General features: G+C 64.9%; 96 protein-coding genes, 1 pseudogene and 1 riboswitch (1 of these 98 cut by a window edge). Of the genes and pseudogenes, 50 read left to right on the forward strand and 47 right to left on the reverse strand.

Annotation, left to right across the window (positions count from 1 at the left end; all coding sequences use genetic code 11):
* Window positions 1-248: 248 nt before the first annotated feature.
* Window positions 249-797, forward strand: a pseudogene (locus tag AADJ02_RS12055) (IS481 family transposase); the annotation flags it as partial.
* A gap of 301 nt (window positions 798-1098) precedes the next feature.
* On the opposite strand, the gene AADJ02_RS12060 reads toward AADJ02_RS12055, so the two are convergent.
* Entirely contained in the window at window positions 1099-1392 is a 294-nt protein-coding gene (locus AADJ02_RS12060) for a hypothetical protein (protein ID WP_341213396.1), read from the reverse strand.
* A 323-nt stretch (window positions 1393-1715) separates the two neighbouring features.
* Between AADJ02_RS12060 and AADJ02_RS12065 the strand changes: the two genes are divergently transcribed.
* Window positions 1716-2882 carry a nucleotide sugar dehydrogenase gene (locus AADJ02_RS12065; RefSeq protein WP_341213259.1) on the forward strand — a complete coding sequence of 389 codons (1167 nt, stop codon included), beginning with the start codon at window positions 1716-1718 and terminating at the stop codon, window positions 2880-2882.
* A gap of 17 nt (window positions 2883-2899) precedes the next feature.
* Here AADJ02_RS12065 and AADJ02_RS12070 read toward each other — a convergent pair whose 3' ends face one another.
* The 4 genes from AADJ02_RS12070 to AADJ02_RS12085 form a co-directional block, all read right to left on the reverse strand.
* Complete coding sequence (locus tag AADJ02_RS12070; RefSeq protein ID WP_341213260.1) at window positions 2900-3370, reverse strand: glycosyltransferase; 471 nt, start codon at window positions 3368-3370, stop codon at window positions 2900-2902.
* A complete protein-coding gene (locus AADJ02_RS12075; RefSeq protein ID WP_341213261.1) occupies window positions 3367-3816 on the reverse strand; it encodes a UDP-N-acetylglucosamine--LPS N-acetylglucosamine transferase in 450 nt (149 codons plus the stop codon). Before AADJ02_RS12075 ends, AADJ02_RS12070 begins: the two co-directional genes overlap by 4 nt.
* A 380-nt stretch (window positions 3817-4196) precedes the next feature.
* The gene (locus tag AADJ02_RS12080) at window positions 4197-5237 is read right to left on the reverse strand and encodes a DUF475 domain-containing protein (RefSeq protein ID WP_341213262.1); all 1041 of its coding nucleotides are present in this window, start codon (window positions 5235-5237) and stop codon (window positions 4197-4199) included.
* Between the two features lie 269 nt (window positions 5238-5506).
* Window positions 5507-6739, reverse strand: coding sequence for a urate hydroxylase PuuD (locus AADJ02_RS12085; RefSeq protein WP_341213263.1), 1233 nt, complete (start codon window positions 6737-6739; stop codon window positions 5507-5509).
* 210 nt (window positions 6740-6949) lie between these two features.
* Between AADJ02_RS12085 and AADJ02_RS12090 the strand changes: the two genes are divergently transcribed.
* Window positions 6950-8293 carry a DUF2793 domain-containing protein gene (locus tag AADJ02_RS12090; RefSeq protein ID WP_341213264.1) on the forward strand — a complete coding sequence of 448 codons (1344 nt, stop codon included), beginning with the start codon at window positions 6950-6952 and terminating at the stop codon, window positions 8291-8293.
* On the opposite strand, the gene AADJ02_RS12095 is transcribed toward AADJ02_RS12090, so the two are convergent.
* The 3 genes from AADJ02_RS12095 to AADJ02_RS12105 all read right to left on the reverse strand — a co-directional run bounded on the left by AADJ02_RS12095 (window position 8290) and on the right by AADJ02_RS12105 (window position 10799).
* The gene (locus tag AADJ02_RS12095) at window positions 8290-9411 is read right to left on the reverse strand and encodes a polysaccharide biosynthesis/export family protein (protein ID WP_341213265.1); all 1122 of its coding nucleotides are present in this window, start codon (window positions 9409-9411) and stop codon (window positions 8290-8292) included. The two genes, AADJ02_RS12090 and AADJ02_RS12095, sit on opposite strands and share 4 nt — an antisense overlap.
* 77 nt (window positions 9412-9488) lie before the next feature.
* On the reverse strand, window positions 9489-9983 hold the full coding sequence (locus AADJ02_RS12100; protein ID WP_341213266.1) for a metal-dependent hydrolase: 495 nt from the start codon (window positions 9981-9983) through the stop codon (window positions 9489-9491).
* 78 nt (window positions 9984-10061) lie between these two features.
* Entirely contained in the window at window positions 10062-10799 is a 738-nt protein-coding gene (locus AADJ02_RS12105; protein ID WP_341213267.1) for a hypothetical protein, read from the reverse strand.
* Window positions 10800-10958: 159 nt separating this feature from the next.
* Between AADJ02_RS12105 and AADJ02_RS12110 the strand changes: the two genes are divergently transcribed.
* The 3 genes from AADJ02_RS12110 to AADJ02_RS12120 all read left to right on the forward strand — a co-directional run bounded on the left by AADJ02_RS12110 (window position 10959) and on the right by AADJ02_RS12120 (window position 13562).
* Entirely contained in the window at window positions 10959-12362 is a 1404-nt protein-coding gene (locus AADJ02_RS12110; protein WP_341213268.1) for a phosphomannomutase, read from the forward strand.
* Between the two features lie 110 nt (window positions 12363-12472).
* Complete coding sequence (gene queF / locus AADJ02_RS12115; protein ID WP_341213269.1) at window positions 12473-12940, forward strand: preQ(1) synthase; 468 nt, start codon at window positions 12473-12475, stop codon at window positions 12938-12940.
* Between the two features lie 241 nt (window positions 12941-13181).
* A complete protein-coding gene (locus AADJ02_RS12120) occupies window positions 13182-13562 on the forward strand; it encodes a DUF2934 domain-containing protein (protein WP_341213270.1) in 381 nt (126 codons plus the stop codon).
* 63 nt (window positions 13563-13625) lie between these two features.
* Here AADJ02_RS12120 and AADJ02_RS12125 read toward each other — a convergent pair whose 3' ends face one another.
* Entirely contained in the window at window positions 13626-14732 is a 1107-nt protein-coding gene (locus tag AADJ02_RS12125) for a ParB N-terminal domain-containing protein (protein ID WP_341213271.1), read from the reverse strand.
* 1 nt (window position 14733) lies between these two features.
* Entirely contained in the window at window positions 14734-16029 is a 1296-nt protein-coding gene (locus tag AADJ02_RS12130) for an AAA family ATPase (protein WP_341213272.1), read from the reverse strand.
* 521 nt (window positions 16030-16550) lie between these two features.
* On the opposite strand from AADJ02_RS12130, the gene AADJ02_RS12135 reads away from it, so the two are divergent.
* Complete coding sequence (locus AADJ02_RS12135) at window positions 16551-17237, forward strand: hypothetical protein (RefSeq protein ID WP_341213273.1); 687 nt, start codon at window positions 16551-16553, stop codon at window positions 17235-17237.
* A gap of 3 nt (window positions 17238-17240) precedes the next feature.
* Here AADJ02_RS12135 and AADJ02_RS12140 read toward each other — a convergent pair whose 3' ends face one another.
* A complete protein-coding gene (locus tag AADJ02_RS12140; RefSeq protein WP_341213274.1) occupies window positions 17241-17576 on the reverse strand; it encodes a hypothetical protein in 336 nt (111 codons plus the stop codon).
* 214 nt (window positions 17577-17790) lie between these two features.
* Here AADJ02_RS12140 and AADJ02_RS12145 point away from each other — a divergent pair, with 214 nt between their 5' ends.
* Window positions 17791-20073 (forward strand): FdhF/YdeP family oxidoreductase, encoded by a 2283-nt coding sequence (locus AADJ02_RS12145; RefSeq protein WP_341213275.1) that lies wholly within the window; start codon window positions 17791-17793, stop codon window positions 20071-20073.
* A gap of 19 nt (window positions 20074-20092) precedes the next feature.
* Here the strand turns inward: AADJ02_RS12145 and AADJ02_RS12150 are convergent, their stop codons facing one another.
* Together AADJ02_RS12150 and AADJ02_RS12155 are read right to left on the reverse strand one after the other, a co-directional pair.
* Window positions 20093-20827 (reverse strand): metallophosphoesterase family protein, encoded by a 735-nt coding sequence (locus AADJ02_RS12150; RefSeq protein WP_341213276.1) that lies wholly within the window; start codon window positions 20825-20827, stop codon window positions 20093-20095.
* Between the two features lie 67 nt (window positions 20828-20894).
* Window positions 20895-21170, reverse strand: coding sequence for a hypothetical protein (locus tag AADJ02_RS12155; protein ID WP_341213277.1), 276 nt, complete (start codon window positions 21168-21170; stop codon window positions 20895-20897).
* Window positions 21171-21327: 157 nt separating this feature from the next.
* Here AADJ02_RS12155 and purU point away from each other — a divergent pair, with 157 nt between their 5' ends.
* Window positions 21328-22185, forward strand: a complete 858-nt coding sequence (gene purU, locus AADJ02_RS12160) for a formyltetrahydrofolate deformylase (protein ID WP_341213278.1) — start codon at window positions 21328-21330, stop codon at window positions 22183-22185.
* A gap of 3 nt (window positions 22186-22188) precedes the next feature.
* On the opposite strand, the gene AADJ02_RS12165 is transcribed toward purU, so the two are convergent.
* The 7 genes from AADJ02_RS12165 to AADJ02_RS12195 form a co-directional block, all read right to left on the reverse strand.
* Complete coding sequence (locus tag AADJ02_RS12165) at window positions 22189-23427, reverse strand: AI-2E family transporter (protein WP_341213279.1); 1239 nt, start codon at window positions 23425-23427, stop codon at window positions 22189-22191.
* A 67-nt stretch (window positions 23428-23494) separates the two neighbouring features.
* Window positions 23495-24274, reverse strand: a complete 780-nt coding sequence (locus AADJ02_RS12170; RefSeq protein WP_341213280.1) for a glucose 1-dehydrogenase — start codon at window positions 24272-24274, stop codon at window positions 23495-23497.
* 70 nt (window positions 24275-24344) lie between these two features.
* Window positions 24345-25613 carry a Vi polysaccharide biosynthesis UDP-N-acetylglucosamine C-6 dehydrogenase TviB gene (gene tviB, locus AADJ02_RS12175; RefSeq protein ID WP_341213281.1) on the reverse strand — a complete coding sequence of 423 codons (1269 nt, stop codon included), beginning with the start codon at window positions 25611-25613 and terminating at the stop codon, window positions 24345-24347.
* Window positions 25614-25744: 131 nt separating this feature from the next.
* Window positions 25745-26758 (reverse strand): NAD-dependent epimerase/dehydratase family protein, encoded by a 1014-nt coding sequence (locus tag AADJ02_RS12180; protein ID WP_341213282.1) that lies wholly within the window; start codon window positions 26756-26758, stop codon window positions 25745-25747.
* A gap of 248 nt (window positions 26759-27006) precedes the next feature.
* A complete protein-coding gene (locus AADJ02_RS12185; RefSeq protein WP_341213283.1) occupies window positions 27007-27714 on the reverse strand; it encodes a VPLPA-CTERM sorting domain-containing protein in 708 nt (235 codons plus the stop codon).
* 256 nt (window positions 27715-27970) lie between these two features.
* Complete coding sequence (locus tag AADJ02_RS12190; RefSeq protein WP_341213284.1) at window positions 27971-31732, reverse strand: M10 family metallopeptidase C-terminal domain-containing protein; 3762 nt, start codon at window positions 31730-31732, stop codon at window positions 27971-27973.
* Between the two features lie 31 nt (window positions 31733-31763).
* Window positions 31764-32183 carry a hypothetical protein gene (locus AADJ02_RS12195; protein WP_341213285.1) on the reverse strand — a complete coding sequence of 140 codons (420 nt, stop codon included), beginning with the start codon at window positions 32181-32183 and terminating at the stop codon, window positions 31764-31766.
* 437 nt (window positions 32184-32620) lie between these two features.
* Between AADJ02_RS12195 and AADJ02_RS12200 the strand changes: the two genes are divergently transcribed.
* The 3 genes from AADJ02_RS12200 (at window position 32621) to AADJ02_RS12210 (ending at window position 36899) form a co-directional block, all read left to right on the forward strand.
* On the forward strand, window positions 32621-34507 hold the full coding sequence (locus AADJ02_RS12200; protein ID WP_341213286.1) for an acyltransferase family protein: 1887 nt from the start codon (window positions 32621-32623) through the stop codon (window positions 34505-34507).
* Between the two features lie 45 nt (window positions 34508-34552).
* The gene (locus AADJ02_RS12205; RefSeq protein ID WP_341213287.1) at window positions 34553-35842 is read left to right on the forward strand and encodes a hypothetical protein; all 1290 of its coding nucleotides are present in this window, start codon (window positions 34553-34555) and stop codon (window positions 35840-35842) included.
* An 85-nt stretch (window positions 35843-35927) separates the two neighbouring features.
* On the forward strand, window positions 35928-36899 hold the full coding sequence (locus AADJ02_RS12210; RefSeq protein WP_341213288.1) for a DUF5672 family protein: 972 nt from the start codon (window positions 35928-35930) through the stop codon (window positions 36897-36899).
* Here the strand turns inward: AADJ02_RS12210 and AADJ02_RS12215 are convergent.
* Window positions 36881-37552, reverse strand: coding sequence for a rhomboid family intramembrane serine protease (locus AADJ02_RS12215; protein WP_341213289.1), 672 nt, complete (start codon window positions 37550-37552; stop codon window positions 36881-36883). The genes AADJ02_RS12210 and AADJ02_RS12215 overlap by 19 nt on opposite strands.
* A 42-nt stretch (window positions 37553-37594) precedes the next feature.
* Here AADJ02_RS12215 and AADJ02_RS12220 point away from each other — a divergent pair, with 42 nt between their 5' ends.
* Both AADJ02_RS12220 and AADJ02_RS12225 read left to right on the forward strand, forming a co-directional pair.
* Window positions 37595-37855: a hypothetical protein gene (locus AADJ02_RS12220; protein ID WP_341213290.1), complete on the forward strand. Its 261-nt coding sequence runs from the start codon at window positions 37595-37597 to the stop codon at window positions 37853-37855.
* Entirely contained in the window at window positions 37855-39636 is a 1782-nt protein-coding gene (locus AADJ02_RS12225; RefSeq protein ID WP_341213291.1) for a sialate O-acetylesterase, read from the forward strand. The genes AADJ02_RS12220 and AADJ02_RS12225 overlap by 1 nt, the downstream gene beginning before the upstream one ends.
* A gap of 2 nt (window positions 39637-39638) precedes the next feature.
* On the opposite strand, the gene xrtD is transcribed toward AADJ02_RS12225, so the two are convergent.
* The 5 genes from xrtD to AADJ02_RS12250 form a co-directional block, all read right to left on the reverse strand.
* A complete protein-coding gene (gene xrtD / locus AADJ02_RS12230; RefSeq protein ID WP_341213292.1) occupies window positions 39639-41231 on the reverse strand; it encodes a VPLPA-CTERM-specific exosortase XrtD in 1593 nt (530 codons plus the stop codon).
* Between the two features lie 104 nt (window positions 41232-41335).
* Window positions 41336-42706 carry a porin gene (locus tag AADJ02_RS12235; protein ID WP_341213293.1) on the reverse strand — a complete coding sequence of 457 codons (1371 nt, stop codon included), beginning with the start codon at window positions 42704-42706 and terminating at the stop codon, window positions 41336-41338.
* Window positions 42707-42734: 28 nt separating this feature from the next.
* Entirely contained in the window at window positions 42735-43340 is a 606-nt protein-coding gene (locus AADJ02_RS12240; RefSeq protein ID WP_341213294.1) for a polysaccharide biosynthesis/export family protein, read from the reverse strand.
* Window positions 43341-43488: 148 nt separating this feature from the next.
* Window positions 43489-45945: a tetratricopeptide repeat protein gene (locus AADJ02_RS12245; protein ID WP_341213295.1), complete on the reverse strand. Its 2457-nt coding sequence runs from the start codon at window positions 45943-45945 to the stop codon at window positions 43489-43491.
* Window positions 45946-46065: 120 nt separating this feature from the next.
* On the reverse strand, window positions 46066-46734 hold the full coding sequence (locus AADJ02_RS12250; RefSeq protein WP_341213296.1) for a sugar transferase: 669 nt from the start codon (window positions 46732-46734) through the stop codon (window positions 46066-46068).
* Between the two features lie 442 nt (window positions 46735-47176).
* Here AADJ02_RS12250 and AADJ02_RS12255 point away from each other — a divergent pair, with 442 nt between their 5' ends.
* The 3 genes from AADJ02_RS12255 to AADJ02_RS12265 are packed head-to-tail and all read left to right on the forward strand — an operon-like array spanning window position 47177 to window position 50449.
* Complete coding sequence (locus AADJ02_RS12255) at window positions 47177-48034, forward strand: AAA family ATPase (protein ID WP_341213297.1); 858 nt, start codon at window positions 47177-47179, stop codon at window positions 48032-48034.
* A complete protein-coding gene (locus AADJ02_RS12260; RefSeq protein ID WP_341213298.1) occupies window positions 48031-49593 on the forward strand; it encodes a lipopolysaccharide biosynthesis protein in 1563 nt (520 codons plus the stop codon). The genes AADJ02_RS12255 and AADJ02_RS12260 overlap by 4 nt, the downstream gene beginning before the upstream one ends.
* A gap of 31 nt (window positions 49594-49624) precedes the next feature.
* On the forward strand, window positions 49625-50449 hold the full coding sequence (locus tag AADJ02_RS12265) for a CpsD/CapB family tyrosine-protein kinase (protein WP_341213299.1): 825 nt from the start codon (window positions 49625-49627) through the stop codon (window positions 50447-50449).
* A gap of 114 nt (window positions 50450-50563) precedes the next feature.
* On the opposite strand, the gene AADJ02_RS12270 is transcribed toward AADJ02_RS12265, so the two are convergent.
* Both AADJ02_RS12270 and AADJ02_RS12275 read right to left on the reverse strand, forming a co-directional pair.
* Entirely contained in the window at window positions 50564-51385 is an 822-nt protein-coding gene (locus AADJ02_RS12270) for a VPLPA-CTERM sorting domain-containing protein (protein WP_341213300.1), read from the reverse strand.
* Between the two features lie 191 nt (window positions 51386-51576).
* Window positions 51577-52740: a hypothetical protein gene (locus tag AADJ02_RS12275; RefSeq protein ID WP_341213301.1), complete on the reverse strand. Its 1164-nt coding sequence runs from the start codon at window positions 52738-52740 to the stop codon at window positions 51577-51579.
* Window positions 52741-52960: 220 nt separating this feature from the next.
* Here AADJ02_RS12275 and AADJ02_RS12280 point away from each other — a divergent pair, with 220 nt between their 5' ends.
* The 4 genes from AADJ02_RS12280 (at window position 52961) to AADJ02_RS12295 (ending at window position 57655) form a co-directional block, all read left to right on the forward strand.
* Complete coding sequence (locus AADJ02_RS12280) at window positions 52961-53896, forward strand: glycosyltransferase (protein WP_341213302.1); 936 nt, start codon at window positions 52961-52963, stop codon at window positions 53894-53896.
* A gap of 113 nt (window positions 53897-54009) precedes the next feature.
* Window positions 54010-55476: a hypothetical protein gene (locus AADJ02_RS12285; RefSeq protein WP_341213303.1), complete on the forward strand. Its 1467-nt coding sequence runs from the start codon at window positions 54010-54012 to the stop codon at window positions 55474-55476.
* On the forward strand, window positions 55473-56441 hold the full coding sequence (locus tag AADJ02_RS12290) for a glycosyltransferase family 2 protein (RefSeq protein WP_341213304.1): 969 nt from the start codon (window positions 55473-55475) through the stop codon (window positions 56439-56441). The genes AADJ02_RS12285 and AADJ02_RS12290 overlap by 4 nt, the downstream gene beginning before the upstream one ends.
* Window positions 56438-57655 carry a glycosyltransferase family 4 protein gene (locus AADJ02_RS12295; RefSeq protein ID WP_341213305.1) on the forward strand — a complete coding sequence of 406 codons (1218 nt, stop codon included), beginning with the start codon at window positions 56438-56440 and terminating at the stop codon, window positions 57653-57655. The genes AADJ02_RS12290 and AADJ02_RS12295 overlap by 4 nt, the downstream gene beginning before the upstream one ends.
* Here AADJ02_RS12295 and AADJ02_RS12300 read toward each other — a convergent pair.
* The 4 genes from AADJ02_RS12300 to AADJ02_RS12315 are packed head-to-tail and all read right to left on the reverse strand — an operon-like array spanning window position 57613 to window position 62994.
* Window positions 57613-58815, reverse strand: coding sequence for a glycosyltransferase family 4 protein (locus tag AADJ02_RS12300; protein WP_341213306.1), 1203 nt, complete (start codon window positions 58813-58815; stop codon window positions 57613-57615). The genes AADJ02_RS12295 and AADJ02_RS12300 overlap by 43 nt on opposite strands.
* Window positions 58799-59683, reverse strand: coding sequence for a putative nucleotide-diphospho-sugar transferase (locus AADJ02_RS12305; RefSeq protein ID WP_341213307.1), 885 nt, complete (start codon window positions 59681-59683; stop codon window positions 58799-58801). Before AADJ02_RS12305 ends, AADJ02_RS12300 begins: the two co-directional genes overlap by 17 nt.
* A 39-nt stretch (window positions 59684-59722) precedes the next feature.
* The gene (locus AADJ02_RS12310; protein ID WP_341213308.1) at window positions 59723-61534 is read right to left on the reverse strand and encodes an ABC transporter ATP-binding protein; all 1812 of its coding nucleotides are present in this window, start codon (window positions 61532-61534) and stop codon (window positions 59723-59725) included.
* Window positions 61531-62994, reverse strand: a complete 1464-nt coding sequence (locus tag AADJ02_RS12315) for an O-antigen ligase family protein (protein ID WP_341213309.1) — start codon at window positions 62992-62994, stop codon at window positions 61531-61533. The genes AADJ02_RS12310 and AADJ02_RS12315 overlap by 4 nt, the downstream gene beginning before the upstream one ends.
* A 174-nt stretch (window positions 62995-63168) precedes the next feature.
* Between AADJ02_RS12315 and AADJ02_RS12320 the strand changes: the two genes are divergently transcribed.
* The 5 genes from AADJ02_RS12320 (at window position 63169) to AADJ02_RS12340 (ending at window position 70556) form a co-directional block, all read left to right on the forward strand.
* The gene (locus tag AADJ02_RS12320; protein WP_341213310.1) at window positions 63169-64194 is read left to right on the forward strand and encodes a glycosyltransferase family A protein; all 1026 of its coding nucleotides are present in this window, start codon (window positions 63169-63171) and stop codon (window positions 64192-64194) included.
* Window positions 64195-64230: 36 nt separating this feature from the next.
* On the forward strand, window positions 64231-67905 hold the full coding sequence (locus tag AADJ02_RS12325) for a right-handed parallel beta-helix repeat-containing protein (RefSeq protein WP_341213311.1): 3675 nt from the start codon (window positions 64231-64233) through the stop codon (window positions 67903-67905).
* A 68-nt stretch (window positions 67906-67973) separates the two neighbouring features.
* Window positions 67974-68642 (forward strand): polysaccharide deacetylase family protein, encoded by a 669-nt coding sequence (locus AADJ02_RS12330; protein WP_341213312.1) that lies wholly within the window; start codon window positions 67974-67976, stop codon window positions 68640-68642.
* A gap of 1 nt (window position 68643) precedes the next feature.
* The gene (locus tag AADJ02_RS12335) at window positions 68644-69843 is read left to right on the forward strand and encodes a hypothetical protein (protein WP_341213313.1); all 1200 of its coding nucleotides are present in this window, start codon (window positions 68644-68646) and stop codon (window positions 69841-69843) included.
* Window positions 69840-70556, forward strand: a complete 717-nt coding sequence (locus tag AADJ02_RS12340) for a hypothetical protein (RefSeq protein WP_341213314.1) — start codon at window positions 69840-69842, stop codon at window positions 70554-70556. The genes AADJ02_RS12335 and AADJ02_RS12340 overlap by 4 nt, the downstream gene beginning before the upstream one ends.
* Here AADJ02_RS12340 and AADJ02_RS12345 read toward each other — a convergent pair.
* Entirely contained in the window at window positions 70553-71761 is a 1209-nt protein-coding gene (locus tag AADJ02_RS12345) for a polysaccharide pyruvyl transferase family protein (protein ID WP_341213315.1), read from the reverse strand. The two genes, AADJ02_RS12340 and AADJ02_RS12345, sit on opposite strands and share 4 nt — an antisense overlap.
* Window positions 71762-71906: 145 nt before the next feature.
* Here AADJ02_RS12345 and AADJ02_RS12350 point away from each other — a divergent pair, with 145 nt between their 5' ends.
* Entirely contained in the window at window positions 71907-73139 is a 1233-nt protein-coding gene (locus tag AADJ02_RS12350; protein WP_341213316.1) for a Coenzyme F420 hydrogenase/dehydrogenase, beta subunit C-terminal domain, read from the forward strand.
* Window positions 73140-73206: 67 nt separating this feature from the next.
* Here the strand turns inward: AADJ02_RS12350 and AADJ02_RS12355 are convergent, their stop codons facing one another.
* Genes AADJ02_RS12355 through rfbC form a run of 5 tightly spaced genes read right to left on the reverse strand, consistent with a single transcriptional unit; the run spans window position 73207 to window position 77384 of the window.
* The gene (locus AADJ02_RS12355; protein ID WP_341213317.1) at window positions 73207-73947 is read right to left on the reverse strand and encodes a sulfotransferase family 2 domain-containing protein; all 741 of its coding nucleotides are present in this window, start codon (window positions 73945-73947) and stop codon (window positions 73207-73209) included.
* A gap of 23 nt (window positions 73948-73970) precedes the next feature.
* Entirely contained in the window at window positions 73971-74855 is an 885-nt protein-coding gene (rfbA, locus tag AADJ02_RS12360) for a glucose-1-phosphate thymidylyltransferase RfbA (RefSeq protein ID WP_341213318.1), read from the reverse strand.
* Window positions 74852-75733: a dTDP-4-dehydrorhamnose reductase gene (rfbD, locus tag AADJ02_RS12365; protein ID WP_341213319.1), complete on the reverse strand. Its 882-nt coding sequence runs from the start codon at window positions 75731-75733 to the stop codon at window positions 74852-74854. Before rfbD ends, rfbA begins: the two co-directional genes overlap by 4 nt.
* Window positions 75730-76788, reverse strand: coding sequence for a dTDP-glucose 4,6-dehydratase (rfbB, locus tag AADJ02_RS12370; RefSeq protein ID WP_341213320.1), 1059 nt, complete (start codon window positions 76786-76788; stop codon window positions 75730-75732). The genes rfbD and rfbB overlap by 4 nt, the downstream gene beginning before the upstream one ends.
* Window positions 76785-77384, reverse strand: coding sequence for a dTDP-4-dehydrorhamnose 3,5-epimerase (gene rfbC, locus AADJ02_RS12375; protein WP_341213321.1), 600 nt, complete (start codon window positions 77382-77384; stop codon window positions 76785-76787). The genes rfbB and rfbC overlap by 4 nt, the downstream gene beginning before the upstream one ends.
* Before the next feature lie 560 nt (window positions 77385-77944).
* Here rfbC and AADJ02_RS12380 point away from each other — a divergent pair.
* Window positions 77945-78283: a hypothetical protein gene (locus AADJ02_RS12380; RefSeq protein WP_341213322.1), complete on the forward strand. Its 339-nt coding sequence runs from the start codon at window positions 77945-77947 to the stop codon at window positions 78281-78283.
* Window positions 78284-78474: 191 nt separating this feature from the next.
* Here the strand turns inward: AADJ02_RS12380 and AADJ02_RS12385 are convergent, their stop codons facing one another.
* Together AADJ02_RS12385 and AADJ02_RS12390 are read right to left on the reverse strand one after the other, a co-directional pair.
* Window positions 78475-80103, reverse strand: coding sequence for an isocitrate lyase (locus AADJ02_RS12385; RefSeq protein WP_341213323.1), 1629 nt, complete (start codon window positions 80101-80103; stop codon window positions 78475-78477).
* Between the two features lie 63 nt (window positions 80104-80166).
* Window positions 80167-81690, reverse strand: a complete 1524-nt coding sequence (locus AADJ02_RS12390; protein WP_341213324.1) for a malate synthase A — start codon at window positions 81688-81690, stop codon at window positions 80167-80169.
* A gap of 184 nt (window positions 81691-81874) precedes the next feature.
* Here AADJ02_RS12390 and AADJ02_RS12395 point away from each other — a divergent pair, with 184 nt between their 5' ends.
* From AADJ02_RS12395 to AADJ02_RS12450, 12 genes are all read left to right on the forward strand, one after another.
* Window positions 81875-83311, forward strand: a complete 1437-nt coding sequence (locus tag AADJ02_RS12395) for a short-chain fatty acyl-CoA regulator family protein (RefSeq protein WP_341213325.1) — start codon at window positions 81875-81877, stop codon at window positions 83309-83311.
* A 45-nt stretch (window positions 83312-83356) separates the two neighbouring features.
* Window positions 83357-83455: riboswitch (TPP riboswitch) on the forward strand.
* Window positions 83456-83518: 63 nt separating this feature from the next.
* Window positions 83519-84319, forward strand: coding sequence for a bifunctional hydroxymethylpyrimidine kinase/phosphomethylpyrimidine kinase (gene thiD / locus AADJ02_RS12400; protein WP_341213326.1), 801 nt, complete (start codon window positions 83519-83521; stop codon window positions 84317-84319).
* Window positions 84316-85290: an FAD-dependent oxidoreductase gene (locus tag AADJ02_RS12405; protein WP_341213327.1), complete on the forward strand. Its 975-nt coding sequence runs from the start codon at window positions 84316-84318 to the stop codon at window positions 85288-85290. Before thiD ends, AADJ02_RS12405 begins: the two co-directional genes overlap by 4 nt.
* Window positions 85274-85471 carry a sulfur carrier protein ThiS gene (thiS, locus tag AADJ02_RS12410; protein WP_341213328.1) on the forward strand — a complete coding sequence of 66 codons (198 nt, stop codon included), beginning with the start codon at window positions 85274-85276 and terminating at the stop codon, window positions 85469-85471. Before AADJ02_RS12405 ends, thiS begins: the two co-directional genes overlap by 17 nt.
* Before the next feature lie 2 nt (window positions 85472-85473).
* On the forward strand, window positions 85474-86244 hold the full coding sequence (locus AADJ02_RS12415; RefSeq protein WP_341213329.1) for a thiazole synthase: 771 nt from the start codon (window positions 85474-85476) through the stop codon (window positions 86242-86244).
* A complete protein-coding gene (locus tag AADJ02_RS12420) occupies window positions 86241-86837 on the forward strand; it encodes a thiamine phosphate synthase (protein ID WP_341213330.1) in 597 nt (198 codons plus the stop codon). The genes AADJ02_RS12415 and AADJ02_RS12420 overlap by 4 nt, the downstream gene beginning before the upstream one ends.
* Entirely contained in the window at window positions 86834-87796 is a 963-nt protein-coding gene (locus tag AADJ02_RS12425) for a HesA/MoeB/ThiF family protein (RefSeq protein ID WP_341213331.1), read from the forward strand. Before AADJ02_RS12420 ends, AADJ02_RS12425 begins: the two co-directional genes overlap by 4 nt.
* A gap of 80 nt (window positions 87797-87876) precedes the next feature.
* Window positions 87877-89061, forward strand: coding sequence for a glycine C-acetyltransferase (locus tag AADJ02_RS12430; RefSeq protein ID WP_341213332.1), 1185 nt, complete (start codon window positions 87877-87879; stop codon window positions 89059-89061).
* 14 nt (window positions 89062-89075) lie between these two features.
* Window positions 89076-90110 (forward strand): L-threonine 3-dehydrogenase, encoded by a 1035-nt coding sequence (gene tdh / locus AADJ02_RS12435; protein ID WP_341213393.1) that lies wholly within the window; start codon window positions 89076-89078, stop codon window positions 90108-90110.
* A gap of 162 nt (window positions 90111-90272) precedes the next feature.
* Window positions 90273-90491 (forward strand): DUF1127 domain-containing protein, encoded by a 219-nt coding sequence (locus AADJ02_RS12440; RefSeq protein ID WP_341213333.1) that lies wholly within the window; start codon window positions 90273-90275, stop codon window positions 90489-90491.
* A gap of 188 nt (window positions 90492-90679) precedes the next feature.
* The gene (locus AADJ02_RS12445; RefSeq protein ID WP_341213334.1) at window positions 90680-91156 is read left to right on the forward strand and encodes a hypothetical protein; all 477 of its coding nucleotides are present in this window, start codon (window positions 90680-90682) and stop codon (window positions 91154-91156) included.
* Between the two features lie 190 nt (window positions 91157-91346).
* Window positions 91347-91655, forward strand: coding sequence for a hypothetical protein (locus AADJ02_RS12450; RefSeq protein WP_341213335.1), 309 nt, complete (start codon window positions 91347-91349; stop codon window positions 91653-91655).
* A gap of 6 nt (window positions 91656-91661) precedes the next feature.
* Here the strand turns inward: AADJ02_RS12450 and AADJ02_RS12455 are convergent, their stop codons facing one another.
* Together AADJ02_RS12455 and AADJ02_RS12460 are read right to left on the reverse strand one after the other, a co-directional pair.
* Window positions 91662-92336: an SDR family oxidoreductase gene (locus tag AADJ02_RS12455; protein WP_341213336.1), complete on the reverse strand. Its 675-nt coding sequence runs from the start codon at window positions 92334-92336 to the stop codon at window positions 91662-91664.
* Window positions 92337-92438: 102 nt separating this feature from the next.
* Window positions 92439-92831: a hypothetical protein gene (locus AADJ02_RS12460; RefSeq protein ID WP_341213337.1), complete on the reverse strand. Its 393-nt coding sequence runs from the start codon at window positions 92829-92831 to the stop codon at window positions 92439-92441.
* A gap of 395 nt (window positions 92832-93226) precedes the next feature.
* Here AADJ02_RS12460 and AADJ02_RS12465 point away from each other — a divergent pair, with 395 nt between their 5' ends.
* On the forward strand, window positions 93227-93844 hold the full coding sequence (locus AADJ02_RS12465; RefSeq protein WP_341213338.1) for an autoinducer binding domain-containing protein: 618 nt from the start codon (window positions 93227-93229) through the stop codon (window positions 93842-93844).
* A 39-nt stretch (window positions 93845-93883) separates the two neighbouring features.
* On the opposite strand, the gene AADJ02_RS12470 is transcribed toward AADJ02_RS12465, so the two are convergent.
* Both AADJ02_RS12470 and AADJ02_RS12475 read right to left on the reverse strand, forming a co-directional pair.
* On the reverse strand, window positions 93884-94411 hold the full coding sequence (locus tag AADJ02_RS12470; protein ID WP_341213339.1) for a hypothetical protein: 528 nt from the start codon (window positions 94409-94411) through the stop codon (window positions 93884-93886).
* The gene (locus AADJ02_RS12475) at window positions 94408-95073 is read right to left on the reverse strand and encodes a response regulator transcription factor (protein WP_341213340.1); all 666 of its coding nucleotides are present in this window, start codon (window positions 95071-95073) and stop codon (window positions 94408-94410) included. Before AADJ02_RS12475 ends, AADJ02_RS12470 begins: the two co-directional genes overlap by 4 nt.
* A gap of 705 nt (window positions 95074-95778) precedes the next feature.
* Here AADJ02_RS12475 and AADJ02_RS12480 point away from each other — a divergent pair.
* From AADJ02_RS12480 to AADJ02_RS12520, 9 genes are all read left to right on the forward strand, one after another.
* Window positions 95779-99237 (forward strand): hypothetical protein, encoded by a 3459-nt coding sequence (locus tag AADJ02_RS12480; protein WP_341213341.1) that lies wholly within the window; start codon window positions 95779-95781, stop codon window positions 99235-99237.
* Window positions 99238-99390: 153 nt separating this feature from the next.
* Window positions 99391-101886, forward strand: a complete 2496-nt coding sequence (locus AADJ02_RS12485; RefSeq protein ID WP_341213342.1) for a hypothetical protein — start codon at window positions 99391-99393, stop codon at window positions 101884-101886.
* Window positions 101887-101903: 17 nt separating this feature from the next.
* The gene (locus tag AADJ02_RS12490; RefSeq protein ID WP_341213343.1) at window positions 101904-104039 is read left to right on the forward strand and encodes a type I secretion system permease/ATPase; all 2136 of its coding nucleotides are present in this window, start codon (window positions 101904-101906) and stop codon (window positions 104037-104039) included.
* Entirely contained in the window at window positions 104036-105376 is a 1341-nt protein-coding gene (locus tag AADJ02_RS12495) for an HlyD family type I secretion periplasmic adaptor subunit (protein ID WP_341213344.1), read from the forward strand. The genes AADJ02_RS12490 and AADJ02_RS12495 overlap by 4 nt, the downstream gene beginning before the upstream one ends.
* A 376-nt stretch (window positions 105377-105752) precedes the next feature.
* Window positions 105753-106796, forward strand: coding sequence for a cache domain-containing protein (locus AADJ02_RS12500; protein ID WP_341213345.1), 1044 nt, complete (start codon window positions 105753-105755; stop codon window positions 106794-106796).
* 136 nt (window positions 106797-106932) lie between these two features.
* Window positions 106933-108147, forward strand: a complete 1215-nt coding sequence (locus tag AADJ02_RS12505) for an HlyD family secretion protein (protein ID WP_341213346.1) — start codon at window positions 106933-106935, stop codon at window positions 108145-108147.
* A complete protein-coding gene (locus tag AADJ02_RS12510) occupies window positions 108144-110129 on the forward strand; it encodes a glycosyltransferase (protein WP_341213347.1) in 1986 nt (661 codons plus the stop codon). Before AADJ02_RS12505 ends, AADJ02_RS12510 begins: the two co-directional genes overlap by 4 nt.
* Window positions 110126-111190 (forward strand): glycosyl hydrolase family 8, encoded by a 1065-nt coding sequence (locus AADJ02_RS12515; protein ID WP_341213348.1) that lies wholly within the window; start codon window positions 110126-110128, stop codon window positions 111188-111190. The genes AADJ02_RS12510 and AADJ02_RS12515 overlap by 4 nt, the downstream gene beginning before the upstream one ends.
* A 26-nt stretch (window positions 111191-111216) precedes the next feature.
* Entirely contained in the window at window positions 111217-111780 is a 564-nt protein-coding gene (locus AADJ02_RS12520; protein WP_341213349.1) for a hypothetical protein, read from the forward strand.
* A 104-nt stretch (window positions 111781-111884) separates the two neighbouring features.
* Here the strand turns inward: AADJ02_RS12520 and AADJ02_RS12525 are convergent, their stop codons facing one another.
* From AADJ02_RS12525 to AADJ02_RS12535, 3 genes are all read right to left on the reverse strand, one after another.
* Window positions 111885-112781, reverse strand: a complete 897-nt coding sequence (locus tag AADJ02_RS12525; RefSeq protein ID WP_341213350.1) for a sugar kinase — start codon at window positions 112779-112781, stop codon at window positions 111885-111887.
* A 331-nt stretch (window positions 112782-113112) separates the two neighbouring features.
* On the reverse strand, window positions 113113-113874 hold the full coding sequence (locus AADJ02_RS12530) for an SDR family oxidoreductase (RefSeq protein WP_341213351.1): 762 nt from the start codon (window positions 113872-113874) through the stop codon (window positions 113113-113115).
* An 8-nt stretch (window positions 113875-113882) separates the two neighbouring features.
* Window positions 113883-114883 carry the 3' portion of a TRAP transporter large permease gene (locus AADJ02_RS12535; protein ID WP_341213352.1) on the reverse strand. It continues 331 nt past the right edge of the window, so the window shows 1001 of its 1332 coding nt (coding positions 332-1332); its start codon lies beyond the right edge, outside the window; the stop codon is at window positions 113883-113885.

Below are 114883 nucleotides of genomic sequence, written 5' to 3' on the forward strand. Positions count from 1 at the left end.
TCGCCATCATGAACCGCTTCTCGGCCCTCGGCAGGGCCGAGATCGAAGCCGTCCGGTAAAGAAAGGTGGGAAAGGGGGCAGTCATGCCAAAGGCTGCTTTGTGCAACATCGCCCCCCGTGGACGCCTTTGGCAGCATTATTTCAGAACTCTATCGGTGTTCCATCCCGGATGATCACACAAGCCTTCGACGATCTGCGCTGTTCATGGCAAGATCGGTTCTGAGGCATGTCCAGAGCGGAGCACGATCATGCGGATCCATCTGCGCGAGCAAGCCACGACAACGCCCACGATACGGGCTGTGATCCAAGCGAGAACGGCGCCTGCGCCAGTTCTGGCTGAGCGCTTCGGCATTACAGAGCAGACCGTTTACAAGTGGCGCAAGCGCGACAGCGTCGAGGATCGTAGCCACACACCGCATCGGCTACAAACGATGTTGACACCCGCGCAGGAAGCCGTCGCGGTGGCCTTGCGCAAGACGCTGCTGGTCTCGCTCGATGACTTGCTGGCGGTGGTGCGGGAGTTCCTCAATCCGAACCCGTCACGCTCGGGTCTCGACCGCTTCCTGCGTCGGCATGGCGTGGGCAACTTGCGCGACCTGGAGGCTGAGATCCCCCCGACCGAAACACAGCGCCTTCAAGGCCAATGAGCCCGCCTACATCCACATCGAAGAGAAAACCTGCCCCGGATGGCGGATGAAACGTCGCGGCGCTACCTCTTCGTAGCAATCGACTGGGCGACCCGGTGGGTCTTCATCCGCATCCTCGACGCAAAGACTGCGGCCAATGCCCACCGCTTCCCTCGGGATCTGGAACGGGCGCGTTCCCTCCGCATCCGCACCATTCGCTCCGACAACGTCCTATGTCCGGAGCGATCGGCTGATTTGGGCATCGGGCCGTGTTCGCATCGGTGGTCGCCGATGCGCCATCAGTGTGCGTCAGGCGGCACCCAAGGGCAACGAGCGGTCTCTCCCATAACAAACACGGAGTACGCACATGGCGGCTCCCACCGTCCTCAAGACGAGTTCCTGTCGTCGCTGAGCGGAAGGCCTAAACATTATCTACGAGATCGCCGCCCGACGAGGTGGCGTCCCTACGGCCTCATGAGAAAAGGGTCCTCCCGCCGTGCACTGTCCACTTGAAGAAGGGACTATGAGGTTCGCCGCTCTTGACGATCGCATGGACCGTGCGCGCCATCTTGGCGGCGATTGTTGTATACGCCTTGCGCGCTGCCGCAGGCCTCGAAGACGACAATACAGGCAGGTTGATTGTCCATGAATCGCCGGAATGCTCTCGTGTCAGCTTCTTCAGAAACCTTACCTGTCCGGTCATTGATGCTACGTGAACCTGGAAAACACGTTTTGCCAAGTCCACGCCGATCATCGTATCCTTCATCTCACCGTCCCCCTCGCTTAGTGGCTTTCAACACCACCAGATTGGCACATTGCGATGTCGTCTGGGGAGCGCGGCAACCATCCCATCTACCCATCGAGGATCGTGTCCCAACGCCTGGCCGGTCTCGGCATGGCTTTTTACTTCTGCGGCCCCGGCCGCCGATGTGGCTCGTGACGGCGCATTGTAAGCTACTGGCTCGCATGCGATGACTATACTGTTCCGACCCCTTCTAAGTGTCGCGAAAATGATTGATATGGCACAAACATCTCCACGCCATGCAATCGCAGGGGCGAGGACGGCGGCGTTACAGGAAAGAGTGGTTCATGAGGATTTCTATCGCAGGTCTCGGCTATGTGGGATTGTCGAACGCCGTATTGCTGGCGCGCCACCACTCGATCATCGCGGTCGACCTCTCCGACAAGCGCGTGCAGATGGTGAACGCACGCAAAGCCCCGATCGTGGACGCCGAATTGGAGCGCTCCTTTGCGCAGGACAGTCTCGACCTAAACGCGACGACCGATGCGACCGAAGCCTACGCCGCTGCCGACTGGGTGATCGTCGCCACGCCGACCAACTACGATACCGCGACCAATGCTTTCGACACCTCCTCGGTCGAAGCGGTGATCGCACAGGTTTTGGCCGCCTCGTCCAGCGCCGTGATCGTGGTGAAGTCGACGGTGCCGGTGGGCTTCGTGCGCGAGATGCGCGCGCGCTTTGCCACGGACCGGATCCTGTTCTCGCCCGAGTTCCTGCGTGAGGGCCGCGCGCTTTACGACAACCTGCACCCCTCGCGCATCGTCGTGGGCGAACGCTCCGACCGCGGCCGCGCCTTCGCCGAACTGCTGGCCGGAGCGGCGCTCGACCAGGATGTGCCGGTCCTGCTCACCGATCCCGACGAGGCCGAGGCGATCAAGCTCTTCGCCAACACCTACCTCGCAATGCGGGTCGCCTATTTCAACGAGCTCGACAGCTATGCGATGAGCCGGGGCATGGACAGCCGCCAGATCATCGAAGGCGTAGGCCACGACCCGCGTATCGGCACCCACTACAACAACCCCTCCTTCGGCTATGGCGGTTACTGCCTGCCCAAGGACACGCGCCAGCTTCTCGCCAACTACAGCGAGGTGCCGCAAAGCCTGATCCGCGCCATCGTCGACGCCAACGCCACCCGCAAGGATTTCCTCGCCGAGCAGATCCTGACGCGCCGACCGACACGCGTCGGTGTCTACCGGTTGGTAATGAAGACCGGCTCGGACAATTTCCGCGACAGCTCGATCCAGGGCATCATGAAGCGGATCAAGGCCAAGGGCATCCCGGTGACGCTGTTCGAGCCTGAACTGGAAGCCGATAGCTTCTTCAACTCCCCGGTCGAGCGCGACCTTGCCGCCTTCAAACGCGACTGCGACCTGATCCTCGCCAACCGCCGCGACGCAGAGCTTGAAGACGTGGCCGACAAGGTCTTCACGCGGGATTTGTTCGGCAACGACTGAGGGCGCGCGCCGCCCATTCAGTCGTCGATGAAATCCCGCAATCTCGTCAACAGCGCCTCTCGCTGCGGATCGATTACTTCCATCGCGCCGACGAGGTCGTCGCGTTTCAGAAGAACAGAAAGATCGCTGGCCTCCCGGGCAATGTGAATTCCGGGCGAGCCTTCGAGGCGACGGGCGGTGGCAAGCTGGTGGTCGTTACGATGCTCACCCAGATCGTGTCGGCGCGGCATGAGAACAAGTGGTTTGTTCCACCGGCGCGCCGAGAGCACCGAGCCGATCCCCGCATGGGCAACCACGATCCGGGCTTGGGAAAAATAGCGCGCGAAGGCATCGGGTTGCAGCAGCCCGTGACAATCGAGCGCCGACCATCTGCCGTCATCCGAGCATGTCTGCGCCACGACGGGTTCATCCAACTCGGTCGCGCAGTCGTTCATCGCCGACAGGAGCCGGGGAAACGGCAGCTGTGTCCCAACCGTGACGAAGATCATAGAACGCGCCCCGCAAATTCCGCGCCAGTTGCCTCGGCGACATCTTCCCACTGCGTCAGCCACAGATGCGCATAACGCCGCGCGAGTTTCCCCGAGAGCGACATCTCCTCGGCGTTGGCGACGCTATCGACCCAGATTGTACGCGCTCCAGCAAGCCGTCCCAAGACAAGGGCTAGAACGCCCGGCAAGGCACCGGTCGAGATCACGATATGTGGGCGAAGCCGCCAGACATGCTTTGCCAAGGCGGCAGTGGTCCGAAGGACCTCGAGCTTGGAGTTCCGATTGCAATCGGGAATGATCGAAAAGGCGGTGATGCCGAACTCGTCCGGCAATCCCGGCAGGGTCGTGAGGTAGTGAACGTCGTGATGCGAGAACGCTGGCCGCATCAGCATCAGTTGCTGCCAGTGGCCTCCACCAGAAGCGATCGCGATGATTCTCTTGGGCACTGACGGAGACTCCCCGACCGACGAAATTCACATGGACCAAACACGCTGGACGCCACACGATCACCTATCCGATTGCGGTATGATTTACAGCCCCCGAACTGCGTGACGAGCAAGGGTTCAGGACGCGTACGGAGTTCATCGGCGGAATGCCTGAACCGGCGAGGTCAGCGAACCGCGCTGTGCCTGTGTCGTCTTCAGACGGACACCTCGACTCACAAGCTTGGCGCTCGAATGCAATGCTACGTCTTCCGTGCCTTGTGAGCGGATCGACCGACCAGTTGGCCGCGCCACCGTTTTTCAGGGTCTTTGGTCGGTCAGATCATTGGCACCCTCGGGGTCACCAAAGGGCTCGCTCCAAGAAGACCGCGCGCCTTGAACCTCTAACTGTTCTCAACCGCCCGCTTGTGGCGGATCGAGGACCACAGCGCGACACCGATCAGCGCCGCGCCGAGAAGTCCTGTCATCGCTTCGGGCACGTGGACCACGGCCTGAAGATACATGAGCACCGATAGCACGAGGATCGAATAGAAGGCCCCATGCTCGAGATAGCGGAATTCGGCCAAAGTGCGCTTCTCAACCAGCATGATCGTCATCGAGCGCACGTACATCGCACCGATCCCGAGGCCGATGGCAATCAGGAATAGGTTCTTGGTCACCGCGAAGGCTCCGATCACGCCGTCGAAGGAGAAACTGGCATCAAGTACTTCCAGATAGAGAAATGCACCTAAGCCCCCAACGCGCGCGGCACCTGCCACCTCCTGTTCGGCATCCAACCAGTTGCCGAGCATGTCGAGCGCGAGAAAACTGAGAAGGCCCAGCAGGGCCGCGAACAGGAAGGTGCCAGTGTCGACCGGGTCGAGCACCGCGGCGAAGGACACCAGAACCAGCATCACCAGACCGATCTGCAACCCCTGCACGCCCGCCGCGCGGCGCAGGCGCCGCTCGAGACCACCGATCCAGTCGACTTCCTTGGTCTCGTCGATGAAGAACCCCAGCGCCACCATCATCAGGAAGGTGCCCCCGAAGGCCGTAATCGACAGATGCGCCTCCTCGATGATGACCGCATATCGTGCGGGTTCGGTCGCAGCGAGATGGACAGCTTGCCATGGCCCGATCCCGGCGGCCACGACCACCACAGCGAGTGGAAAGACGATCCGCATCCCGAACACCGCGATCAGGATGCCCCAGGTGAGAAACCTGCGGCGCCAGATCGGGGCCATTGTCTGAAGCTTGTTGGCATTGACGATGGCGTTGTCGAAGGACAGCGAGATCTCCAGCACGGACAGCACCACGGCGATGATCCCGAAAGAGATCGCCCCGCCTGCCCCGCCCTGCCGCCAGCCGAGCCAGATGGCGAGAGCAAGCCCCGCCAGGGTGACCAGAACCGGCCATACGAAATACTGCTGAATCGCCCTGCGCATCCCAACGCTCCTCCCTCGCCACCGCTAGGTGGTGAGGGTCCGACGCCCCAATGTCCAGCCTGTCACCCGAAGGGGCGGCGAGTTGCTCCGACAGTGTGGCCGAGGATTGGCATTGCGAGGGCGCGGTGAGGCATCATCCCACGCTTGGTCGGGATAGCGGCGCAACAACTGGCTTCGCGTCCACCCTCCGGGATGAGCCATCGATTTGCTCACCACGACACCCGCAGGACCGGAATTTTCCGGACTTCGTGGCTTTCTGCGCCCGCTGATCAGGCCCCCTGCCCCGCCCGGAACCAGCGCACCAGCGCCCGACGGTCGTCGTCGGAGAGGTCGGTGATGTTGGCGGGCGGCATGGCGTGGGTGACGCCCGCTTGCAGGTAGATCGCCCGCGCCTGGCCCGCGATGTCCTGCGGCGTCTCCAGCACCACCCCCTTGGGGGCCCAGCGGATGCCGTCCCAGACCGGCTCGCGCGCGTGGCACATCGAGCAGCGCCCGACCACGATCTGCTCGGCTTCGTGGAACCCTTCGGCCGAGGCAAAGCGCTGCTCATAGGCGGTCATCGGCCGCGCCTCGGCCTCCTCGTAAGAGCCCCACATCGGCGCGGTCGAGAGCCACGCGAGGATCAGGAACAGGATGACGGTGACACCCCAGGTCCAATGCGGACCGCGGCCGGTCGCGTGCATGGTGTTGAAGTAGTGCCGGATCGTGACGCCCATCAGGAAGACCAGCGACGCGATGATCCACGAATACTCGGTGGCGAAGGCCAGCGGGTAGTGGTTCGACAGCATCAGGAACACGACCGGCAGCGTCAGGTAGTTGTTGTGGGTCGAGCGCAGCTTGGCGATTTTGCCGTATTTGGGATCCGGCTTGCGCCCGGCCTTGAGGTCGGCGACCACGATGCGCTGGTTCGGCATGATGATCAGGAACACGTTGGCGGTCATGATCGTCGCGGTGAAGGCGCCGAGATGCAAAAGTGCCGCGCGCCCCGTGAAGATCTGGTTATAGCCCCAGCTCATCACCACCAGCAGCACGAACAGCAGCAGCATCAGCAGCGTCGGGCGGTTGCCCAAGGGAGATTTGCACAGTGCGTCATAGACCAGCCAGCCGATGCTGAGCGAGCCCGCCGAGAGCGCGATCGCCTGCCAGACCGCGAGATCGGCACGCGACGGGTCGATGAGGTAGAGCTCGGCCCCGACCCAGTAGACGATCATCAACAGAGCAGCGCCGGAGAGCCATGTCGCGTAGCTCTCCCATTTGAACCATGTCAGGTGCTCGGGCATCGCGTCGGGCGCCACGAGGAACTTGCGGATATGGTAGAAGCCGCCGCCATGCACCTGCCACTCCTCACCATGCGCGCCGGGCGGCAGGTCCGGGGCCTTGCGCAGTCCGAGATCGAGCGCGACGAAATAGAAGGACGAGCCGATCCAGGCGATGGCGGTGATGACATGAAGCCAGCGCACGGCAAAGCCGGCCCAGTCCCACAGGATTGCGAAGTCGTGCATGGAGGTCCCTCGTTCTGCCGAAGCCCACTCTAGCGGCGGCGCGGCACCGCCGCCAAGCTGCCAGCGCGCAGAACAGCTTCAAACGAAACCGGACAATCCCGGATCGGATTACCAAAGGCAGGGAACGATGCCCTGCAACGCACGCCCCGCTCAGACCCCGTTTCCTCCTTGGGCCTATGCTCGCCCCAAAGCCAGCCCCAAGAGGACGCCATGCCCCAGATCTCGGCCATCCTGTCGCTCCCGTATATCCAGCCCGGACAGGCGCAAAAACACGTCACACACAACGAGGCGCTCAAGCGGCTCGACGCGCTGGTGCAGCCGGTGGTCGCGGACCGCGACCGCACCTCGCCCCCCGCCACGCCCGATGCGGGCGCGCGGCACATCGTGGCGGCGGGGGCGGGCGGCGACTGGGCCGGGCGCGCGGGCGAGATCGCGGTCTGGGACGGCGGCGCCTGGATCTTCGAGACCCCCCTGCCCGGCTGGCGCGCGCATTGCACCTCGGAGGACGAAGATCTGCGGTTCGGCGCGCAAGGCTGGCAGGCTCGGTCCGAGCGCGGCTTGCGAGCCGCGCATCTCGGCCTCAACGCCGAGGCCGACACCACCGACCGGCTCACGCTTTCCGCCCCCTCCACCTTGCTGAACCACGACGGCGCGGGGCACCGGCTCAAGATCAACCGCGCGGGCGGCAGCGACACGGCCTCGATGCTGTTTCAGACCGGGTTTTTCGGCGGGGCCGAGATGGGCCTCGCGGGTGAGGCGGATTTTTCCATCAAGACTAGCGCAACCGGGGCCGACTGGACCACGGCGCTGCGGCTGTCGGCGGCGGATGGACTTGCCACGGGGGCGGCAGTGCAATCCGACTCGCTCGATGCGACGCCGGGACGGCTCCTGACGGTGGGCGGCTTCGGCCTCGGGGCCACGGCGGCGCCGCCGATCGCGGATGCGGATACCGCCCTCACCTGCGGCACCTTCGCCATGGCCCTGCCCGGCCCCGGCACGCCGGCGGGGGTGACAGGCGCGGGGCTTCTGAGCGTCGCGGCGCAGAGCCCGGACGAGGCCACGCAACGCCTGTATGAGACCGCGACGGGCCGCGTGTGGCGCCGGGCCCGCTCGAACCGCGTCTGGCAGGGTTGGCGGCGCGAGATCGGTCAGGCCGATCTTCTCGGACCGGTGTCGCTCGCGGGCGGGCTGCCCGGCGGCGCGGTGTTCGAAAGCGGCGGCACCGCCACGGGGCGCTACCTGCGCTTTGCCGACGGCACCCAGATCGCCCAAGCCGACGCGGCGCTGTTCGCGTGGATCTCGGACGACCGGCTCGAACATGTCTGGAGCTTTCCCGCACCGTTCGACGCCAGCCCGCAGGTCATCGCCACCCTGCCCGGCGCGGAGGCCGATTTCACCAGCCTCGCGCCCGGCGACCTCGGGTTACTCCTGCAGGAAACCGGCACCGGTTCGGCCGCGCTCAGGCTGCCCCGCGCGGCGGGGGCCGCAGCTTTCGCGGGCGGCGCGCAGGTCGCCAATGTCCGGCTTTTCGCCGTGGGTCGCTGGAGCGCCTAGAAGTTCACCCCGACCCGGCTGGCCAGCCCGAGGCTGGTGCCCAGAATGCTGAAGATCGTCTGCGCCGAGGTCACCGGGCTTTCGGTGGCATAGACCAGATCGCCGGGAAGGATCTCGAACTCTCCGGCGCTGAACAGCCCGTCGGCCGAGGTCAGGTCGATGGTAAAGACGACGCGGGCATGATCCGGCCCGGCAGCGCCCGGCGTCACCGCCGTGGCGGGATAGCGGCGCAGCACGAGGATGCCACCCGGATCGGCGCGGCTGTCGGCCACACCGCCGATGACCGCCATCGCCTCGAGCGCGTCGAGCCGGTCCTGATCGAAGTAATGCACGCTCTCGCTGCCCGCCGCGCCAAGCGACAAGAACTTGCGATCGTCGGCCTCGATATGGACCTTGTCGCCGCCCTTGAGCGTGGTGTCGAGCCGCGGATTGTCGAGCAACCGCTCGACCGAAGTGCCGAACAGCCGCCCGTCGCGGGTCAGCCGGATCTGCGGGTTGCGCAGCGAGCTGGCGACGCCGCCGCCTTCGGCGATCAGCCCCAGCACCGTGAAGTCGCTGTCGGGCAGCGGATAGCTGCCGGGCTTGGCCACGCCCGACACGAGGCTCACGGTGTTCTGCCGCCCCTCGCTGAAATCGAGCTGCACCTGCGCCGAGGGCGTCACCTCGATGTATTCCGCCTCGATCCGGTCACGCGCCGTCTCGGGGCTCATCCCCGACACCTTGACCGTGCCGACATAAGGAAGGAACACCGTACCGCCCGCACCGACGCGCTGCTGGGGCAGCGACACGAAGCGCTGGCCCGGCGTGGTCAGCAGGCCGTTCTCCTCGGTGCTCCAGATCGTGATGTCGATGCTGTCGCCCGGCGCGATGATCCGCGTGTTGGGCTGATCCACCCGGTCGATCCACGAATGCCGTGTGCCGCCGTGGCCCGGCCAGGCGGCATAGACCGGCAACAGGGCCCGGGTCACGGGGGCGACGGTGAAGTCGCGCAGCGTCGGGTCGTCCGACACCTGCGTCTGCAAGATCTCGCTGCGCAGCGCCGCCCCGCGCGGCAGGGTGGAACAGCCGGCCACAAGAAGGATGAGCCCGAGAAGGACGGGGATGCGCAGTTTTGCCATGGGAGGGATCCGGTGCCTGCCTTGTTTTGCGCCAACCTACCGCAGCGGCGCGCGCATGGGAACACCGCCCCAACCGCTCAGATCAGATCCCATCCCGACTGCGCTGCATAAAGCGCCATCCACGGCAGGATCACGAGGTTTTCCAAGGGTCCGTTCACCTTGACCAGCCGCAGCCCGGTCTTGCCGTCGGTCAGCGGCCAAAGCAGCGGCACGCCTGCGCCCCGCATGCCGAACCGTGGCCCTTGGCCAAAGCTGATCGCATCGGTGGCCAGATGGCTGACGATTCCCGCGCCGAGCGCCAGCGCCACGGGCGGCGACACCGCCCAGATCGGTGCCATCGCCAAAGCGGTGAACAGCAGCGAATGCGTGCCGCCTCGGTGCCCGAAGATCGAAAACACCAGCTTGGACACGGGCCAGAATCGCCGCCCGAGCTTGCTGTAGGGCGTGTCGAGGTCGGGCAGGATCGACCCGAGCAAGGCCGCGGCCATGATTGGCAGGCCAAGCGACGGGGTCACCGCCGCCAGATGCACCCCCGCCACGGCGCCGAACGCCAGATGTGTCCGCCCCATCATCGCCGCCGATTCGCCTTTCGTTCCCGTCTTTTGCCCCCGATGGACGAGACGGGCTCCGAAGGCCAGATGCGCGCCGCGTCAGCGCGCGGCTTCGGGCAGGAACTCGTAATAGAAGATGTCACTGTCGATGAACCGATAGAACGCATCGGCCCCCTCGGGGCGCTGCACCGGAAAATTGCGCCCCCGTTCGCGCGCCGCTTCGAGCAGTGCTTCAACCGCCGCCGCGCTGGCGCGCCCCCAGACGCCGTCGATCGGACCGGCCAGCAGGCCCGCGTCCCGCAGCCGGCCCTGCACGTTGCGCCGACGATACTCAGGCAGGCTCGCAAAGCCGGATTCGAGGCCCTCGGCCCGGTCTTCCGCGCGGCTGCTCTCGTCTTCGGCGGTGGTCTCGGGCCGCGTGGTAGTCGTCTCACGACCCAGAGCCGCCCGCAGGTCCGACAGGGTCTCCGCATCCTGATCCGTCGCCGCCGCGGGGGGCGTCGCCGCGCGGCTTTCGGCCCGAAAGATGCCGATGCTGGTGAGAAGCTGACGCTCGATGCAGGCGCTGTCGCCCGCGCAGGCCTGCCGCCGCTCAAGCTGGATGTCGGCGATGCGCCGCGCCTCGGTTTCGCCGATCCGGGCGGCAAGGTCGTCGTAAACACCGACCATGCGCAATTCGAGTTCCGCGAGGCTCGGATCTGCGCAGATCGCGCGTTCGGTTGCAGTGCGCGCAGCGCCGCAGTCAAAGGAGGGCTGCGCCTGCGCCAGACCGGTCGAAAACGTCATCGCCGGGGCCAATGCCAAGAGACACAGGGTGAAACGCGTGGCTGTCGTCATGGTCGTGCTCCTTTGTGCATCATCCGTGCGGGATTGCCCGTGCGGCGTCGTCTGGCGTCTCAAGCCCCGGCAGGCGCGCGGTGTTCCCACCGGTGCGATTGCTGCGTGGGCAAGCGGGTGGCATAGTTCGCTCCGGCCCCCATAACGAACTGGACGACAATGCCCCCTAAATTCGGAACAAGCGGCTTGCGCGGTCTGGTGACCGAGCTCACCGATGATCTGGTTCACGCCTATATCCGGGCCTTCCTCGCCGCCTGCCCGCATGGCGGCACGGTGCATGTCGGGCGCGACCTGCGCGACAGCTCGCCGCGGATCGCCGCCACGGTGATCGCCGCCATTCGCGGCGCCGGGCTGGGGGCGGTCGATTGCGGCGCGGTGCCGACGCCGGCGCTTGCCATGGCGGCGATGGCACGCGGCCACGCGGCGGTGATGGTGACCGGAAGCCATATCCCCGCAGACCGGAATGGGCTCAAGTTCTACATCCCCTCCGGCGAAATCGCCAAACCCGACGAGATGGCGATCCTCAGGGCGCTCGAAACCGGCGGCGCGCCCGACGCGGCCGAAGGCCCGCTCGAACCGGACCCGGATTGCGCCGCGCGCTATGTCGCTCGCTATGTCGACGGATTTGGCGCGCAGGCGCTGTCGGGGCTCAGGATCGGCGTCTACGAGCACAGCAGCGTCGCGCGCGACACGCTGGGTGACATCGTCGCGAGTCTGGGGGCCACGGTGGTGCGCATCGCGCGCTCCGACAGCTTCATCCCCGTCGACACCGAAGCGGTCGATCCCGAGACCCGCGCTGCGCTGGCGGGCTGGGCCACCGAGCACGACCTTGATGCAATCGTGTCGACCGATGGCGATGCCGACCGGCCCATGGTGACCGATGCAAAGGGCGCGATGATCCCCGGCGACGTGCTGGGCCCGATCACCGCGCGGCTCCTTGGCGCGCGGATCGTGGTGACGCCGGTGTCGTCCAACACGCTGATCGACGCGATGGAGGGGTTCGAGCTGCGGCGCACCAAGATCGGCTCGCCCTTCGTGATCGCGGGCATGGAGGCCGCGCTTGCCGAGGACGCCGCCGCGGCGGTGGTCGGCTACGAGGCCAATGGCGGGTTCCTGCTGGGCTTTGCCGCGCATGGCCCCAAAGGCACGATCGCACCGCTGATGACCCGCGACGCGGTGTTGCCGATCGTGGCGCCGCTGGCGGCGGCTCTCACCGAAGGTCGGGGTCTTGCGGAGATGGCGTCCAGCCTGCCGCCGCGCTTCACCGCCGCCGACCGGCTGCAAGAGGTGCCCTCCGAGACGTCTATGGCGCTGATCGAAACGCTGCGGGCCGAGCCTTCCGCGCGCGCGGCGTTCTTCGACACCGGAAGCGGCGAGGTCGGGCTTGATGAGACCGACGGTCTGCGCGTGACCTTCGCCAATGGCGACATCGTGCATCTGCGCCCCTCGGGCAACGCGCCCGAATGCCGTCTCTATGCCGAGGCCAGCAGCCCTGAGCGGGCGCAGGCCCTGCTGTCGGGTCACCTTGACCGGCTGGGGGCGCGGCTGCGCACCCCGGCCTGAGCCGCGACCACCCTTAGGCGCGCGGGGCCTTGCCCGGCCCCGCGTCCCCCGGCATTAGGCGGATCGCCCCCCTGCCCCCACATGCGGGGCATGACAGCAGGAGTTCTCCCATGTCCGACAAATCGATCTACGACGGCCTGACCATGCTCGGCGGCGCGACCGTGCAGCCGCAATCGCCCGAGGAGGCGGTGCTGGAGTGCGTGCCGAACCCGCAGGCGGACGTCGACTACGCGGTGCGGTTCACCGCGCCCGAGTTCACCTCGCTCTGCCCGCTTACCGGCCAGCCCGACTTTGCGCATCTGGTGCTCGACTACGTGCCCGGCGACTGGCTCGTCGAAAGCAAATCCCTTAAGTTGTTTCTTACGAGCTTTCGCAACCATGGCGCGTTTCACGAGGATTGCACCGTCTCGATCGCGCGGCGGTTGGTCGACACGCTGTCGCCCCGATGGCTGCGACTGGGCGGATATTGGTATCCGCGCGGCGGCATTCCGATCGACGTGTTCTACCAGACCGGCGAGCCGCCCAAGGGTGTGTGGATCCCCGATGCGGGCGTGCCGGGCTATCGCGGCCGGGGCTGATCAAAAAGGGTACGCTTGCGCACATTCTTGACCTAGCGTAAGGAGCCGCTGGCATTTGGCGCCCGGTCGGGCGACGCTGATGCTGCGGACGCGAGAAAGGCCGGGCCGATCCGGCCGCTCCCCTCCGCCGGGACACCCCTTTTGGGGTCGGACCGTTTCGGGTGTTTCACCGCGATGCGCGCGCAGCCCGCGCGCATCGCGGGACGAGAGAGTTGCAGAGCCTGCAAAGGAGAGAATTGATATGGCTGATGATCGCGAAGAGCGGATCCGCAAGCGCGCCTATGAGATGTGGGAGCGCGACGGCTCCCCCGAAGGTCAGGACCACGCGCATTGGCACGACGCCGCGCGCGAGATCGAGGCGGAGATGGCGTCCGAGACCGACAAGCCCGAAGCCGACATTCATGCCGGTGACGAGGGCGGCGCAGGTCTTGGCAGTGCCGACGTGACGGGGGCCGAAGGGACCGCTCCTGCCAAGGCACCGCGTGCCAAGGCCCCGCGAAAGACGGCGGGGTCGACCGCCAAGGCGGCCACCAAGTCCGCCGCAAAGACCACCAAGCCCGCGGCCAAGACGACAACGCGCAAGCCACGTGCCAAGAAGGGCGACACGGGTAGCTCGGCCTGACCGTCTGGCCCCCTGGCTTGGTTTGAAAGAACAGGCCGGTTCCCCGCGGGGAACCGGCCTGTTTCATTTCCCGTCGAGCGCGTCGAAGAAGGCCTCGAAGGCGCGTTGCAGCCTTGCCCGGTCCAGCGCCGAGAAATCCCGCGCCAGTCGCAGCTCGACCCGGCCATCCGAGGCGGCAATCCGAGCCTCGCCCTCGGGTTGGGGCAGTCTAAGCATGGTCTTAGACACTGATTTGGGCCGCGGTTTCACAATCTTCGGTGCGCGATGGACAAAATCCTTGAGCACCGCGATCTCGGCCTCGGCGTCCCGATCCGGCGCGCGCGCCAGCATGCCGATCAGATCATCGCCGAGGATAGGGTCCGCATCGATGATCTTGAAAAGCTCCAGCCCGAGGGCCCTCGGGATTGCCTCAGGATAGCGGATCTTGCCCTTTGCACGTTCCAGCACGCGGGTGAAGCTGCGGATGTAGCTGCGCTTTTGCTTGAGCGCAGAGGCATAGAGTTCGGAGACGGCATCGTGCGGCTTGATCCCCGTAGCTTGGGCATAGCTCAGGGCCAGCTGGGCCATTTCGCCAAACGAGACGTCTTTGCGCACGAGATTTTCGTCGACCATCTTGCGATAGAGATCACGCACCGGTTCCCCGCGGGGAACCATGGCGGCGGGGATCCGGGCATAGCGCGTATCCCCGGTCTGTTCGAGAAGTTCACGGAACGCCGAAAGACGGCGAAACCCCTGGATCAACTCATAGCCGCCCTGCCCGTCCTGTTCGACGCGGATCGGGTTCGACAGGCCAATCTCCTGGATCGAAACCTTGAGTTCCTCGAGCTCGGGGTCGCGCCCCTTGGCCCGGTCGCGGACGAGCTTGGAGGTCTTTACTGCGTCGATCGCAATCAGATCGGTGATCAGACCAAGCTTCTTTAGCCGCACATGCTCGTGGGCCAACTCGTCATTCTCGGCCCGGATCGCGGCTTCGGCCTCGGCGCGGCCGCGTGCCGCATCCGCCGTCTCGGTAATAGCCGACGCCATCGGGCCGCGCCGCGATGGCTGCTGCGGCGGACCTTCGGACGCGGGCTCGGACGCGGGGTTCCCCGCGGGGAACCGCTCGGGCGCGGCAGGCTCTGGTACGTCGGGCGTGAAATCGATATCGAAAACGCTGCGCTTCTTGGCCATCTCAGTCCTCCAGCTTGTCCCACGCCGCTACGAGGGTAGCGCGGAATTCGTCATAGGCGCGATCGAAGGACGCGCGGGCGCGTCGCCACGTCTCTCGCGTCATATTGCGATAGTCGATCTCATAGACCGAACTCAGGAACCGCCCCGACTGCTCAACCGCGCGGGTCATCTCGATGGGGTGCTCTGCCACATGTGGACCAAACACCTTGTGAAACGCCTGCTGCATCGCGCGGTGCAAATCGTTGTTCGGCTCGAACCGGGTGAGCAGGAAGCGCACGTCGGAGAAGTGCTTTTCGGGTTCGGTGCCCGGAGGCACGGCGCCGCGGAACCGCCCCAGATCCTCGAGCGCCTCGGCGAGCTGACCGATGAAGGAGGTGGTGCTGTCGTATTCCCAATAGCCGGGGCCGGAAGGGATATAGAGCACGTCGGCCGCGAAGACCGCGTTCATCGACTGGTAGCCGATGGCCGGGGGGCAATCGAACAGGATGATGTCATAGGCATCGGCGGGTAGGTGATTGAGATAACGATCAACAGCCGCAAAGAACGACCACTCAGGGTTCAGATGCCGGTACTGCGCGCTGGCAAACTCGACGAAGGCGGCGTTGGCGCAGGAAGGGACAAGATCGATGGTCGGCCAGGAGGTCAGCTTGATGAAGTCGGTGACGCGCAGATCGTCGAGACCCATGCCGGTGACCGAGGGCGGCAGCTTGCGCTCGGGCAGGGCGGCGCCGGACTCGGCCCCGCGTCCGGCGGCATTCATCCGCTCGGTCTCGCGGATCAGGTCGCGCGCCATGATGCCCCAGACAGTGTACTCCTCGGCCACGTCCGACAGGCCCATCGAATGCGACAGCGTCGCCTGCGGATCGAAATCGACGCAGAGCACGCGGTAGCCGTCGAGGGCCGCGGCATGGGCGAAGTGCAGCGCCACCGTCGACTTGCCAGCGCCACCCTTGAAGTTGGCGATGGCGGCGCGGACCGCGCGCTTGCCGGCGGGGCGGGGGGGCAGCATCGGCTTGTTCTTGTGCCGCAGCCGGCGGCGCAGCTCGTTGATCTCTTCGAGGCTGTACCAGCGCTGCCGCCCATCCTCTTCGACAAGGCCCTGCGGCAGCGACGGGTCGGCGGCGAGGCGGCCGCGGAAGGTGGAGGGGTTCAGCCCGAGGATCAGCTCGGCCACCTCCCAACTTGAGAAGCGGCGCAGGCTCTTCTCGCTCTCGGGCGAGAAGGTCTGCTGCCGAATGAAGCCTTGCATCTTGAGCGACTGCGACTGCAGCCGGGCCAGGTCGGTGTGTGTGAACATGCGGTGTCTGCCCTCCGGTTCCCCGCGGGGAACCGAAACCGGAGACCGAGGGAACGCTAATTCTTGTGATGTCTCGATCTACGCCGGATTTGCCGAACATGAAAAGCCATTTATGCTCGGGCTGGGGATTTTGCAGAAATCCCGGATCTTCATGGCCACAAGGGCTCCTGCGATTCGCCGCCTGCCGCGCAAGCAGCGCAGGAGTCCGGCTTGGCCCCGCACCAAGTGGGGGGACAGCTTCTCTCCGTAGAGGGGGCGATGAGGGGACATTTCGTAGCCATTGGGGGACACGTTGTATGTCCCCCAATACCAATACATACCGATTTCCAGTCGGAAATAGGGAGGGTCGAGACGACAATCCCGGACTCGGCTTGACAGAATCGAGCTTTCGGACGCAAATCAGGTCAAGTTGGGGAAAGGCGTTGCGAAGACCGGGCCGCTCCAGGATCATCGGCTCAGGCCGAAGGGTCATCGAGGCAGTGAAGATACCACCCCCAGAGGGTGGCAGGACAGGGCGTGCCATGTTGTTGACGAAGCCCGTTGGCCGGGGTGCGGCGGCCCGCAAATACGATATCCTCACCGCATTGGGCGCGCATGCGCTGGCGCAGGGTCGGGCGGAACAGGTTCTGGCGCTCCGGCTCGTGACGCTGATCACCGCGCGCTACAATTGGGGCCGCGATGAGCTTGCCGTGGGTCAACGCGAAATCGCGCGGCTCTGGTCGGTGGACGAGCGCACGGTAAAGCGTGAGATGGCCAAGCTGCGGGGCAGGGGGTGGCTGGAACTGAGCCGCGCCGCCGCGCGCGGCCGGGTCGCGGAATACCGGCTCGGGATCGAACGGCTGCTCTCTGATACGCAAGACGGCTGGGATCGCGTCGGCCCGGATTTCGCCCACCGGCTCGAAGGCGACGACACCGATGGCAAGGTCGTGCCGCTGCCGGTCCGAGGCGATGTCCCACCCCCCGATCTTTCGCCCGGAACGGAGTGGGCGCTGGCGCAGGCGGTGCTGCATGCCGAAGCACCGGGGCTTTATGCCTCGTGGCTACGCGCGCTGAGGCGAGACAACCGCGCGGGCGGACGACTGACCCTCACCGCGCCGTCGCGTTTTCACGCGGCCTATGTGCAGACGCATCTCGCGGTACGGCTTTTGGATGCCTGCCGCGCCGTGGATGACGGCGTGGCCGAGGTCGTCGTGATCGCGGGCCCTTGAGCTCTAGACCAGCAGGGCGATCACCGTCAGCACCACCGCCGTCCCGACCGTGACCGCGATCAGGATGGTGCGATTGCTGGCCTCGCGGGCGGTGTGGCCGGAGGCCATGCTGACGGGGCGGGTTGCCTCGGCGCCCTTCGGGGCCGACTTGCGAGAGGGGTTCTCGGTCTCGGCGGCTTGTGCGCGTTTGACCTGTTCGTCGGTGTTGGAAAATCCCGACGCCTCGTCATCGGTCCCCAGCGGCGAGGCCGCAACATCGGGAAAACCCTTCTTGTCGCCAGCCTCGCCCTCGTCGATGTCGTGACGCAGGCGATCGGCGGTGTGCGGTGTCTCGGCCATGTCGCGGCTCCTTGAAAGCTGTTGCTGTCCAACCGAAGCCGGGGCAGGGCGGTTCCTCCGGGCCTCGGACCCGCGCCCGCCACCGCCCAAGCGGGGGCTTCGCTCAAAGGGGCGGGCCGCGAGGAACCGCGCCCGCGAAATCACAGTTGACCGTGGTGACGCGCGCGCGCCGGAGGGCCGGGCCCAAAGCGCGAGGCAGGGGAAAGGACCGACCATGACCGATCGCAAGGAAACCCACCAGCGCGAAGAGCTGCCGCATTACGATCACCCCTCGGGCGGCTGGGGCTCTTTGCAAAGCGTGGCCAAGCACATGGGACAGGAGCGCCCCTCGGCGGGCGTGCTTGAGACCCTGATGCGCCAGAACAAGCCCGGCGGCCACATGTGCACCTCCTGCGCATGGACCAAGCCGCCGAACCCGCATGTCGCCGAATTCTGTGAGAACGGGGCCAAGGCGACGCTGTGGGATCTCACCCGCGACCGCTGCGGGCCCGAGTTCTTTGCCCGCCACACGGTGAGCGAGCTACGCACATGGTCGGATTACGATCTGGAGATCCAAGGGCGGCTCACGCATCCGATGCGCTATGATACGGCGTCGGACAAATACGTCGAGGCAAGCTGGGACGAGGCTTTCGCGGCGATCGGGACCAAGCTCAAGACGCTCGATCCCAAGTCGGTGGTGTTTTACGCCTCGGGCCGCGCCAGCCTCGAGACCTCCTACATGTATGCGCTCTTCGCGCGGCTCTATGGCCACAACAACCTCCCCGACAGCTCGAACATGTGCCACGAGACAACGAGCGTCGGACTGAAGAAGGTGACGGGCTCTCCGGTGGGCACCTGCCTGCTGTCGGACTTCGATCATTGCGACATGATCATCTTCATGGGCCAGAACACCGGAACCAATTCCCCGCGCTTTCTCCATCCCCTGCGGGCCGCCAAGAAGCGCGGATGTCAAATCGTCACATTCAACCCGGTGCGTGAGGCGGGCCTTGTCACCTTCCGCGATCCGCAGAACCCGGTCGAGATGCTCGCTGGCAAGGAGACGGTGATCTCGGACCGCTACCTGCAGCTCAAGCCTGGCGGCGATGTGGCGGTGCTGGCCGGTCTGTGCAAGCGCGTATTCGAGATCGATGACGAGCAGGGCGGCGGCGTGATCGACCGGCGGTTTGTGGCGCAGCACACCTCCGGCTGGCCCGAGTTCGAGGCGAAGATCCGTGAGATCACCTGGGCCGATATCGAACGGGTCTCGGGGCTGCGTCACGAGGACATCGCCGAAGTGGGCGAGATGTACTGCAACTCCGAGAAGGTGATCGGCATCTATGGCATGGGTCTGACCCAGCATGTGCACGGCAGCCTCAATATCGCGATGTACGTCAACCTGCTGCTGATGCGCGGCAACATTGGCCGCGAGGGCGCAGGCATTTCGCCGGTGCGCGGCCATTCCAACGTGCAGGGGCAGCGCACTGTCGGGATTTCGGAGAAGCCCGAATTGGTGCCGCTCGACAAGATCGACGAGATGTTCGGCTTCAAATCCCCGCGCGACGAAGGCACCAACACGGTCGAAGCGGTGCACGGCGTGCTCGACGGGAGCATCAAGGGCTTTGTCTCCTTGGGCGGTAACTTTGCCCGCGCGATCCCCGATCAGGGGCGCACCGATCCGGCGTGGCAGAACCTAGACATCAACGTGCAGATCGCGACCAAGCTCAATCGTTCGCACACCTTGGTAGGAAAAGAGGCGTGGCTGCTGCCCTGCCTCGTTCGGGCCGAGCTCGACATGCAGGCGACGGGGCCGCAGGCGGTGTCGATGGAGGACAGCCTGTCGATGATCCACGGCAGCGAAGGCAGGCGCACGCCCGCCTCGAAGATGCTGCGCTCGGAGCCGTTCATCGTGGCGGGACTGGCCAAGGCGACGCTCGCGCCCAACCCGAAGGTGAAATGGGACGACTGGGTCGGGGACTACGCCCTGGTGCGCGACCTCATCGAGGAGACCTATCCCGACAAGTTCACCGACTTCAACGCGCGGCTGTTCACGGCGGGCGGGTTCTACAAGGGCAACGCCGCGCGCGAGCGGACGTGGAAGACCGAAACGGGCAAGGCGATCTTCACCGCGCCCAAGACGCTTTCGGCGCTGGGGCAGGTGCCGGGGCCGGACAGCTACACCCTCGTCACCGTGCGCTCGAACGATCAGTTCAATACCACGATCTACGGCTTTGACGACCGGCTGCGCGGCCTCAAGACCGACCGGATGGTGGTGATGATGAACCCCGAGATGATCGCCAAGGCGGGTCTGCGCGAAGGGCAGGCGGTGACGCTGTCGTGTGCCATCGAGGATGGCGAGACGCGTGAGGTCAGCGGGCTGAAGGTCGTGGCCTACGATCTGCCGGACGACACCGTGCTCACATACTACCCCGAAACCAACCCTTTGGTGCCGCTCGACTATCACGATGAGCTGTCGAAGACGCCCGCCTACAAGGGGGTGCCGGTGCGCATCCGCGCCTGACCGGCGCCTTCGCGCGGGCTCAGCCTTCGGTCACGAACTCCACCGTCCCGGCGCCGATCCGCGCGGCGCTGAGACGCCCCGTGAACCACGCACCTGTGTCGAGCGCGATGCGTCCCTCATGCGACAGCGGTTCGGGCTGCACCACGTGGCCGTGCACCACCCAGAGCCCGTCTCGGCGGGGCCTCTTGGCAAAGCGCGGATGCCCCCAGATCAGGTCGTGCCGCTCCTGCGACTCGGGTGCGCGGTTGGGGTCCAGACCGGCATGCGCGGCCACGACATTGCCGCTGCGCCAGATCACCGGCCTGGCCTGAAGCCAAGGCAGGATTGGACCCAAGGCCTGCCGCAATTCGCCCGCGCAACGCGCCGCAGATCCGGGCACGGCCATTTCGGGAGGAGCGACGTCAAAGCTCTCCAGCGTGTTCAGGCCGCCGTTGCGCAACCAGCGTTCCGCCCGCTGATCCGGCGCTTCGAGGAAATCGAGCATCATCTGTTCGTGGTTGCCGAGAAGGCAGACCAAATCGGAAACCGCCATGCCATGAAGCAAGCGCAAGACCTGCGCGCTGTCGGGTCCACGATCGATCATGTCGCCTAAGATGACCAGTGGAGCCTCGGTGGGCTCCGCTTGTAGTCGTTTTATCAGGGCCTCAAGCAGGTCGGCGCGACCGTGCACGTCACCGATCGCGTGAAAAGGGGCCAGTGGGGCCGGGGGGGGGCCACGAAAGCGGTGTGATGCAAAGGCGGCGAACAAGTTCATGTCACTTGCGATATCGCGTCAATGCCGCGGTGGCCAGTTTCGGCATCGTGACCCCGGACCAAGAATCCTATCCGTTGCGCGAAATCAGCTTGTTGAAGCGACTGGCAGCCCCGTCGCTGGCGCTGTCCTGATGCAGGAAAGCCAGCCCACTGTCCTCAAAGGTGGCGAACCAGTCGTCCCATGAGATCCGCTCGAGCCCCTTGGCCTGCGGCTCGAAGTCGATCCTGAGGATGCCATCGCCCTTTTCATCCCCGGTATCGCGCACCATAGCCGGGTGACCGCCGCGCGCTTCGACCCAATCGCGGATCTCATGATGGTTCGTCGTCGTCTTGCTGTCGCTCATCTCGTGCTCCTATCGGAAACCTCTGTGCCCCAACGCGTCGGGGCGGCACGGGTTTCCGCGCGCCGATGTCGCCAAACCGCGTCGGAGCGGCGCGGGCGTGCTGGCATCCCGGGGCAGGGCGGGCGAGAACCGCAGGCAAGCCAAGACGGGACACGCCATGACCACCCATATTCTCACGATCACCTGCCGCAACCGCCCCGGCATCGTCGCCGCCGTCGCCACCGCGCTGGCCGAAACCGGCGGCGACATCACCGAGGCGCGGCAGTTCGACGACACGCAGACCGGCACCTTCTTCATGCGCGTGGCGTTTCGCCTGCCGCAGGAGGTGGGTGGCGACGGCGCGTTCCGCGCCAAGATGGACGGCATCGGCACCGCCTTTGGCATGAAGTGGGATCTGGTGGCGCAGGACTACCGGCCCAAGGTTCTGATCCTCGTGTCGAAGTTCGACCACTGCCTCGCGGATCTGCTCTATCGCCAGCGCATCGGCGAGATGCCGATGGATCTCGTGGCGGTCGCGGGCAACCATCCCGAGAGCGCGATCGGTGTCACTCTGCCCGAGGGCGTGCCCTATCACCACCTGCCGATCACCAAGGAGACCAAGCCGCAGCAGGAGGCCGAGATCCGGGCGCTGGTCGAGGAGACGGGAGCCGAGCTGGTCGTGCTGGCGCGCTACATGCAGATCCTGTCGGACGAGATGTCGGCATGGCTTTCGGGGCGCTGCATCAACATCCACCATTCGTTCCTGCCGGGCTTCAAGGGGGCCAAGCCCTATCATCAGGCCCATGCGCGCGGCGTGAAAATGATCGGCGCCACGGCGCATTACGTGACCGAGGATCTCGACGAGGGGCCGATCATCTCTCAGGACGTGGAACACGTCACCCATGCCGACACGCCAGACGACCTCGTGGCCAAGGGCCGCGACATCGAACGGCGGGTGCTGGCGCGCGCGGTGGCGCTGCATCTCGACCGCCGCGTGCTGGTCAACGGCAGTCGCACTGTGGTGTTCGGCAAATAGGGCTCAGTTCGGCGCGCGGGCCTCGCCCGGCGCGCCGAGCTGCATGTCGACGCCCTCGTAATCGGTCTCGTCCGACAGCGCGAGCGCGACCCAGCGAAGCGCCGGCACATGGGCGCAGGCCACCATCACCACCATGGTGATCGGCACCGCGAGCACCGCCCCCGCGACGCCCCAGACCCATCCCCAGAACAGCAGCGACGACAGGATCACCAGCGCCGAGATCGACAGGTGCCGGCCCTGCACCCGCGGGTCGATGTAGTTGCCCATCACCTGTTCGATCATCAAGACCCCTGCCGCAACCATCGCGGCGGTCCATGGATCGCGCGTGGCGAGGGCATAAAGGACCGGTAGCACGCCCGAGATCAGCGAGCCGATCGAGGGCACGAAGTTGAATACGAAGGTCAGCAGCGCCCAGACCAGCAGGAGGTCGAGGCCGAAGATCCAGAGCCAGCCGACATAGAGCAGGGCGGTGACGATGCCGAGCACGAAGCGCACCGCGAGATAGCGCCGCGTCTTGGAGGCGACCAGCGCCACGGCGCTTTCGACCTCTTCGCGGCGGTCGGGACGCATCATTGAGCAAAGCTTGCGGTGCCAGCGCGGTGCTTCGGAGAGCATCAGCAGCGTCAGAAAGAAGATCAGCACCAGCGCCAGCGCAATGCCCGAGATGGTCGAGATCACCGTTGTGGCAAGGCCGGAGGCGCGCTCCATCAGCGTGCCCCCCAGACCGCCACCCCCCGCGAGGCCGCGGATCTGATCGATCAGCCCCGTGGCCGAGCCGCCGTTGCCCTGGGTGGGATCGGGCGCGTCCGTGGGGTTGAGGCCCGCGCCGGGCGTCGCTTGGATCGCGCTTTCGACCGCCGCCCCCGTGGCCCCCGCCGCCGCCTCTCCGGCGGCTTCCCCATTGCCATTTGCCGCCTCCGCGCCGTCGGCCCCGCCCGAGATCTGCTCGACCGCGGCACTCGCGGTTTCGGCGGGAAATCGGGTGAGGAACTGCTGCGCCGAGATCCAAAGCATGCCGATGAATAGCGCCAGCGTCAGCGCCAGCAGGGCCATCGCGGCGAGATGGCCCACCCAAGGCCGTCCGCCCGCCAGCCGCGCGACCCGGTCATCGACGGGCGCGAGCAGCAGAGCGGTGAAAAAGGCAAAGACGATCGGCAGGAACACCGGCTGCATCGCATGCAGCGCCCAACCTACCAGCACCAAGGTCACCACGCCCAGCATCCCGAGCGCCGGATGCGCCATGCGCTGCGGCGCGCTTAGCTCAGGCTTCGGAGCGGACGCGCGATCTGGCCCGGAGTCGGCCACGCCATCAGGCCCCTTGGCCCACGTTCAACGACAACCCGCCGTCGATGGTAAAGGTCTGACCGGTCACGTAATCGGCCTCGGGCGAGGCGAGATAGACCGCGAGATGCGCTACCTCCTCGGGCTTGCCGGCGCGGCGCCATGGGATGTTGCGCACCTGTTTCTCAAGCGCCTCGGGGTCGTCCTTGGCCTCTTGGTTCATCGCGGTGAGAATCATCCCCGGCGCGATGTTGTTGACCGCGATGCGGTCGGGGGCCAGCTCGAGGCACAGCGTGCGGGTAAGGTTGCGCAGGCCGCCTTTGGCCGCATCATAGGCGGCCGAACCGATGCGCGGGATCTCTTCATGCACCGAGGAAATCGTGACGATCCTGCCGCCGCCGCCCTCGGCGCGGCGGGCCTTGATGAAGGCGCGGCAGCACAGGAAGGGGCCGAAGAGATCGACCTTCAGCATCTTTTCCCACGTCTCGTCCGACATCTCCGCCACCTCGTCGCCCGGCGCATCGAGACCGGCCGAGTTGACGAGAATATCGGGCGCGCCCAAGGCGTCCTTCGCGACGGCAAAGAGCCGCTCGACGTCATCGGGTCGTGTGTGGTCGCATTGCACGGTGACGGCGGCGCGGCCTGCCTCGCGCACCATGCGGGCGGTGTTTTCGGCCCCCTCCGCATCGTCGAGAAAGCCGAGCACCAGATCGGCCCCCTCGCGTGCGAAAGCCGTGGCGCAAGCCTGGCCAATTCCCGATTCCGCGCCGGTGACGATGGCGACCCGATCCTGAAGCCTACCGCTCATAAGGTGTCCTCTCACGCCCATGCTGCTCGCGGAGTTAACGGCAGCTGCGCGTGAGGGGTTCCTCGGGGTGTCAGAGGCGCAGGTCGGAGCTTTCCGGTGCAAAGACCGATTTCAGGTCGAAGAACACGTGCCCCTCGCGGCCATAGGCGCGCAACGGCTCCGGACCGGCCTCGACGAACTCGCGGTGTGCCACGGCCAGCAGCACCGCGTCATAGGCGCCGGCCTCCGGGTGTGCGACCAGATCGATGCCGTATTCCTCATGCGCCTGCGCTGGATCGGCCCAGGGGTCGTGCACGTCAACGCGCGCGCCGTATTCGGCCAGATCGGTGACCACGTCGATGATCCGGGTGTTGCGCAGATCGGGGCAGTTTTCCTTGAAGGCGAGGCCAAGCACGAGAATGCGGGCGCCCTCGATCTGGACGCGCCGCTTGAGCATCGCCTTGATCAAACGACCGGAGACATAGGTCCCCATGCCGTCGTTGAGCCGCCGACCGGCGAGGATGATCTCGGGGTGATAGCCGAGCGCCTGCGCTTTGTGGGTGAGGTAATAGGGGTCGACGCCGATGCAGTGCCCGCCGACGAGGCCGGGGCGGAACGGCAGGAAGTTCCACTTGGTGCCAGCGGCCTTGAGCACCGCTTCGGTGTCGATGTCCATGCGGTTGAAGATCACCGCGAGTTCGTTGACGAGGGCGATGTTGAGATCGCGCTGGGTGTTCTCGATCACCTTGGCGGCCTCGGCGACCCGGATGCTCTCGGCCTTGTAGGTGCCAGCGGTGATAATCTCGCCGTAAAGCGCATCGACCTGCTCGGCGATCTCGGGCGTCGAGCCGGAGGTCACCTTGCGGATCGAGGGCAGGCGATGCTCCTTGTCGCCGGGGTTGATCCGTTCGGGGCTGTAGCCGACGAAGAAATCCTCGTTGAAGCGCAGCCCCGAGACCTTTTCGAGCACCGGCACGCAGTCCTCCTCGGTGGCGCCGGGGTAGACGGTGCTCTCGTAGATCACGACGTCGCCGCGCTTGAGTACGAGACCCACGGTCTCGGAGGCTTTGAGGATGGGCGTCAGGTCGGGCTGGCGATGCCGGTCGATCGGCGTCGGCACGGTGACGATGTAGATCCCGCAGTCGGCGATGCCGTCGAGGCTGTCGGTGAAGTCCAACTCGTCCGCCTGCGCCAACTCCTCGGTCGAAACCTCGCGGGTGCTGTCGCGCCCCTCGCGCAGCTCGGCGATCCGTGCGGCGTTGATGTCGAAGCCGGTGACAGGACGCTTGCGGCCGAATTCGACCGCGAGCGGGAGCCCGACGTAACCCAGCCCGATCACGGCTATGCGTTTATCGTTCATGTGTAGCACTCGCATGGAGGTGTGACAGGGGAGCCTGCCAGCATCGCTGTTGTGGGGAAGGTGTCGGGCTCAGGCAAGGCACTCGAGCGGCGCAATGATGACCCATGGGGACCATCCGCGCGCCTATGGCCTCACCCTTTCCGATACTCGACGAACCAGTCGACGAAACGGGAGATGCCATCGTGGAAGTCGGTCTGCGGCCGGTAGCCGGTGAGCCGTTGCAACAGGTCGGCGTCGGCCCAGGTGGCGGGCACGTCGCCGGTCTGCATCGGCATGTAGTTCCGCTTGGCCTCGATGCCGAGCTTTTGCTCGATGGCATCGACGAAATCGAGCAGGCGCACCTTGTCGGAGTTGCCGATGTTGACCACCCGGTAGGGGGCCACGGGCGACAGGCTGTCGCCCGGCTCGATCGCTTCGGGCGTCTCGGGCCGCACCGGAGGCACGTCGATCAAAAGCCGGATCGCGCGGACCAGATCGTCGACATAGGTGAAGTCGCGGTACATGTCGCCGTGGTTGTAGATGTCGATCTCGCGGCCATCGAGCATGGCGTCGACGAACTTGTAAAGCGCGAGGTCGGGGCGGCCCCAGGGGCCATAGACCGTGAAGAAACGGAACATGGTGGTCGGCAGGTCCCACAGATGCGCGTAGGAATGCGCCATGCTCTCGTTGGCCTTCTTGGTGGCGGCATAGATGGTGAGCTGGGTGTCGGCCTTTTCGGTCTCGGTAAAGGGCATCTCGGTGTTGGCGCCGTAAACCGAGGAGGTCGAGGCCATCAGCAGGTGATCGACCCCCAGACGCCGCGCCGCCTCCATGACATTGAAGGTGCCGATCACATTGCTGTCGATATAGGCACGCGGGTTCTCGAGGCTGTAGCGCACACCTGCCTGCGCCGCGAGGTGCACGATCACATCGGGCGCAAAGTCGTCGGCGACACGGTCGAGCAGCTCACGGTCCTCAAGCTGTCCCTCGGTGGCCGCGAAGTTCCCGTTCTGCAGCAGCATCGCGTGGCGACGGCGCTTCAGAGCGACGTCGTAATAATCGCTCATCCCGTCGTAGCCATGAACGGTGAAGCCTTCGGCCAGGAGCAGCTTGGCGAGGTGGAAGCCGATGAAGCCCGCCGTGCCCGTGATCAAAATCTTCTTCATGTCCCGTTCACTCCTCGTCAAACACGGCACGACCGGCTTGTGGCGCCGGTCGGGGCCTGCGGCCCTCGGAGTGTTATGGGCGGATCAAGCGCCGGGCGCAACGTGTGGACCGGCGGGAATCGCTACGATCCTGCGGTGCCGTCGCTTGGACCGCAATCGGGCCTCTGGGCGAACGCTGCCGTGCCTTAGCGCGCGAAAAAGGCCGCCCGGTTCGGGACGGCCTTCGGAAATGGTTCTCTCAAAGCGGATCAGCTTGTTTTGCGAAACCGGCGCAGACCGGCGGTTCCACCAAGCGCCGCGAGAAGCAGCCAGCCCGCGGCGGGAAGCGGGACCGGGTTCGGCGGCGGCGCGGAATCGCCGCCACAATTCTTGATGCACTCGGGTGTGAGATTGTAGTCCTTGGTGCTGCCGCGGCCGCCGTTCGGAAATGCGCCGACGGTCTGAGCACGGATCCCGACCGCAGTAATTATAGTGGTATCCAGATCTACATTTTTGTTGATATAGAAGGAAAAGTTATTGTTCAGACCAGTTGCTGACCCATTGGTTCCGATGCGAAGCATGTAGTCGAATACTTGACCCGTTCCATTGAAATTGCAGCCGCCGCCGTTGCCGCTGAGCCCAGTACCACATTTTTCAGTATTGGTAAGGAAATTGGTCACGCCGTCACCGGTCGGGGACGAGAAACCTTGAATATCCGCCAAGGTGATGCCCGGGATCGAGGAGTTGAAGCCAAGACCGAGCACATCGCCGGTCGAGGGGCTTGCGGGATCCAGGGCCACCTGAAAAAACAGGCGGCTGGCATCGGTCTGGTCGTCGATTTTCACGACCCACTTCGGCTGTGCGGCAGCCGTTGTATTGTTATACACCCAGTCGTCGGGGCCGAACTGTATCACTGCGGCGCTGGCGGGTGCGGCGAGGCAGATCGCTGCCAGAGCCGAGAAAAAACTGCGCTTCATCACGACTAAACTCCAAACCATGATCGACCTCACCCTGTGGTAGGTCCAGATATACATACCATATTCAGCATACTGGACAGCCAATATCTGTGAACCCGTCGGCCTCTTACGTATAGCTCTGGGGTCCACGTAGAACGCAGCGATCAGGCGTAAAATACGCTTCAGATTGCGTAGAAATCTCTTCGGTATCTTACGGAACAGAAAGCCTCCGGGATGGTTACATCCCAGAGGCTGACAAGGAGGTTGGATTATCGGATCAGACCAGATCGTAAACGCCGTTTTGCGCGGTCATCCAGCCGATCGTTTCGTTGATGTGGTTCAGTTCGGTATCGCGCGATTGTTCTTCATGAACACGGATGTGTACGTTTCCGCCGGTTTGGTCGTAGCGCAGATTGGCCGTGTCTTGGCCATTCGACGTCAGCATGTCGGCAAAAAAAGCGTCATCCGAGGATCGATTGGACAGCGCTCGCGAGCCGTCGTGGTCAGTGCTGAGTGTGCCAGCCCGAAACAGGATGCTGTCCGCCGAGCCATCGAGGGCGGCCCAATTCAGTTTGCCAGACGTAGCCGAGCTTCCTGTTCCGTTTTGAGCTTCCTCGCGATCAAGGTAAAAATCGAAGCTGTCGTTGTCTGCGTTCTTGATCCGGTGCGTCATTGCACGGCTTTCGGTGCCACTTGAGAATTGCCCGAACAACAGGGGGGTGTCGGAGAAGCCTGCAAGGGTCACGTGACCCCCATCAGTGCTTGATACAGCCTTCGAGCCAAAGCTGATCCGAGTGCCGTCGGTCAATTGATGATCGCCCGCCGTGCCTGCCATCCAGCTGATGGTCTCTGCCACATGGCCGCCATCGAGATAATCCCATTCGTCGATCTGGAACGAGAAGCCCTCGGAGGTGACGTCGCGAACACGAAGCGTCATCGCGTTCACTCCGTTCAAACTGGCGGGTCCCATGACGACGGTAGCAGCATCGATCGCACCATCGAACGTCACGTGGTGCCACTGCGAAGCGTTGTCCTGTGTTACTTGCAACGTCCCGATCTGCATGCGGCTGCCGTCGATCGCGGTGCCAGTAGCGCCTGTAGTGCCCGTGGTGTCGGCATCGTTCTCGGTGTTCTGTTCGCTGCGAAGCGCGTAACGCCCTTCCTTCGCGGCAAACCATCCGACGCTTTCCTTAACGTGGAGCAACTCCTTGTCCTTGGACTGTTCTTCCATGACGTGGATCTTCAGCCGTCCTGACGAGTCCACATCATAGCGCAGACCGGCGGTATCTTGCCCCTTGAAGCCTTGCATGTCCGCAAGGATTGCCCGGCCGCTGACACCAGTCGCCACGGAGCTGGCATTATGGTCGATATCCGCAGTGCCTCCGCGTAGGACATTGCTACCTGAAGCGGCTTCGACACCAGCATAATAGAACGTACCCTTGCCGCCGATGTCACCACCGCGACCTTCCTCGGCCTGAACCTTGAAGCCAAAGCCGTCGCGGCCGCTGTCTACGAACCGATGGACCAGCGATTTGGAGCCGTTGTTGTCGGCAAGCTGGCCGAACATGATCGGTTTGCCGCTGAACCCGTCGAGCGCCACGGATTTGACGTTGCCGCCGTTGGCTTGTGTGGCGCCGAAGGTCACCTTGCTGCCATCATCCATCACGTGGCTGCCGATGCTGCCGGCCATCCAGCTCACCGATTCCCTGATATGGCCGCCGTCAAGGTAATCCCACTCGTCGATCTGGAACTCGAACCCGGTTGAAGTGACGTTACGAACCCGCGTGACCGCGGATTCCACGCCGTTGAAAGAGATGGGGCCCATGACCACTGCCGCGTTATCGATCGCGGCGGAAAACTCGACCCGCTGCCACGTGCTCCCGCTTACCTGCGTGATCTGAGTGCTGCCGATCTCCATATGGCCACTGTTGTCGGTGCTGCTGGGCGCCACAGGTTCCGAGGGGGCCACTGGTGCAACCGGTGCGGTTGGAGCGACGTAGGTGCCATCGATCCGCACGCTGACCTGCGCGGTGTCGCGACCGCCACGACCGTCGTCGATCGTGTAAGTGAAGGTTTCGGTGGAGGACTGGCCCTTCGGCAGCTCGTCGAACGCCGAGCCCGGATCATAGGTCACGGTGCCGTCCGAGTTGACCTTTACACTGCCGCGCAGGCCGGAGCCGTCGACGCCCGTCACGGACAGCTTGTCGCCATCGGCGTCGGTGTCGTTGGCCAAGACCGTGATGACCACGGCCTTGCTATTCTGGGTCGTGGCGGCGTCATCACGGGCGGCGGGCCCCTGGTTTGCCGGGGCGGACTGGTCGAGCGACGCCTTGTAGCTTTGCGAGCTGCCGGACGCGATGGCGCCGTACTTGGCCTTGAGCTGGCCCAGCAGCGTTGCCATGTCGATCGATGTGTTTCCAAAGTCGAGCTTTTCAATGCTGCTCAGGGTATCGATCGCGCCGCTGCCCTGCTGGATGCGCACCGCGCCGCCGTTCGCAGCGCTGGCGTCGTAATAGATGGAGTACTCCGAAGATTTGCCGTCGAAGACGGCCCGATCGGTGCCTGCGCCGCCGGAGAGACTGTCGGAGCCCGCGCCACCGGCGAGGGTGTCGTTACCATCATTGCCGATGAGCGTGTCGTTGCCGCCGTTGCCGATCAGAATGTTGTTCGCGCTGTTGCCGATGATCGTGTCGTTGCCCGAACCGGTGATCGCATTCTCGATGACCGTGCCGCGCGCGATAGCGAGGTTGCCGATCTTGCCATCGATGTTCGAGAAGCGCTCGGTGTTCAGGTCGAGCATCTGGCTGGCGCTACGCTTGCTGAAGTTGATCGTATCGGTGCCACCGCTGTCGACGATGGTCGCCGCGCGGTCGCCGCGCAGACCCATGCCGAAATCCGTGGTGTTGGCGTCATCGCCGTAGATCGTGTCACCGGTACGGGTGGTGGTCGGACGTCCATAGAGGTTCTGGATCGCCAGCACGTCGGCGAGCTGCGGGGTCTGCACATCGACCTTGCTGGCATTGACGTTCGGGTTGGCGCTTTGATTGAAGTAGGACATCAGCGACATCTGGTAGCTGTCGTTGGCGTAATGCGCGGTGCTGAAGCTGGCGCTGCCGTTGTAATTGCCGCCATGCCCGAGGCCGAGCGCGTGGCCGATCTCGTGGATGTAGGTCTGCTGATAGTAGGCGCCGTACTTGGACCAGTCCGCGCTGACGTTGACGACCGAGGAGGTGATCTTGCCGCCGCTGGTGTAGGAGGTCGAGAAGGCGCCGCTGTCGCTCTCGCGGAAGGTGATGTCCGGCGCGCTGCTGGAGCGGCCTTGGGTCACCGTCATGTCGTAGGAGCCGGTTTCGGCACCGTATCCGCCAGCGGCGATGTAATAGATACCGCTCTTCTCGGCCGTGAAGCTCAGCGCCGAGCTGCGATCGTCCGGTGCGCGGTCGTCATTCTGGTTCACGAAGCCGCCCGACGAGTTGAACAGCTGCACCACCGTGTCGTTCAGGGAGCCCGTGCCGCCCGTTCCCTTGAGCGAGACCGAATAGGTTTTGCCCGCCTCGACCTCGATAGCGATCCAGTCCTTGTCGCCGGCGGAGCCCACCTTGCCGCGGAAGGTCTGGTTGACGGAGATTTTCTGCGCGCCCGCGGCATTGGCCCCGGCGTCGCCCGATTCATAGACGAGCGGGTAGTTGGCGGCCGTCTTGTTCGAGGAGGTCTCTTCGAAGTTGAGGCCGGAGGCCGCGCTCCAGGCGTTGAGCGCGTTGCGCGCCGCGACTTGGCCGTTCGAACCCAGACCGCTCAGATCGACCATCAAGGTATCGCCGGTCTTGACGTCGAAGGCGCGAGCGCTGCGGCCCGTATCCTGCCAGTAGCTACCGGTCAGGTAATTCGCGATCTGGTCGGTGGTATAGGTCGGCAGGCTCGCGCTGAGGCTTCCGGACGAGCTGCCCGATGTTGCGGCGAGCGCATCACCGGGTGTCTCGAGTCCGTGAAAGTCCAGAGTGGTGATCGAGGGGTTCAGAGCTTGGCAGATGGTGCACATCGAATGGATCTCCGTGAGTGGGCGGAAGGAGTCAGCGGCGCTGGAGCGGGAGACTGGAGGCCTTCAGAAGTGTGAGGGCGTAGTCGGACAGCAGGCGCGCGTTGAGCCGCGCGTCCATGACTGTCAGCTCGAGGCTCTCGCCGCGTCCGGTGCGGCCTTCGGCCGTCTCCCAGGCGAGGTGCCCTGCGATTGCGCTGTCGGTGGCGTGCTCTTCGACAAAACGAAGAGTGAGGTCTGCTTCTTCTGAAGCCGGGCCGTCTTCTCGCAGACGGAGCGTGCGACCATCGGCAATGTTCTCGATGGCCTCGACGAGGGCAGGACAGAAATCGGGGTGGACGCTCTGACACATCAGGTCGATGTCCGAACCGGTCCGCGGGTGCGCACCACCGGCAAGACCGGCAGTGCTGGACGCCATGAGCAGGGCTGCCGCATGGCCGGCCGCGAGTTTCATTATGGTTGACATAACTGTCCCTTCTCGTCGGCGGGTCTTCTGCCCGCACAACGCTCTTTTCGTATTCAACTTCGAATATTGTGAGACTGGATTGTGGCGGTTTACCGCCCATCCATTTCAAACCATGAAGGTTTTCAGACCGCGCCTGACCGCCCGGCAGTCGATCTTCAGCATGGCTCTTTGTGCCGCGGCCAAGGCCACAGCGCGTTTGTTTCGAATATCATGTAGATTACTATCCGTTCTGTTTTCCTATACTTGCTTCAGATGCTGGACTTTGCCCACCCGAGGCCTAGCGACTGAGCAGAACCTCGCTCGTGGTCACAGAAAACACTTAAGAATCAGACTGTGCGCCAGCTTCGTTAACGGATCGTTAGCACTTCCCCACAACCTTAAGTCGAGCTTCCGGGATTCGCCGGACTGACAGTGGGGCATCGACATTGAAATCGGCTTACCGCACCGAGATCGACGGCTTTCGGGCGCTGGCCGTCCTCCCGGTCATCTCGTACCACGCGGCCATCGGCCCGTTCTCCGGGGGCTTTGTCGGGGTCGATGTGTTCTTCGTCCTGTCAGGCTATCTGATCACGGGGCTGATCGTCGAAGACCTGGAGCAGGACCGGTTCTCGATCGTGCAGTTCTATGAGCGCCGCGCGCGGCGGCTTCTGCCCGCGCTCTGCCTCGTGCTCGTGATCTGCCTTCCCTTTGCCTGGGCATTGATGATTCCCGAACAGCTCGCGGGATTCGCGCGCAGCCTGCTGGCAACCGGGCTTTTTGCCTCGAACATCCTGTTCTGGCGAGAGAGCGACTATTTCGGCCCCGCGGCAGAGGAGAAGCCGCTGCTACACACTTGGAGCCTCGGGGTTGAGGAGCAGTTCTATGTCCTGTTTCCCCTTTTGCTCATGCTGGTATGGCGCCATGGCGGGCGATCATGGATCCGCCCCATCCTCGCCGTGGCGGCACTGGCCAGCCTGCTGCTGAGCGAATGGGGGGCGCGGCATTACCCGGACGCCAACTTCTATCTGCTGCCCAGCCGGGGCTGGGAGCTTCTTGCCGGGGCTCTGTGCGCTCTTATGCCTTCGACGCGAAGCAGATGGGATGGTGTCGCGGCACTAATCGGCATCGGCCTCGTTCTTGGGGCGATGCTGGCCTACGATTCCACCACGCCGTTTCCGTCGATCCATGCGCTCGTTCCCGTGGGAGGGACCGTTCTGATCCTGCGTTTTGCAGTGACCGGGACCTTCGTGGCGAAGTTGCTGTCCACGCGCCCCTTGGTGCTGATCGGCCTGATCAGCTACTCGGCCTACCTGTGGCATCAGCCGCTCATGGCCTTTGCCCGGCTGCAATGGTGGATTCCGCAAGGGTCGGGGCTGATGGCGGTGATGGCAGGGCTTTCGCTGGCGCTCGCCTACCCGACATGGCGTTTCGTGGAGGCCCCGTTCCGGGGGGCGCGCCCGCGCGCGCTTCCAGGTCGTCGCGCGCTTTTTGCCGGAAGTGGCGGTGTATTGGCCACCATGATCGCCTTGGGATCAATCGGACATCTGGCCAATGGTTTTCCCTCTCGCCTGCCGGACGGCTTTGAGGACTTCCATGCCGAGGGGCGCTTCGAGGCGATCCGCGCAGGTAGATGTCACTACAATCAGCAGCCGCCTCGTGCGGCGCTCGATCTGTTCGTCAGCGAATGGGATTGCCGTCCCAAGCGGCAAGCGGCCGGCCTGCCGCGGCTTGTGGTCTATGGTGACAGCCACGCGGCCGATGTGGCGATGGCATTGCGCAGTGCCGGGCTGGATCCCCTGCAGGTGGGGGGCATGGCGTGCCCTCTTCTCGAGGGCCGGGGCGGGCCACATTGCGACCCTTTGCTGAAGCTCTTTCTGGACGAAGTTCGCCCCGGGGACTGGATCCTGCTGGCCAACCGCTGTTCGCGTGATGAGCTCGAAGCCGAGTCTCTGCGTCGCGTTATCGATTTTTGGAGCCATCGCGGGGCTCGGGTTCTGCTGTTCTCTCCTTTGCCGGAGTTTACCCACTATGAGAGGATCAGGGTGATGCGCCAAGCGGAGGGGCTTGCTGGGATGACGCCTGACTTCGGACCTGCGATACGGTTTGCCGAACAGATGCAGACCCTGGAGATGGGGGAGAGCTGGGCCGTCCTCGACAGTTGGACGCTGTTTTGCCCTGAAGGACAGGATTGCGGCGCTCACGGTCCTGAAGGGTTCTTGTATTTCGACGCGGATCATCTCGCCCCAGCTGGCGCGGACCGGTTTGGGGCAAACCTGCGAGATGCCTTGATCGGCATGACTCATCACGCCACCGCGAGGGCCTCATTGCAGTGAAGAAGGCGGCGGGATAAAGCCGGGGCGAACTCAAGGATATTCGCCATGCGTCTGATATTGCGCCTGCTTTTGACGATCAGTGTGGTGATGATGATCGCGGTCGTCGCCCTGGGCGTTTCGAGAAGCCCAATTGCCGCGCCGAATGCTGCACCGACAGGGCAGGACGTGACGCTGGCTCGTGGCCTGCTCCACCAACTGCGCCGCCTGAGCAACGAGACCGGCGGCGGCACGCTGGAGGTGCCGATCGAGGCGCTGCGAGGCAGTTTGCGAATGGGTGGGCAGATCGTCCCGGGCTTCCGGGGCCAAGCTGAGATCATGAACGGCGATCTCGTGCTCGACGGGGCCATCCCGGTGCCGGGCACGCAGGAGCGGCTCTGGATCAACCTGCGCGCCGAGGTGCCACCTTTTGAGGGGGCACCGAAGATCGCAGCTTTGCAAGTCGGGCGGATCCACTTGCCAGAGAGCTTCGCCTTGGCTCTGTTGCAGACAGGCGCGCGCGTCGTACTCGGGGCAGACGCCAGCAGACAGGCATTCGACGCCGTTCAGGGCCTGTCCATTTTGGATGACACGATCCTCGCCGAACTCAAGCTCGACAGCGAGGGGCGCGGCAAGATCACGGGTCAGGCGCTGGCCGCCTTGCGAGGGAGCGGCATGCCGGACCCCGGTCGGATTGCCCGTGATTACGTGGCGATTCGAGATGCAATCGAAGCGGGCGTGCTGCCGACCAGCGGAAGCTTCACCCCCTACCTGAAATTCGCACTGGATCGCGCTACGCGAGACACCACCGGCGCGAGTTCGGCAGACGGATACACGTCGGCAATCTTTGCTTTGGCGAAGGCTTGCGGCGCGAATGACCTCTCGCTCTTTGCAGGGGGCCTGGTCGACCCGGCTGAGTTGCAAGGGCGGGACTGGACCCGCAGTTGCGACGGCATCACGCTGCGGGGGCGCACAGATACGCGCCGGCATTTCGTGACGGCGGCCGCGCTACAGGCGGCGAGCAACAGGGGCGTGTCCGTGTCGATCGGTGAGTTCAAGGAACTCTTCGATTCCGTCGAAGAGGCCAACGGTTTCGATTTCACGGACATCGCAGCCAACAACTCGGGCATCCGTTTCTCGCAGCGGGTAATCGCGACACCGACCGCCGACTGGGCGCAACTGATCGCGACCTTGGATGGAGAGGACGACTTCATCGTGACGATCGACGACCTCCCCGGGCGTCTTCCGGCCGCGGAGTTCGCCGCACGTTTCGGTTCGGTGGGCGAAGAGCGCTATGACCGGCAACTTGCCGTCATCGAACATCGCATAGATGCCTTGAAACTGCACAAAGGCTCTTAACAGTTTCTAAACCTAACCCCGATCAAATACCTGATAGCTCACGTTTGGGTTGAGCGGTGCCATGGGCTTTGGTTCGGGGATTTGCATGATCAGCGTTTTCCACAAGGATGTTCCCGGAAAATCCACGGCGCGGAGCCTACTCGATATGACCGACGCCGGTGGCAACGCGATCCGTGACGGCTTGGCGAGTTTCTACAATGATTATCGCCAGAATCGCACCGAGATCCTTGCGCCGGACTTCGCCGCGTCGGCTAGAATCGTCGAGGCGATGGCCGAGGCCCCGCCTGAGCCTGAGAACGAAGTGGTCGGCCTGATTGTGGAGACTCGCAAGCATCCGAACCTTGAGATCGTGGTTCAGGAAGCCTGCGAGATGCTGAATGTACCAGTGCGGCTCATTTGTGGCGACTCAAACCATGAATTCATTCTCAAAAGCCGGATTGGTCGACTGATCGAAGAAGGCAAGGTTCGCCTTGATGTGCTTCGCGATCTGCGTTTCGATCGGCATGTATATAATGGCCTGTTCCTGACACCGGCATTTTGGGCGTTGTTCGAAAAAATTAACAAGGTCCTCGTATTCCAGACCGATTGTGTCTTTTGTCGCAACAGTGATTACACGCTCAAAGATTTCATGCATTTCGATTATATCGGCTCGATGTGGCGGGCCGAGCGCAAGGCACAAATATCCTTTGCCGGTGGCAATGGCGGCTTGAGTTTGCGTGACCCCAGGGCCGCGATCAAATGCCTCGAGACCTTTCCTCCTGCGCAATGGCCGGCCTCGGAGGACAAGTACTTCGCGTTCCATCTGGAGTTGATCGGAGCGAAGGTCGCTTCTCACCGCGAGAGCAGCCGCTTCGGCTCCGAGCGCTGGTTCCTGCATCGCAGCTTTGGTGCGCACAACGTTGCGGTGATGTATGCGACGCATCTTGCCGATTTCCTGGAATACTGCCCTAGCGGTGCGCGCATCATGGGGCAGAAAAAACCCAACCTGAGCTTGCGCAAACGCATGCGGATGCGTGTCAATAAGCTGTTCCTGCGAGCCTACCTCCGACTGCGCTGACCGCGTCGCGTGTCGAGCCACTTCGCGGAAAACCAGCCGCCAACCATGCCACCGACATGCGCCTCCCAAGCGAGTTCGCCGCCGATCAGCCACCATTGCAGCAGATTCAGCGCCAGCAGACCGGCAAACAATAAAGCCGCGCCGCGTCGGGATGTGCGTTCCCAGTAGAACCATGCGGCGGCCAGTCCGTAAACGGCCCCCGAGGCACCGATCATCGGTCGCACGCTCTCCGACAAAAGAACGAAGCCGAGCGCCCCCGTCAGGGACGAGACCCCGGCGATGAGGAGAAGACCTGCCCGTCCGGCATGGCGGCCGCTTCGAGGGGCGAAGGCCAGCAGGCCGGCAATGTTTCCCGAGAGGTGCAGCAGGCCGGTGTGCACCAGCGCGTAGCTGAAGAACATCGTCAGGGCCTGGCCGGAAAAGTTCGGCTGCCAGTTGCCTAGCAGGCCCCGCCAAAGCGCCGCATAGCTGTAAGTGAGAGGCCGCCAATGCGGGCTCCCGATCAGCCGGGCATCGGCGAGCTGCAAGACGAGTTCCACCACCGCGATCGGCAGGCAGAGCACGAAAAGCGTGAAGCCGATATGGCGAGGCATCTTGCGCAACCGTGTGACGGCAAGGCGGGGCGGCGCACGGTGCTGCAACAGAAACCTCATCCCGATGCCGCATCTTGGGGCGGTGTTGGCAAGGAGGTCAGAATGCACGATCCGTTCGATAAGCACCAGTCGGGGCTGGAAAGTCCGCCCACCCGCCTGTTCCAGATCCAACCCGATGACGCGACCGATCTGCCGCAGGCGACGCGCGCTCTGAATGCCGCACAGGGCGGCGCGGTGCGGGTCACCTCGGTTGCGGGTGACGTGGCGACGCTGCATATCGCCGCCGGATGCGCCTTTCCGGTTCGGGTTCGTCGGGTCTGGGCCACCGGCACCACGGCCACCGGTCTCGTGGGGCTCGGCTGATGCGGCTCACGACCGGGCTAGGGCTCGGGCCGAGCGTGGTCGTAGGCAGCCTGAACCTGCCGCGGCCGACTCACGTCTTCCTCGTTGCGGGTCAATCGAACGCGACGGACCTGGGCCCCTGGGACGAGGGGCCGGATTGGCCCGAGGCGGCGTTCCAGTTGCAGCGCTGGTCACCGCTCGATCCGGTGGACCAGCAGCCGGCTGCGAACCTCGTTGCCGCAGGCCAAGCGCGGATCGTCGCGCCCTCGCGCCCGTTGCAGCACCATTTCCGCACCCGACCAGAACATTTCGGCTGGAGCCTGCAATTCGCGATCGATTATCTCGCGGATCGCCCGGGCGTCGACCTGCTGCTGGTTCCTGCCGCGCGGGGTGGGACCGGTTTTGTTGATGATCGCTGGAACCCCGGCGACGATCTCTACGTCGATGCGGTCTCGAGGGCGAACCGGGCCATGGCCCTTGCGGCAAATTCCGTGTTCGGTGGCATACTGTGGCATCAGGGCGAGGCCGAGACCGGGAGTGCAACCTCCGCCGATGCGCATGCCAGCCGGCTTGATGCGCTGATCGCCGGGCTTCGGCGCGACATAGCCGCGGCCGGGCCGACGACTCCCTTTTTGCTCGGCGGGATGGTTCCGGAATGGGTCGCCAAGGATGCGCTTCGGCAGCAGGTGCAGGCGCAGATCGAGGCCACGCCGGATCGTGTGGCACATGCGGCCTATGTCGAGACGTCGGCGACGGCACCGGACCAGGTCGGCGGGGTGCATTTCGACGCAGCGTCCTTGCGGCTTCTGGGCGCGCGATATGCCCAAGCGCTTGGCGCGGCGGCGGTCAATGTGGCCGCGGCACCGGGTCAGGTGACTGATCTTCGCCTGACGCCCGGCGACGGCCAGATTGCACTGAGCTGGTCGCAACCACCGATGAACCGCAGCGCGATCACGGATTACCTCGTCGAGGTGACGTCGGATGGGGGCGAGACTTGGTCGGTGCTGTCGGAGGGGGACGGCCCCGACGCGGGCCGTGTCCATGCGGGCCTCATCAACGGGACGCGCTACGGCTACCGGGTCACGGCGGTGAACGCGGCTGGACCGGGCCAAGTCAGCGGGATCGAGAGCGAAACACCGACCGCGAGTGCGCCCGAGGCGGCCGAAGCGGATGCCCGGGGCCATTGGTTTTTCGGGGCCGACAACGCCACCGATGCCGACATGTTGACGGGGCAGGTCCTCACTGCCAATGGCGCGGCGCCGCAGCGTGGTTCGAGTTTCCTGACGATCTCGGGGCAGGGGAATGGCCTGCTGTCATCGGTTTCGGACAACGCGGCGATCACCATGGTATTCGTGGTGCGCAAGCCCGGTAACGTCAACGCCATCCTCGGCGGCACGTTGAACCGGGGGGCGAGTCCAACGCCTTCAGGAGCGAGCCCTTACTTCGCCTCGGCCAGCCTTTCCGTCAACAATCATGGGGGGGCGGGCAATGTCTCGCTCGACTCGAATGCGCCGGCCAATGCGTGGCTGTTCATCGCCGTGTCGCTGGATGCGACGGGCACGCGGGTCTACTTCGAAGGCGGAGCGGTCAACCGGGTCAATACGGGCACGACGTCCCGCGGCCCGGTCTCGCCACGCGCGGTGGCGCTCGGCGACGTGCACTTTGATTCCACGGCCTTTACCGGCGCGGTCGATTTTGCCGAAATGGTCGTCTGGCACTCGGCCAAGACCCTGAGCGAAATCGAGGCGATCTACGAGCGGAGCAAGACCCGCCTCGCGGCGCGTGGCATCGATCTCGCCTGAGATCACTCCGGTACGAAACGAGGCAGTTTGGGCAGGACGTCTTGCATGATGCCGCGCAGGCGAGCATCGGCATCAGCTTCGCTCTCCTCTTCGCCAATCGGCGTTACGAACCGTACCAGCGCGCCGTCGGTGCGCTGGCGCACCAGCCCGTCATAAAGCACCATGGCCTTGGCGTAGACATCGTTCGTCATGCGCTGTCCGCGCTGTTCGAACCAGTAGTAGACCAGCTGTTTCGACAGGCCCTTCTGGATGATCGCGCGGTTCAGCTCGAACGTCCCATAGACGGTGTCGGGGAAGGCGACCTCGTGCTTGTCAAAGCTGTAGACCTCCCAACCGCCCACGGGCAGGCAAACCTCGGGCGAATGAATCCCCTCGCCATGCGTCTGGTCGTCGTAGAAGGCGCTGAAAAAGTGCACGTATTCCGGCGCGTCGGGGTCGTAATAGCTGATGTTGGCGTAGTCGTCGGCGCCGAGCACTTGCTCGACGGCGGGGTCGAGCGGGGTATGCGCGCCGCTCCAGTCGCCGATGGTGCGCGGGAACAGGTCAAAGTTGTCGCGCGGCACCATCACCGCTTCGGGTCGCGGTGCCAGAACGAAGGTGAGGCCGACGGTGATGCACAGCAAGGCGGCAGCAATCAGGCCGAGGCCCGAACGCATGCCGGGCAGGCGCGCGAGCATCGGGCCGAGACCGTTTATGTCCAGATCGATCGCCTCGGAGAGGGGCAGGGGGTTGCGCTGCGTGCGCTGCAACACGACCGCCAGCAGGAACAGGATCCCGACGCAGCCGAGGAAGATCACCCAGCCTTCGAAGAAGTGCATGAACCCTTCGGCCTGTTCGATGCCATAGCGGTTCACGAGCACGCCGACGACGCCGATCCGGAACGAATTCATCAGCACGGTGAGCGGCGCGGCAGCGATCAACAACAGCGCCTTGTGCCACAGCGGGCCGCGATAGAGGATCGCGAAGAGGTACGAAAAGCTCAGGATTGGAAAGAGATATCGCAGACCCGAACAGGCCTCGGCCACCTGCAGCTTGTAGACGCCGAGGTCGATGATGTTGCCTTCGAGATAGACCGGCACGCCAGCGAGGGCCACGAACCACACGCCCAGCTCGGAGCTGACCCCCTGCAGGAAGATGTTCATCTTCCAGTAGATGATCTGCGGCAGCGGCAGCATGAAGACGAGGTGCAGCACCGGCAATTGATGACGACGTCCACGGCTCCAGCCCATGCAGGTCAGAACCACGCCGCCGGTCCATATGATGAAGCCGTAGGTGATGATGTCGGGGATGCGCGCGAGGTTGCCAAACACGCCGATCGTCAGGCCGAGCGCCACGACCACGATACCGGGCCAGCGGATCATCGAGGTGTCTGGTTGATGCGGCGTGTCTCGCAACTCCCGCAAAAAGAGATAGAGCGAGATCAGCGGGATCAGGGGTCCATGGCTGTATTCCGGCGTGCTCCAAGCATAGGCCAAAGACTCCAGCCCGAGCCAGAACACCGGAACGGCCCCGGCCACCAGCAACAAAAACCACATAAAACCAAGGCCCTTGCCGCGACTTGCGGAAAGGGTCGAGGCGGTGCTGGCGTCGGTCATGGAACGATCCTTGGGCGAAACACTATCATCACTGGCATCGGCTGCATCATAGCAGCCGACGCAGCGAGCGCAGCCGGATTCTGACGTGATGGTTGAGGCCGCACTTAATAGGGGAAGTCGAAGGAGCGGCCCAGGCCGATGAAGATGCTGCTATCGTCGTCGTCGGTGCCATCGCTGGCGCTGCTGTCAAAGCGGTATCCGGTGTTTACCGACAGATTCTCGGCCAGCGCGTAGTTCACACTTGCCGAGAGGCTGGACCGCGAATCGCCGTCCGAGTCCACATAGGCGCCGTTCAGGCCGATCGACAGCAGTTCGGTCAGGGGCCGCGCGTAGCTTGCCGACAGCTGGTTCACGAGGCTCTCTTCCTGATCGACGCCGACCAAGGTGGCGCTGCGCGAGTAGGTGAGTCCGAGTTGGCCCGTCCCGAGCGGACGATTGAGCCCGAGCGTCGCCACCGTGTCGATCTCGCCGGTGTCTTCGGGGCGGGTCACGCCGATCGAGGCATTGAGGCTACCGCCGTTGGCGAGCGAAAGGTTGCGTCCGATTTGCGCGTTGATGCGGGTGCCGCTCAGGGTGGTTTCTGCCGCGATGGACGTGGAAATCGCGCCATTGGGCCGGTCGATGTCGAGGTTGAGACTGCCGGTCAGGCCTTCGATTCGATCGGTGCCTGCGATGGTCTCGGTCTCGATGCTCGAGACGCCGATCGACGCCCCGAGGCTCAGATCCTCTCGCAGCTCACGGGTGAGGCCAAAGCTCAACGATTGCCGCAGCCGCTCGGTCTCTTCAATATCCTCGGCTTCGTAGAGCGAAGCCGAAGCCGCGAGATTGCCTTGCATGACAGGCGAGAACCGCAGCCCCACACCCACATTCGCGCCAGTCGTGCGCGAATCGAACAGCGCGTCCGTGTCGACGCCCACATAGTCTCGGCCCGAGAGATTAAGCCCGAACGACAGCGTCAGCGGGGCTTGCTTGCGCGCGTTGACTTGTACCGAGGCGCTGTAATCGCGCCGCTCGCCGCTGCCTTGAAGCTGGAAAATGTCGTCGGGCAGCAGCAGGTTGCCCTCTTCATCGACGAATATGTCGAGCAGCCGCAGATAGGTGATGTCGTCGCGCCGGAAGCTGGCCGCGACGGCGATGTCGGCATCGGCGGCCCGGCGCGCGTATTTCAACTGCAGGCGCGGCTGATCGATCTCGCTCTCGGCCCCGCCGGAGCCGTCACCCGCGATGCGAAGCGCCGTGCTCGTGTCGAAGCTGAGATCGGTGATCTCCGTCTTGACGCCGGTCTTGAAGCCCAAGGTGGTGGTCGATAGCAGGATCGACTCGTCAGTGGTGCTGGAGGTGTCGCCGTAGCTGAGCGTCTGCCCGAGCGAGAAGCGCAGCGACCGCGGCAGTTCCTGTTCCTGCGCGAGCAGGGGGCCCACCACGGTGAGCGGCAGGGCCGAGATGGCGAGAAAGCCAGCAACGCGAGATTTCATCTGGATCGGTCTCCGACGCAGCCGAGCGTCATTCGAACAAGCGACGCTGCGGCACGACGAGCACGTCGCCGTCGAGGATGGTGAAGTTGCTCACCAGCGCCGCGCCGCGCAGCAGGGCGTCGTAGTTGACCAGAATGATCTGCGTGGTGCCGTCGATGTTGGTGCGGCGTAGCTGCAGACGCTTGGTCGCGGCGAAGGGGCCGAAGTCACCGGCCACGGCCAGGAACTGCAGGAGCTTGGTGCCTTCGGGCATCGACCGCACGCCGGGGTTGCCGATCTCGCCGGTTACGAAGGCGGTGACGACCGGTTCGACCCGCTCGGGCTGGGGCGGGACCTCTTTAGGCACGGCAAGAGCGGCGACGCCGACGAAGACGGTTGGTGCCACGGCGAAGTTCGGCGCCAGCGCGGTCGAGATGTTGCGCTCGATCTGGCTGAGCGACCGGCCAGCGGCCTGAATTGTGCCCGCGAGCGGAACGTTGATCGTCCCATCAGGCAGCACGAAGGTTTGTCGGTTGATCGAAGGATCTTCGAGCACTTCGATGGTCACCGTGTCGCCCGGCTTGAGCTGATAGTTCTGCGCTGAAGCGCTGATGGTGGTCAGCAGCAGCGCGGCGACCGCGAATAGGATTTTCATGACTCGACCTCAAGCTTCAACTGACGGGGCTGAACACCCCCTTTGGTTCTGACTAAGCGATAAACGGGTCAGCGCACAGGACTGCCTTGACCGGACGGGCCGGACAACCGGCCCTGTCGCAGCGCTACAACAGGTTATCCGTGATCTCTCACTGTGCCGAAGCGTCATCCGACGGTGCATTCTCCGAGGGAGCCGAAGGCGCGGTCGAGTCGGATGTCTCAAGCCGATCGCGTGCCGTCTCCACCGCCTTTGCCACCGGGCTATCCGCAGGTGCCAGTTCGCGGGCGCGCTCCAGCACCTCGCGCGCTTCGTCCCGCCTCCCGGCTTCGATGTAGGCAAGGCCAAGATGAAGCTGCGTTTCGGGGTGGTCGGGCATGCCGGCGGCGGCGGGCTCGAGGTAGGCCAGCGCCTCTTCGACATCTCCGCGACGCAGCGCGATCCAGCCATAGGTGTCCTGCAGGGGCGGAATCTCGGTATCGCGCAGGCGGCGTGCGATGACTTGTGCTCGCTCAAGAGCTTCCGGGCTTTCATCCGTCGTGGAGAGCAAGCTGGCGAGGTTGTTGGCCACGAGCAGGTTCGAGCTGTCCTCGGCGTAGAGGCCTTCGTAGATCTCGATGGCTCCGGCGAGATCGCCACGCGCTTCGGCGCGATTGGCCTGCATCAGTCGCAGGCTCGGCTCACCGGTCGCCTCGATCCCCGCAGCGATCACCGCATCCGCCTCATCCTCTTTTCCCTGATCGAGCAAGGCCAGCGCAAGGGCCTGGTGGAAGCGGGGCATCTCCGGAGACGCCTCGATCAGTTCGCGATAGGTGGCGATCGCGGCTGCTTCATTCCCCGTGGCGAGGTCGAGACCAGCTTGCAGGAACCGGTATTCGACGCTCTCAGGCTCCCGCTCGAGCTGCGCCTCGAGATAGGCCTTGGCCTCGTCGATTTTGTTCTCGCGCAGCATGTTCTGGATCACCAGCGCTGCGGCTTGGGGACCCGCCGCGCCCGTGTCGAGCATCTCCTGCAGATAGGCGTTGGTCTCGTCGAGCCGGTTCTGACCCTGCAGCGCGGCCGTGCGCAGCCCAAGGGCGGTCTGTTGCGCCTCCGGGTTCTGAAACTGAGCGAGCCGCGTCGCGATCTCTTCGACCCGGCGCCAATCCTGTGTGCGGAGGAAGAGCTGGCCCATTTCGATCAGCAGCGGATAGGCGCCCGGATTCCGCCGCAGCGATGCGGCAAGCACCTGCTCGGCTTGGTCAGGTTGATCGCGCTGAACCAGAAAGCGGGCGTAGTTGGTTGCCGTCTCGGGGGTGTAGTTCGACGATTCCACCGCGAGCGACAGGCGCTCCCCCGCGAGTTGGTAGTTGCCCTCGCGCTCGTGGGCCTCGGCCATGAGCGCGAGCGTTTCGACGTCTCGGGGTTCCTGATCGAGCGCGACGCGCAGCGCGGCGATGGCCTCGCCGGTCTTGTCGGTCTCGATCAGCCAACCGGCGCGCATCTTCAGCGCCCCGACGTTCGACGGATCCTGTGTAAGCACCTCTTCGATCAGCGCACGCGCGCCAACTTGGTCGCCTTGGCTTTCAAGCACCCGCGCCAAGGTGATCCGGATCCTGTCCGTCTGCTGAGAGGGTTCAGCGGATTCGGTGATCTCGCGCAGCAGGGCCACCGCTTCGTCGATGCGGCCCTCCTGAAGCATCAGACCGGCGCGCAGGCTGCGGAAGAGGTCCTGATTCTCGCCCGCTTCGATCAGCCTGTCGACCTCGGCCATGGCGGCGTTGGGCCCCTGCGTCACGCGCAGGAACTCGACAACCGTGGCCAGCGCCTCATCGCGGTCGGCCGGGTCCGCGCGTTCGACCTCACCACGCAGGAATGCCTCGGCTTCGTCGAGCTTTTCGGCTTCCAAATACCAGCGGATGAGGCGCTGGCGAATGCGCTCGTTCTCGGGAAACTGACGGTAGATCTCCTCGAGGTGGGCGCCGACGTCGTCCGATTGCCCCATCTCGTCGAGCAGTGTCAGCTTCAGCTCATGATAGTTGAGATCGTCGGGCTGCAAGGTGATCGCGCGTTCGACCTCACGCAGCGCCGCCGCCCCATCTTCTGCACGCAGCAAAGCATCGATTCGCACCTGGAGTGGCGGGATCTGGGTGTCGTCCTGAGCCAAGACGATCTCGGCCTGTTTCAGAGCTTCGGCCCGCAGGTCTGCGTTGTCTTCCTCAATGCCCTGCTGATAGTCGACAGCCGATTTGAGCCCCTTCAGGGTCAGGTCGTCGGGGGCGGCTTCCAAGGCGCGCGGCAAGTATTTGCGGGCGTTCGGCCAATCGGTATTGGCGACGGCCAGCGCGCTGAATTCGCTAAGAGCTTCGATATTGTTCGGGAATTGCTGCACCAGCCGCAGATACTGTTTGTAGGCATCGCCGCGCGCGGATGTCTGGTTCAGCAGCCGGGCATAGAGCAGCCGCGCCTCCTCGTGATCCGGGTCGAGCTTGAATACGTTGCGCAATTCGACCAGTGCGCGGGTGGGGTCGCCTGCCTCGGCAAGCTCGACCCCGGATTCGTAGTGACGCGCCGCGCGCTCTTCCGAACTTTCGCAGGCACCGAGGGCCGCCAGCAGGGCAAAGGCCAAAATCGGTTTTCTCAGGGAAGCAGAGACGCGCATGATGATTTAACCCGGGCTACGAATGAGTGCACTTTGCGCAATCAATGCCACAGGCTCTTGATCGATGCGAGGGTCAATGGCGTGGGGTCAGCAGCCCGTTCTTTTCAGCACCACGCCACAAGTTGCGCCGAGGATCGAGATGTCGGTCGTCAGCGACAGGCGTTCGGCATAATCGTTGTCGAACACCGCGCGGCTCGAGAAAGACGAGGCGTTGCGCTCGGAAATCTGCCAGGTGCCGGTGATGCCGGGGCGCAGCGTATAGTAGGCTTCACCGCTATAGAGCGACTTCTGCTCGGGCAGCATCGGCCGGGGACCCACGAGGGACATATCGCCGGTCAACACGTTCAGCAGCTGCGGCAGTTCGTCGAGCGAGCTTGAGCGCAATACCCGGCCAATCGAAGTGATGCGCGGATCGTTGGAAAGCTTTTGCTTGCTGTTCCATTCCTCGCGGCTTGCCCGATCTTCTGCCAGATGCGCCTGCAGCCGTGCCTCGGCGTCGCAAACCATGCTGCGAAGCTTCCACATCGTGAAGGTTCGACCTCCGCGACCGACACGGCGCTGGCGGTAGAAAGGCATGCCTCCATCCTGAACAAAGACCGCGAGCGCGAGCAACAGTACCACGGGAAGCACCGCAGGCAGGCTGAGCAGAACCAGTGTCAGGTCGAGTAAACGCTTGGCATATTGAGAGTAAAACTTGCTGCGCTTGGTCGTGGTGTCGAGGCCCGGACGGGATAGTTCGGGAAAATGAACTGTCATTTGCAAAACTCTCACATGCCTGAGCCTGACGGCCCACTTAATACACTCGCCTCATCGGCCTGCGTGACCATCCAAAAATGCCGGGTCACTTTGAGCGCGCCGATATCGTCCAGCAGCTGGTGCAACATACTTAGCTCACGGGTGCCATGGTGGCAACCAAGTCTCGCCACATTTGTGACCCAATCCGCTGCACAAAACCGAGTAAATTCTAGGGATTGTATCGATAGCGGCGGCAGTGGGCCTGCGCGTGTGCGCGGCGAGGGCGCCTGCATCTTGTCACCGAGCGAACCTTCCCTCGCCATGTTGACTTGAAATCTTGCGGCAGGTGCGAAACAGGGTAGCACGGACCTGCTTTCGAGGGGGTGCGTGGTTGACGGTCGCAACGCGCGACCGGTTTGTATGTATGGGGCTCTCTGCAGGAGTCGTCGAGGTCAGGAGCGCCATGTCCGAGGTCGCCAAAATCTACATGGAACAATTCGGTCTCGATCAGAGGCCATTTTCGCTGGTTCCGGATCCGGACTTCCTGTTCTGGTCCCCGGGTCACCGGCGCGCCTACACCATGCTCGAGTACGGTCTGTATACCGGTGCGCCGATCACCCTGATCTCCGGCGACGTCGGAATCGGCAAGACCACGTTGCTGCACCATCTTCTGAAGCAGGTGGGCGAAGATATCACGATCGGAATGATCGCCAACGCGCATGGCGGCCGCGGCGACCTGCTGCGCTGGGTCTTGATGGCGCTGGACCAGACGACCACGCCGGAGTCCTCCTATGTCGATCTGTTCAAGCAGTTCCAGACCTTTCTGATCGATGAGTACGCGGAAGGCCGCAAGGTCGTGCTCATCTTCGACGAGGCACAGAACCTTGATCGTGAGACACTCGAAGAATTGCGCATGTTCACCAACATCAACGCCAACAAGGACGAGCTCTTGCAGCTGATCCTAGTGGGCCAGCCCGAGTTGCGCACGTTGGTTCGCCGCCCCGACCTGACGCAGTTCGCGCAGCGCATTGCGGCCAGCTTCCACCTCTCGGCGATGGACGAGGCGACCGTGACCGCATATATTCACCACCGGATGGAGCGAGCGGGGGCCGGGCGTAGGATCTTTACTCCGGAGGCCACCTCTCGCATCTTCGGCGCGACCCAAGGCATTCCTCGCCTGGTGAACCAGCTTGCCGACTTCGCCCTCATCTACGCAAGCAGCGACGATCTCGATGAGGTTGATGGAACGACGATAGAAAATGTTCTGCGGGACGGCGTCTTCTTCGCCGGCGTGCTGCGCTTGGAAAATGCTGTAATATGAAATTTGACCTCCGTTACTACCTCTCGATCTTCTTCCGCCGCATCCACTACTTCTTGCTGGTGGCGATCATCGTCTCCGCGGCCGGTACCAGCATCGCCGTGATGTTGCCGCCGGTGTTCGTGTCGCGTGCCGTGCTGCTGATCGAGGGGGCGCAAATTCCCAACGAACTGGCGGCTTCGACCGTAAAGACCGGCCCGGGAGAGCAGGCTGAGATCATCAAGCAGATGCTGCTAACCCGTAACACGCTGCTCGAAATTGCCGACGACTTGCAAATCTATCCCAACCGCAACGGCGTCAATCCGGACGCAATCGTCAGTGACATGCGGCAAAGGGTCGTCATCGACCCGTCCTTCGGCCGCAGTGGCAGCAACACGCTGACTGTCCAGTTTTCGGGGAGCAACCCTCGCAAGGTCGCTGAAGTCACCAATGATCTGGTGAGCCGCATTCTCTCGCAGTCGGTGGAAATGCGCGCCGGTCGCGCGACGCAGACCTCGGAGTTCTTCGAGGATGAGGTGAACAGGCTGAGTGCCGAGATCGATCGCAAGAGCAGAGAGATCCTCGAGTTCAAGCTGGCCAACCAGAACGCCCTCCCCGAATCCCTGACCTATCTTCGCAGCCAGCAGGCATCGCTCCAGGAGCGCTCCTTGCAGCTCCAGCGCGATCGCAACTCGCTCGTCGAGCGGCGTGCCACCCTCGAGGATCTCTACCAGCGCACCGGACGCGTGGCTCCCGTCAGCGAAAACCTGAGCCCTGCACAGCGCGAGTTGTCGCAACTTCAAGCTGAACTCGACAACGCGTTGCTGGTTTATTCCAGCCAGAACCCGAAGGTGAAGGTGCTGCAGGCGCGGGTCGCCGCGCTCGAATCGAGTGTCGCTTCCAATCAGGGGTCGACGCAGGATGACGAGGGACCGAGCCTGTACGAGATCCAGATGGCCGATATCGCGTCACAGCTTGAGCGGATCGATGAAGAGATTGAGCGCAACGCGGATGAAGTGAACTCGATCCAGAAAACGATCGAATCCACGCCCAGCAACTCCATCGCGCTTGAAGAGCTCAATCGCAGCTATTCGGCGTCGCAACAGCAGTACAACGCGGCTCTCGCCCGTCTCTCCGAGGCGCGCACAGGTGAGCGGATCGAAGTGCTATCCAAGGGGCAGCGCATCACCCTCCTTGAGGAGGCGCGTGTCGAAAATCGCCCCGAGCGGCCCAACCGACCGATGATCGCGGCTGCAAGCGTTGGGGGCGGCACCGCGCTCGGGCTTGCCCTGGTGGTGCTGTTCGAGCTTCTCAACTCTTCCATTCGCCGCCCGGTGGAGATCACGAACAAGCTTGGAATCACCCCGTTGGGAACACTGCCATATGTACGGACGCGACGTGAGCGTGCCGTACGTCGAGGGCTTATCAGCGGCGCTTTGCTTTTCTTGCTCATCGGTATCCCAGCCGCCATTTGGGCACTCGACACCTATTACATGCCTCTTGATCTCATCCTGGACCGGCTTGCGGACCGGACAGGCCTGAACGGACTTTTCGTGAAGCTTCGCGGAGGTCCGGGCGCATGAGCTTGGTCCCTATCATGAAGGATGATCGCTGATGGAGCGTATCCAATCCGCGCTGGAGCGCGCTCGATCGAAACGCACAGGTGCACCCGGCCGGAAACCAGCCGAGTCCCGGGTGAGCAAATTGGCGCGGCCTGACGAGGTTCAGGAGCGCTGGGATGCATTGCAGACCTTTGAGCCCAATCCGAAGTTTCTGGCCAAGAATCGGGTTCACACCCTGGAACGGAGCGAGCTGTCCGTGCCACTGGACATGCTGCGCACCAAGGTGCTGCAGTTGATGCGGGACAAGGGCTGGAAGCGGCTGGCTATTACCTCGCCGAACAGCTCATGCGGCAAGACTACGACGAGCCTCAACTTGGCATTCGGTATTGCGCGTCAAGTCGAACACGCACCGATCCTCATCGAGATGGACCTCCGCCGTCCCAATCTTGCGTCAACCTTGGGCATGCCCAAGACTGATCTGCAGTTTTCAAAGGTTCTCGAAGGTGACGCACCGATCGCGTCACAGCTGCGGCGTATTGGGTCCAATTTGGCCGTGGGTGCAAACGCGACCACTGCGCGTCACCCGTCCGAGCTGCTGCAAAGCGACACGATGAAGGCTGCCTTGGAGGAGATCGAAGCGTCTTACGCTCCGAGCTTGCTGATTTTTGATATGCCGCCGATGCTCGTCAGCGACGACATGATTGGATTTGCAGACAGTGTCGATTGTGTGCTGCTCGTTGCAGCGGCCGAAAGCACCACGATCAAGGAGCTTGACGACTGCGAGCGTGAGCTGGGCGAGCGGACCAACGTGCTTGGGGTCGTGCTCAACAAGTGTCGCTACATGGGCAAGGAATACGGCTACAACTACTACGGCTGAGGGTCTCGAAGGGGGGGATGCCATCCTCTTCGAACTTTCATATACTACTCGACATAGAAAAAGGGCCGCTCTCGCGGCCCTTCTTCATATCAAAGGTCTAATGTATCGACCGTATCAGGCGGTCTTGCGACGACGCTTCGCCAGGCCAAGGCCACCGAGGGCGCCCAGCAGCAGCAGACCACCGGCCGGCAGCGGAACCGGGTTCGGGGCGCTATCGGGCTTGTCGAACTCGTAGTCGATTGCCGCGAGCGCGAAGTCCCGAGTGTTCGTCGGGTTATCGTTCGTGCCACCGGCCATGAACTTCAGCTTCGACACCTGCACGGCCTCTGCGAGCTTTTCGGTCTGATAACCGCCGTTATTCGGCTTGTCCCCAAGATCGTTAACAGCAAAGATCTCCAGGATCAGATTGTCGGGGTCGTACACGAAAGCCTTCTCCTGCCCACCAGGCGCCGTCGCGAGGTCAGCGGTTTTAAAGAGGTCAAGAACGTGCACCGCAGTCAGGTAGATCGACTTGGTAAACGTCAGCAAAACGCTTTGGTTTTTGCCAGCAGCCTGGGTAATTTCGTCGTCATTGACGCCAACACCGTCATAGTCACGCTTGAGGCTCAGGCCACCGTTGCCAGCCGCATAGGTGCCATCGGCCGGAGTTTTGTAGTTCAGTTTGCCGCCCGTCGCCGAAAGCGTCCAGGTGGTCATGGTCGGACCGGCGCCGATCGTACCCGTCGGAGCATTACCGGTGTAAACGCTCGCATCGGTGAAATCCAAGCGCGCGGCCGAGGCGCCTGTTGCCGCAGCGACGGCCAGAGCCGAAGCGGTTACGAGAATCTTAAAAGACGCTTTCATATCAAAACCTTTTACTCGTGCTAGCACTATGCCCGGCACTCCCTTGCTGGGAGAATAGCATGTTGCAGGCTGCCGGAAATAGGGGATGCGCATGAAAGGTCGACTTAGTGCCACAAATCCGCCTCTTTCACAAAAATGTCAGAGAGACAGGCCTTTCCAAGGGTCAACTCCTCCAGAGATTGTTTACCTGAGGGCATCAATTTCTCCCTACCGGCACCGCCGTCGCCGCTTCGGATCCGAATCTGGTTGCTTGCGGCTGTGTCATTTGACAATCGGGCGCCGAATCAAATGTGGCCGCCGTATGTCACCGAGAAAAATGCAGGCGCGCTGAGATGACGTCCGTTGTCGGCGATCACCGCGATGTCGATCCGCTGACCCGACAGCGCCCCCTGCCGAAAGACGATCCGCATACTGGCGCCATTGGGTCCCTGCGGAACGAGGCGAACGTTTTCCGGGGCGGTTCCGATGACCAGCCACTCGAACCGAAGGGGACGTTGGTTCGGGTCCGATGTCTCGCTCGACGACAGAATTATCGTGCGGGGTTCATCGCCAGAGTACCAAGTTCTTGCGATCGAGGAGGGCGTGTCGAACCAATAACCACGAGGCGCTGATCCATCCCGTACCAGTTCGTCCGCCTCATGTTCCACCCTCAGTCGCACCATCGGGGGGATGTCCTCAGGCGCGATCGATTGGGCCAAGGCCATCATTCGCACCGGCTGTATTGCGTCCGCATCGAACACCGCAGGGTGGGCCTCTCCGGATAGATAGGCGCTCCGGCTGCGAACCCGCAACTGCGCGCGTCGGAACACCATCTGCACCGTCGGGGCGAGAAGCTGCTCCCGTTCGAGCCGCGCGAGGGTCTCCGGGCGAAACGCCGCGATGGTCATTGCGATCGCTTCGAGGAACGGGCGGTCGCTGTAGGATGAGCCCTGGCTGATCAGCATGTAGGGCCAGTTCGCCGGAAACAGGTCGGCCTCGTCGTGGTCGCGGTGCTCGGGGTAGACGTAGATGTGATTGAGCGCGTAGCTTGCATAGGCGCGCTGCGGTTCTGGTGGGTGTGTCATTGCGTGGCGAGGCAGGCTTCTTGCGTCCGGCCCGCTCGTGTAGGCGGTCGATGAGTTGCCGATCACGATCCGGTCGAAGAGCAGCGCTCCGGCAAGGCCATAGCCGAGCCCTTTTGCCCGCAATACATCATCATAACGTATCCGCGTGATCTGCGGAAAAGCGGTCGGGGGCAGCTCGGAATGCCCGTCATCGCGATTGTCGTAATAGACGGAATCGAGCCCTGCGGCACGACCACTGGCGGCCAGGCGGCGCAGGTAGCGCGCCGCGTCGTCGTCACGCTCGGGGTCGATGATCGGCTGCGGCTCGCGCTCCGGCGGTTCGGGGAGATGGGCGATGGTCAGATAGGGCGCGACCCTTGCCAGGCGTAAGGTGCCGTCGAGCATGACGCTGCGCGGAGCCGGACGGCCCTGCGCAGATACAGGATCGGGCCAAGCCGCGGGCAGCGCACCCAAGGCCGCGAGGGCCACGCCGCCCAGAAAGGCGCGTCGACCCGGTCCCACGGCGTCTTGCCCCCGACCGGTATCCGACCATAAGTTGTCACGGTTCAGGAGCACGGCCGATCGGCCTTGTATCCGGGCGCGGGTGTATGGAGTTCTCTGTCTCATGAAACATGATGTTCACCGCCCGGCGGCAATGCCAATATCCATCGTCATCCCCCACCTCAATCAGCCCGAGGCGTTGGAGCGCGGCCTGCGCGCCTTGGTGCCGCAGCTTGCCGAGCAGGACGAGATCATCATCGTCGACAACGGGTCGGGCCAGTTGCCGCGTGAGGTGTGCGATGCCTTTCCCGGCGTGCAACTCCTTGAAGAGGCGCAGCCGGGGCCGGGACCCGCGCGCAACACCGGCGTCGCAGCGGCGCGCCACGATCTGCTGGCCTTCATCGATGCCGACTGCGTCGCGGGCGAGGGGTGGCTCGACACGATCCGTGCGCGGTTTGCGCAACCCGAGGCGCAGATCCTTGGTGGCGATGTACGCATTTTGCTCGTCGACCCGGCCCGACCGACCCGGATCGAAGCCTACGAGAGCGTCTATGCTTACCGGATGGACCGCTACATCCGCGAGCAGGGCTTTACCGGGACCGGCAATCTTGCGGCGCGGCGTAGTGTGATCGAAGCGGTTGGCCCCTTTGCCGGGGCAGGGGTGGCCGAGGATCGCGACTGGGGCCAGCGGGCGACGCGGGCCGGTTATGTCATAACCTATGTCGCGGAGATGCAGGCGTTTCATCCCGGCCGTGACAGCTTTGCCGAATTGCGCGCCAAGTGGGACCGACATACCGCGCATGATTTCGAAGGCGCAAAGCAGCGTCGCGGCGGACGGGCAAAGTGGGTCGCCAAGACGCTGGCGATGGGGGTGTCGCCCCTGGCAGAGATCCCCCGTGTGCTCGCATCGGACCGGATCCGCGGCCCGCGCGTGAGGCTCGAGGCGATCGCCTGTCTTGCGCAGATCCGTTTCTACCGGATGCGGGTGATGACGCGGCTGCTTCTGCGGGGTGGGTCCGACCGGCTGGTGGAGCAGTGGAATCGCCCGGACCCGCGGTGAAACACCTTGCGCACGACGTTGTCTCCTTGTCCTCGCCACGGCACGGCCATAGTCCTTCGCGGATACCGGTTCATGTCGGGTCTGAACAGCGAGTCACACACGGAGTAGCAGGCGTGCAATTGCGACACCCCGAGAGTTTCGAAGGTCAATTCCTGATCTGCGCCGATACCGATGCATTGTCGCAAACCGCGACGCATCGTCTGGCTCGGACCGCGCTCGCCGTGCAGGCGCCGCTGCCTGTCGTCACGGTCGAAGACGCCGCCGGGCGACCTGTCGGCCTGCTGCTCGGGGTGCCGATCTCCGAGGGCGGGAAGATATTGCGCGACCGGCACACGCTCGACCTCCACTGGTCGGGGGACGTCGACGCGTTGGTCGAGAGCGAGATCTACGCTCTTGCGGGGAGCTTTGTCTTCCTGCTGGACGACGGCGATCACCGTCGCCTCTACCTCGATGCCTGCGGCTCCTTGTCCGCGGTCTATGATCCCGAAGGCCGTCGCGCCGCAGCCACCAGTCTGCAGCTTCTCGACCCCGACGAGGCGCAGACGCGCTTTCGCGCGCGCATGTATGACGAGCTGCATATTGCGCGCGACGGATGGTTTCCTGCCGGGCTGACCGCGCATGAGGGCATCTGGCGCCTCATGCCCAACCATTATCTCGATCTCGACAGCTTCGAGACGCAGCGCCACTGGCCCCGCGAACCGATCGCGCGAGCGCCTGCGCCCGAGGCGGCGTGCAGCACGATCCTGTCGGAGATGCGGCGCACCATGTCGGCCGCCGCGGCCGAGGGACCGGCTTATGTCTCGCTCACAGCCGGCAACGAGACGCGAATGCTGGTCGCAGCCGGGCGCGAGATGCGCGACGCGTTCACCTTTGTCACCGTGCGGGCCGAGGGGGTAGAGCTTGATCGCATCCGGGCCGAAGAGCTGGCAGCGCGGTTCGATCTGCAGCATCGGATCATTCCGCTGCGCGAAGCGAACGGCTCGGCGGCTCAGGAGTGGCACGCGCGAACAGGCTACACCTTTGGTGGGCCCCATATGCGCACGCATCCGACCACCCATTCCCTGCGCGACCGCGAATTCTTCATCGGGGGGCTCGGGGGCGAGATCGGCCGTGGCTTTTTCTGGCGCGGCACCGATGACGACGGCACGACGCTCGACTCGGACGGGCTCTGGGCCCGCATGGGCCTGCCGCCACAGCCCGAGGTTCTGCCACATGTTGCGCGCTGGCTGGACGGCGTTCGCCATCTGCCGACGCTGCTGCAGCTCGACCTTGCCTACCTGGAACTGCGCATGGGATGCTGGGGCTTCGCCCCGAGCTATGCATCGGTCACGCCGCTGCGCCTGCATCCGTTGATTTCGCGGCGTAGCTTCGTGGCGATGCTGTCCCTGCCGCCGGACTGGCGGCGCATGCAGGACCGGTCGAACCGGATGATCCAAGCGGTGGTTCGACAAGGATGGCCCGAGCTTCTGGATCTTCCGATCAGCCGCTATGGTGACTACCGCGACCGCACGGGTCTCGTGCTGCGCGCCCTGCGTCAGCCGCATCTGGTCACCAAAAAGCTCAGAAAGATGTTCGGATGACCGCACCTGCCATGAATGCCGATGCAGGCACCGATCTGTCGATCATCATCGTCAACTGGAACACCTTGGAGCTGACACGGGACTGTCTCGTCACCGTCATGCAGGGGCTGGAGGGGGTGAGCACCGAGGTGATCGTCGTCGACAATGCCAGCGACGATGGGTCGGCCGAGATGATCGCGCGCGACTTTCCGCAGGTCGAGCTGATCCGCAACGACGAGAACCGCGGTTTTGCCGCCGCGAACAATCAGGCGATGGCGCAAGCGCGCGGGGACTTCGTCTTGTTGTTGAATTCCGACACGCTGGTGCATGGCTCGGTCCTACCCGACAGCGTCGATTGGCTGCGGCGTCACTCGGACGTCGGCGCGATGAGCTGTCGGGTGCTCAATCCGGATGGCACGGGCCAGCGGGTCTGTTCGATGTTTCCCTCGCTGCTCAACCTCTCCCTCGACGTCTTTGGCCTGTCGCGGCTGCGTCGTCCGCGGTTTTTCGGGCGTTACCAGATGCGCCACTGGCAGCGCGACGACGAACGCGAGGTCGAGACGGTTTCGGGTTGCTTCTTTCTGGTGCGCCGGACGGTCATCGAGCAGGTCGGGCGCTTCGACGAGGCCTTCTATTTCTTCGGGGAGGAGGTCGATTGGAGCTGCCGCATCCGCGCGGCGGGCTGGAAGCTGTTCCTGTCGCCGGTCGGCGCGATCACCCATCTCGAAGGCGGATCGCAAAAGCGGCTGAGCCATCGGCGCAACGTGCTGCTCTCGGGCGCGCTGGTCCGGCTTCACCTCAAGCATCGGGGCCGGGCTTCGGCGATCGCGGCCTATCTGCTGATGTTCCTGTTCAACGCCTCGCGCGCCGTCAGTTGGAGCCTCGCCTCGTTGGTGTCGCGCTCGCCCCGAATTCACGAAAAGGGGCGCTACTTCCGCGCCGTGCTTGCGAGCAGCCGCGAAATCTGGCCCGAGACCGCCCGATGAAGGTCGTTCTCCTGTCGCCGGGCTTCGACGGCACCGATGTCGGCGAGGCCTATGTGGCGTTCAAATGGGCCGAGGCCTTGTCGACGCGTGTCGAGCTGACGGTGCTAGCGCTGCAGCGGGCGGGTCGGCCCGCCTTGGCCGCGCAGCTTCCCGGTGCCGAAGTGGTGACCTGGCCCGAGCCGCGCCTGCCGCGGCGCGCCGAGCGCATCAACGCGATGCTAAAGCCTGCATGGCCACTTCTACACCGTCATGTGAACCGTTGGCTGCGCGATCGGATCGCCGAGGGGCGGTCTTTCGACGTCCTGCATCAGCTCATGCCGCAGGCGGCGCGATACCCCACACCCCTGCGTGGCCACGGCATTCCCTATGTCATCGGGCCGCTGGGTGGCGGGCTTCCGACCCCGCCGGGTTTCGTGGCCGAGACCGGCTCCGCACAATGGTTCACCCGGCTGCGCGCTCTCGACCAGATGCGCCTGCGGCGCGATCCGTGGCTGCGGCGCAGCTATGCCGAGGCGGACCTCGTGCTCGGCGTCGCGCCTTATATGAAGGATATCCTTTCGCCGGTGCCGCTCAGGCGGTTCGAGCCGGTTCTCGAGCTTGGAATCGACGGTCTGGCGCCGCCGAGAGCGCCCGCGACGGGCGCAGGTCTGCGGCTTTTGCACGTCGGGCGCGGCGTGCGCACAAAGGGATTGCGCGATGTCGTGCGCGCAATGGCCCACCTGCGGGACCGCCCCGACATCACCCTCACTTCAGCCGGGGCCGGCGAAGAGATCGCGCTGGCCCGCGCAGAGGCAGGCCGCCTCGGTGTCGCAGACCGGATCACATTTCTGGGTCGGGTGCCGCGCGACGAGGTGGACCGTCTCTATGATGAGGCTGATATTTTCGTGTTCCCCTCGTTCCGCGAGCCTGCTGGCGGCGTGCTATACGAAGCGCTGCGGGCCGGGCTACCGGTGATCTCGGTGGCCTATGGCGGGCCTGACTTCATCCTGAACGACGACTGCGGGATCCGCATTCCACTCTCGACGCCCGAGGCCTTGTCGCGCGATATTGCACAGAGCGTGGCAACCCTTGCCGATGACCCCGAACGTCGGTCCCGGATGAGCAAGGCAGCCCACGCCAAAGTGGAGGCAGACGGCCTCTGGCCTCGCAAGGCGGAGCTGATGATGGGGCTTTATTCGGAGCTTTTGCCTTTGCGACCCTTCTCGACCGCGTGAACCAGAACCGCGCGGAGTTTGGCTACCTGTTTGTCAGTATCGAAATTCTCGACAACACGCCTGAGGCCTGCTTGGCCCATGCGTTCACGCAGGCCTGCTTCAAGAGCAAGTTGCTTCATTCTTTGGCCGAGCGCCGAGACATCTCTTTGTGGCGTAACGAAGCCGGTTTCGCCGTCGATGACCTGATCGAGAAGACCACCAAGATCGGACACGATAACTGGTCGTCCGACAGCGGCAGCTTCCGCGACTGTGACGCCAAATCCTTCTGACCAGCCACCCACCTCGAGAGAGTGCTGGATCAGCACATGCGATTGCTCGAGAATGCGATGCACAGCCTTCGATGTCTGAATGCCGACAAAAGTGATCCTATGCTCTACTTTGAGCTCTTGTGCTATTGCGGCGAGACGTGAACGTTCGGGGCCATCACCGACGATCGTAAGGTGAGAATTATCTGGTATGGTTGCCAAAGCACGGATTACGATCTCTGTGCCTTTTTGTGGCACCAGCCTTCCGATCGTAACGAATTCAACTTTACCGGCGTGCTCTTTCTGAGGGGTGGAAGCGAAATCCGAAACTGGAACGCCGCATGGAATGATGTGGATTCTTTGGGGGTCGGCTCCCAATTCAAGGAGCTGATCTTTCTGTGCAGACCCCACGCAAATCAATGCAGAGAACTGCTCCAGATTGCGCTCCAAGCTTTTGCGATACCAACCGATCCTCAACATTGAAGACAGATCCAAGCCATGGAAATGTACGACGCAGGGGATTTTCAGTTGTTTGGCAAGGGGCAGCATTCTGAGCCCCGTATGCCCGAAGTGGGCCAGTATCGCGTTTGGCGGTTGTCCGCTAAACGCAACTCTGGTCAAGCTCGTTACCTCTTGTCGATCGGCACCATAGTAATTTCCGGTAGCCCATCTTTTCGCCCGATGTAGCCATCGCGATCGCCCCAAGTCGCCGAGACCCGGCAGGGGAGAGGATAGGATCGTACAACGGGCGTTATTTTCCGGCTCTTGCGATAGATCGTTCCAAGTCAGGATGTGTTGTATATCAGTGTCCAAACGGGAGATCTGGCGCTGCAGCCATATCTCGGATGGCGCGCCGATCTGCGGAGCAGCGAGCCAAAGCTTTAACGATTCCAACGCCTCAGGCACTTCGCCCACTTTTATCCATTAGGCGCTTCAGGCGTTGTAGCGCGCGTCGTGGCAAATAGGCACCGACCCTAAGAGCAAGGCGGTAGCTTTCGTATCGATCCGGGCGATACGGCTCACGACCTGCTCGGTGTGCCAGTTCCTGGTCTGCGGCAAGGAATAGTTCCAGACGTGGCATGAGACGCCCAACCCGTTCGGAAACGGGATTCGCCAGTTTGGAGTAAAGGCGGAAATTGCGATGAAACATCGGCGCGTGAATAATTCTGGGTGCGGAAAATCGCCCGATTTTCCAGCCCCGCATAACCTCCGGCCAAAGCATATTGTATTCTTCAGGAAGTGTCGCGATTCTCAGGTCGCCGGCCCAAAGAAGCTCGCGGAGCGTCGGCTGATCTCGACCCGTCCCAAAATCTTGTACGGCCTGTTTCCAATCGTCGAGAAACTCTTTTGTCGCATCTGACTTGCGGATGGCAATCACGCCACCATTCATTGTAGGAAAAGAATTTGGCAGTGGTGTCTTCCAGTAGACGCCGAAGTGCGTGTTCCGGACCGGGTCATGCGTGAGAGCAATATCGAACCGATCAAGGACAGTGAAGACGTCAGAGATATCTGCGAGAACGATTAGGTCGGAGTCTAGGTACAAAGTCCGGTCGAAACGCGATGCCTTGATTGCGTCGATCTTCGACCTGACCCATGCATCGTCAAGAACGTGAACCTTGTCAAATGCGTCGGAGTCCCGAGGCTTGTCACTGAAAAGGTCGATTGGGATGGAGGGAGAGTGGCGTTTGACAGAGCGGGCAGCTTGTTGTGCTAGGAAGAAATAGTGGTCTGCTCCGGTCGCAACAAAAACAATACCGCAATTCGGGGTGCTAGAATTCGTCATAATGAGCTTTCGCTTTCTGGCGCGCAAAAGTGAATTTTTTCAATTGACACGTGCCATGGAACGGAACGCCGTGTTGCTTTGTACGAGCTCATCGTATCGACCAAAATCGGCTATTTTGCCTTTTTCAAGTAGATAGATGGTATCGCAATCTTCGACTGTGCTTAGGCGGTGCGCGATCATGATGATTGTCTTCTTTCCACCAAGGTTGTGCACCGCTTCCATGACTGCGGCTTCGGTAAGGTTGTCGAGTGCGGAAGTCGCCTCGTCGAGGATAAGGATGTCCGGGTTGTGGTAAAGCGCCCGGGCGATGCCTATACGCTGCCGCTGCCCACCTGACAGCCGGATGCCACGTTCGCCGACTTGCGTCTCGTACCCGTTCGGAAGCTCTTTCATGACGAAATCGTGCAGCTCTGCTACCCGCGCTGCCCGCATGACAGCGTCCATGTCGACTTCAGCCTCGTCTTGGCCGAACGCAATGTTCGCAGCGACGGAATCATCTGCAAGAAAGATCTGTTGCGGCACGTAGCCGATTGAACGCTGCCAAGAACGCCGGTTCTCGTTGGTAATCGGAACCCCATCCGCCAGCACTTGGCCACGGTTGGCATCCAACAGGCCAAGGATCAGATCGACCAGCGTGCTCTTTCCCGCGCCGGTGCCGCCGACAAGGCCAATGACGCTTTTTGCCGGGATCGTCATGGAAATATCATGCAAGGTGTCTTGTTCGGCCTGCTCGAAACGGAAGCCGACATTTTTGACGGTCAGCGCATCTCGCAGCCCCAGCGGGGTGACATCATTCGAGATCGCGGCCGGTTTCGAGGTCCCTTGGTGCCGACGGATCTCGGCGAGGTCATTGATCACGTTGTCCAGCGTGGTCTGACCCATCCGCAACGAGGAAAAGGTCGAAAAGAGCGACTGGAGGGCTGGAAACATGCGGGAACCTGCGACTGCCACAAGACCGAGGGTCGGCAGCATGCCCCGAATATCGCCATCGCTGCGGATGAGCAGCATGAGGATCAGAAGGATCATGCCACCATAGGCGAAGGCTTCGAGGCCGTATCGAGGCATTTGCTGGATAACCAAGCCTTTGGCCTGCATATCAGCCATGCGATAGGCTTGCCGGCGAAACCGGCGGTCCACCGTATCCTCCAAGCCTAGAATTTTGATGTCCTTGATGCCCCCCGTCGCCTCTTGGGCTATTTGAAAGCGCTGGCTATTCGCCTGAAAGCGACGTTTACCAATGGTAAGCAGCTTGCGGCGCGTGATGGTGTAGGTGACCATGTAGCTGCCGCCGAGCAGTATCATCGCCCCGATCGCAACACCCGGTTCCATGACAAACAACAACACCGTGATGCTGGTGACTGTCGCAACGGTGGCCAGAAGACTCATCGCTGGAAGCATGCTGTTGCGCACCATGCCATCCACCTCGCCCAAGACGACCTTAGAGATATTGGAACTGTTGCGGTACAAAAACCAGCTGTACGGCTGGAAGAGATAACCCCGCATCATCGTGGTTGAAATGCTGAAAGCCCGCATCACGCTGAACCGCGAGACCGCGTAAGTGGTCAGGGCCTTGAAACCGATGTTGAGCAGCGCCACGGCAAGCATCACTGATCCCAACGCCACCAAAAAGGAGAGGTCAGTTGCGAAGCCTCCTACCCGATACAGGTAGGCGAAAATATGGTTCTCCCGCAGCATCTCGGGGTTCGCAATGACTTGCAGAAACGGAAGGATTGCTGCCGCACCAGCGGCCTCGAGCAAGCCACTGATGACGGACATCAGGGCCAACGCACCGAACTGAAAGCGTTCACGCCGGTCGAGCAGTTGGAAAAGCTTTTTGTAAGAGTCGATCATGTGCGTGAGCGGTTCCTCGGGACCGGGGTGGTCTGCCTAGAATAACGTGGCGTGTTCAGATCGGCCCGTTTCGTATCTGATGGCCGTCGAGGTTCGGGTTTCGGGGCTGGCACGCGGGCATAGCATGTGCCACTCGGCACTCTTGCCGGTCTGTCGCGAGTATCTGCGATTGCGTCGTCCGTCGATGGATCGGTTGTCAGGGCCACCTTGGCCGGCTCATCGGGTTGTGGCGTATAGAAACATGCACCTATGCCGATGAAGAAGGTCACCATAACGGACACTGCGCCCCAAGCGTGCACTGTGCTCAGCGTGAAGAAGAGACCGAACACGGTGATTAGATAGGCAGTACGCATCTGCGATATCTTGTGGGTGCCTGGTTTGCACCGCAGGACCCTGAAGGTATTGAGTGCTGCACCGCCAAGGAGCAGAATAATTGCCGGAAGACCGTGCCGCATTGCGGTCAGGAGCCAGAAGTTGTCGACCGAACCGCGCATCCACGAGGCCCTAACCCAATCGTTCAGGCCGATTCCGAAGTAGGGGTGGCGCCACACCTCATCTGTTCCGTATCTCCAGATGAAGATGCGAGCCCACGCGGTGCCGGGGCTAAAGGTGAAGGTTTCAATAAAGATCATGAAGGGCGTACGGTTCGACAGTGCGTCGATAACGACATAAGCGATCGAACCTAGCACCAGCAGCAAGATCCAACGGCTCTTGGTGATCTGATCCCAGACGATCAAAGCGGCTTGAAGGATGCCTGACAGCAGTGGGCCCGAAGACATCGAAAAGCAGGTCATCGCCAATGTGAGACCGCCTTTCCACATGCCACGGCCCAATCGGTCCGAGTTCAGGTAGAACAGGTTCGCGATTCCGAAAGAGCAGAAGAGCCCCCACAGGATGGAACTGGGAAACACCACCTGCGTGCGCGAGAGCCCCATACGCCATTCGTTCAACTTGCTCACCGAAGGGGCGAATTTGCGGATCACCTCGACGATGATCATTCGTCCGGTGAAAAACTCGAACAAGGCAAAGGGCAGGAGTATCATCAGGATGATAAAGAAGATCTGAAATGTCTTCTCATACTGTGCAGGGGTGCGGACCAGTATTCGTCCGGTCAAATAGCCGCCGACCAGTTCGATCATGAGACTGCCGCCAAACGCGATCCGCTCGGTGCCATGGACCGCATACAAAGATACGAAGACCCATACCCCGAAGAGGATCATTGCCACGTCTACCAGCGTCACGCGACCGGCCTTCCCGGCCAAGAGCTGCAGCAAGAACGGGACGGTAACGATCACGAGATAGAGGCGGTAAGGACCCATCGCCAACCCGCCGACCATGAAGTTCACGGGTAGAGTGAGACTTAGAAAGAACAACCACATCATCAAGCTGCTACCTGCGGATGCGGCTGCACGCGACGGGCTGACCGACGTCTGGGTAGGAAGGATGGTCGCGTCAGCCAACGGGGGTCTATCCTAGATGTGCAGCCAAGGCCTGCGTTCCAGTTTCCATATCTACAGAATATGGCCTTCTCAAGGGCGACCCGGTGCGTCGGATCGAGCGAACCGACGCACCGGAATGACCGAACCTAGCCTGCTCCACTGTGGTGGCCACAAGAATCCCGAGGTCGCGATCGTGTGCTTGCATACGACTACACTTTCTCCTCGCCACCGGCTAAGCAATTCCAAACAAGGCGGATAGGAGCACGCATGCGTTACGGAGATCTTGTCAGCGTGATCGTCCCGCTTCACAATCGAGCGCATCTGTTGCGGCGTTCGGTCGGCAGCCTGATCAGCCAGAGTTATCGCAACCTCGAGATCCTGCTGATCGATGATTGCTCCACCGACGATCCCGCCGCCGTCGTGGCAGCGCTCGATGATCCGCGGGTGAAGCTGATCCGAAGAGAGCGCAACGGCGGTGCCAGCGCAGCGCGCAACACCGGGATCGCACTGGCGAAAGGCGGGATGATCGCGTTTCACGACAGCGACGATATCTGCGTCTTCGACAAGATCGAGAAACAGGTCGAGGCTCTGACCGCGCTGCCCGAGGAGTATATCGGCGTCTACACGGTGGCGCTGTTCTATGGGCAGGCAGAGGAAGCCGATTACGCCGAGATCACGAGCCATCTGCGGCCAACCCCCGGCAGTTCGCCACTCAGCGGCGACATGTACAGGCGCACAGTTGCAGGCAATGCCATGAACCTGCCGACGATGCTGCTGCGCCGTTCGGCCGTGGAGGCCGCCGGGGGGCTCGATGAGAGGCTTGGCAACAACAACGACTGGGATCTCGCGCTGAGGCTGACACGGCTGGGCAAGTTCCATTTCATTCCCGAGCCGCTTTACCTCGTTCCCTCTCCGATACGCGCTGCGGGCAACGCCGGCCGGATCTCCAAGTCGCAGAAGTTTCATGCCAAAAGCTTCGCCTTCGTGACGGGCAAGCTGCGTCGGGGCGGCGAACGTTCGCCGGAACTGGCGGGGCATTATTCGACTGCGGGTGGCCTGCTGCTGCGCGAACGCCGGCCGCGCTTCGCCCGCCGTTACCTGCGCGCCGCGCTCGGCATCACCCCATTGCACATGCGCAGCCTGCGGCTCTACGCCATGAGCTTTCTGCCGGGCCTCTATCCGGCGCTGCGTCGTATCCGCAGCCGCGTGTCGCCGCGCTGAACCTAACCCCACACTTTTGCTGCACGGAGTAGTCGGATGCCTGCCACGTTGCCCCGGTCTGGAACGCTACGCCTTCTCGGGGAGGGCCGAGTCGGTGAAACGCTCGAACTGCAAGGTGAGATCGGTGCGGATCAGCCCAGCCAATGGTTGCGCGACGGGATGCCGATCCGCGGCGCGACGGCGCGCAGCTACAAGGTGCTCGAGGCCGATGACGGAGCGGATCTGACCTGCGCCATCGGTCACGGGTCACGCCGCGCAGGAAACGTGCAAATCGCCCCGGCACGTCCGGTTCGCAGCGCGCCCCCGCGTGTCACGAACACGCTCTTCGACGAGATTCTTGATCAGGATAGCGGCACCTTCGAGCTTGATCCGAACGATTTGTTCGAAGGCCTGGCCATGCGCTTTTCGGTGAGCGGTCCGGGGCTGCGCCTGTCTGCGGACGGCAGCATTGTCATGATCGATACTCATGACGAGCTTTCAGGAGCGGACGTCGCCATCGAAGCTCGGAATTCGGGCGGTGTGGCACGGGTGGCTTTCCGTCTGACCGTGGAGCCGGTCGCGCCCGGAGAAGGCCATGTGACGCAAGAGATGTGGCGGCTGAGCGCGGATGGTGCCGGGATCGACATTCTGGAGCTACCGCGCGCGGGGCGTGAACCGGTGCGCGCGCTCGAAATCGCGTTCGGGACGACGCCGTCGGCCCCGGTGAGATTGCCGGCGCGGACCGGTCGGATCGCGCTCGACCTTCCGCCGGGCCCGGTCTGGCTGCGTGCGGTGCTCGACCGCGGTCATGGACCATGGTGTCGGTCTCGGGCAGAAGGAGCCGCGGAAGCAGTTTGCGTCGAACCTTCGCGTATTCGGGGGCGACGCTTTCAACCCGGTGAAACCCTTTTGGCTGATCCGGGGGTCATTCAAGGAGCTGGGCCACAGGGCCCGACCATGCGCTGGCTCCGCGACGGGGTCGAAATCCCCGGCGCCACCGAGGTCACCTACCGGCTGCAGCCCTTGGATGTGGGTGCGCATCTGCAATTCGAACTAGTTGCGGGCAGCGCGATCGACAGCGTCGATCTGCCCGAGATCTCTGCGGCCGACCCCCGTTGGGAAACTCGGTTCGAGACCCAGGCCGACGTCGATGCCTGGTCGACGAACGACCGCCGCACCACCTTGTCCTTGCAAGAGCCTGACGCGGGCCTGCCGACGGCCGCGGGTCAAATGGCCATGGAGGTAATTGGCGACACCAGAAGCAAGAACTATCCCGAAGCGTTTCTCGATTTCGAGGTCGAGCCGGAGACGCGGTATCGCTTCGAGATCGATCTCGCTGGCAAAACGCACGGCACCCTTACCCGGTTCAGAGCCGGAACACCGGGCGATCCGAGCGCCAACACCAAGGCCGACAACGGCCGAGATTACTGGGGCAAGTCCGGCGGGACCTATTCGGGACGGTTCGGGGCAAGTTTCGAAACCGCTCCGGGGCAGCGGTTGGTACGTCTTTCGGTGGCGATGCCGCCTCAACCCGGCGCGGTGACAACCCTCGAAGGGGTGGCGTTGGAAAACCTCGACGCCGGGCCCGGTCCCCTCCCGATCCAAGGGAAGGGCGGCGTTCAGGCGCAGCCCGAGGACGCGGCGGTTTACTTCATCGATTACCGCGATGGCGACAACTCCGCAGATGGGTTGAGCCCCGAGACCGCCTTCCGGACGGCCCCTTGGGTCTTCATTCCTCCCGGATCGGAGCTGATCTTCAAAGGCGGGGTGCGCTACCGGGAGCCGATCACGCTTGGCAATGACGGCACGCCGGATCTGCCGATCACCTTCGACCTGACCGGCGAGCGCTTTGGCTCGGGGCCGGCGGTGCTCGATGGCAGCCAGATCTTACAAGGTCTCGCGCCGGTAGAGACGGACGGCAACCGGCTCGTCGGTCCGTGGCCGCAGGGGCAAAATCCTCTTTCTGCGGGGATATACCAAGGTGATGTCAAGCTGGCCCTGTGCCAGTTGCCGACACCGTCGGACCTGCAGTTTCCCTCCATGACCTCCGAGTATTTCCGGGCAGAGGAGATGACCGCAACCCGGGTCACCAGTTCCGAATTCGCCGCGCTGCACGCGGTCGAGGATCTGACGAAGAACACTTGGCTGCGGCTCTGGGGCGGCGCCAACGCGCTGGCCGATATCCGGATCGCGGCCTTCGACGGGGTCGATACCGTCACCCTTGCCGCCCCGTTCAAACCCTACAAAGAAGCAGATCGCTGGCGCTTCGCGGTTCTGAACCATCCAGCCGGGTTGCGGCAGCCGGGGCAGTTTCGACAGACGGAGGATCAGGCCGGGATCGAGCTCATTCGGCTTGGCGGCACGAAGTCCGGCGAAGAGGTCTCTTTCATCGGCGGCCAAGCCAACGCAATCTTGCGGGGCAGTCACGTGCGATGGCTCGGCGGCATCATCGAAAAGACCGGTGGGCCGGGGCTTGGCGTGGCTTCCGCGGACGGCCAGAGGCTTTTTGATGTGCGGCTGCGTGGCGTTCGACTGCGCGATGTTTCCAGCGCGCAGGCCGCGATCCAGCTTGAACGGGTAGAGGGCGGTCAGGTCGTCGATTGCGAAGTCGCCGACTGCGCCTTGGGCGGGATCAGGCTTGAAAGTTGTTCCGGCATCGTGGTGCGCAACAACACCGTCGATCGCTGCGTCTCGACGCTTCTCGGCCTGTACTATCGGACCAACCATTGCGAGGTGATCGGCAACCGGATCGGCAATCGCACCGGCAAGCATGGCAATGGCATGACCGCCTACTGGGGCTGCCACGATCTCACCTTCGCCTTCAACTCAATCCGTTCGCTCGAGAGCGGTTTGATCGGCCTGACCTCGCAGAATCTGGGCCAGGGGCCGGGCACCACCGGTCTGCGCGTGGTGTTCAACGAATTCGTGACCTCCGTGACCTCGATCGGAATGTGGGGCAGCAAGTTCAGCGTCGCCGACTGGCCGGACGAGGGGCGCAATTTCATCGCCAACAACATTTTCTACAATCCGCCCGGATCGAGCCAGTACGGCGTCTTCTTCCAACGCCCCGAAACCGCGATGGACACGACCTTGATCAACAACATCGCCAGCGCGATCTCGGACCCGCAGGGAGGATTGCTCGACCAGCGTCGGCAAACCGCCTATGGGATCGAGGCGCTGAGCATCGTGGCCGGTGGGCAGGGATATGCCGAGGGTGACGAGCTAGGGGTGCCCGATTGGGGCGGCGACAACCGCATCAAGGTAACCTCGGTCGACGGGCAGGGTGCGATATTGGGATTGAGAGTGATGGGCAGCCGCAATGCTCTTGAACCGCCAGCGCAGCCGAACGACATGGCCTTGGGCGGCGGATCGGGCCGCGGCGCGCGGATCGCGGTGACCTTGCGCCCGACAAACCTCAAGCTGCGCAGCCATAATGTCTATATCGGCGACCGACCGAAATACAGGATGGAGACAGGTCGCATGCGCGTCTTCGGAGACCTGCCCGGTTGGCAGACCTCGCGGCGAATCCCCTATTTCGCCGACGTGACGTCGCCCGATTTGCAGGACTGGGATCTGCGCCCCGGCGAAGCGAAGCTGGGCGGGGGCTATCCTTGGCGCTTCGAGTTGCCGCATGAGCGTTTTCCCGATTTTCCCGAGGCGGGGATCGAGGTATCGCATATCGGTCGCTACCTGCCCGACGGCAGTGACGTCTGGGACTGGCGCGGGTCATGAAGCCGCCTCACAGGGCTCGGCTCCACCCGGTCGGCACCAGCAAGAAAAAGACCAACACGGGAAGCTGAATGCACACTGCGATACTGAATCTGCACGGGCTGGGCCGCCCACCCCAGCCCTTGCCCGACGGCGAGGCGCGCTATTGGGTCGGCCCAGATCTGTTGGCCGCCGCTATCGAACTGGCCGCCAAGCATCGCGACGAGGTGCGCACGCTGTTCACCTTCGACGATGGCAATCGCTCGGATATCGAGATCGGCGCGCCGATGCTTGCCGCGGCGGGGCACCAAGCGACGATCTTCGTTCTGGCGGATCGGATCGATGCGCCGCATTACCTCTCGCAAGACGACATCTCGGCGTTGCAGGCGATGGGGCATGCGATCGGAAGCCACGGTGCGGCGCATCTCGACTGGACCGCGCAGGATGCCACGACGCTCGACCGCGAACTGGGCGAAGCGCGCGTGCGGATCGAGACGGTGGCGGGACACTCCGTGACCGAAGCCGCGATTCCGTTCGGGCGCTACAACGCCCGCGTACTCAAAGCCCTGCGACAGGCCGGATTTTCGCGCGTGTATTCGAGTGATGGCGGTGTCGCGCGCATGAGCGCGTGGCCCGTGGCGCGCACTTCCCTTACCGACAAGATGACCCCCGCCTCGCTCGAGGCGATCATCACCGGGCGCGAAGCGCCGACGCGCCGATTGCGGCGCCGCGTTGCCGTCGCCGTGAAATCGAGGATCTGACATGGCCCATGTTTTGATCGGCTTTGCCGAGGCGCTGCCCGCGCCCGAGGTCTTCTTTTCGCTGCATGACGCGGGTCATACCGTCTCGGCTTTTGCCCGCGAAGGCTGCCGTGCGCCCATTACCCGACATCTGCCACTGGTCGGCTTGCACGAGATCGCAGCGCCAGAGCGCGATGCTGCCGCATCGGCGGCACAACTGCGGGCCATTTTCGATGGCCCGGATGCGCCGGAGCTGGTGCTGCCGCTCGACGACGCCGCGCTGTGGCTGACCGGGCGCGCAGAGTTGTCCGCCGGACGCATTGCCGGAGCGGAAGGATCCCGGTCGCGTCTTGCCCTCGACAAGACGCTGCAGGTCGCGGCCGCCGAAGCCGCGGGCTTTGCGGTGCCGCGGACGGTGGTGGTACAACGGGCGGCGGATCTTTCGGCCCCCTTGCCCTATCCGGCGATCGCCAAGCCAGCGCTGGCCATCGCCGAACGCGACGGCGCCATCGCCAAGGACAAGGTGCATTATCTCGATGGGGCGTCGGACGCGGCCAGATTGGCACGCGAGATCGAGGCGGGCGGCGATGACGCGGCACCGCTTTTGGTGCAGCCGCTCATCGCCGGGGTTGGCGAGGGGCTGTTCGGCTTTGCTACGGCACAGGGTGTCACCCACTGGTCCGGGCATCGCCGGCTGCGGATGATGAACCCGCATGGATCGGGGTCGAGCGCCTGTGCCGCCCTGACGCCGGAGCCCGAGCTGATCGCCGCCGCGACCCGCTTCGTCGAGGCGGCAGAGTGGCGCGGCCCCTTCATGATCGAGCTGTTGCGCGACGCTGCGGGTACGGCCTGGTTCATGGAGTTGAATGGTCGGATGTGGGGGTCGATGGCCTTGGCACGTGGCCGTGGACTCGACTACCCGGCCTGGGCCGTAGCACAGGCGCAAGAGCCGGGATACGCGCCTCCGGTCGGGTCCACCTCTGAGACCGATCCCACCGAGGCGCGGCATCTGGGGCGGGATCTTCTGCACCTACTTTTCGTATTGCGCGGGCCCAAGACCGATTTCTACCGAGAGGGCTGGCCCCGCATCGGCGAGAGCCTGTCGGGCGTCCTGCGTCCCCGGCGAGACCGGGTGAGCTACAATGCGCATCCCGATTTCCCGGGGTTCGCCATGCGCGAGGCGCTTTATACCCTGCGCTGTGGTCTTGGGGGACGGGGATGAGGGTCGTCCTGCATTGCCATTCGACATGGTCCTATGACGGTCACTGGACGCTTGGCCGCATCGCGAAAACCTTCGGCGCGCTAGGGGTCGACGCGGTGATGATGACCGAACACGACACCGGCTTCGATCCGGGACGTTTCGGCGCCTACCGTCAGGCCTGCGCCGAGGCCTCGACCCGACGCTGCAAGCTCATTCCAGGGATCGAATATTCCTCACCCGACAACGACATCCACCTGCTGACTTGGGGGCTCGACCGGTTTCTGGCCGAGCACCGGCCTGTGATGGAGACCTTGCGTGCGATCCGCCAGAGCGGAGGTGTCGCGGTCTTTGCCCATCCGGTGCGGCGTGAGGCGTGGCGACGTTTCGAGTCGGATTGGGTGCCCTATCTGTCGGCGATCGAGCTGTGGAACCGTAAGTCCGACGGGCTGACCTGGGGCCGCGAGGCGGAACGGCTGATCGCCGAGACCGGCCTGCCCGCGACGGTCGGCATGGATTTTCACCGCGCGCGCCATCTCTATGCGCTCAGCAATCGCGTCGCCGTGGATCGGGGCGGCGACCTCGAAGCCGATCTCGTGTCGGCGGTTCGGTCCGGCACGTTGCGGCCGATGGCGCTGGGGCGGCCGCTGCTGGATGCGCAGGGCCGTCCCGACGGGCCGCATGACCGCCTGGAGCAGTGGCGCCGCGCTACGCTCAAGCGGCTTCGGGGACGCTAGGCCCGGCGCGGCGAAGTGGCGGGCAGGGCAGCGATTGCCTGGGCCGCCCGCGCCTCATAGGCGCCGAGCCGCGCGTCCACTCCGCGCATGGCCTGCGCCATCTCTTGCGCGAGCCGATCGCGATCGGCGAAGCCGGCTTCGATCCGCGCAAGAATCTCGTCGTTGCTGTCGGTTTTGCAGTCGGCCACGTGGTCGTAGCCAAGCGTGCCGAAGACGCCGGCGAACTTTCGGCTGTAGGCCATCGGCACCACCGGCACGCCCGAGGAAAAGGCCGCGATGGTCGCGTGCATCCTCGCTCCCATGAAGAAATCCATCCCCGCAATGTAGCTCTTTGCCTCGATCGGTGAGGCAAAGACCGGAGCCAGCATCGTGCCGGGAAACTCTTCGGCCAGCGCGGCCGAGACCCTCTGGTCATCCTCCACTGCAATGTGCTCGGACTGAACATGACCGACGAGATGCAGCTCCACCCCGTCACGGGTCGAAAAGCGCGAGACGATCTCGCGAATCAGGCCGGGATAGTCGCCCTTGAGGCCGAACTGGTTGGACTGGGTATACCCGCCGTTGAACAGCAGCCCCGAGACATTGAGCCCGACCCGGATCTTGCCGTCATCGCGCAAAGCGGGCGGGGTATAAGGCAGGCCCATCGCGACATCCGTGGTCTCGAGGATCTCGGCCCGCAGGCCCAGCTCCTTGAGAAAGGCGGTCGACGGCGCGTCGCGGCTGGTGACAAAGGCCGAGCGGTTCATCACGGCACGCGCCAGCGGCGGCGACCACCATTTGTCGAAGGGCCCCACCGTCTGCGGTGACAGCACCAGCGGCTTGCCCGCCGCGAGGCTGCGCGCCTTGCTTAGCCAGATCGTCAGGAACCGCTTGAAGCCGTAGATGTCGGTGAAACTGTCGCCACCGCCGATGTCGAAGACGATGTCGCAGCGCGCGATGTCGGCGGCGACCTGGCCACCGGGCCGCATCAGGTGACGCGTGCGAAACGGGCGATGCTCGATATCCGGGGCGGTGAGGTAATCGGGCCGCGGATCGCGCCAGCCCAGAATCAGGAAATGCGCCTCGCGCCCGGTGGTCCGCGCCGCGCGGCGCAGTATCTCTATGTTGGCGAGCGTCAGCGCGCCGACACCGAGATTGTCGGAGTTCATGGAATGCCAGAACAGGCCGATCGTGACCTTGGGCAGCGGGGAAGAGGAGTTGGGCACGTAACGGCTCCGATACGGGAACGGGACAGGCGATTGGCAAACCAATGCAAGTTGGGGCTTCCGGTCGCAAGCCCTGTCCGGCATGAGGGGGGGCAAATGGGGATCGACCGCACCGCCCGTGAGGCGGGCGGGGTTCGGAGGCGGCGTGACACCGAAAGCGGAATTTCTGACGCGTGTCGAGCGCGGTGATCTGTGCAGCGGCTGCGGTGGTTGCGCGCTCGCCTCGGGCGGTGCCATCGAGATGGAGCTCAGTGCGCCGGGCTTTCTGCGCCCGGTTCAGCGCGCCGCAATCCCGGAAGAGACCGACCGGAGCATCGCGGCGATCTGTCCCGGCTTGGGCCAGACACTTGACCGGCGGGCCACGCATGACGACGTGCTCTGGGGCCCTTATGAAGAGATGCGCACCGGCTGGGCCAGCGCGCCCGACCTGCGCCACGCCGCCTCTTCGGGCGGAGCCTTGTCGGCGGTGCTCGGCTGGTTGATCGAAAGCGGGATGGTCGAGGCCGCGGTGCATGTGGCCGCGGACTCCGACCGGCCCACGGCCAACCGTGTCACCGTCTCGCGCGACGCTGCCGAGATCAAGGCGGCGGCGGGCTCGCGCTATGCGCCCTCGGCCCCGCTCGCGGCGCTCGGCCCGCTCATCGCGCAGGGCGGGCGCTATGCCTTCGTGGGCAAACCATGCGATATCGTGGCCTTGCGCGCCCTTGCGCGGCAGGACGCGCGGATCGACGCGTGCTTTCCTGTCATGCTGTCGTTCTTCTGCGCCGGCGTGCCTTCTCTCGCAGGGGCGGACGCGGTGCTCGCCGCTCTCGGCACGGCGCCGGATCAGGTGACCGGGTTCCGTTACCGCGGCAATGGCTGGCCCGGAGAGGCGACCGCGACGCTTCGCGACGGCACGGCCCGTTCGATGAGCTATCATGACAGCTGGGGCAAGATCCTCTCGGGGCATGTGCAACGACGCTGCAAGATCTGCCCCGATGGCACCGGCAAGGAGGCCGATCTGGTTTGCGCGGATGCATGGCAGTCCGACGCGCGGGGCTATCCGCTATTCACCGAGCAGGAGGGTGTCAGCCTCGTCGTGGCGCGCACCCCGCTGGGTCGCGACCTCATGGCGGGCGCCGAGGCAGCGGGGGCGCTGACGACAGGAGGCTTCGACGTCGCCACGCTAGACCGCATGCAGCCCGGCCAGTCGGGACGCCGCCGCGCGGTTCTGGCACGACTGGCCGGCCTGCGCCTCGCGGGCCGCCCGATCCCGCGCTACCGTGGCTTGAGGCTCGCCGAAATGGCACGGAGCAACACCGTGAAGGGCAACCTTCGCAACATGTTGGGGATGTTCAAACGGGCGATGGGTACTCCGGGAAGGCGCCGCAAACTCTAGAGATTGATTTTCGGCAATCCAAACGGGTCAGCGCCATCGGCGCATTTTATTTGAATTGCAGAGAAATCTAAAGGCGGCCTGCTTGATAAAGAGCGGCCATCGGCCGCGCAAGAAACTTCGCAGCGATTCTGCGGGCGACTCTTTTCCGGTCGTTTGGCAGCGTATCGAGATTGGGCGGCGAATAGCCGAACCTGCGATAGTCCGCTTGATAGTATTCGTGAATAAGCTGCGCATCCTGGCGGGCTATCAAAGGGCGCGCAACCTCGGTCGACTTCAACTCATGTGGAATGGTCCCATTTCTGGGTGTCCCTACGGTGCGCGAGAGATATGCCACGACATCGTCGAAGCCATTCTCCAGATTGAAGACTTCGATGTTGGCGTCTGGCACGAAATCAACTTGTGGCCGTATATGGTTGTCGCACAAGTTCGGAGCGTATCGGGACGCCGCCAATACAATTTCCAGCCATGAGGAAAAGGAACCAAATCGTAGGTGCGGATAGAGGTGTCTCTTGGCGCGCTGATATCTGTATTCGCTGATGATCCTTTCCAAGGGGTCCCTGACCACGGTGAACATGACATCGGGGCGTACCCCGATGCGCGCAGATGCCTCGTCCCACGACAGGTGTTGCGGAGAGCTACTTCCATCGACGTGCGATATGCCTTTCCGTCGCCATTCCTTATTCCATCCCCGATCCAAGAGTTTGATGCTCTCTGAATGCGCAGTGAGGAAGCTTTCAAGGCTGGAGCCACCCGCTTTGGGGCAGTGTGCAAAATACACGCGAAGGGATCCGATAACGAATAGCGGCATCTTTCAACTCTTTGGCAGCTTGCTTACTCCTGCTCCAAGACGTCCTTGAGATAGGCGCCATAGGCATTCTTGCCAAACAGCTGCGCCTGTTTGCGCAGGGTGGCGGCGTCGGTCCAGCCTTTTTGGAAGGCGATCTCGTCGGGGCTGCCGGTCTGCATTCCCTGACGGCTCTCGAGCGTGCGCACAAAATTACCGGCGTCGAGGAGCGAGCCATGGGTGCCGGTGTCGAGCCAGGCATAGCCGCGGCCCATCTTTTCGACCCGCAGATCGCCCTCGCCGAGATAGCTTTCGAGCAGGGTCGTGATTTCGAGTTCGCCGCGATCGGAAGGCGTGACCTTGCGGGCGCGGGCCGAAGCGGTGCCGTCGAGAAAGTAGAGCCCGGTGACAGCATAGTTCGACGGCGGCACCTTGGGCTTTTCGATGATGGCCCGTGCGCGGCCGTCGCTATCGAAATCGACCACGCCGTAACGCTCGGGATCGGAGACATGGTATCCGAAGACTGTCCCGCCTGTCGTGCGGGCATCCGCCTCGGCCAGCATGTCGGGCAGGCCGTGCCCGAAAAAGATGTTGTCTCCCAAGACCATCGCCGAGGGCGCGCCGTCCAGGAACTCTTCGGCGAGGATATAGGCTTGGGCCAGCCCCTCAGGCTCAGGCTGCACGATATAGGTGAGCTTAATGCCCCATTGCGACCCATCCTGAAGCGTGCGGCGGAACTGCTCCTGATCCTGCGGAGTGGTGATGATGGCGATCTCGCGGATCCCTGCCAGCATCAGCACCGACAGCGGATAGTAAATCATGGGCTTGTTGTAGATCGGCAAAAGTTGCTTCGAGAGGCCGATGGTGATCGGGTAGAGCCGGGTGCCTGAGCCTCCGGCAAGAATGATGCCCTTGCGGGAGGTTGTGGTCATACTCTAGCTCCAAGATTTGTAAGGACACGGTCGAGGCCGTCGCGCCAGTCGGGGCGGGCGAGGCGGAAGGCCTCCTCGGTGCTGCGGCAGTCGAGCCGCGAATTGAGCGGGCGCGGCGCGGGCGTGGGGTAGTCGGCGCTCGGGATATCTTCGATCCGGCAAGGCAGCCCGGCGCGCGCCATGATCTCGCGGGCGAAATCGGCCCAGCTTGCGTCGGGCGCGCCCGAGAAATGATGGATGCCGCCCATTGCAGGCTCTGCTGCAAGGGTTTCGGCGATCCGGACGCAGGCGCGCGCGATGGCATCCGCGGGCGTCGGGCCGCCGATCTGGTCGGCCACCACGCGCAGGGTGTCGCGCTCGGCCCCGAGGCGCAGCATGGTTTTCACGAAGTTCGCGCCATGCGCCGAGAACACCCACGAGGTGCGCAGCACTGCCCAGCCGGCGGGGTTGGCGGCCTGCGCCACGCCGATCTCGCCTTCGCGCTTGGTGCGGCCATAGGCGCCCAAGGGTGCGGTTGGCGCGTCCGGGGAAAAGGGCGTCTCGCCCGCGCCGTCAAAGACGTAATCGGTCGAGATATGCACGAAGGGCAGCCCCGCATCCGCCGCGATCCGCGCCAGAAGGGCAGGCGAGGTGCCGTTCACCGCCAGCGCTTCGGCCTCCTGCGCCTCGGCCGCATCCACGGCGGTCCAGGCGGCGGCGTTGATGATCGCCTGCGCGGGAAATTCGCGCAGCAGTCCACGCACCACTTCGGCGGCAGCTTCGGGCTGCGACAGATCGGCCTCGTCGCGGCCCACGAGACGGATCTCGTGGCCGTCATCGGCGACCCGGGCGAGTTCGCGCGCAACCTGACCCGAACGTCCGAGAACCAGGAGCCTCATGGCGCGGCCCTCGCGGTGCCGAGCCGCTCGCCGACGCCGTCGCGCGCCTGCAACGGCCGCCACCACGCCTCGTTGTCGAGATACCACTGCACGGTGCGGCGCAGCCCCTCCTCGACCGTGACCGAAGGCCGCCAGCCCAGCTCTTGCTGGATGCGCGACGGATCGATCGCATAGCGCGCGTCATGGCCGGGCCGATCCGCGACAAAGGCGATCTGATCGGCGTAGGAGCCGCTGGCCTTGGGCCGGATCTCGTCGAGCAGGGCGCAGAGCGTGCGCACCAGATCGAGGTTCGTGCGCTCGTTCTCGCCGCCGATGTTGTAGCTGCGCCCCACCGCGCCGCGCTCCAGCACCGTGAGCAGCGCGTCGGCGTGGTCCTCGACATAGAGCCAGTCGCGGATGTTCTCGCCACGCCCGTAGATCGGCAGTTCGCGACCGGCGAGCGCGTTCAGGATCACCACCGGCACCAGCTTTTCGGGGAAATGATAGGGGCCGTAGTTGTTCGAGCAGTTGGTGAGCACCACCGGCAGGCCGTAGGTCTCGTGCCAGGCCCGTACGAGGTGGTCGCTCGCCGCCTTGGAGGCCGAGTAGGGCGAGCGCGGGTCGTAGGGCGTCGTTTCGGTGAACTTGACCGCAGGGTCCATGGGCAGCGAGCCGAAGACCTCGTCGGTCGAGATGTGGTGGAAGCGGAACGCCTCCGGGCGGCCCTGCGCCTCCCAATAGGCGCGCGCCGCCTCGAGCATGTTGTAAGTGCCGGTGATGTTGGTCTCGACGAAATCGCCGGGCCCGTCGATCGAGCGGTCGACATGGCTTTCGGCGGCGAGATGCATCACCGCGTCGGGCATGTGACCGGCGAAGATCCGGTCGAGCGCCGCGCGGTCACGGATGTCGGCGTGCTCGAAGGCGTAGAGCGGGCTGTCCGCGACGCAAGCGATGTTGTCCAAGCAGGCGGCATAGGTCAGCGCGTCGAGATTGACGACATGGTGGCCACGCGCCACCGCGAGCCGCACCACGGCCGAGCCGATGAACCCGGCGCCGCCGGTGACGAGGATCTTCACGAAGGGGTCTCCCAAGGCAGTGGTGCGTCATAGCTGAATGGGCTCTCAAAGCCCTCAAATCGCGCGGCAATCGCATCTTTTTCCGACAACACCGCCTCGGCGGAGCTGTCCAACTGATCGAGCTGCCAGTCGATCCCCAAGTCTGGATCGTTCCACAAGAGCGCGCCTTCGGTTTCGGGCGCGTAGCCGTTGGAACATTTATAGACGATTTCCGTGTCGGGCAGGCGGGTGATGAACCCATGCGCGAATCCGGCCGGAACGAGCAGCTGGCGGCCGTTCTGCTCCGTCAATTCTACCGCGGTCCAGCGCCCGTAGTTCGGGCTGCCACGGCGGATGTCGACGGCGACGTCGAGCAGCGCACCCCGCCCGCAGCGCACCAGCTTGTGCTGGGCTCGAGGTGGCGCCTGAAAATGCAGACCGCGGACGGTGCCAGGCGTGGCCGAAAGCGAATGATTGTCCTGCACGAAATCGATCTCGATGCCGGCGTCCGACATGGCCGTCTTGGACCAGCTTTCCGAGAAATAGCCACGGTGGTCGCCAAATCGACGGGGTGTGACGGCGAGCACGCCCGGCAACGTGGTTTTCTCAATAAGCATCTGTAATCCAGGACAATCAGAATAACAGGCGTTCGCTTAGCACCCGTTCTCGAAAGTGTCACTATACCGATGGCTCGAAGGTCCTTTCGCGCAAGGGGGCAAAGTGAGCGGCCTCCGCCTGAACCGGGTCGACGGTTGCCATCCCATGGCGCGGTTTTCCTTGGCTTTCGTCGTCGCACAGGATGTCTTAGCCCGGTCGGCAACGGCGCCTTTGAGCGTGGCACGCGGGGTATGCCCTCAAAGTTGAAGAGCCTTGCAGGACGATGCGGTGCGCAGCTGATGGTCCCTAGTCGGGCCTCGCAGGACCTTTCGGCGGAAATCCCCATCTCGGTCGGCCGATTGTTTGCGCCTTCCGCGCGAACTTGACATGGTCACGACGTTTCTCGGCTTTGAACGGGCGCATGTCGTTATGCGTGTCGGTCGAGCCGCTGGCCGCTGGCACTTAATATGTTGGCAGAGCCGGGCTTTTGCGAAGTTTCGCCCTTTCAATGTCATTTTTGGTCTCGATACAGAACTCGGTTGGCCGAGTCGCGGCGCAACACGCCGCACGGGAATGCAGGATGCCGGAGGAAATGGTCATGCATCATTACCCAACCTCGAACGCCGATCTCGACGACATCGCGGTGGTGATCGAGCAGATGATGTTCGGTATGCCAAAGCCGCGAAGCAAGGCTGCGCCTTCACTCGCCCCTCAGATGCAAGACCGTTCGACCAAGGTGGCGATCGAACACAAGGCCCTGCCCGCCGTCATGCCCGCAGTGCGAAACCAGGATGAAAGTCCGATGGCCAAAGCCCGGATGCCGCTCCGCAGGTCGCCTGTGCGCGCGCCGCAGTTGCCGACCATGCCTTTGATCTCGGCAGCGCCGGCCTTCGACGTGGACTGCTTCGTCTTCAGCTGACGCCAGCCCGGGTTCGTGAACCGCGCGCGTCTGCCGCGGATCGCGCCGCATCCCCTACCGTGCGACCTTGGCCTTTACAGGTCCTTCAAATGTCGCGACGCGACCCCCCATGCAAGGGGCCGCGTCTTCTGGCGTGCGTCCCGACCAGGCCCGGTCGGAACGCACGGTCAGCGCGTCGGGTCAGCGTGCGATCACTCGGCCGCGAACTGGTTCATCGTGTTCGCATGACCCCCGGCCTTGAGCGCGCGGTCGCCCCCGACCATGACCTTGAAGCTGTCGCCCAGATCCGAGCCGACCTCGTGCTGGTGCTTGACCGCCGATATGCCGCGCCGGATTTCCTCGCGCTGCACGGTGGCGACATAGGCGAGCATCCGGTCTTCGCCGAAGTAGCCGCGCGACAGTTCGTCCACCGATTTTGCGGTCAGGTGGAAGGTCGGCAGGGTGATCAGGTTGTGGAACACGCCCGCCTTGGTCGAGATGTCGTACTGGAACCGCTTGAGCCGCGCGTCGGCCTCGCGGCCCAGATCGGTGTCGTCGTAATCGGCCTTCATCAGCTGGGTGCCGTCCGGGTAGTCCGTCTCGGCGATCCGGCCCTCGCCGATCCAATCCTCGCGCACCTGACGGCGCAGGTTGAGGGTCCAGTTGAACGAGGGCGAGTTGTTGTAGACCAGCTTGGCCTTCGGGGCCTTTTCGCGGATCTCGTCCACCATGCTGGCGATCTCGGCGACATTTGGCGTGTCTGTCTCGATCCAGATCAGATCCGCGCCGCCGTCGTTGAGTGAGGCCACGCAATCCTCGATGACCCGGGCGCGGCCGGTATCAGCCTTGAAGCGCACGAGGCCGTTGGGCAGGCGTGCAGGCTTGGCCCAGCCGCCGTCGCGCCACAGCGCGATCTCGCCCTCGGTGGGCTGGCCCGCGAAGCTCTCGGTCTCGATCCACTTGAGGTATTCGGCCGCGTGATCGCCGGTCTGCTGGCTCACCGGGAGCTTTTGCGTCAGGCCTGCGCCAAGGCTGTCGGTACGGGCGACGATCACGCCTTCGGTGACGCCCAGCTCCTCAAAGGCCATGCGGCAGGCGCGCAGCTTTTCGATGAAATCCTCGCGCGGGACCGTGACCTTGCCGTCCTGATGGCCGCATTGCTTGGCATCGGAGACCTGGTTCTCGATCTGCAGGCAGCAGGCACCCGCCTTGATCAACTCCTTGGCCAAAAGATAGGTCGCGTGCTCGTTGCCGAAACCCGCGTCGATGTCGGCGATGATCGGCACGACGTGGCTTTCGAAGTTGTCGATCGCGGTGACGGCGGCGCGCTCGGCCTCATCGTCGCCGCTCTCGCGCGCCTTGTCGAGGGCGCGGAACAGGTCGTTGAGCTCGACCTCGTCGGCTTGGCGCAGCGAGACGTAGATCTCTTCGATCAGATCGGCCACGGCGGTTTTTTCATGCATCGACTGATCCGGCAGGTGGCCCCAGCGGTTGCGCAGCCCCGCGACCATCCAGCCCGAGAGATAGACGTAGGCGCCCTTGGTGGTGCCGCGCAGCCGCTTGACCGAGCGGATCATCTGCTGCGCGTGAAAGCCGGACCAGCAGCCCAAGGATTGGGTGAAATGCTCAGGATCGGCGTCATAGGCGGCCATGTCGGCGCGCATCACCTTGGCCATGTCGCGGGCGATGTCGAGGTGGGTGTTGTAAGTGTTCTGCATTTGCAGTTGCAGGATGTCGTCGATGCCGATGCCGCCGGGGGCGGAGCCTTCCGGAAAGCGCGAGGCGAGGCTCGCGCGGCGCTCGGCATAGGTCTTTCGGCTCTGGGGGGTCATGTCGGTCATTGCATTCGGTCCTTGTCGATGAATTGGGGGAAGGGGCGGGGGTCGGTGGCGCCCGCGTAAAAATCAGTCGAGCGTGTCGAGCAGCGGTGCCGCGAGGCGGGCGACGTGGTCGGGCTGCGGCGTGGCGCAGGCGGCCTCCTGCACGATCCGCGCAGCCGAGGCATAGCGGCCGCGGTGGAAACTGTGCGGGCCCAGCCACTCGACCAGCGCCACAATTTCCTCGTGGATCAGCTCGGCCAGCCAGTCGGCGGTCATGCGGCGGCTGTCGCCCGCCTCCATCTCGACCGTTGTGCCATGAGCCAGCCATTGGCCCAGCCGGGCGCGGGCGAGATCGGCCGAGGCGAGGCCGTGCAGGCTGTCATCGATGCGGACCGGGCCGCGACCGGCGATCCATGCGGCAAGCGCGCCGATGGCGATGTGGACGGTGCCGCGCAGCCCGGCTTCGGTGACGGGGCCGGTGTGAGGCTTCAGGAGCATCTCTGGGCTGATCCGGAAATACTGGCGCGGTTTGCCGATCTGGTGCGTGCCGGGCAGGGCGCGCGAGGTGGCCTCGCGGGCGGGCTCGACCCGTTCGGGCGTGGCGAGCCACATACCGTCGCAGCCTTCGTCGAGCGGACGGCGCAGCGCGCCTGCGTCACTGCTGTCGGGGGCTTCGGCGATGGCGTGGGTGCCACGACGATGCGCGACCTTGACCATGCGCGCGGCGCAGGTGCCCAAGAAGGCGGCCTCGGGGTCAAGCATCGCGGGCAGCACCGCGTCGGCATGGGCGCGCATCAGCCGCAGGTAGGAGGCGGTAAGCGGGGCGCGGCGCATCGTCAGGCCAAGCGCGCGGCCCTTCAGCTCCCAAAGGATTTCGTCCATCTCGAAGCCCGCGTTGACGCTCTCGAGAGAGACCTCGGCGCGGATCGTGCCGGGGGCGAGGCCCGCGCGCTCCTCGACGATGTCGAGGATCTCGGACCAGAGCCGCGCCTCGCGGTGGCCGTCGATGCCGCCAAGTTGCAGAAACGGCCCCTTGTCGCGCGCCGAGAGCGGTGCGGCGAGATGGGTGACGATGAGCGCGATGTCGAACAACCCCGCCGAGACCGGGTGACCGCCGATCAGCAGCGCCGGCTCGTCCCGGCCAAGCGGGCGCGGACGGATCAGCATCGGCGTGTGATCATCGGGGGCCTCGATCAGAGCTGCGATCCCGGCGATCAGGTTGGCGAAGCCGGGCGCCGTGGTTTCGTCGAGATCGACCAGCAGCGTCGAGGCACCGCAGCTTCGGGCCATGGCCAGAGCCCCGGCTTCGGCGGCGCTGGCGAGGCCGATGCGACGGTCGCGCAGACCCTCGGGCGCTGGGGTGCACGTCCACATGCCTTTGCGGATGCCTGCGGTGTCTTCGAGATAGTCGGGCAGGCGGCCTTCGTCGGCACGCTCCTGACGGCGATCGCGGGCGACCGAAAGCGCCTGCATCTTTGGCGCGAAGCGGGTCTGGAGTTCTGCCGCGAGGGCGAGGGCCTCTTCGGTCAGGACGCGATCGGCACCGGGCACGTCGCGCAGCAGGACCGGCTTCGGGGCGGCGGGGGCATGGACGAGATCGAGAGACATCTGCGTGACCTTCCTGTGGGGGGCCTGTTGATGGGCCTGTCTGCGGCACCGAAGGAGGAGGACCGGTGCCTGTTCTGTCTGTAAGGTTAGTGTGGTCATGGCGCAGGTGCAGCATAATTTTGTTGCGAGCGGGTAATCTTGTAAGTTATGTCAGCGGTAAGTTTGAAACATTGTTAGGTCTGAAATGAACGAACGCGGTGAAAAGCTGCTGATCGGTCCCCGGCTCAAGGCGCTGCGCGTCTCGCTCGGGTTGACGCAGGTGCAGATGGCCGGGCGGCTCGGGGTGTCGTCGAGCTATGTGACCTTGATGGAGGGCAACCAGCGCCCCGCCTCGGCCAAGCTGCTGATGCGGCTGGCCGAGGCCTTCGACATCAATGTGAGCGAACTTGCGCCCGAAACCGACGCGCAGCTTGCCGCCGATCTGGCCGCGGCGCTGAAGGATCCGGCTCTCGAAGCGAATGTCGGTCGGGTCGAGATTGAACAGGCGCTCTCGGCGGCACCGGGCATCGCGGCGGCCCTCGTGCGGCTGCACGACCGCTACCGCCAGCTGGTGCTGTCGCGCCAGACCGACGCCAATCCGCTGGCCGACCGCGACAAGGTCGAGGTGCTGGAGGAGGGCAGCCGCGCGGTGCAGTCGGTCCGGGCGTGGCTGTTCGAGCGGCGCAACCATGTCGACGCGCTCGACCGCGCCGCCGAGGCCATGGCCGAGGAGATGAAGCTGCACCGGAGCGAGCCGCACACTGCGCTCACCGAACGGCTGCGCGGGCATGGCATCCGCGTGCGTATCCTGCCCTCGGAGGTAATGGCGGGCCGATTGCGCCAGCACGTGGCGCATCGCGGCGAGCTGCGTCTCTCCGAGCTTTTGGGCCAGTCGAGCCGCCGGTTCCAGATGGCGGTGCTCTTGGCGCGGATGGAGTTGCCGCAGGAGATCGCCGACGAGGTCGCGGCCTCGGGGCTGACGGACCCGTCGGCGCTGGCGCTGGCGCGGGTGACGCTGGCCAACTACTTCGCCGCAGCTCTTCTGATGCCCTACGGGCGCTTCCTCGCCGCCTGCGAGACGGCGCGCTATGACGTGGAGCTTCTCAGCCACCGGTTCGGCACCAGCTACGAGCAGGTGGCGCACCGGCTGACGACCCTGCAACGCGAAGGCGCGCGCGGCATTCCGTTCTTCTTCGTGCGCGTCGATCAGGCGGGCAACATCTCCAAGCGGTTCAGCGCCGGGCGCTTTCCGTTTTCCTCCTTTGGTGGCACCTGCCCGCTGTGGAACATCCACGCCGCCTTCGAGGCACCCGAACGGGTGCAGACCCAAGTGATCTCCATGCCCGACGGCGCGCGGTATTTCTCCATCGCCCGCACCGTGACGCGGCACGGCGGCACGTTGGGCCAGCCCGCCACACGGCTGGCCATCGGTCTGGGCTGCGACGTGGCCTATGCGCCGCGGCTGGCCCATGCCGAAGGGCTCGACCTCGACCGCATCACCCCCACCGGCATCGGTATCAACTGCTACCTGTGCGAGCGGCCCAACTGCGCCAGCCGCGCCCATGCGCCGGTCAACCGCCGGCTTGAGATAGACGAGAGCGAACGCGGCCTTGCGATCTACCGCTTCGAGGGCGAGCGGTGAGAATGCCCTCCCTTGCGTCACCCTTGGTGCGCCGATAACCTCCGCTCGAATCCGTTGGGGTGCCCGCAAGGGCTGAGAGGCAAAGGCCGACCCATCGAACCTGATCCGGCTAATACCGGCGGAGGGAACGGAGACGCGACTCGAGGCTTGCGACGCCCGACGCCCGAGGTCCGTCCTGCGTCCCCCGTCCGGGGGGAGAGCGAGACGATGCGCATCAAGACGGCCCTGACCATCGCAGGCAGCGACAGCGGAGGCGGCGCGGGCATTCAGGCCGATATCAAGAGCTTTGCCGCCTTCGGCGTATACGGCACATCCGCCCTCACCGCGATCACGGCGCAAAACACGCGCGGCGTTCATGGCGTCATGCGGGTGCCGCCCGAGATGGTGACGGCGCAGATCAGGGCCGTGCTAGACGACATCCCCCCCGACGCGATCAAGATCGGCATGCTGGGCGGTGCGGCGGTGGTGGAGGCCGTGGCCGAGGCGCTGGCGGGCTACGAGTGCCCACTCGTGCTCGACCCAGTGATGGTGGCCAAATCCGGCGACGCGCTGCTGGATGACGCGGCTGTCGATGCGTTGGCAACGCTGTTGATCCCCCGCGCCACGATCCTGACTCCGAACCTGCCGGAGGCGGCGCGTTTGCTGGGCTTGTCGCAGGCTACGACAGCCGCCGAGATCGTCGCCCAAGGGCGGGCGCTGCTCGACCTAGGCCCGACAGCGGTGCTGATGAAGGGCGGCCATGCGACGGGGCCGCATTGCACCGACCGCCTGATCACCCAGGCGGGCGTGCACGAAGTGACGGGGCCACGCATCGCCACGCGCAACACCCATGGCACCGGCTGCTCGCTCTCGGCAGCGCTGGCAGCCCTTTTGGCGACGGGCCGTACGCCGGAGGCGGCGTTGGAGCGGGCGCAGAGCTGGCTGTCGGGGGCGATCCGCGCGGCGGACAGGCTTGGGATCGGATCCGGGCACGGGCCGGTGGATCATTTCCATGAGGGGCGGCGATGAGCCTGCGCATCATCGGCGGCGGCGTCATGGGCCTCGCCGTGGCGGCCGAGCTGTCGGCGCGCGGGCGCGCGGTGACGGTGGTGGACCGGATGGCGCAGGCCGGGCCGCATCACTGTTCGTGGTGGGCGGGGGGCATGTTGGCCCCCGACTGCGAGGGGCTCACGGCGGAGGAGCCGGTGGTGCGGCTCGGGCGCGAGGCGGCGGGCTGGTGGGCGCGCCAGGGCGCGCAGGTCATACGGCGCGGCACGCTGGCGGTGGCGCTGGGGCGCGACCGGGCGGAGTTCGACCGCTTTGCCCGCCACGTGCCGGGCATGGCGCTCGATGCCGACGGCGTGGCGGCGCTGGAGCCGGAGCTCGCGGGGCGCTTTGCCCGAGGTTTGCATGTCGAGGCCGAGGCGCATCTCGATCCGCGCGCAACCCTGCAGGGCCTGCGCGACCGGCTCGCCGCGCGTGGCGTCGTGTTCGAGACGGGCGAGGGCCGGTCAGAGGGGGCGGTGATCGACTGTCGAGGCCTCTCGGCGCGCGACGCCATGCCCGACCTGCGCGGGGTGCGCGGCGAGATGGCGGTGCTGCGGGCGCCCGAGGTGGAGATCACCCGGCCCGTGCGGCTGCTGCACCCGCGCTACCCGCTCTATGTCGTGCCGCGCGGACAGGGGCTCTTCATGCTCGGCGCGACCCAGATCGAAAGCGAGGGGCGCGGCCCCGCGACCGCGCGGTCGGTGCTGGAGCTATTGAGCGCGGCCTATGCGCTGCATCCCGCCTTCGGCGAGGCCGAGGTTCTGGAGATCGGCGCCGATGCGCGCCCGGCCTTTCCCGACAACCTGCCGCGCATCCGGCGGCGGGGCGAGACCATTCATGTCAACGGGCTGTTCCGCCATGGTTTTCTTCTCGCGCCCGCGATGGCGCGGATGGTGGCGGATTGGCTCTGCGACGGCATCAGACCGGAGGTGTGCGATGAGGATCATGGTTAACGGCACGGCGCGCGAGATCGCGGCCGACACGCTGGCCGAGGCGCTGGTGGCGCTCGGGCAGGGGGAGGAGACGGTGGCGACGGCGCTCAACGAGGAGTTCGTGCCCGCCACCGCGCGCGCGCGGACTCCGATCGCGCCGGGCGACCGGATCGAGATCGTCGCGCCGCGGCAGGGGGGCTGAGCATGGTCCGCTTTTACGGCACGGAGCTGCCCTCGCGGCTGATGCTCGGCACGGCGCAATACCCCTCGCCATCGGTTCTGGCCGAAGCCTTCCGCCGCTCCGGCGCGGGCATCGCCACGGTTTCAGTGCGGCGCGAGGCGGCGGGGGGCGAGGGCGGCGCCTTCTGGGCCTTGGTGCGCGAATTGGGCGTGCGTCTTCTGCCCAACACCGCCGGCTGCCATTCGGCGCGCGAGGCGGTGACCACGGCGCGCATGGCGCGCGAGCTGTTCGGCACCGACTGGATCAAGCTTGAGGTGATCGGCCACGCCGACACGCTGCAGCCCGACCCTTGGGGCCTCGTCGAGGCGGCGCGGGAGCTGTGCGACGACGGGTTCAAGGTCTTTCCCTACACCACCGAGGATCTGGTGCTGGCCGATCGGCTGCTCGGTGCGGGCTGCGAGGTGCTGATGCCGTGGGGCGCACCGATCGGCACCGGGCTGGGGCTGGCGAACCGCTACGGGCTGCGCAGCTTGCGGGCGCAATTCCCGGGGGTGCCGATGGTGGTCGATGCCGGGCTGGGGCGACCGTCTCAGGCCGCCGAGGCGATGGAGATGGGCTATGACGCGGTGCTGCTCAACACCGCCGTGGCCCGCGCGGACGACCCGGCGGCGATGGCCGAGGGCTTTGCCCGCGCGGTCGAGGCCGGGCGGCTGGGGTTCGAGGCAGGCGCGATGGAGCCGCGCGACATGGCGGCCCCCTCGACGCCGCTCATCGGAAAGGCGTTTCTGGCATGAGCCTCGATCGCTTTTACCCGATCTTCGACGATGTGGCGTGGCTGGAGCGGATGCTGCCCTTGGGCGTGAGGCTAGTGCAGCTGCGGCTGAAGGACCGGACCGAGGCCGAGACCCGCGCGCAGATCGAACGTGCCCGCGATCTTTGCGCCGTGCGAGGCGCGACGCTGGTGGTCAACGACCATTGGCAGACCGCGATCGATCTGGGCTGCGCCTGGCTGCATCTGGGGCAGGAGGATCTCGACGCCGCCGATATCCCCGCGATCCGCCGCGCCGGGCTGCGCCTCGGGGTCAGCACGCATGACCGGGCCGAGCTGGAGCGGGCGCTTTCCCTCGCGCCCGACTACGTGGCACTGGGGCCGGTCTGGCCCACCATCCTTAAGAAGATGAAATGGGAGCGGCAGGGGGTGGAGCGGCTCGGCGAATGGAAGCGCGAAATCGGCGGGATCTCCCTCGTCGCCATCGGTGGGCTGAGCGTAGCGCGCGCGAAAGAGGCCTTCGCGGCGGGGGCGGATGTGGTCTCGGCGGTCACGGACATCACGCTGAACCCCGACCCGGAGGGCCGGGTGCGCGAGTGGATAGGGGCGACGCGATGAACCGCTATGCGCGGCAAATCGCGGTGCCGGAGTTCGGCGTGGAGGGTCAGGCGCGGCTGCGTGCGGCCCATGCGCTGGTGATCGGCGCGGGCGGGTTGGCTGCCCCGGTGCTGCAATATCTCGCGGGTGCTGGCGTAGGCCGCCTTCGGCTCGTCGATCCCGACCATGTCGAGGCCTCGAACCTGCACCGCCAGACGCTCTTCCGCGAGGCTGATCTCGGACAGTCCAAGGCCATCGCGGCGGCGGCGCATCTGGCCGCGCTCAACCCCGACTGCGCGGTCGAGCCGGAGGTCGCCCGCTTCGATCCGGGCAATGCGGCGGCGCTCTGCGCGGGCGTCGATCTGGTGATCGACTGCGCCGACAGCTTTGCCGCGAGCTACGTCGCCTCGGATCACTGCATGGCGGCGGGCCTGCCGCTCATCAGCGCCTCGGTCACCGAGCTGTCGGGCTATGCAGGTGGCTTTTGCGGCGGCGCGCCAAGCCTGCGCGCGGTGTTTCCAGACCTGCCCGCGCACATGGGCTCCTGCGCCGAGGACGGCGTACTCGGGCCGGTGGTCGGCGTGATCGGGGCGGTGCAGGCGCAGATGGCGCTCGCAATGTTCGCGGGCATGGCACCCTCGCCGTTGGGGCGGCTGGTGAGCTTCGATGCCGCGGGCTGGCGCTTCGGCGGCTTCGGCTTTGCGGGGGCCGAGGAGCCCGCGCAGGCGCCGCGGTTCCTCGCCGCCTCGGAGATCGCGCCGGGGGATTTCGTGGTGGATCTGCGGCGCGAGGAGGAGGGGCCCATGGTGCAGCCGGATGCGCTACGCATGCCGGTCGATGCGTTCGGCCCCGAAGGCCCGCGCCCGCCCGCGACCGCCCGTGCCGTGCTCTGCTGTCGCTCGGGGCTTAGGGCGTGGCAGGCGGCGCAGCGGCTGGGGGCCGTCTGGGACGGAGAGATCCGGCTGGTGGCGCTTGGCTGATCCTGCCGTGGCGGCAGAGCTTGCAAGACGCCGCCGCGCGCATAGAGTCGGGGTCTGCCGCGCCCCCGAAAGGACCCGCCATGACCCGTTTTCTGCAAGACATCGAGAGCCGCCTCGAGGAGATCCGCGAGGAGGGGCTGTGGAAGACCGAGCGCGAGATCACTTCGCCACAGGGCGGGCGCGTCGATCTGAACGGGCGCGAGGTCATCAACCTGTGCGCCAACAACTATCTCGGCCTCGCCGATCACCCCGGCCTGATCCACGCCGCCAAGGAATCGCTCGACCGGCACGGCTATGGCATGGCCTCGGTGCGCTTCATCTGCGGCACGCAGGATCTGCACCGCAAGCTGGAAAAGCGCCTCGCCGAATATCTCGGCCACGACGACACGATCCTCTTCGCCGCCTGCTTCGATGCCAACGGCGCGCTGTTCGAGCCGCTGCTCGGGCCCGAGGACGCGGTGATCTCGGACGCGCTCAACCACGCCTCGATCATTGACGGCATCCGCCTGTGCAAGGCCAAGCGCTACCGCTTCGCCAACTCGGACATGGCGGATCTGGAGGCCAAGCTCCGGGAGGCCCGCGAGGCCGGGGCGCGGCACGTGATGATCGCCACCGACGGCGTGTTCTCGATGGATGGCTATCTCGCGCGGCTCGACGAAATTCGGGCGCTGGCGGACAAATACGATGCGCTAATGATGGTCGACGACTGCCACGCCACCGGCTTCATGGGGCCCAAAGGGGCTGGCACGCCCGCGCATTTCGGCGTGAAGGCCGACCTGCTGACCGGCACACTGGGTAAGGCGCTGGGGGGCGCCATCGGCGGCTATATTGCGGGGCCGCAGCCGGTGATCGATCTGCTGCGCCAGCGCGCGCGACCTTATCTTTTCTCAAACGCGCTGCCGCCGATGGTCTGTGCTGCAGGCCTTGAGGCGCTGCACCTGATCGAAAAGAGCGACGACCTGCGGACGCGGCTCTTCGACAACGCCGCCTATTGGCGCAAGGGTCTGACGGATCTGGGCTTCGAGATCCTGCCGGGCGAGCATCCGATCATCCCGGTCATGCTGCACGATGCCAAGCTCGCGCAGAAGATGGCGCAGAGGCTCGACGAGCTGGGCGTCTATGTCTCGGCCTTCTTCTTCCCGGTGGTGCCCAAGGGCAAGGCCCGCATCCGCACTCAGATGAACGCCGCACTCACCCGCGAGGATCTCGATGCCGCGCTCGACGCCTTTGCCAAGGCGGGCCGCGAATTGGGCGTGATCTCGTGAACCGCTCGAACGGCATGACAGCCCTCGTGAAGGCGAGGCCCGAGCCGGGGCTGTGGATGGAACACCGCCCCGTGCCCGAGATTGGCCCCGACGACGTGCTGATCCGCGTCAACAAGACCGGCATCTGCGGCACCGACGTGCATATCTGGAACTGGGACGAGTGGGCGCAGCACACTGTGCCGGTACCGCTGGTCACGGGCCATGAATTCGCGGGCGAGATCGTCGAGCTGGGACGCAACGTAACCGACCTCGAGATCGGCCAGCGCTGCTCGGGCGAGGGGCACCTGATCGGCAAGCATTCGCGCCAGAGCCGGTCGGGTAAGTTTCACCTCGACCCCGAAACCCGCGGCATCGGCGTCAACGAGCCGGGCGCTTTTGCCGAATACCTGCGGCTGCCGGCCTTCAACGTGGTGCCGCTTCCCGACGCCATCGACGACGAGATCGGTGCGATCCTCGACCCTCTGGGCAACGCGGTCCACACCGCGCTTAGCTTCGATCTGGTGGGCGAGGACGTGTTGATCACCGGCGCGGGGCCGATCGGCATCATGGCGGCAGCCGTCGCGCGGCACGTCGGCGCGCGTCACGTGGTCATCACCGACATCAACCCCGACCGCCTCGCGCTGGCGGCACAGGTGGCCGACGTGGTGCCGGTCAACGTGGCCGAGGAGGATCTCGCCGAGGTGGTGCCGCGCCTTGGCATGAAGCAGGGCTTCGATATCGGGCTCGAGATGTCGGGCAACCAGCGCGCGCTCGACCAGATGGTCGAGCGGCTGGTGATGGGTGGACGGATTGCCATGCTGGGCATCCCCCCGGGCAAATCGCCAGTCGACTGGAGCCGCATCGTTTTCAAGGCGATCACCATCAAGGGCGTTTACGGCCGTGAGATCTTCGAGACCTGGTACAAGATGATCGCGATGCTGGAGAACGGTCTAGATGTCCGGGGCGTCATCACGCACCGCCTTCCGGTGGCCGATTATGTCGCGGGGTTCGACGCGATGCGCGGGGGGAGTTCTGGCAAGGTGGTGCTCGACTGGACCGCCGGACGCTGAGCCGACCGGCCCATGCATCAGGCGCATGGCGGGTCTACGACCTTGGCGGTTTTCTTTGTCCGTTATCGCTACCAATTAGGGTTCAACGACGCGGCGAATACGCGCCACGCCGATCAGGCCCTAGAACTGGGCCACAACGGACCCGAACCAAGGATATCTGACATGGCTACCGCCACCATCGACCAGCGCACCACCTACAACACCGAAGCCTTTGGCCTCACCGCGATCACCGCGCGCCTCAAGGCCGCCGTCGCCCGCAACCGCGTCTATCGCCAGACCCAGCGCGAGCTGAGCCTGCTGAACGACCGCGATCTGGCCGACCTCGGCATCGCCCGCGGCATGATCAACGAGATCGCCCGGGGCGCGGCCCGCGCCGTCTGATCCCAAGATCGTTTTTGCCCCCCTGACATGGGGCTCCGACATGACGCGATGACCGAAACGGCGGTCCCCGAAATGGGGGATCGCCGTTTCGCGTTTTGGCGCGGCTCTCTCGACTGCGGCCCGATCGTGGTAGGATGGCGCACCGGCCTGTCCCGGTGGACCGCGCCGGAGATTGGGAGAACAGAGCAATGAAACTCCGTTTTGCGATTGCGGGCCTTTTGGCCACCATGCCGTTTGGCGCGGCCTTGGCCGAGACCTATTCCGCCAACGGCACGGGAATGGGGACCACTTCGGCCGAGCAGATGCCGGTGAGCGAGGATCTGATCGTGGTGCATTCCATGACCACCTATGATGGTTTCGAGGTGGATGACGCTGATAACCCGCTGGCCAGCCTGACCGGACCCTGCTTTGGCGCGGTGCTGATCGATGCCGGAGCCGTCAGCGGCGGTGGCAACTGTCATTACACCGATGCCGATGGCGACAAAGTGGTGATGGCTTGGACCGCGACCGGGATGAGCGAGACCGGCCGCACCATGGGAGAGTGGTCAGTGGTCGGCGGCACCGGCAAGTGGGAGAGCGCCGAGGGCGGCGGGACTTTCGACGCGGGCGACGACGCGCAGGGCGACTACAGCAACCAGATCATGGGCGAGATCACGATGCCCTGACGTGTCAGAGCGTCTCTACTCGGGCAAACGAACGCCCGGCGCCCCTGTCTGGTTCGGCTCGCGCAGCATCAGGATCTGTTGATGCCCCGTGCTTTGACCCTGCGTCAGGAGGCCCCACATATGGTAGGAGGGGGCGATGATCTCCGCAGCATCTCCCCCTCGTCCCGTCCTTGCGGAGATGGAGGTTCGGATGTTCAAGAGAGTTCTCACCACAGCCCTGCTGTTCGGCATGGCCGCGACCGCCCCGCCCGCCGCTGCCCAAAGCTGCGCCCCGCGCGACAGCATCGTCGAAAAGCTCGAAGGGCGATACAAGGAGAGTCTCACCGGCGCAGGGCTCCAGGGGAGCGCGCAGGCGATGATCGAGATATGGACCAACCCCGAGACCGGAAGCTTCACAGTGCTGCTCACCGATCCCGGCGGTCTGAGTTGCATCGTCTCCTACGGCTCGGATTTCTACGCGGTCGAGCGGCCCGTTCAGGTCGAGGGCGAGCTGGGTTGAACCGGCTCAGCCCGTCGGCATGATGAACATTTCGCGCAGATCCGCCGTCGGCGACTGCTCCAGCGCGAAGACAACGGCGCGGCCGATGTCCTCCGGCTGGATCTTGTCGGGCTTGGGCTCGGAAAAGAACGGCGTGTCGACCATTCCCGGCGCGATCACGGTGCAGCGCCCGCCCCATTCGCGCATCTCCTCGCTCATATTGCCTGCATAGCCGTGCACGAACCACTTGGTCGCGCCATAGATGGACCCCGCGATGTGCCGCTTGCCCGCCGCCGATCCGGTAAGGACGAGGTGGCCCTTGCGCTTTTTCAGTTCGGGCAGGGTCACGCGCGCGGTGTAGAGCAGCGCCATGATGTTGAGGTCGATCATCGCGCGCCATTCGGCGGGATCGCCTGCCTCGGTGCCCGGGGTGTCGAGCCCGCGTCCCGCATTGGCGAAAGCCGCGTCGAGCCCGCCCTTGGCCGCGACGAACCGCGCCACGGCGTCCTGTTGGCTCTCGAGGTCGGTGGCGTCGCCGGGCAGGGGCATGGCTTGTGAGCCAAGTTCCTGGGCGAGCGCGTCAAGCTTGTCTGCGCTGCGCGCCATCAGCCCGACGTGCCAGCCTGCCGCAACGGCGGCGCGGGCGGTGGCGGCGCCGATCCCGGAGGAGGCGCCAGTGATGAAAAGCGTGCGGTCGGACATGATCCACTCCTGCCTGGGGCAACATGGTGCAAGCTGGACCGCGCGCGGCTCGCGACAAGTCCCCTGAGGATCATTGGCCCCGAGATCCGCCCCCTAGGCGGATCATCCCGCGCGGCGCTGATCTTCCATGCAACCGCGCAGCAGATCCAGATCCGCTTCGAGAGAGTCGTGGAATTCGGGCGCGCGAAGATAGAGGCGCGCAAGCTGCGCCTCGGCCGCTTCTCTTAGCGTGGCGCGGCGGCTGGCCGGCAGATCGCGCACCAGATCGACGCTGGCCGGGTCGCGTCCCTGCGGTGCCCGATCCAGCAGATCCGAAAACAGGCCCAGTACATCGAGATCGCCGCAATTGCGCACATCGGCCACGTCAACAGCCGCGATCAGCGCGCGACGCCGCGCCTGTGCGGCCCGACCCCGCGGGGTCGCGGTGACGGCCTCAAGCCATTCGGCGAGGCTGCGATGACGAAAGAAGACTTGCCCTGAGGTTGTCTCGTGCATGGCGATCATCCTTCCTGCTGGCCAAAATGCGGTTCTGGATCTGACGGGTCGTGCAACTGTCGGCCCGAGAGGAGAAACTGCCGTATCGGGCAGGGGACCATCTCTGATCCTATTGGCGTGACGTCATATCTAGCGGGTTCTGGGCCACGCGAAACCTGTCCTGTCGGACAGGCTATCCAAAAGTCGAGAGCGTATTGCGAAACAATGCGGCGGCATCGGCTGGAATCGGTTGCAACCTGAAGACGATCGTTTGGCCATTTTATTGCACCGGTGTCGGCCATGTTGCGATGCCGGTTTGCCATCAAACCGCCATCTGGATGATTTTTGTTCCTTTACACCGGGTTAGTGGTTTTGCGGCCCCGGTGACGACCAGTGACCGTTTTGAGGACGCGACGATGACTTTGCATCTGCACAGCTATGCCCCGCATGATTTTCACGAACTCGCCGAGATCGCACCGCTGGGGTTTTGCGCGGTGTTCCGGGTCAGCCGGGGACGACCGATGCACACCGAGAACTGCTTCTCCCCCGCATGGCGTGACACCTATGAACGCCAGTCCTACGGCTTGCGCGATCCCGCCATCGGCTGGGCGCTTGGCCACGACGGGATGATGCGCTGGGATCGGCTGTCGCACCGCGATCCCGCCGGGGTGATCGCGCATGCCCACGCGTATGGTCTGCACCATGGTATCACCGTCGCCACGGGGAGCGGCGAGCTGCGGTCCTTTTGCGGGTTGGCGCGGGCCGACAGGCCGTTCACCGACCAGGAAGGCGAGCGCGCGCTGCGCGTGATCAGGCGGTTGCATAACGGGCCGGTGGGAGAGATCCGCCTGACCGAGGCGCAGTGCGAGGCGCTCAGCCTGATGGCGTCGGGGGAGCGTCACACCCGCGCCGCCGCGATCATCGGCATCAGCGAAAGCGCCCTCAAGGCGAGGCTGAAATCAGCGCGCGGGACGCTTGGCGCGCGCACCACCGCCGAGGCGGTACACGCGGCACAGATGCACGGGCTGATCTGACGGCATTGCGTTACCGCGCCGGATGCGGCACCCCTCGTGTCAAACCGGATAACCCTGCTCGAGCACCAACGCCCAGATCTCGTGGTTGAGCAATCTGAGCGCCTCGATCGTGTCCTTGATCCGGGTCAGTGCCTCAGCATCGACGTCGTCGCTCCGACCCATCTTCAGGGCATCCTTGCGATCGGCGATGCGCATGGTGATCGTTCGGGTGGCGCCGGTTTCGGTGTCGAAGGAATAGATCGAGTGGCTGTAGTGATTGCGCAGCGACTGGTGCTTTCGGATGCGGGTGGTGAGGCCGATGATCCGGTGACGCAGCTCGCTCGAAACGTCACCAGCTTTTGCCAGACGCTCGACGAGGTCGACCCGCGCTCGCGTGGTGTTGAGCGTGAGATAGATGATCACCGCCGACTGCTTGGTGGTGCCCGCAAGCCCGGCGATCAGGTGGATCAAAAGGCTCTCGGTATTGGTCCAGCTGTAGTTCATGCGCCCGACCAGCAGCAGAAGTTGGTCGAACGCGCTCAGGCCCGCTTCGCCGATCCCCGGCGCCTCGGGCGCGGGGGCCGTCATGTCACATCGGTCGGTAGCATGGCCGCCTCTCCCTGTGCGAGAAACCAGATCGCGGCGCTGGTGCGGTTCGAAACGCCCAGCTTGCTGATCAGGTGATGGATGTGCAGCTTGACCGTGTGCTCCGACAGGCCCAGCTCGGCGGCGACGATCTTGTTTTGCTTGCCCTTGGCGATCAGGGCCAGGACCTCCCATTCGCGCCGGGTCAGATCACGGATGGCCGGGTCGATCGGCTCGATCCGGGGCGGGGTTACGTGCTGTGCGGTGAGAAGGCTGCGCAGTATGGTCTCGGGCACGAGGATCTCGCCGCAAAGCAACAGGCGCACCATCGCCAGCAGCACGTCGATCCGCACGTTGAGCGGCAACAGCCCGAGCCGCGGCGGATCGTGATCGTTCAAGCCCTGTCGCAACAGGTTGTGATCCGGTGGGTGACCGCCGTAGGCAAGCACCAGCATGTCGGTGCCCGCCGCCTGCGCGGCCGCCAGCATGTCGGCTTGTGTGGAGATAAAGGCCTCGTCGACAAGCAGAAGCGGCACATGGCCACGGGATTCGCGAATACGAACGACCTCTGCCAGATCCGCGGCTCTGGTAAAGGTCACGCTGTCGAATTCAGCGGCGAGCGTTTTCAGAAGATCATTCGAGAAGCAGAATTCGCTTCCCATCATGGGAATGAAAAGTTTCGCGCCATCGGGGACGGGGGAAATGGGATGATGTCGGGGGTCGGTTTCACGATTCGACATGGTTGACTCACAAAATAAAAATCGAACACCTGAATCGAGAGTTCGTAGGGTTTCGATAGTAAGGCTATGAGCGCTAGATCCACATAGACCGATAGGCTAGGTCCAGATTTCCTTAGTCCTGTGACGCCATGGAATCGCCGCGGACAGCAAAATGCGCAGTGGATAAAATAGGTTTACAAAGGGTTACTTGCGTCGGATGGCCGCGAGAAATGTTGCCACCGCCCCTCTGTCAACGGGCTACATCAGATCACGTTCGCTTGAAAATAGTTAATGTCAATCGGCGTCAGCGGTGTTGCGATCCCCCTCGTTCGTTGGAGGCGCGTGCCGGATACATCGAATCTCCGGGCTGATCCGCGCGCCAGATCCGCGCAGAGTCGTTTTGTCGGCTGTGATCTGATCCACGGGTCGGATCGATAGAAGCGCGATTTACGGCTCTTCCACAGTCGAAGATGATCGCCCGAGTTTTGGGCAGAACTTTCTTGGTTTGCCATTGGGCATCTTTAATTCGTAATTTCTGCCGCCCTTCCCGGGGCGTTCATCCATTGCATCTCATTGCAACCAGCTATCTCAGTTCACCGCTTTCAAAATGAGTGGCGGTGCGGCGATAGCGCATTGTCTGGAGACAGAACCATGGCCACACGCAACAATAGCACGATCATCGGTTGGGGTGATGGAACTTCACCCGAAAGCGAGGTCATCGACGGCGACGAAACCGGCGCCGCCTCCGAAACCGCTGGCCCGGATCACGGCGACAACAACGACGGCGATCAGGGCGGCGGCGGCGACGGCAAGCACGGCGGCGGACATGACGCCAGTAAAAATTACAACAAGAACAAGAACTCCAACGAGAACCACGACAAGAACTACAACAAGAACAAGAACGAAAACGAAAGCGAGACCGACGCCTCGTCCACCAGCAGTGCCGACGCCACCTCCGGGAGCGACAGCACCAACAGCAACAGCAACACGAATGACAACGACACCGACGTGGACGTCGATGTGGATGTCGACGTGGGTGTGGGTCTCGAGATCGAAGGTGCGTCGGAGCACGATGACGACATGGTCGATCTCGACATCGACAACTCCACCATCGGCGACGTCCTCACCGCCAAGGGCGACCTCAGCTACAACCCCGGCAACGACTTCGACATGGAAGACATGTTGAACGACTCGCTCAATGGCGAGGGCAACGACGCGGGCTTCATCAACGTCCTGACCAACAATCTCGAGGACAACGACACGCTCGAGGAGGCCACGGTCGACAACTCTGGTGAGTTCAACCAGAACGGCAGCGCCAACGGCGGCGAAGCCTATGCTGAAGAAGGGATCAGAAGCGGCGGCGAAGGCGGCGACGGCGGCGATGACGCCGAGGCCGAAGGCGGCGAGGGCGAAGGTGCTGACGGCGGCTCGGCGGATGCCGAGTCCATGGGTGGCAATAGCGGTGACGGCGGTATGGCCGACGCGATTGGCGGCTATGGCGGCAACAGCGCCGAGGCCGACGCCGAAGGTCATGAGACCGACAGTGGTGACGTCGATACGGATACCGAGGCCGACGGTGGCGACGGGGGCGACAACGACTCCAGCAACGACTCGGACTCGGATACCGATGCTGACGTCGATGCCGACGGCGAAGGCGGCGACGGCGGCGATGTCGACAGCGAGGTCGACACGGAGTCCGATAGCGAAAGCGACGCGGAGTCGGATGACGATGGCGGTGACGGCGGGGACAGCGATTCCACCTCGACCCAGACCTCCAGCGCCACCTCCGACATCAACAACGCCTCGACCGGCGGCACCGGCGGCGCGGCGGAAAGCGAAGGCAACGGCCTCGGCCTTGGTCTGAGCTTCTCCGAAGCCGAAGGTGAAGGCGGTGACGGCGGCGAGATCGACGGCGACGTCGATGTCGAAGGCGACAGCGAAACCGAAAGCGATGCCTCCGGCGACGGCGGCGACGGTGGCGAGGTCGAAAGCGACGCCGAAGCCGATGCCGAGGGAGACGTCGAGTCCGACTCGGAGGCCGATGGTGGAGACACCGGTGACATCGACACCGAGGTAACCGGCGAGGCCGACAGCGAAGCCGATGGTGATGCCGACGGTGGAGACGGCGGCGAATCCGACGTCGATCTCGATGCCGACAGCGAGGCTGACGCCGATGGTGACGCCGACACCGAAGCCGGTGACAGCGGCGAAATCGACCAGGAGGCCGACAGCGAAGGCGACGCCGAGAGCGATGCCAACGCCGAGCCCGAAGCGGGCGAGGGTGGCGAAGCCGACGGTGACGCGACCGGCGACAGCGAAGTCGATGTGGCCGGATACTCGGAAGCGGGTGACGCGGGCGACATCGAGGGTGATGCCGACGGCGACAGCGACGCAGAGACCGATGGGTCGGCCGAAGCGGGCGATGGCGACGGTGGCGACACCGAGAACGAGGCCGACAGCGAAGCCGACGGCGAAGCGTCCTCGGAAGCTGACACCGAGGGTGGCGACGGCGACACCGCCGATGGCGATGCCGATGCCGATGCCACGGCGGGAGATGCGACCAACGACAACCCGCAGAACGCCAATGGCGGAGGCGGCAATCCCGATCTCGATACCCTTGGCGACAACTCTCCGGCCAACGCCGACAATGCCACCGGCGGGACCGGTGGGACCAACACCGGCACCACGGGGCCTGCCGACTCGAACGCTGAGGCGAATGGCACCGGTACGGGTGGCAGCAGCACCGGTGGTGCGGCCGACGCCATGACGGGCATGAGCGACAGCGATGTGTCCGGCGACTCGAACGCCGATGGTGACGGCGGTGATGGGGCCGGGGGCGATGCCACCAATGCCGATACGGCCAGTGCCGAGACCGGCAACTCGACCAACTCCACCGGTGGAGACGGCGGCGCGGCCGACAATGGCCACACCACCGACTCGGATGGTGACGCGCAGACCGACAACGACGGCGGCGCCGGCGGAGCGGCGATGGGCAACGGTGGCACCTCCACCAGTGACGGCTCGAGCGAAGGCCGTAACGATGGGGCAAGCGGCGCGGTGATGGGCGGCAACGCCAACACCGACAACGATGCCAGCTCCGATGCCATGGGCAGTGCCGATAGCGACGCCGGCGACGGTGGCGACGGTGCGGCCGACAACGACTCCACGGCCGACGGTCGCGGCAGCTCGGATGGCAACACCAGTGGTGCGGGCGGTGCGACAAGCGCTGCGAACGGGCCGCTGACCGGAATGGTCTCGGGTGATGCGACCGCCGACGGCACCGGTGGTGCCGGTGGTTCGGGCAATGCCAACACCGATGACGACGCTTCGGTGGAAGGTACCGGTTCGACGGCGTCCCAGAGCGGGGCAGGCGCGGCCGGTAGCGCGACCAACGATGCCGACGCCCATGGCACCGGCACCGGCGACAGCGAGGCTCTTGGCGGCAACGCCGACTCGATGGCGCAAAGCGACGCACAGCAGACCACCGACGGGGCGTCCGATGCGACATCCGCTGGTGGGATGGGCGGTGCGACCGACTCCGACACCGACTCCACCTCCAGCAGCACCGCCGACGGTACCGCTGATGGTACGGGCGGCTACGGCGGAATGTCGGATCTTGCAGCCGAAGCGCTTGCGGAATCGATGGCCGATAACGACTCGATCATCGATACGGGTGACGGCGGCATGGCAGACGGAAGCGCCATGGTGGACGTCAGCACCACCTCGACCGGCGATGTCACTGCGATGTCGGGCGATGGCGGCGCAGGTGGCATAGGCAGCGCCACGGGCGGTGCCAGCGGCACGGCGCAGGGTGGAATCGCCAACGGCGGCAACGCCAATGGCGGTGACGGGACCGGCGGCGCCAGCGGCGACGCGATGACCGGGGCGGGCGGCAGCGCTGGCCACGCCGGGACTTGGGGCTCGTCGAACGGCGACGACGGCTACGTGACGGGGGAATCCTTCGCCTCCGCCGCGGCGCAGGTCGACACCAACGCGTTCAACCAAGACATCGTGATGGGTGCCAACGTCCTCGGAAACACCGTGGACATGAACGTGGTCGGAGGCTCCTTCAGCTCCAACTACGTCGGCGACGACAGCGACGGTATGTAAGCCGCCGCGACAACAACCCGGGGCCGGCGATGCCCGGCCCCGGGTCTTGCCATCCCTTCCTCCTGACGGATCGGCAAGGTTTCTCCCCGCAAGCAACAAAGGCACCCGCCACCTTCATGGCGGGTGCCACGCACCGAAAGCAGGGGCCAAATCATGTCGATGGATCGAATTACCGAAATCATCGCGCACTTCATTGGCGACTTCGCGCTGTCCGACGAACTAGGCCGTATCAGGGCCGATTACCGAGAGATCCCGGCAGTGCCGGATGCCGACCTTGAGCTCGACGGGCTTGTTTTCAAAGGGCTCCGACTTGCACCTGCACATGAGATCGAGGACCTCGATCCCGAGATCGTGCACCTGCCGCTTCCTCCCTCCCCTTTCGCGATATTCGTGGCACCTCCTCTGCCGCTGCCCGGACCCGAGCATGTGCTCGAAACCGTCTCGGCCGCGGTGCCCAAGATCGAGCTTCCCACCCTTATCAACGCCTCTTACCGGCCCGACCTCGTCGCCGGTCAAGAGATGCCGCCGCCCTCCAGCGTCGCGGCGATCCTGCATATGTCGAACCGCATCGAGGATGCCGATTTTTTCGGCCCCGTGAGCGCGGCCTCGATCGCGGCCGCGGCCGGGCTGTCGGACATGCTGCAGCTCATGAGCGCACAGCTCGCGGCGCTTTCGCCGCTGCCCGCGCCGCTTGAGGCTTTGTCGGGCAGCTCTGTCGGGGCGCTCGACTGGGCCAGTGTAACGGCCGAAATCCTCGCGGCGGCCGAGCAGCTTGTCCAATCGCCGCTCGGCGGTGTCGTGTTGCTCGGCGGTGAGACGCTGGGGGTACACGTCGACGGCGTGCTGACCCACGCGCTGCCGGACTGGCAGGATCTGCTGCCTCAGTTCCTGCGCGATGACGACGCGGACGATGAGGCAGGTGACGGGTCGAACGTCGAGGCCATGGCACGCGCCGACGGGACGGACGAGCCCGACGACGCCGAGGCCTATGGCAAGGCCGATGACCCCGAAGCTCCGAACGACACCGACGGCATCGACGGCAAGACCGTCGCCGCGACCGACGTGGAAGGTGCCTTCGACAAGGCGATGACCGGTCTCAAGGAAACGGGCACCCCTGTTGCCGATGCGCAGACCACGCCTCTCATTGTGACGGGGGCGAACCAGCTGATCAACGAGGTCACGATCACCTCGAACTGGCTCGATGCGCCGGTGATCGTGGTGGAAGGCGACGCGCGCGCCCTCACCGCAATCTCGCAGGTGAACGTAACCTTCGACCGCGACTCCATCGCGGGTACGTCGCAACAGGATCAGGCACCCTCGCTGGTGAAGAACGCCGTTTCGATCACGAGCACGTCGAACGCCGCCCCCCGCAATCCGGATCATGCCGATCAGCAACCCGTCGGCTGGGCGATCGCCCGCATCACCGGCGATCTGGTGCAGGTGAACGGGGTGCAGCAATACAACTTCGCCAGCGACACCGACAGCGTGCGCATCGATGTGCCCTCCTCGGGCCTACGGCTGTCAGGGGGCGAGAACCAGCTCGAAAACCTCGCCGTCCTCAACGAGTTCGGCTGGACCTTCGACCTGATCGTGGTCGGCGGCAACATGCTTGAGGCGAACCTGATCCGGCAGATGAACCTGGCGCTCGACGACGACATCGTTGCGCCGAAGGTGCAGCAGGCCGCGACGCCGCAGCCCGTTCCGGTCAAGACGAGCACCGTCGCCAAGGACTTGGCACCCAGCAAGACAGTGTCGCATGGCAAAAGCGACACGAGCGCGAAAAGCCAGACCAGCGACACCGGCCCAACGACCGGCGTGGCCGAGGCGGTCGCGGTTCAATCGGGAACAGCGGTCTCGGTAGCATCGGCGCCGGTGACATCGGCCCCGACGGCGGCCTCTTCGGTGGCCCCGAAGACCATCGCTCCGGAGCCCGCCGCCGACCCTGTCTCGAGCGTGGCCCCTGCCTCGAACCCTGTTGCAACATCGACGCCTGCTTCGGTTTCGACCCAGCCAGCCGTCTCCACGCCCGCCCTCGCCGCGTCAGGCGCGCCCGCGAACCTGAGCTACAACGAGGCGCGCATCCACACGCAAGGGCAAGACGTGGCTGCTGCGGTGCCCAAGGTGCTCGGACAGGCCAGCAAGGCGCTGACCGATGGAGCCGAGGCGCTGGGGCGCGAGGTTCTGGGGCTCGATCTCTTCGAGGGCGTCGAACTGCTCAAGGTCCTGCTGATCGAAGGCGATTTCACGACGATCAACTGGATCGATCAGATCAACGTGCTGGGCGATCAGGATCGGGTGGACATGCTGCAAGAGGCGATCGCCGCCTTGCCCGACGCGCAACTTGTGACCGGATCGAACCTGCTGGTGAACCTGGCGTCGATCTCCAAGCTGGGCGTCGACTCCAAGATCATGGCCAAGGGCGACGCCTATAGCGACGCGCTTCTGCATCAGGCGGGGTTCGTGGAAGACGCGGCTCCGGCCTCCGGCGCGGGGCTCGCGCAGCTTGCCAGCGAGGCGGTCGCCTTTCTGGCCGACGGCATGATCGAAACGGCGGCCGCCGATCTCGAGGCCGCGCAGACGACGCTCGATGGCGGTCTTGCCGCGATGTCGACCAGCCAGGTCGACTTGATGCAAACCATGCTGAGCTAGCGAGGAGCGATATGCGCGTGAAAGACTACGCAGATCCCATCCGTCCCGATCCTCCCCTGCGCCGCGAGGCGCGACCCACGCGATTGCCTCGCTTTCTCAGATCCACCCAACCCGGCCAGCCGGACATCCGTGACACCACGGCCCGTGCCACGCCAGAGCCCCCGGAAGACATGCCCAAGGCGCGTCCCGAAACACCCCCAGAGACACCCCCAGAGACACCCTCTGAAGCGCGCCGATCCGAGCGTCCCGCCGCGCGCGGGCCGGATGAAGGGCCACCGCTTCCGGGACGGATCATCGAGGCCGATCGCGGCCCGTTGCCCAAGCACGACGCTCCCGAAGTGCCGGATGGCGGCACGGGCGGTGGCGGCCCGGTGGAGCGCGGCGGCGGTGGTGGCGGCGGCGGGCCTTTGCCGCCCAAGTTTCACAAGCGCATGGCGCCCGAGAATTACGGGCAGGCGCTGCGGCTCGGGATCGGCGCGGTGCGGCGCAACCTCGTGATGGTCCTCGTGCTGACCTGTGCCACCAACCTGCTGATCCTCGCGATCCCGATCTACCTGTTCCAGATCTCGGACCGGGTGCTGACCAGCCGTTCGGTCGACACGCTCATCATGCTCACCATCGTCATCGTCGGCGCGGTGATCCTGCAGGCGGTGTTCGACGCGATCCGCCGGTTCATGCTGATGCGCACGGCGGTCGAGGTGGCCGCGCGGCTCGGCGCGCCGATCCTGAGCGCGGCCTCGGCGGCGGCGCTGCACGGATCGGGGCGCGAGTACCAGACGCTGGGCGATCTGCAGCAGCTGCGCAGCTTCATCGTCTCGGGCACCTTGCTGTCGTTTCTCGACGTGCCTTTCACCCCGCTGTTCATCTTCGCGATTTTCATGGTGCACCCGCATCTGGGGCTGATCGTGATCAGCACGGCGATGGCGCTTCTGGTGATCACCCTGATCAACCAAAAGCTCACCGCGCGTTCCTTTGCCGAGGCCAACGCCGCGCAGAGCCGTGCCAACCTCCATCTCGACTCGATGGCGCGCAACAGCCAGATCATCAACGCGCTGGCCATGATCCCCGAGGCGGTGCGGATCTGGGGGCGCGACTCGGCGATCTCTCTTACTGCGCAGGTTCGCGCGCAGGACCGCAACATCGCCGCCTCCGCCGTGAGCCGCGCGGTACGGCTTCTCACCCAGATCGCGATGCTGGGCTGGGGCGCCTATCTGGCCATCGGCGGCGAGATCACCGGCGGCATGGTGATCGCCGCCTCGATCATCGCGGGCCGGGCCTTGGCGCCGATCGAAGGCGCGATCGAAGGCTGGAGCGGCTACGCGCTTTCGCGCGCGGCCTATGGCCGGATCTCGGCGTTGCTCACCGGCTCGCGGTTGATGTTCGAGCGGCTGAACCTGCCGCGCCCGGAGGGGCGGCTCGACGTGGAGCGGCTTCTTTACGTGCCCGGCGGCACCAAGCAGGTCGTGCTCAATGGCATCAGCTTCTCGCTCGATCCGGGCGACACGCTGGCGATCATCGGCAACTCTGGGGCGGGCAAGACGACGCTGGGCAAGATGCTGGTGGGCTCGATCCTGCCGACCTCGGGCAACGTGCGGCTCGATCTGATGGACCTGCGCAACTGGGACCCGCGCCAGCTTGGCGAAAACATTGGTTATCTGCCGCAGGACGTGCAGCTGTTCCCGGGCAGCATCAAGGACAACATCGGCCGGATGCGGCATGACGCGACCGATGCGCAGATCTACCACGCTGCGGCGCTGGCCGATGTGCACGAGATGATCGCCAACTTGCCGCAGGGCTATGAGACGGTCGTCGCCGCCGACGGCGCGCCGCTTTCGGGCGGCCAAAAGCAGCGCATCGCGCTGGCACGGGCCTTCTTCGGAGAGCCGCGCTTCGTGGTGCTCGACGAGCCCAACTCCAACCTCGACAGCGCCGGCGACAAGGCGCTGGCTCAGGCGATCCGCCACGCCAAGCAGAACAAGATCACCGTGGTCGTGGTGACGCAAAAGCCGTCGCTGCTTACCGCGGTCGACAAGATCATGCTGCTTGGCGACGGCACGATCCAGATGTTCGGCGCGCGGATGGAGGTGCTCACCAAGCTCGCGGGCGACAAGGCCCCGCGCGTGCCGCGAGCAAACGGGGGAGGCGGATCATGACCGTTGCGCGATTGACGGCGGACGAGGGCGAATGGTTCGCCGACGTCCCGCGCTCGGTGCGGCGACACACGTTCTGGGGGCTGGTGCTGCTGGTGCTGAGTTTTGGCGGTTTCGGCACATGGGCGTTGCGCGCGCCGCTGGCGGCGGCGGTGATTGCGCAGGGCAGCTTCGTGGCCACAGGCCAGAACAAGATCGTGCAGCATTTCGAGGGCGGGATCATCAAGGAGATCCTCGTCAGCGAAGGCGACCGGGTCGAAGCGGGGCAGCTTTTGCTGCGGCTCGACGGCACGCAGGCGGTGGCGGCCGAGCGCGAGTTGCAGCTGCGCCGCTTCCGGCTCGAGGCGACGCAGGCCCGGCTGGAGGCCGAGGAAGGGCGCCGGGACGACCTGCGCTTTCCAGAGCATCTCGAGGCGGCGCGCGAGGACATCACGGTGGCGGGCATTCTTGACGGGCAGGAGCTGGCCTACCGGGTGTCGCGCGGCGCGCTTGAAAACGACCTCGCACTTCTGGAGCGCAGCGTGCAGGCGCTGCTGATCCGGGCCCGCGGTTACGAGACTCAGCTCGGCACCCATCGCGGTCAGCTGGAGCTGCTCGAAGCCGAGCACGCAGACAAGTCGGCGTTGTTCGAGCGCGGGTTGCTGCGCCGGCCAGAGCTTCTCGCCATCGAGCGGGCCCGGCTCGAGGCGGAGGGGCAGATCGGCAGGCTCGAGGCCGAGATCGCCGAGATCGACGAGGTCGTGCTGAAGCACCGGGCACAGATCGAGCAGGAGATCGACCGCTACCGCGAAAAGGCGCTCGACGAGCTGCAGGGCGTGCAGTCGCAGCTCGAAAGCATCAACGAGCAGTTTCGCACTGCGCATTCGGTCCGCGAGCGCGTCAACCTGACCGCGCCTGTCGCGGGCACGGTGGTGCGGCTGTATTTTCACACCGCCGGAGGCGTCATCGAAAGCGGACGGCCGATCCTCGAGATCCTGCCCGTGGACGAGCCGTTGATCATCGAGGTGCAGATCCCACGGGTCGAGATCGACAGCGTGCGGCGCGGCCAGTCCGCGACGGTGCGGCTTACCGCGCTCAACCAGCGCACGACGCCAGTGCTTGATGGCGAGGTCTATTACGTCTCGGCGGATGCGATCACCGACGGCACCGGGGCGGAGATGCGCGAGATCTATCTCGCGCGGATTTCCATCGCCGCCGAGCAGCTCGAACGGGTGCGCAACTTTGCCCCCACGCCGGGGATGCCGGCCGAGATCATGATCCAGACGGCGTCGCGGACCTTCGTTCAGTATATCTCAAAGCCGATCAAGGACAGCATGACCCGCGCGTTCCGCGAGCAGTGACCTGCTCAGGGGCCGGGGGGCATGGTGCTCCCCCGGTGCGGATCGCGCCCGGCAGCGGGTCATGGCGTGCGCCCGCGCTCGTTCCCTCCCGCGCGTGCGAGACCCCACGGGGGGGCTTCCGATTGTGTCGAAATCCGATCCGCCCGCCTCCTCGCGGGCAGATTTCGATCGCCGGATCGCGGACAATGCCCGTGGCCCGCAGGGGATCGGGGCGGCGGATCGGGACAAAACAGGCCCGGTCACAAGGCCGCCACAGTCTCGGCGAGTGACAGCCGCATTGCGCCTATACTTCATTAACCATGATGAACGGATTCCCATGGTGGTAAGCAGAATGCTACTTGCGCGCAGATACAAATTGCCCAGCCTGACGACAGCCTTGTTCGGCTTCGTCACACTCTTTGCCGTCTTGGGGTTCGGCGCGATGACCCTCGTGGCCGATCGCAGGCTCGATAACGTCGCGAGCGCGGTGCAGTCGGAATCGGTCTATCTGCGCGGCGAGGCGCTGCGCATGAACCTCTCCAAGGCCCTCGACCGGGAATGGAATTCGGTCAACGCGGTGGCCGGCACCTTGCGGATGAAGCAGATCCGGGCCGCGCGGCCCCGACTGACCGCTATCTCGCGCATCTCGGACTCGATCGCCTGGGCCGGCATCGCAGATGCCAGCGGCCGTCTGGTGGCCAGCTCGCATTCCGAGCTCGAAGGTCAGGACGTGTCGCGCGCCATGTGGTTCCGGCGCGGTCTCACCGGCAACCACATCGCCACGGCCCCGGTCGGCGATCCGCTTGCCCGGATCGTTCCGAGCGACCTCGAAGGCCCGGTGCAATTCGTCGACCTCTCCGCCGCGATCCGCGACGAACAGGGCCGTGTCGATGGCGTGCTGCTGTACCGTCTCAACGCGGGCTGGATCCAGAACTACCTGATCGAATCCGCCAAGGTGCTCGATCTCGACCTGTTCCTCGTCGACGGTCGCGGGCGAGTGTTGTTCGACTATATCCAAGCGGTGCCCGGCGGCCTGTCGGACCGCGCGGCGCAGGTCGTGGCCTCGGGCCAGCAAGGCACCTTCCGGGTCGAGCACGACGCCAAGCACGACGTGTTCCTCGCGCTGCTGCCCAAGCTCGTGACCAACGGCATGGCCTCGCTCGACTGGCGGCTGGTGGCGCGGGTGCCGACGCAGATCACGGGCCTCGGCCTCGGCTCCTTCATGCTGTCGCGCGACATCGTGGCCCTGCTGCTCGGCTCGATGCTGGCGCTGCTGCTCGGCACCGTCCTGTTCAGCCGCTATTTCCTGAGGCCGTTGCGCACCCTCTCGCGCGAGGCCGAGGCCATCGCCGAGGGCCGCGACATCTATCCCGCCGAACAGCGCAGCAGCCGTGAGGCAGAGATCCTCTCCGCGGCGATCGTCCGGATTCAGAAGGTCTGAGAGAGGCGCAGGGGTCACGCGGCGGTCTCCATGCCCCGCGCGACCCACCGTCACACTTGATGCGGCGCGCCCGCGACCGCGACACCAAAAGGGCCGATCCACCGGTCCGACCGTCGCAACGACAAGGAAATCACCCATGCGTCTCACCCGCCTTCTCATCGGCCTCGTGCTGGTCCTTGTCTCGGTCTGGGTGATCGTCGGGGAGCAGATGGGCGGTGCCAGCGCCAACGCGATGGTCAACGCGCGCCTCGCCACGCTGCGCGCCCCGCTGGCCGGTAGGGTCACCATGCCGGATCTGGCGCTTGGCGCCACCGTGCGACAGGGCGAGGAGCTGGCCTCGGTCGTCGACGGCAAGCCCGACCGGATCCGCCTCGACGACCTCGTGCTCGAATGGCAGTACGCCAAGAGCGAGCGCGACCGGCTGCTCGATGTCATGACCGAAACCCGGCAGATGATGGAGTCGCTCTCGGTGCGGGCCGCCCGGTTCGAGCGGGGCAAGATCCGTCAGGTCGAGATCCGCCTGCGGCACGCTCGGACCCGGCTCGCGATGCTTGAGGAGCGCGCCGCACAACCGCCCGCCCGCGTCGCGGCGCTGGAACCGGAGATCCTGCTCGACGGCATGGCGCCCCGCCTGCGGCGCGACACCTCGCCCGTCGCCGCGGCCCCCATCCCGAGCGTTCCGGCCGATCTCTCCTATTCGATCGAGCTGGCGCGAGAAGAGGTCGGCGTGCTCGAAGCGGCCATCGCCTCGGCGCGTGACGGTGTCTTTCTCGGGGATGGCTACAACGACAGCCCCTATGCCGGGCAGCGTCTCTACGAGCTTCAGACGCGCTACGATGCGCTCGAGGCCGAGCACCGCGGCAAGCTGCGCGAGGTGCGCGATCTTGCCGCGCGGGTCACGCAGGAACGTCTGAGCGTCAACCTGCGCGCCGAAGCGCCTCTCGCGGCGAACGTATCGGGTCAGCTTTGGGAGGTGCTCGCCGGGGATGGCGAGCGGGTGGAGCGCGGGCAGGACGTGCTGCGGCTGCTCGATTGCGACCATGTGTTCGTAACCGCCTCGGTGAGCGAGAGCGTCTACAACCGGCTGCAGCAAGGCGACGCGGCCAAGTTCCGGCTGTCTGGCAGCGGCGAGGTCTTCGACGCGACAGTGGAGCGGCTCGCCGGGGCGGGAGCGGCCACGATCTACCAAAACCTCGCCGTGGCGCCGGGCCAGAAGCATCTCGAGCGCTACGATGTCGCCGTGTCCGTGCCGGGCCTGCCGCTGTCGGACGCAGGCGCCTGCCCGGTCGGCCGCACCGGCCGGGTCTTCTTCGAGGGCCGTCCGCTCGACCGGCTGCGTGACCTGCTGTGATCGTGCTTCATCCCTGGCTCAGCGAAACGCAAAGAAGCTTCGCGCTGATGTTGCTGGCGCTGGGGGTGGTCGTGTTGCTGCCGCTGGTGGTCGACATCCGCAAGACCTGGCAGCGGGTTATCCTGCTGGGCGGCGTGATCGCTCTGGCGCTGCGCTATATCTGGTGGCGCGGCACCGAGACGCTGGCCCCCGTCGGGTTCGATCTCGACTTTCTGGCGAGCGGCTCGCTCTACCTGCTCGAACTCGTCGGAATCCTGAGTTCGATCAACGCCGCCGTGCTGTTGATGCGTCGCCGCGATCGCCATGCCGAGGCGACCGAGAACGCCGAGTGGTGGGCGCCGGGCCCGGCGCCCAAGGTGGCGGTGATGATCGCCACCTACAACGAGGAGCGCGAGGTTCTCGAACGCAGCATCGTCGGGGCGATGTCGATCGATTGGCCCCATGTCGAGGTGCTGGTCCTCGATGACGGACGGCGCGACTGGCTGGCCGCCTTCTGCGCCGAGCACAGCGTGCGCCACATCACCCGCCCCGACAACAGCCACGCCAAGGCGGGCAACATCAACCACGCGCTCGAACTGCTCGAAGCCGAGGGCAACGCGCCCGATTTCTTCGCGGTGCTCGACGCCGATTTCGTCCCGCACGGCAATTTCCTGACACGCAGCGTCGCGCTGTTTCGCGACAAGAGCGTCGGCCTCGTGCAGACGCCGCAGCACTTCTTCAACGCCGACCCGATCCAGCACAATCTCGGCCTGTCGCGCTCCTACCCCGACGAGCAGCGGTTCTTCTTCGACCACATCCAGCCCGCGCGCGACGGCTGGGGCGTGGCGATCTGTTGCGGCACCTCCTCGGTGATGCGCTGGAGCGCGCTGCGCGAGATCGGCGGCTTTCCGACCGACAGCGTCACCGAGGATTACCTGCTCAGCCTGACGCTGCAGGAGCGCGGCCTCTCGACCGCCTATCTCAACGAGCCGCTGACCGAAGGGCTGGCCGCCGAGGGGATCGGCGAATACGTCACGCAGCGCGCGCGCTGGTGTCTGGGCCTGATGCAGATCGTGCGCGGCCGCCTCGGCCCATTCTCGCGCAATGGCCTTCGGCTGCGCGACCGCTGGAGCGTGCTCGACACCTTGCTCTACTGGCTGGGCAGCTTTCCATTCCGCCTCGCCTGCCTGAGCTTCCCGCTGCTCTACTGGTTCTTCGGCACCATCGTCGTCGATGCCCGTGTGCCCGATGTCCTGTCCTATTTCGGAGTGTTCTACGTGTTTTCGCTAGGCGTGATGAACCTGCTGTCGCGCGGCACCGTGATCCCGGTGTTGCACGATGTGAGCCAGATCGTCGGGGCGATCCCGATCATGCGTGCCGCGTTCCACGGTCTGGCACGCCCCAAGGGCCACAAGTTCAAGGTCACGGCCAAGGGCGGCGACCGCAGCCGCGTCGTGGTGCAGTGGCGTCTGATGATGCCGTTTCTGGTGCTGATGGCGCTGACGGTCGCGGGGCTCTGGCTCGGCAGCGCCTTTGACAGCCTTGCCCATTACGACGCGGGCGACGGCAAGGCGGTGGTGCTGTTCTGGACCTTCTACAACCTCTTTGTGCTGGCGCTCACCATTCTGGCCTGCATCGAGCTGCCGCGCCACGAACGCCATATCGCCGACGCGCCCGAACGGGCGGCCTTTTCGGCGGGTGCGCATTCCGATCAGATCTGGCTTGCTTCTCTGACGCAGGACACCGCCCGCATCCGGGGCCGGACCTACCCGGTGGGGATGCGCGGCCTGCTGCATATCCCGCAGCTCGGCGCCATCGAAGCCACGGTGATCGCGCCCTTGACCGACGGCGCGCGACTGCACCTGTCGCCCAGCCTCGAGATGCACCATGCGCTGCTGCGCCGGTTCTACACCCAAGGCGCCGCCCCCGGCGTGGTCGAGGTGCGCCTGAGCCAGCTTCTCAGCGACTTCGCGCGTCGCCTCAGCTTCAGCAGGGACGCATGAGCGCGCGGGGCGTGAACCGGCGCGCCTGCCTCTTGGGGCTGTCGGCGCTGGCGGGCATCGCCGGTCTCGCGCCGATACGGGCGCAGGCGCTGGCACCGGGTTTTTCGGGGTGGGAGATCTGGCGCAGCAAGTTCCTGACCCCCGAGGGGCGGGTGATCGACGACTATCAGAACGCGATCAGCCATTCCGAGGGGCAGGCCTGGGGGCTGCTGTTTGCGGTCGCCGCAGGCGACTGGCCCGCCTTCGACGCGATCCGCGGTTGGACCAACGCCCATCTCGCAGTCCGGCAAGACCCGCTGCTTGCCTGGCGCTTCATTCCGGGCGAACCCTACGAGACGCGCGACTACAACAACGCCAGCGACGGCGACCTGTTCTATGCCTGGGCCTTGCTGCGCGGCGGTCGGCAATTCTCGGACCCCGAGGCGCTGGCGCAGTCGGAGCGGATCGCGCGCGGGCTGATGGAGATCTGCGTCGCCGAAGATCCGCGCCAGCAGGGGCGGCTGCAGCTTTTGCCCGGGGCGGAGCATTTCCGCCACGACGGACATCTCACGCTGAACCCCTCCTACATCATGCCGCGCGCGCTGCACGAGCTGGCCGCCGCCTTCGATCTGCCGATCCTCGCTCAGGTCGCCGAGGATGGCGCGGCACTGCTCGAGGAGATCGCCGCCGACGGTCTGCCGCCCGACTGGATCGGTCTCGACGGCGGTGGTTGGGCCCCGGCGGACGGCCCCAAGGGGCGCTTTGGCTACGACGCGATCCGGGTGCCGCTCTATCTCATCTGGTCGGGCCGGGCCGGGCATCCGATGGTGCGCCAGACCGCGAGGCTGTGGTCGCAGGCGGGGGCGGGCACGGCGGTACAGGCCGGGCGCGACGGCGAAATCCTGCACCGCGACCCGTCGCCGGGCTATGCGGCACTGGCCCGCACCGTCCGGCTCGCCACCGAACCCGAGGGCGCCCTGACTTCCGTGTCGACGCAGGCCGACCAACAGGGCTATTACCCGGCAACACTCGGTCTTCTGGCCGAACTCGTGGCGCATGACATCGGCATACCGGAGTCCTGAGCCTGTCCAGCCCGGAGCTCTCGACGATGCGACTTCCCTACCTTTCCGCCCTTGCCCTTCTTCTGAGCACGGGGCTCGCGCGCGCCGACGGCGAATACCTGCAATTCGACCTCGGCCCCACCGACAGCACCGCCGTGGGCAGCCTCGAGCGGAGCGGCCTCTCCACCGGTTTCGTCTGGTCGCGCTACACCGACGGCGGCTCGATCGGCGTGTCGACCACCTTGTCGCGCCCCATCGAGATCGCAGAGCGGGCGGTGACCCTGCGCTACGGCCCGACGCTGCGCTTTGACGGCGAATTCGATCTCGGTGCCAAGGTGGTGGCCGAAAGCTACGTCGGCACCGATTGGGGCGGCGTCTTTCTGATTGGCGAGATCAGCAGCATCGACCTGTCCTATTTCGCCATGATCGAGGCGAACCGCAGTGCCGAGGGGCTTTCCTTCGCCGCCGTCGCCACCGGCGACAACGACGGCTATTCCGAGCAGAGCCTCGTTCTGTCCAAGGCGCTCGGCCAATCCGACTGGCGCCTGCGTCTCGGCTACAGGCTCGACGCCCGCGAGGTGTTCCTCGGCGTGTCGCTCAATACTTTCTGAGCCGGGCCTGCGCTCGGGTTTGACGCCCGCGCGCCTTTGGTCAAACGCGCGGCCGATCTGTGCAAGACACACGGATGTAGCGTCGCGACGGGCAAACGTCGCTCTCAATCGTTGGGCGTCAGCGCGCCGCGATGACCGATGACGCGGCAGGCCAGCGCGTGGCCTTCGCGCAGCGCCTCCTCGATCTCAGCACCCTTGAGCCTTGCTGCAAGATAGCCCGCGTTGAAGCTGTCGCCCGCGCCCGTGGTGTCGACCGGGCGCACCGGCGGGCCGGGATCGAAGCACAGCGTCGCCCCGTCTTCCGACAGCACCGTGATCTCCGCGCCGCCGTTCTTGACGACCACCTCACCCGAACCCGCCGTGCGGTAGCGCGCGGCGGTGGCGGCGGGGTTGGCGTCGCCGAAATGGTCGCTCTCGTCCTCGAAGCTGGGCAGGCACAGGTCGGCGATCGTGGCAAAGCGCATCACCGTGGCGCGCATTTCGTCCATGTCGGACCAGAGCCGCGGCCGGATATTGGGGTCGAACGCCACCCGCGCCCCCGCGCGCCGCGCCACCTCCAGCGCCGCGAAGAGCCTATCACGCCCCTGTGCGTCGAGGATCGCCAGCGTGATGCCCGACAGAAAAACCGTGTGGGCGTCCTTGAAGGCCGCCGCGAGGCGGTCGGCATCATCGGCAAGGCAGCGCGCCGCCGACGCGTCGCGCCAATAGGTAAAGGACCGCTCTCCGTCGTGCAGCGTGATCATGTAGAGGCCGGGGCCGCGCGTCGGGTGTCGGGCCACATCGCGCGTGTCGATCCCGGCGGCCTGCATGAAGGCCAGCATCTCGTCGGAGACGGCGTCGCTGCCGAGGGTGGTGAGATAGCCGATGGTCCAGCCCTCTGGCAGCGCGCGGCGTGCGTGCCACGCGGTGTTGAATGTGTCGCCCGCAAAACCCCGCCGCATCAGCCCGCCCGGCTCCGGCGCCAACTCCACCATGCATTCGCCCACGCAGATCAGCCGCATCTCGCCTCGTCTCCCTGTTCCCTCGCGCGCGGGGCGCGTCTTGTAAAACCGTAGATCGCCCGCGGCCAAGTCACCAGTGCGCGTCGGACGACGCGCGGGGGAAGCTCGGTCCAAGGCCCCTTGTCGCACATATTGCGGCAGCGCATCGCGGTTCATCTCGATCCCGGGGCCGGGGGCGCCGGGGGATCGCCGCCACGCCGCCCTTGTGTTTGATCGGGAGGATAACCACCACTTGACGGAACGGGTTGTGGGTGCGGTCGCACTGGAGGATCGGCAGCACCGCTGCCGAGCCCAACCCGTCAAGCTGACGGCAAGCCCCGCACTCGTTTTCTCAGCCGCGCAGCGCCGGAAGGCCGATGCCGGTGGCTTCGAAGCCGCCGTCGGAGGCCACGACCTGACCGGTGACATAGCTCGCGCGATCCGAGCACAGGAACACGATCACCTCGGCGATCTCCGCCTCGCTGCCATAGCGGTTGAGCGGCAGCGCGTCGTGATAGGCGGCGCGGATCTCGGGTGAGTGCACCGCGAGGGCGAGCTTGGTGTCGACCGGGCCGGGGGCCACGCAGTTGGCGCGCACGCCGTGCTCGCCCAGCTCGACCGCCTGCTGTTTGGTCAGCTGGATCACCGCCGCCTTGGAGGTGCCGTAGGCCACGCGCAACGTGCTGGCGCGCAGGCCCGAGATCGAGGCGATGTTGACGATGGCGCCGCGCGCTGCGCACAGGTCCGGCAGCATCGCCTGCGAGACGAGGAACACGCCGTCGAGGTTGGTCTCCATCACCCGCCGCCAACGGGCGAAATCGGTCTCGGCGATGGGGCCGAAATCAGCGACGCCCGCGTTGTTGACCAGCGCGTCGACGCGGCCTAGCCCGTCGCGGACGGCATCGGCCATGCGCGCCACCTGATCCGGCTGCGACACGTCGCAAAGCACCGGCAGCACCGCGTCGCCGAAGGCCATCGCGGCCTCGCGCAGCGCTGCGTTGTCGCGGTCGATCATCGCGACGCGGCGGCCTTCCTCGACAAAGAGCCGGGTGGTGGCAAGACCGATGCCGCGCGCGGCACCGGTGACGAGGGCGGTCTTCTGGGTCATGTCCATCTCTTTGATCAGTTCAGCAATTGCGCGAGTTTGAGCGAGAGCTGCGGCACGGCGGCGATCACCACGAGGCCGAGCAGGCTCGCACCCAGAAAGGGCAGCGCGCCGCGCGCGATCCGCTCGATCGGCAGGCGGGTGACGTTGGCGGCGACATAGAGGTTGATGCCCACGGGCGGCGTGATCAACCCGATCGCGAGGTTGACCATCACCACGACGCCGAACCAGACCGGGTCCCAGCCCAGCTCGCGCATCACCGGCAAAAAGATCGGCAGCGACACGAACATCACCGTCACCGGGTCCATGAACATCCCCGCCACCAGCAAGATCACCATGATCACCGCGAGGATCACCCATTCATTGCCGCTGAGCCCCAAGAGCGCTGTGGAGTAGCTGCCGACCAGATCCTCGACCGTGACGACCCAGCCGAACAGGCTCGCATAAGCCACGACCAGCATGACCACGGCCGAGGAGGCGGCAGCGTCGGAGAGCGCGTCGTAAAGCCCGCGCAGGCTCAGCGTGCGGTAGATCAGCCCCCCGACGGCAAGCGCGTAGACCGTTGCGACGAGCGCGGCCTCGGTCGGGGTGAAGATGCCCGAATAGATGCCGCCCAGGATCACCACCGGCGTCATCAACCCCCAGAAGCTGTCGCGAAAGGCGGACCAGAGGCGGCGGCCATAGGGCCGCGCCGCGTCCGGTGCAGGTGCCAGGGCTTCGAGCGCGGGGCTGCGCGCAGGCGCGCCCGCACGGTTCGCCAAAGGCAGCACCGCCAGCATCGCGAGGCCCATCACCAGCCCCGGCACGATGGCGGCGATGAACAGCCGCGAGATCGATGTCTCGGCGATGACGCCGTAGATCACCAGACCGATCGAGGGCGGGATCACGATCGACAGCGCCGCCCCGGTGCAGACCAGACCGGCGGCATAGGCGCGCGGATAGCCGTCCTCTTCCATGCCCTTGATGATCATCGGACCGATGGCCGCGACCGAAGCGGGCCCCGAACCGCTTACCGCGC

It is taken from the genome of uncultured Limimaricola sp. (assembly GCF_964022235.1).
Taxonomy (GTDB): domain Bacteria; phylum Pseudomonadota; class Alphaproteobacteria; order Rhodobacterales; family Rhodobacteraceae; genus Limimaricola.

What these genes read in the sequence shown, in the direction of transcription:
- AADJ02_RS12475 (WP_341213340.1), bottom strand. Translation starts at nt 95,073, where the DNA reads ATGATGGGAAGCGAATTCTGCTTCTCGAATGATCTTCTGAAAACGCTC.
- AADJ02_RS12310 (WP_341213308.1), bottom strand. Translation starts at nt 61,534, where the DNA reads ATGATCGACTCTTACAAAAAGCTTTTCCAACTGCTCGACCGGCGTGAA.
- AADJ02_RS12170 (WP_341213280.1), bottom strand. Translation starts at nt 24,274, where the DNA reads ATGAGCGGTAGGCTTCAGGATCGGGTCGCCATCGTCACCGGCGCGGAA.
- AADJ02_RS12515 (WP_341213348.1), top strand. Translation starts at nt 110,126, where the DNA reads ATGAGCGCGCGGGGCGTGAACCGGCGCGCCTGCCTCTTGGGGCTGTCG.
- AADJ02_RS12340 (WP_341213314.1), top strand. Translation starts at nt 69,840, where the DNA reads ATGAGGGTCGTCCTGCATTGCCATTCGACATGGTCCTATGACGGTCAC.
- AADJ02_RS12445 (WP_341213334.1), top strand. Translation starts at nt 90,680, where the DNA reads ATGAAACTCCGTTTTGCGATTGCGGGCCTTTTGGCCACCATGCCGTTT.
- AADJ02_RS12380 (WP_341213322.1), top strand. Translation starts at nt 77,945, where the DNA reads ATGCCGGAGGAAATGGTCATGCATCATTACCCAACCTCGAACGCCGAT.
- AADJ02_RS12525 (WP_341213350.1), bottom strand. Translation starts at nt 112,781, where the DNA reads ATGCGGCTGATCTGCGTGGGCGAATGCATGGTGGAGTTGGCGCCGGAG.
- AADJ02_RS12305 (WP_341213307.1), bottom strand. Translation starts at nt 59,683, where the DNA reads ATGACGAATTCTAGCACCCCGAATTGCGGTATTGTTTTTGTTGCGACC.
- AADJ02_RS12505 (WP_341213346.1), top strand. Translation starts at nt 106,933, where the DNA reads ATGCGTCTCACCCGCCTTCTCATCGGCCTCGTGCTGGTCCTTGTCTCG.
- purU (WP_341213278.1), top strand. Translation starts at nt 21,328, where the DNA reads ATGACCACCCATATTCTCACGATCACCTGCCGCAACCGCCCCGGCATC.
- AADJ02_RS12140 (WP_341213274.1), bottom strand. Translation starts at nt 17,576, where the DNA reads ATGGCCGAGACACCGCACACCGCCGATCGCCTGCGTCACGACATCGAC.
- AADJ02_RS12120 (WP_341213270.1), top strand. Translation starts at nt 13,182, where the DNA reads ATGGCTGATGATCGCGAAGAGCGGATCCGCAAGCGCGCCTATGAGATG.
- AADJ02_RS12335 (WP_341213313.1), top strand. Translation starts at nt 68,644, where the DNA reads ATGGCCCATGTTTTGATCGGCTTTGCCGAGGCGCTGCCCGCGCCCGAG.
- AADJ02_RS12530 (WP_341213351.1), bottom strand. Translation starts at nt 113,874, where the DNA reads ATGGACATGACCCAGAAGACCGCCCTCGTCACCGGTGCCGCGCGCGGC.
- AADJ02_RS12090 (WP_341213264.1), top strand. Translation starts at nt 6,950, where the DNA reads ATGCCCCAGATCTCGGCCATCCTGTCGCTCCCGTATATCCAGCCCGGA.
- AADJ02_RS12455 (WP_341213336.1), bottom strand. Translation starts at nt 92,336, where the DNA reads ATGTCCGACCGCACGCTTTTCATCACTGGCGCCTCCTCCGGGATCGGC.
- AADJ02_RS12255 (WP_341213297.1), top strand. Translation starts at nt 47,177, where the DNA reads ATGTCCGAGGTCGCCAAAATCTACATGGAACAATTCGGTCTCGATCAG.
- AADJ02_RS12150 (WP_341213276.1), bottom strand. Translation starts at nt 20,827, where the DNA reads ATGAACTTGTTCGCCGCCTTTGCATCACACCGCTTTCGTGGCCCCCCC.
- AADJ02_RS12295 (WP_341213305.1), top strand. Translation starts at nt 56,438, where the DNA reads ATGAAGGTCGTTCTCCTGTCGCCGGGCTTCGACGGCACCGATGTCGGC.
- AADJ02_RS12450 (WP_341213335.1), top strand. Translation starts at nt 91,347, where the DNA reads ATGTTCAAGAGAGTTCTCACCACAGCCCTGCTGTTCGGCATGGCCGCG.
- AADJ02_RS12355 (WP_341213317.1), bottom strand. Translation starts at nt 73,947, where the DNA reads ATGCCGCTATTCGTTATCGGATCCCTTCGCGTGTATTTTGCACACTGC.
- AADJ02_RS12325 (WP_341213311.1), top strand. Translation starts at nt 64,231, where the DNA reads ATGCCTGCCACGTTGCCCCGGTCTGGAACGCTACGCCTTCTCGGGGAG.
- AADJ02_RS12185 (WP_341213283.1), bottom strand. Translation starts at nt 27,714, where the DNA reads ATGAAGCGCAGTTTTTTCTCGGCTCTGGCAGCGATCTGCCTCGCCGCA.
- AADJ02_RS12470 (WP_341213339.1), bottom strand. Translation starts at nt 94,411, where the DNA reads ATGACGGCCCCCGCGCCCGAGGCGCCGGGGATCGGCGAAGCGGGCCTG.
- rfbA (WP_341213318.1), bottom strand. Translation starts at nt 74,855, where the DNA reads ATGACCACAACCTCCCGCAAGGGCATCATTCTTGCCGGAGGCTCAGGC.
- thiS (WP_341213328.1), top strand. Translation starts at nt 85,274, where the DNA reads ATGAGGATCATGGTTAACGGCACGGCGCGCGAGATCGCGGCCGACACG.
- AADJ02_RS12260 (WP_341213298.1), top strand. Translation starts at nt 48,031, where the DNA reads ATGAAATTTGACCTCCGTTACTACCTCTCGATCTTCTTCCGCCGCATC.
- rfbD (WP_341213319.1), bottom strand. Translation starts at nt 75,733, where the DNA reads ATGAGGCTCCTGGTTCTCGGACGTTCGGGTCAGGTTGCGCGCGAACTC.
- tdh (WP_341213393.1), top strand. Translation starts at nt 89,076, where the DNA reads ATGACAGCCCTCGTGAAGGCGAGGCCCGAGCCGGGGCTGTGGATGGAA.
- AADJ02_RS12390 (WP_341213324.1), bottom strand. Translation starts at nt 81,690, where the DNA reads ATGTCTCTCGATCTCGTCCATGCCCCCGCCGCCCCGAAGCCGGTCCTG.
- AADJ02_RS12430 (WP_341213332.1), top strand. Translation starts at nt 87,877, where the DNA reads ATGACCCGTTTTCTGCAAGACATCGAGAGCCGCCTCGAGGAGATCCGC.
- AADJ02_RS12520 (WP_341213349.1), top strand. Translation starts at nt 111,217, where the DNA reads ATGCGACTTCCCTACCTTTCCGCCCTTGCCCTTCTTCTGAGCACGGGG.
- AADJ02_RS12485 (WP_341213342.1), top strand. Translation starts at nt 99,391, where the DNA reads ATGTCGATGGATCGAATTACCGAAATCATCGCGCACTTCATTGGCGAC.
- AADJ02_RS12270 (WP_341213300.1), bottom strand. Translation starts at nt 51,385, where the DNA reads ATGCGCATCCCCTATTTCCGGCAGCCTGCAACATGCTATTCTCCCAGC.
- AADJ02_RS12095 (WP_341213265.1), bottom strand. Translation starts at nt 9,411, where the DNA reads ATGGCAAAACTGCGCATCCCCGTCCTTCTCGGGCTCATCCTTCTTGTG.
- AADJ02_RS12060 (WP_341213396.1), bottom strand. Translation starts at nt 1,392, where the DNA reads ATGAAGGATACGATGATCGGCGTGGACTTGGCAAAACGTGTTTTCCAG.
- AADJ02_RS12420 (WP_341213330.1), top strand. Translation starts at nt 86,241, where the DNA reads ATGAGCCTCGATCGCTTTTACCCGATCTTCGACGATGTGGCGTGGCTG.
- AADJ02_RS12240 (WP_341213294.1), bottom strand. Translation starts at nt 43,340, where the DNA reads ATGAAAATCCTATTCGCGGTCGCCGCGCTGCTGCTGACCACCATCAGC.
- AADJ02_RS12125 (WP_341213271.1), bottom strand. Translation starts at nt 14,732, where the DNA reads ATGGCCAAGAAGCGCAGCGTTTTCGATATCGATTTCACGCCCGACGTA.
- AADJ02_RS12110 (WP_341213268.1), top strand. Translation starts at nt 10,959, where the DNA reads ATGCCCCCTAAATTCGGAACAAGCGGCTTGCGCGGTCTGGTGACCGAG.
- AADJ02_RS12155 (WP_341213277.1), bottom strand. Translation starts at nt 21,170, where the DNA reads ATGAGCGACAGCAAGACGACGACGAACCATCATGAGATCCGCGATTGG.
- AADJ02_RS12065 (WP_341213259.1), top strand. Translation starts at nt 1,716, where the DNA reads ATGAGGATTTCTATCGCAGGTCTCGGCTATGTGGGATTGTCGAACGCC.
- AADJ02_RS12275 (WP_341213301.1), bottom strand. Translation starts at nt 52,740, where the DNA reads ATGCTCGACGGCACCTTACGCCTGGCAAGGGTCGCGCCCTATCTGACC.
- AADJ02_RS12235 (WP_341213293.1), bottom strand. Translation starts at nt 42,706, where the DNA reads ATGAAATCTCGCGTTGCTGGCTTTCTCGCCATCTCGGCCCTGCCGCTC.
- AADJ02_RS12215 (WP_341213289.1), bottom strand. Translation starts at nt 37,552, where the DNA reads ATGAGGTTTCTGTTGCAGCACCGTGCGCCGCCCCGCCTTGCCGTCACA.
- AADJ02_RS12280 (WP_341213302.1), top strand. Translation starts at nt 52,961, where the DNA reads ATGAAACATGATGTTCACCGCCCGGCGGCAATGCCAATATCCATCGTC.
- xrtD (WP_341213292.1), bottom strand. Translation starts at nt 41,231, where the DNA reads ATGACCGACGCCAGCACCGCCTCGACCCTTTCCGCAAGTCGCGGCAAG.
- AADJ02_RS12070 (WP_341213260.1), bottom strand. Translation starts at nt 3,370, where the DNA reads ATGATCTTCGTCACGGTTGGGACACAGCTGCCGTTTCCCCGGCTCCTG.
- AADJ02_RS12395 (WP_341213325.1), top strand. Translation starts at nt 81,875, where the DNA reads ATGAACGAACGCGGTGAAAAGCTGCTGATCGGTCCCCGGCTCAAGGCG.
- AADJ02_RS12330 (WP_341213312.1), top strand. Translation starts at nt 67,974, where the DNA reads ATGCACACTGCGATACTGAATCTGCACGGGCTGGGCCGCCCACCCCAG.
- AADJ02_RS12480 (WP_341213341.1), top strand. Translation starts at nt 95,779, where the DNA reads ATGGCCACACGCAACAATAGCACGATCATCGGTTGGGGTGATGGAACT.
- AADJ02_RS12440 (WP_341213333.1), top strand. Translation starts at nt 90,273, where the DNA reads ATGGCTACCGCCACCATCGACCAGCGCACCACCTACAACACCGAAGCC.
- AADJ02_RS12250 (WP_341213296.1), bottom strand. Translation starts at nt 46,734, where the DNA reads ATGACAGTTCATTTTCCCGAACTATCCCGTCCGGGCCTCGACACCACG.
- AADJ02_RS12135 (WP_341213273.1), top strand. Translation starts at nt 16,551, where the DNA reads ATGTTGTTGACGAAGCCCGTTGGCCGGGGTGCGGCGGCCCGCAAATAC.
- AADJ02_RS12465 (WP_341213338.1), top strand. Translation starts at nt 93,227, where the DNA reads ATGACTTTGCATCTGCACAGCTATGCCCCGCATGATTTTCACGAACTC.
- tviB (WP_341213281.1), bottom strand. Translation starts at nt 25,613, where the DNA reads ATGAACGATAAACGCATAGCCGTGATCGGGCTGGGTTACGTCGGGCTC.
- rfbC (WP_341213321.1), bottom strand. Translation starts at nt 77,384, where the DNA reads ATGCTTATTGAGAAAACCACGTTGCCGGGCGTGCTCGCCGTCACACCC.
- AADJ02_RS12385 (WP_341213323.1), bottom strand. Translation starts at nt 80,103, where the DNA reads ATGACCGACATGACCCCCCAGAGCCGAAAGACCTATGCCGAGCGCCGC.
- AADJ02_RS12205 (WP_341213287.1), top strand. Translation starts at nt 34,553, where the DNA reads ATGCGTCTGATATTGCGCCTGCTTTTGACGATCAGTGTGGTGATGATG.
- AADJ02_RS12145 (WP_341213275.1), top strand. Translation starts at nt 17,791, where the DNA reads ATGACCGATCGCAAGGAAACCCACCAGCGCGAAGAGCTGCCGCATTAC.
- AADJ02_RS12195 (WP_341213285.1), bottom strand. Translation starts at nt 32,183, where the DNA reads ATGAAACTCGCGGCCGGCCATGCGGCAGCCCTGCTCATGGCGTCCAGC.
- AADJ02_RS12415 (WP_341213329.1), top strand. Translation starts at nt 85,474, where the DNA reads ATGGTCCGCTTTTACGGCACGGAGCTGCCCTCGCGGCTGATGCTCGGC.
- AADJ02_RS12100 (WP_341213266.1), bottom strand. Translation starts at nt 9,983, where the DNA reads ATGATGGGGCGGACACATCTGGCGTTCGGCGCCGTGGCGGGGGTGCAT.
- AADJ02_RS12225 (WP_341213291.1), top strand. Translation starts at nt 37,855, where the DNA reads ATGCGGCTCACGACCGGGCTAGGGCTCGGGCCGAGCGTGGTCGTAGGC.
- AADJ02_RS12130 (WP_341213272.1), bottom strand. Translation starts at nt 16,029, where the DNA reads ATGTTCACACACACCGACCTGGCCCGGCTGCAGTCGCAGTCGCTCAAG.
- AADJ02_RS12190 (WP_341213284.1), bottom strand. Translation starts at nt 31,732, where the DNA reads ATGTGCACCATCTGCCAAGCTCTGAACCCCTCGATCACCACTCTGGAC.
- AADJ02_RS12180 (WP_341213282.1), bottom strand. Translation starts at nt 26,758, where the DNA reads ATGAAGAAGATTTTGATCACGGGCACGGCGGGCTTCATCGGCTTCCAC.
- queF (WP_341213269.1), top strand. Translation starts at nt 12,473, where the DNA reads ATGTCCGACAAATCGATCTACGACGGCCTGACCATGCTCGGCGGCGCG.
- AADJ02_RS12290 (WP_341213304.1), top strand. Translation starts at nt 55,473, where the DNA reads ATGACCGCACCTGCCATGAATGCCGATGCAGGCACCGATCTGTCGATC.
- AADJ02_RS12460 (WP_341213337.1), bottom strand. Translation starts at nt 92,831, where the DNA reads ATGCACGAGACAACCTCAGGGCAAGTCTTCTTTCGTCATCGCAGCCTC.
- AADJ02_RS12265 (WP_341213299.1), top strand. Translation starts at nt 49,625, where the DNA reads ATGGAGCGTATCCAATCCGCGCTGGAGCGCGCTCGATCGAAACGCACA.
- thiD (WP_341213326.1), top strand. Translation starts at nt 83,519, where the DNA reads ATGCGCATCAAGACGGCCCTGACCATCGCAGGCAGCGACAGCGGAGGC.
- AADJ02_RS12080 (WP_341213262.1), bottom strand. Translation starts at nt 5,237, where the DNA reads ATGCGCAGGGCGATTCAGCAGTATTTCGTATGGCCGGTTCTGGTCACC.
- AADJ02_RS12085 (WP_341213263.1), bottom strand. Translation starts at nt 6,739, where the DNA reads ATGCACGACTTCGCAATCCTGTGGGACTGGGCCGGCTTTGCCGTGCGC.
- AADJ02_RS12495 (WP_341213344.1), top strand. Translation starts at nt 104,036, where the DNA reads ATGACCGTTGCGCGATTGACGGCGGACGAGGGCGAATGGTTCGCCGAC.
- AADJ02_RS12425 (WP_341213331.1), top strand. Translation starts at nt 86,834, where the DNA reads ATGAACCGCTATGCGCGGCAAATCGCGGTGCCGGAGTTCGGCGTGGAG.
- AADJ02_RS12220 (WP_341213290.1), top strand. Translation starts at nt 37,595, where the DNA reads ATGCACGATCCGTTCGATAAGCACCAGTCGGGGCTGGAAAGTCCGCCC.
- AADJ02_RS12105 (WP_341213267.1), bottom strand. Translation starts at nt 10,799, where the DNA reads ATGACGACAGCCACGCGTTTCACCCTGTGTCTCTTGGCATTGGCCCCG.
- AADJ02_RS12165 (WP_341213279.1), bottom strand. Translation starts at nt 23,427, where the DNA reads ATGGCGCATCCGGCGCTCGGGATGCTGGGCGTGGTGACCTTGGTGCTG.
- AADJ02_RS12210 (WP_341213288.1), top strand. Translation starts at nt 35,928, where the DNA reads ATGATCAGCGTTTTCCACAAGGATGTTCCCGGAAAATCCACGGCGCGG.
- AADJ02_RS12405 (WP_341213327.1), top strand. Translation starts at nt 84,316, where the DNA reads ATGAGCCTGCGCATCATCGGCGGCGGCGTCATGGGCCTCGCCGTGGCG.